At 63.2% G+C, this 113,777-nt stretch carries 106 protein-coding genes and 4 pseudogenes (1 of these 110 only partly in view); 47 read left to right on the forward strand and 63 right to left on the reverse strand.

All coding sequences use genetic code 11. The annotated features are described in order from the left end of the window. From CJU94_RS27885 to CJU94_RS27910, 6 genes are all read left to right on the forward strand, one after another. Nucleotides 1-74, forward strand: partial view of a MarR family winged helix-turn-helix transcriptional regulator gene (locus tag CJU94_RS27885; protein WP_095421841.1) — the 3' portion only. Its footprint begins 487 nt before the window's first position; the window shows 74 of its 561 coding nt (coding positions 488-561); its start codon lies off the left edge, out of view; its stop codon occupies nucleotides 72-74. Nucleotides 75-99: 25 nt separating this feature from the next. Further along, the gene (locus tag CJU94_RS27890; RefSeq protein WP_095421842.1) at nucleotides 100-951 is read left to right on the forward strand and encodes an enoyl-CoA hydratase family protein; all 852 of its coding nucleotides are present in this window, start codon (nucleotides 100-102) and stop codon (nucleotides 949-951) included. A 1-nt stretch (nucleotide 952) separates the two neighbouring features. After that, entirely contained in the window at nucleotides 953-2,161 is a 1,209-nt protein-coding gene (locus CJU94_RS27895; protein WP_095421843.1) for an acyl-CoA dehydrogenase family protein, read from the forward strand. Then, nucleotides 2,158-2,601, forward strand: a complete 444-nt coding sequence (locus CJU94_RS27900) for an acyl-CoA thioesterase (protein WP_095421844.1) — start codon at nucleotides 2,158-2,160, stop codon at nucleotides 2,599-2,601. The genes CJU94_RS27895 and CJU94_RS27900 overlap by 4 nt, the downstream gene beginning before the upstream one ends. Continuing rightward, entirely contained in the window at nucleotides 2,598-2,993 is a 396-nt protein-coding gene (locus tag CJU94_RS27905; protein WP_095421845.1) for a RidA family protein, read from the forward strand. Before CJU94_RS27900 ends, CJU94_RS27905 begins: the two co-directional genes overlap by 4 nt. A 95-nt stretch (nucleotides 2,994-3,088) precedes the next feature. After that, nucleotides 3,089-4,729 carry an AMP-binding protein gene (locus tag CJU94_RS27910; protein WP_095422828.1) on the forward strand — a complete coding sequence of 547 codons (1,641 nt, stop codon included), beginning with the start codon at nucleotides 3,089-3,091 and terminating at the stop codon, nucleotides 4,727-4,729. 33 nt (nucleotides 4,730-4,762) lie between these two features. Here the strand turns inward: CJU94_RS27910 and CJU94_RS27915 are convergent, their stop codons facing one another. Further along, nucleotides 4,763-5,617 carry a LysR family transcriptional regulator gene (locus CJU94_RS27915; RefSeq protein WP_208645374.1) on the reverse strand — a complete coding sequence of 285 codons (855 nt, stop codon included), beginning with the start codon at nucleotides 5,615-5,617 and terminating at the stop codon, nucleotides 4,763-4,765. A 111-nt stretch (nucleotides 5,618-5,728) separates the two neighbouring features. On the opposite strand from CJU94_RS27915, the gene CJU94_RS27920 reads away from it, so the two are divergent. The 4 genes from CJU94_RS27920 (at nucleotide 5,729) to CJU94_RS27935 (ending at nucleotide 10,587) form a co-directional block, all read left to right on the forward strand. After that, nucleotides 5,729-6,715, forward strand: a complete 987-nt coding sequence (locus tag CJU94_RS27920; RefSeq protein WP_095421847.1) for a zinc-dependent alcohol dehydrogenase family protein — start codon at nucleotides 5,729-5,731, stop codon at nucleotides 6,713-6,715. A gap of 195 nt (nucleotides 6,716-6,910) precedes the next feature. Further along, the gene (locus CJU94_RS27925; RefSeq protein ID WP_095421848.1) at nucleotides 6,911-8,134 is read left to right on the forward strand and encodes a dienelactone hydrolase family protein; all 1,224 of its coding nucleotides are present in this window, start codon (nucleotides 6,911-6,913) and stop codon (nucleotides 8,132-8,134) included. 72 nt (nucleotides 8,135-8,206) lie between these two features. Then, a complete protein-coding gene (locus tag CJU94_RS27930) occupies nucleotides 8,207-8,884 on the forward strand; it encodes a glutathione S-transferase (protein ID WP_095421849.1) in 678 nt (225 codons plus the stop codon). A gap of 218 nt (nucleotides 8,885-9,102) precedes the next feature. Then, on the forward strand, nucleotides 9,103-10,587 hold the full coding sequence (locus CJU94_RS27935; RefSeq protein ID WP_095421850.1) for a DHA2 family efflux MFS transporter permease subunit: 1,485 nt from the start codon (nucleotides 9,103-9,105) through the stop codon (nucleotides 10,585-10,587). Between the two features lie 53 nt (nucleotides 10,588-10,640). On the opposite strand, the gene CJU94_RS27940 is transcribed toward CJU94_RS27935, so the two are convergent. Next, complete coding sequence (locus CJU94_RS27940; RefSeq protein WP_095421851.1) at nucleotides 10,641-10,901, reverse strand: hypothetical protein; 261 nt, start codon at nucleotides 10,899-10,901, stop codon at nucleotides 10,641-10,643. Between the two features lie 465 nt (nucleotides 10,902-11,366). Here CJU94_RS27940 and CJU94_RS27945 point away from each other — a divergent pair, with 465 nt between their 5' ends. Together CJU94_RS27945 and CJU94_RS27950 are read left to right on the forward strand one after the other, a co-directional pair. Then, entirely contained in the window at nucleotides 11,367-12,200 is an 834-nt protein-coding gene (locus CJU94_RS27945; RefSeq protein ID WP_095421852.1) for an AraC family transcriptional regulator, read from the forward strand. A gap of 157 nt (nucleotides 12,201-12,357) precedes the next feature. Further along, nucleotides 12,358-13,356, forward strand: a complete 999-nt coding sequence (locus CJU94_RS27950) for an alpha/beta hydrolase family protein (RefSeq protein WP_244221000.1) — start codon at nucleotides 12,358-12,360, stop codon at nucleotides 13,354-13,356. Nucleotides 13,357-13,532: 176 nt separating this feature from the next. On the opposite strand, the gene ald is transcribed toward CJU94_RS27950, so the two are convergent. From ald to CJU94_RS27980, 5 genes and pseudogenes are all read right to left on the reverse strand, one after another. Then, nucleotides 13,533-14,651 carry an alanine dehydrogenase gene (ald, locus tag CJU94_RS27955; protein WP_095421853.1) on the reverse strand — a complete coding sequence of 373 codons (1,119 nt, stop codon included), beginning with the start codon at nucleotides 14,649-14,651 and terminating at the stop codon, nucleotides 13,533-13,535. Between the two features lie 555 nt (nucleotides 14,652-15,206). Beyond that, nucleotides 15,207-15,671, reverse strand: a complete 465-nt coding sequence (locus tag CJU94_RS27965) for a hypothetical protein (RefSeq protein WP_095421855.1) — start codon at nucleotides 15,669-15,671, stop codon at nucleotides 15,207-15,209. Nucleotides 15,672-15,716: 45 nt separating this feature from the next. Continuing rightward, nucleotides 15,717-16,541 (reverse strand): annotated as a pseudogene (locus CJU94_RS27970) (IS3 family transposase); the annotation flags it as partial. 47 nt (nucleotides 16,542-16,588) lie between these two features. After that, nucleotides 16,589-17,857: an IS256 family transposase gene (locus CJU94_RS27975; RefSeq protein WP_425272189.1), complete on the reverse strand. Its 1,269-nt coding sequence runs from the start codon at nucleotides 17,855-17,857 to the stop codon at nucleotides 16,589-16,591. A 151-nt stretch (nucleotides 17,858-18,008) separates the two neighbouring features. Beyond that, entirely contained in the window at nucleotides 18,009-19,136 is a 1,128-nt protein-coding gene (locus CJU94_RS27980) for an aminotransferase class V-fold PLP-dependent enzyme (RefSeq protein ID WP_095421856.1), read from the reverse strand. Between the two features lie 231 nt (nucleotides 19,137-19,367). On the opposite strand from CJU94_RS27980, the gene CJU94_RS27985 reads away from it, so the two are divergent. Both CJU94_RS27985 and CJU94_RS27990 read left to right on the forward strand, forming a co-directional pair. Continuing rightward, nucleotides 19,368-20,171, forward strand: a complete 804-nt coding sequence (locus tag CJU94_RS27985) for a hypothetical protein (protein WP_095421857.1) — start codon at nucleotides 19,368-19,370, stop codon at nucleotides 20,169-20,171. Nucleotides 20,172-20,439: 268 nt separating this feature from the next. Continuing rightward, on the forward strand, nucleotides 20,440-20,742 hold the full coding sequence (locus tag CJU94_RS27990; RefSeq protein WP_095421858.1) for a hypothetical protein: 303 nt from the start codon (nucleotides 20,440-20,442) through the stop codon (nucleotides 20,740-20,742). 87 nt (nucleotides 20,743-20,829) lie between these two features. Here the strand turns inward: CJU94_RS27990 and CJU94_RS27995 are convergent, their stop codons facing one another. Next, nucleotides 20,830-21,546, reverse strand: a complete 717-nt coding sequence (locus CJU94_RS27995) for a transposase (RefSeq protein ID WP_095421859.1) — start codon at nucleotides 21,544-21,546, stop codon at nucleotides 20,830-20,832. A gap of 158 nt (nucleotides 21,547-21,704) precedes the next feature. Here CJU94_RS27995 and CJU94_RS28000 point away from each other — a divergent pair, with 158 nt between their 5' ends. Beyond that, complete coding sequence (locus tag CJU94_RS28000; protein ID WP_425272189.1) at nucleotides 21,705-22,973, forward strand: IS256 family transposase; 1,269 nt, start codon at nucleotides 21,705-21,707, stop codon at nucleotides 22,971-22,973. Nucleotides 22,974-23,164: 191 nt separating this feature from the next. On the opposite strand, the gene CJU94_RS28005 is transcribed toward CJU94_RS28000, so the two are convergent. The 4 genes and pseudogenes from CJU94_RS28005 to CJU94_RS42440 all read right to left on the reverse strand — a co-directional run. Further along, nucleotides 23,165-23,479, reverse strand: coding sequence for a helicase (locus CJU94_RS28005; protein ID WP_095421860.1), 315 nt, complete (start codon nucleotides 23,477-23,479; stop codon nucleotides 23,165-23,167). 108 nt (nucleotides 23,480-23,587) lie between these two features. Continuing rightward, nucleotides 23,588-25,663 (reverse strand): annotated as a pseudogene (locus tag CJU94_RS28010) (xanthine dehydrogenase family protein molybdopterin-binding subunit). Beyond that, nucleotides 25,664-26,038, reverse strand: a pseudogene (locus tag CJU94_RS28015) ((2Fe-2S)-binding protein); the annotation flags it as partial. A 50-nt stretch (nucleotides 26,039-26,088) separates the two neighbouring features. Continuing rightward, nucleotides 26,089-26,283: pseudogene (locus tag CJU94_RS42440) on the reverse strand (LysR substrate-binding domain-containing protein); the annotation flags it as partial. 94 nt (nucleotides 26,284-26,377) lie between these two features. Between CJU94_RS42440 and CJU94_RS28025 the strand changes: the two are divergent. Then, a complete protein-coding gene (locus CJU94_RS28025) occupies nucleotides 26,378-26,686 on the forward strand; it encodes a hypothetical protein (RefSeq protein ID WP_244221095.1) in 309 nt (102 codons plus the stop codon). Nucleotides 26,687-26,842: 156 nt separating this feature from the next. Here CJU94_RS28025 and thrS read toward each other — a convergent pair whose 3' ends face one another. After that, nucleotides 26,843-28,057, reverse strand: coding sequence for a threonine--tRNA ligase (gene thrS, locus CJU94_RS28030; RefSeq protein ID WP_095421862.1), 1,215 nt, complete (start codon nucleotides 28,055-28,057; stop codon nucleotides 26,843-26,845). A gap of 402 nt (nucleotides 28,058-28,459) precedes the next feature. Between thrS and CJU94_RS28035 the strand changes: the two genes are divergently transcribed. Then, complete coding sequence (locus tag CJU94_RS28035) at nucleotides 28,460-28,945, forward strand: GNAT family N-acetyltransferase (protein WP_095421863.1); 486 nt, start codon at nucleotides 28,460-28,462, stop codon at nucleotides 28,943-28,945. A 120-nt stretch (nucleotides 28,946-29,065) separates the two neighbouring features. Here the strand turns inward: CJU94_RS28035 and CJU94_RS28040 are convergent, their stop codons facing one another. Continuing rightward, nucleotides 29,066-29,653 carry a flavin reductase family protein gene (locus CJU94_RS28040; protein WP_095421864.1) on the reverse strand — a complete coding sequence of 196 codons (588 nt, stop codon included), beginning with the start codon at nucleotides 29,651-29,653 and terminating at the stop codon, nucleotides 29,066-29,068. Between the two features lie 212 nt (nucleotides 29,654-29,865). Here CJU94_RS28040 and CJU94_RS28045 point away from each other — a divergent pair, with 212 nt between their 5' ends. After that, nucleotides 29,866-30,672 (forward strand): aminoglycoside phosphotransferase family protein, encoded by an 807-nt coding sequence (locus tag CJU94_RS28045; RefSeq protein WP_095421865.1) that lies wholly within the window; start codon nucleotides 29,866-29,868, stop codon nucleotides 30,670-30,672. A gap of 46 nt (nucleotides 30,673-30,718) precedes the next feature. On the opposite strand, the gene CJU94_RS28050 is transcribed toward CJU94_RS28045, so the two are convergent. Next, on the reverse strand, nucleotides 30,719-31,051 hold the full coding sequence (locus CJU94_RS28050; protein ID WP_095422830.1) for a hypothetical protein: 333 nt from the start codon (nucleotides 31,049-31,051) through the stop codon (nucleotides 30,719-30,721). Nucleotides 31,052-31,296: 245 nt separating this feature from the next. Next, complete coding sequence (gene pdxR, locus CJU94_RS28055) at nucleotides 31,297-32,820, reverse strand: MocR-like pyridoxine biosynthesis transcription factor PdxR (RefSeq protein WP_095421866.1); 1,524 nt, start codon at nucleotides 32,818-32,820, stop codon at nucleotides 31,297-31,299. A 108-nt stretch (nucleotides 32,821-32,928) separates the two neighbouring features. Between pdxR and CJU94_RS28060 the strand changes: the two genes are divergently transcribed. Beyond that, nucleotides 32,929-33,669 (forward strand): GNAT family N-acetyltransferase, encoded by a 741-nt coding sequence (locus CJU94_RS28060; protein WP_095421867.1) that lies wholly within the window; start codon nucleotides 32,929-32,931, stop codon nucleotides 33,667-33,669. 70 nt (nucleotides 33,670-33,739) lie between these two features. Here CJU94_RS28060 and CJU94_RS28065 read toward each other — a convergent pair whose 3' ends face one another. Beyond that, a complete protein-coding gene (locus CJU94_RS28065; RefSeq protein ID WP_095421868.1) occupies nucleotides 33,740-34,276 on the reverse strand; it encodes a GNAT family N-acetyltransferase in 537 nt (178 codons plus the stop codon). 240 nt (nucleotides 34,277-34,516) lie between these two features. Between CJU94_RS28065 and CJU94_RS28070 the strand changes: the two genes are divergently transcribed. Then, nucleotides 34,517-35,185: a VC0807 family protein gene (locus CJU94_RS28070; RefSeq protein WP_095421869.1), complete on the forward strand. Its 669-nt coding sequence runs from the start codon at nucleotides 34,517-34,519 to the stop codon at nucleotides 35,183-35,185. Between the two features lie 9 nt (nucleotides 35,186-35,194). Here the strand turns inward: CJU94_RS28070 and CJU94_RS28075 are convergent, their stop codons facing one another. Next, entirely contained in the window at nucleotides 35,195-36,061 is an 867-nt protein-coding gene (locus tag CJU94_RS28075) for a LysR family transcriptional regulator (RefSeq protein WP_095421870.1), read from the reverse strand. A gap of 124 nt (nucleotides 36,062-36,185) precedes the next feature. Here CJU94_RS28075 and CJU94_RS28080 point away from each other — a divergent pair, with 124 nt between their 5' ends. The 7 genes from CJU94_RS28080 (at nucleotide 36,186) to CJU94_RS28110 (ending at nucleotide 41,833) form a co-directional block, all read left to right on the forward strand. Next, nucleotides 36,186-37,130 (forward strand): AEC family transporter, encoded by a 945-nt coding sequence (locus CJU94_RS28080; RefSeq protein ID WP_095422831.1) that lies wholly within the window; start codon nucleotides 36,186-36,188, stop codon nucleotides 37,128-37,130. 118 nt (nucleotides 37,131-37,248) lie between these two features. Then, nucleotides 37,249-38,079 carry an AraC family transcriptional regulator gene (locus tag CJU94_RS28085; protein WP_095421871.1) on the forward strand — a complete coding sequence of 277 codons (831 nt, stop codon included), beginning with the start codon at nucleotides 37,249-37,251 and terminating at the stop codon, nucleotides 38,077-38,079. A 206-nt stretch (nucleotides 38,080-38,285) separates the two neighbouring features. Continuing rightward, entirely contained in the window at nucleotides 38,286-39,251 is a 966-nt protein-coding gene (locus CJU94_RS28090; RefSeq protein ID WP_095421872.1) for a quinone oxidoreductase family protein, read from the forward strand. A 78-nt stretch (nucleotides 39,252-39,329) separates the two neighbouring features. After that, nucleotides 39,330-39,506, forward strand: a complete 177-nt coding sequence (locus CJU94_RS28095; RefSeq protein WP_095421873.1) for a DUF1427 family protein — start codon at nucleotides 39,330-39,332, stop codon at nucleotides 39,504-39,506. 192 nt (nucleotides 39,507-39,698) lie between these two features. Next, nucleotides 39,699-40,277, forward strand: a complete 579-nt coding sequence (locus CJU94_RS28100) for a DUF4337 domain-containing protein (protein ID WP_095421874.1) — start codon at nucleotides 39,699-39,701, stop codon at nucleotides 40,275-40,277. 61 nt (nucleotides 40,278-40,338) lie between these two features. Then, nucleotides 40,339-40,956 carry a LysE family translocator gene (locus CJU94_RS28105; protein WP_095421875.1) on the forward strand — a complete coding sequence of 206 codons (618 nt, stop codon included), beginning with the start codon at nucleotides 40,339-40,341 and terminating at the stop codon, nucleotides 40,954-40,956. 184 nt (nucleotides 40,957-41,140) lie between these two features. Continuing rightward, nucleotides 41,141-41,833, forward strand: a complete 693-nt coding sequence (locus tag CJU94_RS28110; RefSeq protein WP_095421876.1) for a class I SAM-dependent methyltransferase — start codon at nucleotides 41,141-41,143, stop codon at nucleotides 41,831-41,833. A gap of 36 nt (nucleotides 41,834-41,869) precedes the next feature. On the opposite strand, the gene CJU94_RS28115 is transcribed toward CJU94_RS28110, so the two are convergent. The 7 genes from CJU94_RS28115 to CJU94_RS28145 all read right to left on the reverse strand — a co-directional run bounded on the left by CJU94_RS28115 (nucleotide 41,870) and on the right by CJU94_RS28145 (nucleotide 46,934). Continuing rightward, entirely contained in the window at nucleotides 41,870-43,144 is a 1,275-nt protein-coding gene (locus CJU94_RS28115) for an RNA polymerase sigma factor (protein WP_095421877.1), read from the reverse strand. A gap of 3 nt (nucleotides 43,145-43,147) precedes the next feature. Further along, complete coding sequence (locus CJU94_RS28120) at nucleotides 43,148-43,555, reverse strand: VOC family protein (RefSeq protein ID WP_095421878.1); 408 nt, start codon at nucleotides 43,553-43,555, stop codon at nucleotides 43,148-43,150. A 121-nt stretch (nucleotides 43,556-43,676) separates the two neighbouring features. Continuing rightward, complete coding sequence (locus CJU94_RS28125; protein WP_095421879.1) at nucleotides 43,677-44,090, reverse strand: YciI family protein; 414 nt, start codon at nucleotides 44,088-44,090, stop codon at nucleotides 43,677-43,679. A gap of 147 nt (nucleotides 44,091-44,237) precedes the next feature. Next, on the reverse strand, nucleotides 44,238-44,591 hold the full coding sequence (locus tag CJU94_RS28130) for a YciI family protein (RefSeq protein ID WP_095421880.1): 354 nt from the start codon (nucleotides 44,589-44,591) through the stop codon (nucleotides 44,238-44,240). A 253-nt stretch (nucleotides 44,592-44,844) separates the two neighbouring features. Next, complete coding sequence (locus CJU94_RS28135; RefSeq protein ID WP_095421881.1) at nucleotides 44,845-45,318, reverse strand: hypothetical protein; 474 nt, start codon at nucleotides 45,316-45,318, stop codon at nucleotides 44,845-44,847. Between the two features lie 873 nt (nucleotides 45,319-46,191). Beyond that, nucleotides 46,192-46,464: a DUF1488 family protein gene (locus CJU94_RS28140; RefSeq protein WP_095421882.1), complete on the reverse strand. Its 273-nt coding sequence runs from the start codon at nucleotides 46,462-46,464 to the stop codon at nucleotides 46,192-46,194. A gap of 113 nt (nucleotides 46,465-46,577) precedes the next feature. Beyond that, nucleotides 46,578-46,934, reverse strand: coding sequence for a hypothetical protein (locus CJU94_RS28145; RefSeq protein WP_244221002.1), 357 nt, complete (start codon nucleotides 46,932-46,934; stop codon nucleotides 46,578-46,580). Between the two features lie 374 nt (nucleotides 46,935-47,308). On the opposite strand from CJU94_RS28145, the gene CJU94_RS28150 reads away from it, so the two are divergent. Together CJU94_RS28150 and CJU94_RS28155 are read left to right on the forward strand one after the other, a co-directional pair. Further along, nucleotides 47,309-47,782: a GNAT family N-acetyltransferase gene (locus tag CJU94_RS28150; RefSeq protein ID WP_095421883.1), complete on the forward strand. Its 474-nt coding sequence runs from the start codon at nucleotides 47,309-47,311 to the stop codon at nucleotides 47,780-47,782. 35 nt (nucleotides 47,783-47,817) lie between these two features. Continuing rightward, nucleotides 47,818-48,168, forward strand: coding sequence for a DOPA 4,5-dioxygenase family protein (locus CJU94_RS28155; RefSeq protein ID WP_095421884.1), 351 nt, complete (start codon nucleotides 47,818-47,820; stop codon nucleotides 48,166-48,168). Between the two features lie 51 nt (nucleotides 48,169-48,219). Here the strand turns inward: CJU94_RS28155 and CJU94_RS28160 are convergent, their stop codons facing one another. From CJU94_RS28160 to CJU94_RS28185, 6 genes are all read right to left on the reverse strand, one after another. Beyond that, a complete protein-coding gene (locus CJU94_RS28160; protein WP_095421885.1) occupies nucleotides 48,220-48,531 on the reverse strand; it encodes a high-potential iron-sulfur protein in 312 nt (103 codons plus the stop codon). A gap of 59 nt (nucleotides 48,532-48,590) precedes the next feature. Then, nucleotides 48,591-49,280: a nitroreductase gene (locus tag CJU94_RS28165; protein WP_095421886.1), complete on the reverse strand. Its 690-nt coding sequence runs from the start codon at nucleotides 49,278-49,280 to the stop codon at nucleotides 48,591-48,593. Nucleotides 49,281-49,471: 191 nt separating this feature from the next. Continuing rightward, nucleotides 49,472-54,391: a response regulator gene (locus CJU94_RS28170; protein WP_244221003.1), complete on the reverse strand. Its 4,920-nt coding sequence runs from the start codon at nucleotides 54,389-54,391 to the stop codon at nucleotides 49,472-49,474. Between the two features lie 356 nt (nucleotides 54,392-54,747). Then, entirely contained in the window at nucleotides 54,748-55,470 is a 723-nt protein-coding gene (locus CJU94_RS28175; RefSeq protein ID WP_095421888.1) for a PepSY-associated TM helix domain-containing protein, read from the reverse strand. After that, nucleotides 55,467-56,150 carry a Fe2+-dependent dioxygenase gene (locus CJU94_RS28180; RefSeq protein WP_095421889.1) on the reverse strand — a complete coding sequence of 228 codons (684 nt, stop codon included), beginning with the start codon at nucleotides 56,148-56,150 and terminating at the stop codon, nucleotides 55,467-55,469. Before CJU94_RS28180 ends, CJU94_RS28175 begins: the two co-directional genes overlap by 4 nt. Before the next feature lie 68 nt (nucleotides 56,151-56,218). Then, nucleotides 56,219-58,414, reverse strand: a complete 2,196-nt coding sequence (locus CJU94_RS28185; RefSeq protein ID WP_095421890.1) for a TonB-dependent receptor — start codon at nucleotides 58,412-58,414, stop codon at nucleotides 56,219-56,221. A gap of 454 nt (nucleotides 58,415-58,868) precedes the next feature. On the opposite strand from CJU94_RS28185, the gene CJU94_RS28190 reads away from it, so the two are divergent. Next, nucleotides 58,869-59,864, forward strand: coding sequence for an aldo/keto reductase (locus tag CJU94_RS28190; protein WP_095421891.1), 996 nt, complete (start codon nucleotides 58,869-58,871; stop codon nucleotides 59,862-59,864). Between the two features lie 42 nt (nucleotides 59,865-59,906). On the opposite strand, the gene CJU94_RS28195 is transcribed toward CJU94_RS28190, so the two are convergent. The 5 genes from CJU94_RS28195 to CJU94_RS40990 form a co-directional block, all read right to left on the reverse strand. Next, on the reverse strand, nucleotides 59,907-60,707 hold the full coding sequence (locus CJU94_RS28195) for an ROK family protein (protein ID WP_095421892.1): 801 nt from the start codon (nucleotides 60,705-60,707) through the stop codon (nucleotides 59,907-59,909). Nucleotides 60,708-60,742: 35 nt separating this feature from the next. Further along, a complete protein-coding gene (zwf, locus tag CJU94_RS28200; RefSeq protein WP_095421893.1) occupies nucleotides 60,743-62,350 on the reverse strand; it encodes a glucose-6-phosphate dehydrogenase in 1,608 nt (535 codons plus the stop codon). A 159-nt stretch (nucleotides 62,351-62,509) separates the two neighbouring features. After that, the gene (locus CJU94_RS28205) at nucleotides 62,510-65,332 is read right to left on the reverse strand and encodes an MGH1-like glycoside hydrolase domain-containing protein (protein ID WP_095421894.1); all 2,823 of its coding nucleotides are present in this window, start codon (nucleotides 65,330-65,332) and stop codon (nucleotides 62,510-62,512) included. Between the two features lie 51 nt (nucleotides 65,333-65,383). Then, a complete protein-coding gene (locus CJU94_RS28210; RefSeq protein WP_095421895.1) occupies nucleotides 65,384-67,366 on the reverse strand; it encodes an amylo-alpha-1,6-glucosidase in 1,983 nt (660 codons plus the stop codon). A gap of 155 nt (nucleotides 67,367-67,521) precedes the next feature. Then, complete coding sequence (locus tag CJU94_RS40990) at nucleotides 67,522-67,809, reverse strand: hypothetical protein (RefSeq protein ID WP_157763815.1); 288 nt, start codon at nucleotides 67,807-67,809, stop codon at nucleotides 67,522-67,524. A gap of 141 nt (nucleotides 67,810-67,950) precedes the next feature. On the opposite strand from CJU94_RS40990, the gene CJU94_RS28220 reads away from it, so the two are divergent. Together CJU94_RS28220 and CJU94_RS28225 are read left to right on the forward strand one after the other, a co-directional pair. After that, the gene (locus tag CJU94_RS28220; protein ID WP_095421897.1) at nucleotides 67,951-70,104 is read left to right on the forward strand and encodes a phosphocholine-specific phospholipase C; all 2,154 of its coding nucleotides are present in this window, start codon (nucleotides 67,951-67,953) and stop codon (nucleotides 70,102-70,104) included. Between the two features lie 146 nt (nucleotides 70,105-70,250). Continuing rightward, complete coding sequence (locus CJU94_RS28225; RefSeq protein WP_095421898.1) at nucleotides 70,251-70,532, forward strand: cupin domain-containing protein; 282 nt, start codon at nucleotides 70,251-70,253, stop codon at nucleotides 70,530-70,532. Nucleotides 70,533-70,563: 31 nt separating this feature from the next. On the opposite strand, the gene CJU94_RS28230 is transcribed toward CJU94_RS28225, so the two are convergent. Continuing rightward, a complete protein-coding gene (locus CJU94_RS28230; RefSeq protein ID WP_095421899.1) occupies nucleotides 70,564-71,679 on the reverse strand; it encodes a succinylglutamate desuccinylase/aspartoacylase family protein in 1,116 nt (371 codons plus the stop codon). Nucleotides 71,680-71,717: 38 nt separating this feature from the next. After that, nucleotides 71,718-72,485: a transporter substrate-binding domain-containing protein gene (locus CJU94_RS28235; RefSeq protein ID WP_095421900.1), complete on the reverse strand. Its 768-nt coding sequence runs from the start codon at nucleotides 72,483-72,485 to the stop codon at nucleotides 71,718-71,720. A 122-nt stretch (nucleotides 72,486-72,607) separates the two neighbouring features. Between CJU94_RS28235 and CJU94_RS28240 the strand changes: the two genes are divergently transcribed. After that, the gene (locus tag CJU94_RS28240; protein ID WP_095421901.1) at nucleotides 72,608-73,528 is read left to right on the forward strand and encodes a LysR substrate-binding domain-containing protein; all 921 of its coding nucleotides are present in this window, start codon (nucleotides 72,608-72,610) and stop codon (nucleotides 73,526-73,528) included. A 13-nt stretch (nucleotides 73,529-73,541) separates the two neighbouring features. Here the strand turns inward: CJU94_RS28240 and lysA are convergent, their stop codons facing one another. After that, nucleotides 73,542-74,783 (reverse strand): diaminopimelate decarboxylase, encoded by a 1,242-nt coding sequence (gene lysA / locus CJU94_RS28245; RefSeq protein ID WP_244221004.1) that lies wholly within the window; start codon nucleotides 74,781-74,783, stop codon nucleotides 73,542-73,544. A gap of 111 nt (nucleotides 74,784-74,894) precedes the next feature. Between lysA and CJU94_RS28250 the strand changes: the two genes are divergently transcribed. Both CJU94_RS28250 and CJU94_RS28255 read left to right on the forward strand, forming a co-directional pair. Continuing rightward, nucleotides 74,895-75,824: a LysR family transcriptional regulator gene (locus CJU94_RS28250; protein WP_095421903.1), complete on the forward strand. Its 930-nt coding sequence runs from the start codon at nucleotides 74,895-74,897 to the stop codon at nucleotides 75,822-75,824. Between the two features lie 174 nt (nucleotides 75,825-75,998). Continuing rightward, nucleotides 75,999-76,853 (forward strand): oxidoreductase, encoded by an 855-nt coding sequence (locus CJU94_RS28255; protein WP_095421904.1) that lies wholly within the window; start codon nucleotides 75,999-76,001, stop codon nucleotides 76,851-76,853. A gap of 29 nt (nucleotides 76,854-76,882) precedes the next feature. Here the strand turns inward: CJU94_RS28255 and CJU94_RS28260 are convergent, their stop codons facing one another. The 8 genes from CJU94_RS28260 to CJU94_RS28295 all read right to left on the reverse strand — a co-directional run bounded on the left by CJU94_RS28260 (nucleotide 76,883) and on the right by CJU94_RS28295 (nucleotide 85,178). Then, on the reverse strand, nucleotides 76,883-77,299 hold the full coding sequence (locus CJU94_RS28260; RefSeq protein WP_095421905.1) for a rubredoxin: 417 nt from the start codon (nucleotides 77,297-77,299) through the stop codon (nucleotides 76,883-76,885). A 452-nt stretch (nucleotides 77,300-77,751) separates the two neighbouring features. Next, the gene (locus CJU94_RS28265; protein ID WP_095421906.1) at nucleotides 77,752-78,963 is read right to left on the reverse strand and encodes an aromatic ring-hydroxylating oxygenase subunit alpha; all 1,212 of its coding nucleotides are present in this window, start codon (nucleotides 78,961-78,963) and stop codon (nucleotides 77,752-77,754) included. Between the two features lie 192 nt (nucleotides 78,964-79,155). Beyond that, the gene (locus tag CJU94_RS28270) at nucleotides 79,156-80,607 is read right to left on the reverse strand and encodes a glycosyltransferase family 2 protein (RefSeq protein ID WP_095421907.1); all 1,452 of its coding nucleotides are present in this window, start codon (nucleotides 80,605-80,607) and stop codon (nucleotides 79,156-79,158) included. 55 nt (nucleotides 80,608-80,662) lie between these two features. Beyond that, nucleotides 80,663-81,262 carry a cytochrome b gene (locus CJU94_RS28275; RefSeq protein WP_095421908.1) on the reverse strand — a complete coding sequence of 200 codons (600 nt, stop codon included), beginning with the start codon at nucleotides 81,260-81,262 and terminating at the stop codon, nucleotides 80,663-80,665. A gap of 187 nt (nucleotides 81,263-81,449) precedes the next feature. Further along, on the reverse strand, nucleotides 81,450-82,256 hold the full coding sequence (locus CJU94_RS28280; protein ID WP_095421909.1) for a class I SAM-dependent methyltransferase: 807 nt from the start codon (nucleotides 82,254-82,256) through the stop codon (nucleotides 81,450-81,452). 300 nt (nucleotides 82,257-82,556) lie between these two features. Further along, nucleotides 82,557-83,657 (reverse strand): SAM-dependent methyltransferase, encoded by a 1,101-nt coding sequence (locus tag CJU94_RS28285; RefSeq protein WP_095421910.1) that lies wholly within the window; start codon nucleotides 83,655-83,657, stop codon nucleotides 82,557-82,559. Nucleotides 83,658-83,722: 65 nt separating this feature from the next. Next, complete coding sequence (locus CJU94_RS28290) at nucleotides 83,723-84,499, reverse strand: DUF1295 domain-containing protein (protein WP_095421911.1); 777 nt, start codon at nucleotides 84,497-84,499, stop codon at nucleotides 83,723-83,725. A 70-nt stretch (nucleotides 84,500-84,569) separates the two neighbouring features. Then, nucleotides 84,570-85,178, reverse strand: coding sequence for a lipocalin family protein (locus tag CJU94_RS28295; protein ID WP_095422832.1), 609 nt, complete (start codon nucleotides 85,176-85,178; stop codon nucleotides 84,570-84,572). 289 nt (nucleotides 85,179-85,467) lie between these two features. Here CJU94_RS28295 and CJU94_RS28300 point away from each other — a divergent pair, with 289 nt between their 5' ends. The 6 genes from CJU94_RS28300 to CJU94_RS28325 all read left to right on the forward strand — a co-directional run bounded on the left by CJU94_RS28300 (nucleotide 85,468) and on the right by CJU94_RS28325 (nucleotide 92,460). Then, nucleotides 85,468-86,532: a DMT family transporter gene (locus tag CJU94_RS28300; protein ID WP_095421912.1), complete on the forward strand. Its 1,065-nt coding sequence runs from the start codon at nucleotides 85,468-85,470 to the stop codon at nucleotides 86,530-86,532. 176 nt (nucleotides 86,533-86,708) lie between these two features. After that, nucleotides 86,709-86,912, forward strand: a complete 204-nt coding sequence (locus tag CJU94_RS28305) for a DUF3562 domain-containing protein (RefSeq protein WP_095421913.1) — start codon at nucleotides 86,709-86,711, stop codon at nucleotides 86,910-86,912. A gap of 139 nt (nucleotides 86,913-87,051) precedes the next feature. Continuing rightward, nucleotides 87,052-88,155, forward strand: coding sequence for an NAD(P)/FAD-dependent oxidoreductase (locus tag CJU94_RS28310; protein ID WP_095421914.1), 1,104 nt, complete (start codon nucleotides 87,052-87,054; stop codon nucleotides 88,153-88,155). A 124-nt stretch (nucleotides 88,156-88,279) separates the two neighbouring features. Further along, complete coding sequence (locus CJU94_RS28315; protein WP_095421915.1) at nucleotides 88,280-88,741, forward strand: GNAT family N-acetyltransferase; 462 nt, start codon at nucleotides 88,280-88,282, stop codon at nucleotides 88,739-88,741. Between the two features lie 296 nt (nucleotides 88,742-89,037). Then, nucleotides 89,038-90,747 (forward strand): Hsp70 family protein, encoded by a 1,710-nt coding sequence (locus CJU94_RS28320; protein ID WP_095421916.1) that lies wholly within the window; start codon nucleotides 89,038-89,040, stop codon nucleotides 90,745-90,747. A 6-nt stretch (nucleotides 90,748-90,753) separates the two neighbouring features. After that, complete coding sequence (locus tag CJU94_RS28325) at nucleotides 90,754-92,460, forward strand: J domain-containing protein (protein ID WP_095421917.1); 1,707 nt, start codon at nucleotides 90,754-90,756, stop codon at nucleotides 92,458-92,460. Between the two features lie 167 nt (nucleotides 92,461-92,627). On the opposite strand, the gene CJU94_RS28330 is transcribed toward CJU94_RS28325, so the two are convergent. The 14 genes from CJU94_RS28330 to CJU94_RS28395 are packed head-to-tail and all read right to left on the reverse strand — an operon-like array spanning nucleotide 92,628 to nucleotide 106,027. Further along, nucleotides 92,628-94,031: an MFS transporter gene (locus CJU94_RS28330; protein ID WP_095421918.1), complete on the reverse strand. Its 1,404-nt coding sequence runs from the start codon at nucleotides 94,029-94,031 to the stop codon at nucleotides 92,628-92,630. Between the two features lie 28 nt (nucleotides 94,032-94,059). After that, complete coding sequence (locus CJU94_RS28335; protein WP_095421919.1) at nucleotides 94,060-95,325, reverse strand: NAD(P)/FAD-dependent oxidoreductase; 1,266 nt, start codon at nucleotides 95,323-95,325, stop codon at nucleotides 94,060-94,062. Further along, nucleotides 95,318-96,283, reverse strand: coding sequence for a VOC family protein (locus CJU94_RS28340; protein ID WP_095421920.1), 966 nt, complete (start codon nucleotides 96,281-96,283; stop codon nucleotides 95,318-95,320). The genes CJU94_RS28335 and CJU94_RS28340 overlap by 8 nt, the downstream gene beginning before the upstream one ends. A 17-nt stretch (nucleotides 96,284-96,300) precedes the next feature. Further along, nucleotides 96,301-97,791, reverse strand: coding sequence for an aldehyde dehydrogenase (locus CJU94_RS28345; RefSeq protein WP_095421921.1), 1,491 nt, complete (start codon nucleotides 97,789-97,791; stop codon nucleotides 96,301-96,303). A gap of 40 nt (nucleotides 97,792-97,831) precedes the next feature. Further along, a complete protein-coding gene (locus tag CJU94_RS28350) occupies nucleotides 97,832-98,662 on the reverse strand; it encodes an aspartate dehydrogenase (RefSeq protein ID WP_095421922.1) in 831 nt (276 codons plus the stop codon). Next, nucleotides 98,655-100,313, reverse strand: coding sequence for a thiamine pyrophosphate-binding protein (locus CJU94_RS28355; RefSeq protein WP_095421923.1), 1,659 nt, complete (start codon nucleotides 100,311-100,313; stop codon nucleotides 98,655-98,657). The genes CJU94_RS28350 and CJU94_RS28355 overlap by 8 nt, the downstream gene beginning before the upstream one ends. Then, complete coding sequence (locus CJU94_RS28360) at nucleotides 100,306-101,115, reverse strand: SDR family oxidoreductase (protein WP_095421924.1); 810 nt, start codon at nucleotides 101,113-101,115, stop codon at nucleotides 100,306-100,308. Before CJU94_RS28360 ends, CJU94_RS28355 begins: the two co-directional genes overlap by 8 nt. Next, entirely contained in the window at nucleotides 101,115-101,999 is an 885-nt protein-coding gene (locus tag CJU94_RS28365; protein WP_095421925.1) for an IclR family transcriptional regulator, read from the reverse strand. Before CJU94_RS28365 ends, CJU94_RS28360 begins: the two co-directional genes overlap by 1 nt. Continuing rightward, nucleotides 102,000-102,899: an alpha/beta fold hydrolase gene (locus CJU94_RS28370; protein ID WP_095421926.1), complete on the reverse strand. Its 900-nt coding sequence runs from the start codon at nucleotides 102,897-102,899 to the stop codon at nucleotides 102,000-102,002. Between the two features lie 45 nt (nucleotides 102,900-102,944). After that, entirely contained in the window at nucleotides 102,945-103,472 is a 528-nt protein-coding gene (locus tag CJU94_RS28375; protein ID WP_095421927.1) for a cupin domain-containing protein, read from the reverse strand. Nucleotides 103,473-103,498: 26 nt separating this feature from the next. Next, on the reverse strand, nucleotides 103,499-104,266 hold the full coding sequence (locus CJU94_RS28380) for an SDR family oxidoreductase (RefSeq protein WP_095421928.1): 768 nt from the start codon (nucleotides 104,264-104,266) through the stop codon (nucleotides 103,499-103,501). Further along, entirely contained in the window at nucleotides 104,259-105,350 is a 1,092-nt protein-coding gene (locus CJU94_RS28385; RefSeq protein WP_095421929.1) for an aromatic ring-hydroxylating dioxygenase subunit alpha, read from the reverse strand. The genes CJU94_RS28380 and CJU94_RS28385 overlap by 8 nt, the downstream gene beginning before the upstream one ends. Nucleotides 105,351-105,399: 49 nt before the next feature. Continuing rightward, entirely contained in the window at nucleotides 105,400-105,711 is a 312-nt protein-coding gene (locus tag CJU94_RS28390) for a recombinase-like helix-turn-helix domain-containing protein (RefSeq protein ID WP_091805466.1), read from the reverse strand. A gap of 1 nt (nucleotide 105,712) precedes the next feature. Continuing rightward, on the reverse strand, nucleotides 105,713-106,027 hold the full coding sequence (locus CJU94_RS28395) for a non-heme iron oxygenase ferredoxin subunit (protein WP_091805463.1): 315 nt from the start codon (nucleotides 106,025-106,027) through the stop codon (nucleotides 105,713-105,715). Nucleotides 106,028-106,468: 441 nt separating this feature from the next. Here CJU94_RS28395 and CJU94_RS28400 point away from each other — a divergent pair, with 441 nt between their 5' ends. Continuing rightward, the gene (locus CJU94_RS28400; protein ID WP_095421930.1) at nucleotides 106,469-107,542 is read left to right on the forward strand and encodes a porin; all 1,074 of its coding nucleotides are present in this window, start codon (nucleotides 106,469-106,471) and stop codon (nucleotides 107,540-107,542) included. An 85-nt stretch (nucleotides 107,543-107,627) separates the two neighbouring features. Here CJU94_RS28400 and CJU94_RS28405 read toward each other — a convergent pair whose 3' ends face one another. Further along, nucleotides 107,628-108,602, reverse strand: coding sequence for an IclR family transcriptional regulator (locus tag CJU94_RS28405; RefSeq protein WP_095421931.1), 975 nt, complete (start codon nucleotides 108,600-108,602; stop codon nucleotides 107,628-107,630). Nucleotides 108,603-108,871: 269 nt separating this feature from the next. Between CJU94_RS28405 and CJU94_RS28410 the strand changes: the two genes are divergently transcribed. Next, complete coding sequence (locus tag CJU94_RS28410) at nucleotides 108,872-109,159, forward strand: hypothetical protein (protein ID WP_095422833.1); 288 nt, start codon at nucleotides 108,872-108,874, stop codon at nucleotides 109,157-109,159. A 99-nt stretch (nucleotides 109,160-109,258) separates the two neighbouring features. Next, nucleotides 109,259-110,962, forward strand: coding sequence for an acid phosphatase (locus CJU94_RS28415; protein ID WP_095421932.1), 1,704 nt, complete (start codon nucleotides 109,259-109,261; stop codon nucleotides 110,960-110,962). Between the two features lie 52 nt (nucleotides 110,963-111,014). Here CJU94_RS28415 and CJU94_RS28420 read toward each other — a convergent pair whose 3' ends face one another. Then, complete coding sequence (locus CJU94_RS28420; RefSeq protein WP_208645375.1) at nucleotides 111,015-111,701, reverse strand: DUF4410 domain-containing protein; 687 nt, start codon at nucleotides 111,699-111,701, stop codon at nucleotides 111,015-111,017. A 160-nt stretch (nucleotides 111,702-111,861) separates the two neighbouring features. Here CJU94_RS28420 and CJU94_RS28425 point away from each other — a divergent pair, with 160 nt between their 5' ends. The 3 genes from CJU94_RS28425 (at nucleotide 111,862) to CJU94_RS28435 (ending at nucleotide 113,609) form a co-directional block, all read left to right on the forward strand. Beyond that, nucleotides 111,862-112,221: a DUF3564 domain-containing protein gene (locus CJU94_RS28425; RefSeq protein ID WP_095421933.1), complete on the forward strand. Its 360-nt coding sequence runs from the start codon at nucleotides 111,862-111,864 to the stop codon at nucleotides 112,219-112,221. Nucleotides 112,222-112,606: 385 nt separating this feature from the next. Beyond that, complete coding sequence (locus CJU94_RS28430) at nucleotides 112,607-113,356, forward strand: DNA/RNA non-specific endonuclease (RefSeq protein ID WP_095421934.1); 750 nt, start codon at nucleotides 112,607-112,609, stop codon at nucleotides 113,354-113,356. Further along, the gene (locus CJU94_RS28435) at nucleotides 113,349-113,609 is read left to right on the forward strand and encodes a hypothetical protein (protein WP_095421935.1); all 261 of its coding nucleotides are present in this window, start codon (nucleotides 113,349-113,351) and stop codon (nucleotides 113,607-113,609) included. The genes CJU94_RS28430 and CJU94_RS28435 overlap by 8 nt, the downstream gene beginning before the upstream one ends. Nucleotides 113,610-113,777: the final 168 nt, after the last annotated feature.

The following is a 113,777-nucleotide window of genomic DNA, read 5'->3' on the forward strand; positions in this document are numbered from 1 at the left end:
TCGAGGAAAAATCGCGTACCCATCAGCGCCTCGGCAAACTCAAGCAACATCTGCTCGATAGTCTGAAAGACTGAGCCGCATCGAAACGAGGAGACATTCATGACACGATCCAATGCCGACGCGCTGCTGGCCGGCAACCGCCTCACGCTGGCGGATTACGAAGCACGGCACTTCGGCTGGTCGGTCGCCGGCAAGGTCGCGACGATCACCCTCAACCGGCCGGAACGCAAGAACCCGCTGACCTTCGAGTCATATGCGGAGTTGCGCGACCTGTTCCGGCAATTGACCTTTGCAACCGACGTCAAGGCCGTCGTGATTCACGGCGCAGGTGACAATTTCTGCTCCGGTGGCGACGTGCACGACATCATCGCGCCGCTGATCGATCTGCCCATGCCGGAACTGCTGCTCTTCACGCGTATGACCGGCGATCTCGTCAAAGCCATGCGCCATTGTCCGCAACCGGTGATCGCCGCCGTCGACGGGGTTTGTGCCGGCGCCGGCGCGATCCTCGCGATGGCCTCCGACATGCGGCTCGGCACGGCCCGCAGCAAGCTCGCTTTCCTGTTCTCGCGCGTTGGCCTCGCCGGCTGCGATATGGGCGCTTGCGCGATCCTGCCGCGCATCATCGGTCAGGGGCGCGCCGCCGAACTGCTCTTCACCGGTCGCTCGGCAAGCGGCGACGAAGGCCACACATGGGGCTTCTATAACCGCCTGTGCGAACCCGCCGCGCTTCTCGAAGAAGCGCACAAGCTCGCCGCGGATCTTGTCGCCGGCCCGACTTTTGCGCACGGCATCACGAAGAAGATGCTGCATCAGGAATGGAGCATGAGCATCGACGAAGCGATCGAATCGGAAGCGCAAGCGCAGGCGATCTGCATGAGCACCCGCGATTTCGAGCGCGCTTATAGCGCGTTTGCCGCAAAGTCGCGTCCGGTGTTCGAGGGAGATTGAATTGAGCGCCAACACCGAACTGGATCCGCATGGCGCGCTGGCGTGGCCGTTTTTCGAGCCTCGTCATCGCGAACTGGCCGCGGGTATTGAAGCGTGGTGCCGCGAAAAGCTGAAGCACGAAGACCACAAGGACGTCGATGCAACGTGTCGTCACCTGGTGCGTGAACTCGGCGCGGCAGGCTGGTTGAAATACGGCGTGGGCGGCGTAGCCTACGGCGGCCACGGCGACACGATCGACACGCGCGCCGTCTGCCTGCTGCGCGAAACGCTCGCCAAACACTCAGGGCTCGCGGACTTCGCGCTGGCGATGCAAGGACTCGGTTCGGGCGCCATCTCGCTCGGCGGCACCCACGAACAAAAGACGCGTTATCTGCCGCGCGTCGCCAACGGCACTGCCATCGCGGCGTTCGCGCTGTCCGAGCCCGAGGCCGGATCGGACGTCGCCGCCATGGCGCTCTGCGCTCGCGAAGACGGCGACGCCTACGTGCTCGACGGCGACAAGACGTGGATCTCCAATGGCGGCATCGCCGATTTCTACGTGGTGTTCGCGAGAACCGGCGAAGCACCGGGCGCACGCGGCATCAGCGCATTCATCGTGGACGCGGATACGCCGGGACTGGAGATCGCGCAGCGCATCGACGTGATCGCGCCGCATCCGCTCGCGCGTCTGCACTTTGCCGGCGCACGCGTGCCGCGCGGCCAGATGCTCGGTGCGCCCGGCGAAGGTTTCAAGCTCGCCATGCGCACGCTGGATATCTTCCGCACGTCGGTGGCGGCGGCGTCGCTCGGCTTCGCCCGTCATGCAATGGCCGAAGGTCTCGCGCGCGCCGCGTCGCGCAAGATGTTCGGGCAGACGCTCGGCGACTTTCAACTGACGCAGGCCAAACTCGCGCAGATGGCCTTGACCATCGACAGCAGCGCATTGCTGGTCTATCGCGCGGCGTGGTTGCGCGATCAAGGCGAAAGCGTCACACGCGAAGCCGCGATGGCGAAGTGGCACGCAAGCGAAGGCGCGCAACAGGTGATCGACGCCGCCGTGCAACTCTACGGCGGCATGGGCGTGCAAAGCGGCACGGCCGTCGAGATGCTGTACCGCGAGATTCGCGCGCTGCGCATTTACGAAGGCGCGACCGAAGTGCAGCAACTGATTGTGGGGCGTGATCTGTTGAAAGCGCATGCTGCCGCAACCGCCGGAGCGAACGCGAAATGAACGCGTGTTTCGAACGGCCCGTGCGTATCCGCTTCTCGCATTGCGACCCGGCGGGCATCGTGTTCTTCCCGCAATATCTGGTGATGACCAACGCACTGGTCGAAGACTGGTTCAACGAAGGCCTGCACATCGACTACGCGCAGATGATCGCACAGCGCCGCGTCGGCTTGCCGATCGTCAAACTGGAGTGCGAGTTTTCGCGGCCGAGCCAGATGGGCGAAACAATCACGCTGGCACTTCATGTCGCGGCTATCGGGCGGCGCTCGATCAGCATCGAGATCGTCGGCCATTGCAACGGCGAAACGCGTTTCCGCGCGAAACAGGTGCTCGTGACGACCTCGCTCGAAAGCGGCACCTCCATCGATATTCCCACCGACATTGCGAGCACGCTCGCGACGTTCGCCCCGCACCCCGACTCCATTGAGGCGCATCGCTCATGAAAAAAGCTCTTCTCCCCGCTGGTTGGGTCAAGCCGCGTGGCTACGCGAATGGCGTCGCGGCGAGCGGCACGCAGGTGTTCATTGCCGGCCAGATCGGCTGGGACGAACAGGCGCGCTTCCAGACGACCGACTTCGCCGCGCAAGCCATCCAGGCGCTCAAGAATGTGCTCGCCGTCCTGCACGAAGCGGGCGGCAAGCCCGAGCACCTGGTGCGACTGACGTGGTACGTCACCGACAAACGCGAATATCTCGCGTCGTTGAAGGACATCGGCCGCGCGTTTCGCGAGCTGATCGGCGACTACGACATCGCGATGAGCGCGGTCCAGGTGGTCGCGCTCATCGAAGACGAAGCGAAAGTCGAAATCGAGGCGACCGCCGTGGTCCCGCAGTAACAGAGCAACACAGCACGCGACACGAAACCACGAAACCACGAAGCCGCCAAGCCAACCGAAGCGCATCTAGCCGGCTCAACGCCCGGGAGACCATGATGGAACCGTCAGCACACGTCGATACCTTCGCGCGCGACAATCTTCCGCCGCAGGATCAGTGGCCCGTCTTTCTGCTCGACAACCCCGACGTTGCCTATCCGGCGCGCCTGAACTGCGCGACGGAGTTGCTCGACCGGACCATCGAAGCGGGCCACCGCGATCGTCCCGCGATCTGGTCCGATGTGGACGGCACGCCGCGCGCCACGACTTACGGTGAACTGCTCGCGCTCGTGAATCGCAGCGCGCACGTGCTGGTCGACGAAATGGGATTGCGGCCGGGCAACCGCGTTCTACTGCGCGGCCCGAACACGCTGCATATGGCGGTGACCGCGCTCGCGGCGCTCAAGGCAGGCCTCGTCGTGGTGCCGACCATGCCTCTGCTGCGAGCCAAGGAACTGAAGCAGATCATCGACAAGGCGCAGGTCGGCGCGGCATTGTGCGACGCCCGCTTGACCGCCGAACTGGCGCGCTGCACCGACCCGCAAGACGAGTTTTTCTGCGCGGGCCTGAAGCAAACGCGCCTGTTCCACGACGACGCCGCCGATTCGCTCGACACGCTCGCGATCAACAAGTCCGACCAATTCACCGCCTGCGACACCGCCGCCGACGACGTCTGCCTGATCGCTTTCACCAGCGGCACGACCGGCGCGCCGAAAGGCTGCATGCACTTTCATCGCGATGTCGTGGCCATGTGCGATCTGTTCCCGCGCCATGTGCTCAAGCCCACCTCGAGCGATATCTTTTGCGGCACGCCGCCGCTCGCGTTCACGTTCGGCCTCGGCGGCCTGCTGTGCTTTCCGCTGCGGGTGGGTGCCTCCACGGTACTGATCGAGAAGCTCACGCCCGAGACGTTGTTGCAGACCGTCGAGCGTTTTCACGCGACCGTCATGTTCACCGCGCCAACCTTCTACCGGCAAATGGCGCCGCTGGTTGCGCACCACGACGTTTCGACCTTGAAGAAAACCGTCTCCGCGGGGGAGTCATTGCCGGATTCGACAAGGCGCCTCTGGCACGACGCGACTGGGATCGACATGATCGACGGCATCGGCGGCACCGAGCTGATCCACATTTTCATCTCGGCGCAAGGCGATGAGATTCGCCCGCATGCTATCGGCCGCGCGGTGCCGGGTTACGTCGTGCAGGCCGTGGACGACGACATGCAACCGGTCGCGCCCGGCACCATCGGCAAACTCGCGGTGCGTGGCCCGACCGGTTGCCGTTATCTTGCCGACGAACGGCAAAAGAAGTTCGTGCGCGACGGCTGGAATCTGCCCGGCGATTCCGTCTATCTCGACGAAGACGGCTACGTGTTCTATCAGGCGCGCGCCGACGACATGATCGTCTCCGCCGGCTACAACATCTCCGGCCCCGAAGTGGAGAGCGTCCTGCTGCAACACGATGCGGTGTCCGAATGCGGTGTGATCGGCGTGCCCGACGAAACCCGCGGGCAGATCGTCAAGGCGTTCGTCGTGGTCAATCCCGGCTATGTCGCGGACGACAAACTGGTGGCGCAATTGCAGGATTTCGTGAAAAACAGCGTGGCGCCATATAAGTATCCGCGCGAGATCGTCTTCATCGATGCCCTGCCGCGCACCGAAACCGGCAAGCTCAAACGCTTCGAGTTGCGCACGATGGCCTAGCCCGCATTGCCCGAGCAGCCAGTTGGCATGGGATCAGACGTTCGATATCCGGTCGATTGCGAGGTCGAGAAACGCCCGCAATCTGCCCAACCTGCGCAGGTCGCGATGGTAGCCGAACCAGACATCTCGTCCTGGCGGTGCTTCCCCAAGGTCGATGCGTTCAATCCCCGCGGTGTTGTCGCCCAACGGGCAAGGCAGCACGGCCAGCCCGCCTCGTTCGGCGCACATGCGCGCCTGCGCCTCGCGGTTGTTGCTGCCGAATGCCACATGCGCGTTCGGCAAAATTTGACGCAGCCATTTCACGTCGGGCAGCGTTTCGAAGGCGCTGTCCATGGTTAGCAGCGCGTATCCCGCGCCGTCGCCGCGCTGCGGGGGAACGAGGTTCGACGGGCCGTACAGCGCGTAATCCATTTTGATGAACTTTCGCTGGATGACGTCGGCCTCATCGAAAGGCGTGATGCGGAACAGCAGATCGGCGTCGCGGCGCGCCAGATTGAGGCGCCGCGAATCGGTCACGAGTTCGATCGACACCAACGGGTTCGCACGAAGAAACTCCGCCACGACCGGCGTCAACACATGCACCCCGAACCAGTCCGAAGACGAGATCCGCAACAGGCCGGTGAGCTGTTGCTGTTTTCCCGCCAGCGCGCGCTCGAACGCGTGCGCCTCGTCCTCCATCCGCTCGGCAGCCGCGAGTACGGCGGCGCCCTCCTCCGTCAGCACGAAGCCGTCCGCGGTGCGCTGAAACAGCGTCTGCCCGACCGATGCCTCCAGCATCCGCAGCCTGCGACCGATAGTCGGCTGGGTCTGCCCAACCTGCTTTGCCGCGCGGCCTAAGGTCCCCTCGCGGGCAATCGCCAGAAAGATCCGAACGTCGTTCCACTCCATACCTGCCCATGCAATTTTGTTTAGTCAACGTGCAAAAACGTCAATTTACATACTTTCTCGCATGAACGACCATTAATCAAGCCGTTCCGACACACCACCGAGAGAAATGCCATGACGATGAAAGCGCTTGTCCTGAACCGTTACAACGGTCCCCTGGAACTCACCGCCGTCCCCATGCCGAAAGCCGAACGCGGCCAGGTGCTGGTGCGCGTCAAGGCTAGCGGACTCAATCCGCTCGACACCAAAATCCGCTCGGGCAATGCGGCGCATGCGAAGCACCCGTTGCCGCTGGTGCTTGGCATCGACATGGCCGGGACGATCGAAGCAGTCGGCGAAGGCGTAACCGGGTTCAGCGTGGGCGACGACGTTTACGGTATGACGGGCGGTGTGGGCGGCCTGCAAGGCTCGCTCGCCCAGTTTCAGGCCGTGGACGCGCGATTGCTCGCTCATAAGCCGTCGAATCTCTCGATGAAAGAGGCGGCAGCGATTCCGTTGAGCTTCATCACATCTTATGAAGGCATCGCGGACCGGGCGAAGTTGAAGGCGGGTCAAACGGTACTCGTGCAGGGCGGAGCCGGCGGCGTCGGACATGTTTCCGTTCAGTTGGCCATTGCGATGGGCGCACGGGTGTTTGCAACGGTCAGCGAAAGGGACTCGGACCTGATCAAGGCGTATGGCGCCACACCCATCGACTATCGTGCGAATTCGGTCGACAAGTATGTCGAGGCGCTTACCCAGGGCGAAGGGTTCGATCTCGTCGCGGATACAGTGGGCGGTGCCTCGCTGGATGCATCGTTCAAGGCGGTTAAACAGTTCGGCCACGTTGTCAGCGCATTGGGCTGGGGAACGCATGCGCTGGCGCCGCTGTCGTTCCGCGAAGCCACGTATTCGGGCGTGTTCACGCTGTCTGCGCTGCTCACCGGGAAACATCGCGAGCACCACGGCGAGATGCTGCGGATTGCGACGCAACTCATCGAGGAAGGCAAGCTGATGCCGAAACTGGACCCGCGTAGCTTCGACCTCGGCAACGCGGAGCTCGGCTACAAGGCAATCGTCGATGCGACCAACACCGGAAAGATCGTCGTCGACGTGGAGTGAGACTTGGGTGGACATCGGGCGAAGACGAAACGGGTCGCGCAGGCGCGGGATTTCGTGAAAAATAGCGTGGCGTCGCACAGATAGCCACGCGCCATCGTTTTCGTCGATGCCCTGCCGCGCAGCGAGGCCGGCAGTGCAAACGCTGCGCGTTGCGAACGATGACATCGCCCCCATTTCTTGTCGGAGACATACCGCATGGCCGCCTCTTTTATCGAAGTCGTCGCCCAGGATGGCGGCCGGTTCAACGCCTACGTCGCGCGTCCGGCGCAAGGGTCGGGTCCGGGACTCGTGCTGCTGCAGGAAATTTTCGGTATCAACGACAGCATGAAGGCGACGGCCGACCGCTTCGCCGAAGAAGGTTACGTGGTGCTAGTGCCGGATCTGTTCTGGCGCATCAAACCGGGCATCGCGCTCGGTTATGGCGAAGCCGACATGAAACAGGCACTCGACTATCTCGGCCAGTTCGACACAGACCTTGCCATCGACGATATCGCCGCCACGATCGCGGCGTTGCGCGCCCTGCCCGAACAGGCGGGCAAAGTCGGCACGGTGGGTTACTGCCTTGGCGGCAAGCTCGCGTTCCTGAGCGCCGCGCGCACCGATGTCGACTGCGCGGTCAGCTACTACGGTGTGGGCCTCGAGGCGTACCTGGACGAAGTGCCGGCGATTCGCTGCCCGATGGTGTTTCACTTCCCCGAAAACGACTCGCACTGCCCGCCGCCAACCCGCGAGCGGATCAGCGCCGCGTTGCGCACGCGGCCGCAAATCGAGCAATACGTGTACCCGGGTTGCGATCACGCATTCGCCGCGCCGGCGCGCGCACAATACGACAAACCCGCCGCGATGATGGCGTACTCGCGCACGCTCGCGCTGCTGCGCAAGGTGCTCGGTCCGGTCTACGATCTCAACGCGCTGTGGGAAGCTCACTGCTACCACGAGTTCGCCACGCGCGACGTGGATGCGGTCATGCCGACCATGGTCGCGCAGCCCTACGTCAATCACGTTCCGACCATGACGGGTGGAGTCGGCCACGACAATCTGAAGCGCTTCTATACGCATCACTTCGTCAACTCGAATCCCGTCGATACGAAGCTGATTCCGATTTCGCGGACCATCGGTGCGGATCGCATCGTCGACGAATTTATTTTTAGCTGCACGCATAGCTGCGAAATCGACTGGCTGCTGCCCGGCGTCGCGCCGACCGGTAAGTATTTCGAGGTGCCGATGCTGGCAGTCGTGTGCTTTCGCGGCGACAAGCTCTATAACGAGCACATCTATTGGGATCAGGCTTCCGTACTCGTGCAGGTCGGCTTGCTGAACCCCGAGGGACTGCCCGTCGCCGGGATCGAAAGCGCGCGCAAGCTGCTCGACGAAACGCTGCCCTCGAATCAGTTGATGGGCAGCAAGTCACGCGTGTGAGCGACGACTAGAGGCCCGCCTCTGCACAACGTCCTTATGATGTGACACTTCATTGGCCAAGATCCCTAACCCATGCTGACCGTTCATCATCTGAACAACTCCCGCTCGCAACGCGTCTTGTGGCTGCTCGAAGAACTTGGCGTTCCCTATGAGATCAAGCGTTACGAGCGCGATCCGAAAACGATGCTCGCGCCGCCCGAGTTGCGCGCGGTGCATCCGCTCGGCAAGTCGCCCGTCATTACCGACGATGGGCAGACAATCGCCGAATCGGGCGCGATCATCGAGTACCTGATCGGCAAATACGGGCAGGGACGCTTTGCGCCGGCGCCGGGCACGCCAGAGCGGCTGCGCTACACCTACTGGCTGCACTACGCGGAAGGTTCGGCGATGCCGCCCTTGCTGCTCAAGCTCGTGGCGCTGCGTATTGCCAGCGCGCCGATGCCGTTCTTCGCGAAGCCGATTGCCCGCAAGATCGCCGCCACGCTGCAATCGAGTTTCATCGATCCGCAGTTGAAACTGCACCTTGGCTATATCAATCAGGAATTGGGCAAAACCGGCTGGTTCGTCGGCAACGATTTCACCGCGGCGGACGTGCAGATGAGTTTCCCGCTCGAAGCCGCCACGGCCCGCGGCGGCATGGAAGGACAGATTCCGGCGGTGGTCGATTTTCTCAAGCGCATTCATGCAAGACCGGCTTATCAGCGGGCGCTGGAGTGTGGCGGGAAGTACGAACTGCTCGGCGGCGATTGAGATCGGCGCGGCCCTGGAACTCGTAGTTGTTGGCCCAAAGTCGCGGATGCTAGACTGAAAAGTCTCATTGTCGTCAACGCTGTGTTGTCAACGGGTCGTCAACGAGTCGCCAACTGGTTGGTCGGCATTGCGCCGGGTTGTGTTTCTTTTGGCGCGTTGCCGACTTCAGCAGCGGCGCGTCCGGCATCCGGTCCACCAGCGCCAAAGGAGCCGCCTGCATGACCCATTCCATCCACGGCAACAAACGCTGGCTCGCACTGGTCGTGCTGTGCCTGGGCGTGCTCATGATCGTGCTCGATACCACGATCGTGAACGTTGCGCTGCCGTCCATCGCGGCGGATCTCGGCTTTACCGAGACTTCCCTCGTGTGGGTAGTCAATGCGTACATGCTGACGTTTGGCGGCTGTCTGCTGCTGGGTGGACGGCTCGGTGATCTGTATGGGCATCGCAAGCTGTTTCTTATCGGCATTACTTTGTTTACGCTCGCGTCGCTTGCTTGCGGGATTTCGAACTCGCAGGCGCTGCTGGTGTGTGCGCGTGCGGTTCAAGGCGTGGCGGGCGCCATCGTCTCGGCGGTTTCGCTGTCGCTCATCATGAATCTGTTCACCGAACCCGGCGAGCGCGCGAAAGCGATGGGCGTGTACGGGTTTGTGTGCGCGGGCGGCGGCAGCATCGGCGTGTTGCTCGGTGGGCTGCTGACCAATCTGCTGAACTGGCATTGGATCTTTCTCGTCAATCTGCCCATTGGTATTGCCGTGTACGCGCTCTGTGTCGCGCTGTTGCCTTCCGCGCGCGGTCATGCGCATGGCGAGCGACTCGATGTGGCCGGCGCAGTCTCCGTCACCGTTTCGCTGATGCTGGCTGTGTACGCCGTGGTGAATGGGAATGAAGCCGGATGGACTTCGGCGCAGACGCTCGGTTTGCTGTTTGCGGCGCTGGCTCTGCTGGCCGTGTTCCTGGTGATTGAATCGCGCGTGCAGCATCCGTTGATGCCGCTTGGCCTGTTCCGCCTGCGTAATGTCGCGACGGCAAATGTGGTCGGGGTGCTGTGGGCGGCGGCGATGTTCGCCTGGTTCTTTATCTCTGCGCTCTATCTGCAGCGTGTGCTCGGCTATCGCCCGTTGCAGGTCGGGCTTGCGTTTCTGCCGGCTAATCTGATTATGGGCTTCTTTTCGCTCGGGTTGTCGGCGCGGGTGGTGATGCGGTTTGGACTGCGTATTCCACTGGCCGCGGGACTGCTGGTCGCGGCTTGCGGTCTTGCGTTGTTCGCTCGCGCGCCGGTTGGCGGCAGTTTTGTGCTCGATGTCATGCCGGGGATGATTCTGCTGGGCTTCGGCGCAGGTATTGCGTTTAACCCGATGCTCCTCGCGGCTATGAGCGATGTCGATCCGAGTGATTCAGGGCTCGCGTCGGGGATCGTCAATACGTCGTTCATGATGGGTGGGGCGCTCGGGCTTGCGGTGCTGGCGAGTCTTGCCGCGGCGCGGAGTGAGGCAGTGCAGGCGTCGTCTGCGGATGCCGTGGCCGCGCTGAATAGCGGGTATCACGTCGCGTTTTTGTTTGGGGCGATTTTTGCGGCGGTGGCGGGGATTTTGGGCGGGGTGTTGTTGCGGACGGGGCACGCAGGAGGAACTGGGGTTCAGGAAGGTGGCCGCAGTCAGCAAGTGTCGCCCACAGATAAGACTGCAACAGAAAGTTATTGAGCGGCCAGCTATGACACACTTAGCCTGGTCCCCTCGCCGAACGGCCTCGACGTCTAGTCGATCGGATCATACGTCATGCTCATGTATTGCTTGATGTCCGGCTGGCCTAGTGCAATCAAGCTGAACATGGCTGCTCCAAGCCGTCGCGCGAACGCGTCGTCAAGCTTGAAATCGAACTCATCCAGCGTTATCGGCATTTCGAGTTTTCCGGCGACGATTGTAGTCAGCCTGGCCGGGTCAACTGCCTGCACGATCAACTGTTGGCGATCTTCTGCATAGGTCACAATTATCGAGTAGGGCATATGCTTGACCATCAGTATCCTCTGCACTGGTTGTAATTTCCGAATGCATTCTGCTTGCACTGGGCGACGCCACGCGCCCCGAGCGCACCTTCTGCGCCGCCGTGACTTCCAGGGAAATACAAATGTGTGGAAATCCGATAATTCTTAAATAGTTGTGACGTCGTTTTGTTCCTACAAACACACCGTCAATGGAGAAGCAATCCGTAGGAAAACACTCGCCTTTTCACCAGACATGGCTGAATCACGGCGATGACTATGGGAATGGCAGAACGCCCGGAATCCGCGACAACGCATCCTCAAAGAGAGACGACTCGCGTGTCGTTTATGATGAGCAGGTACGTTGACGTCTCGCGATGCAGACGAGTTTCGCAGCGACGGCAGTCATTCGTCATGCTTGGCATCTGAAAACCGCAATCCCGATCAAACACGGCTGCCCGCGTCCCGCTATGCTGGTTCCATGCTGACATGAGAGTCCACATGAACCCCGTTGGAAAAGCGCTCTGGTTTATCGAAAGCCACTTCGCCCGCGAATTGACGCTCGACGAGATCGCCAACTGCGGATGCGTGTCGCGCTTTCATCTGGCGAGGGCTTTCGAAGCGGCCACGGGGTTTTCGGTGATGCGCTATGTGCGCGGGCGTCGCTTGAGCGAAGCGGCGCGTCGGCTGGCAGGCGGCGCGCCGGATATCCTCGCGGTCGCCATCGACGCCGGTTACGGTTCTCACGAGGCATTCACGCGTGCATTTCGCGAGCAATTCGGGCTCACGCCCGACGCGCTGCGCGCGCGTGGTCATCTCGACAATCTCGCCCTCGTGGAGCCGATCAAAATGGACGAAACCCTGCTTACCCATCTCGAACCGCCGCGCTTTGAAGACGGCAAAGCGTTTCTCGTCGCGGGTCTGAGCGAGCGCTACACCAGCGAAACCTGTGCCGCGATTCCGTCGCAGTGGCAGCGGTTTGGTCACTACTTCGGCAAGGTGCCGGGGCAGATCGGCAATGTGGCGTATGGCGTTTGCTATAACGCGGACGACAGTGGCAATATCGATTATCTGTGCGGTGTTGAAGTGAGCGACTTCTCGGCATTGCCGGCTGAGCTGAGCCGTTTGCGCATTTCGCCGCAGCGGTATGCAGTGTTCAGCCATCGCGAGCATGTTTCGACTATCCGGCGCACGTGGAATACGATCTGGAATCAGTGGCTGCCGGCATCGGGCCATATTCCTGCCGACGCGCCGAATTTTGAGCGCTACGACGAGAAGTTCGATCCCGTCAGTGGGATGGGCGGCCTTGAGATCTGGTTGCCATTGAAGAGCTGAGGCGCCGCACACTCGTCCCGGTGAAGCATGTGGCGGGTGCGTCGCCGGTAAGCCCGCGATCGGCTGACAGGATGGGCGCCGTGCAACCGATGTGCCCATCCATATGCCTGCTCGTTTCTCCGCGCCTACCGTGTCCAATTCGGTTTGAGTGACGACAATGATGCACGCCGCCGTGAGATTGCTGACCATTGTCACCCTGCTTCTGGGTCTGATGGCCCCGTCCGTCTTCGCGGCCAATGTCGGCTTTGAGGAGGTCAAGATACCGAATGGTGCTGAGGCGCCGCTCACTGCCGGCATCTGGTATCCGACTAATGCGCCGGCGACGCCACACGTCTTGGGCAATTTCACCCAGACTGTGGCAGCGGACGCACCCATCGCTGGCAATCGCCTGCCACTCGTGGTGATGTCGCACGGCGGCGGAAGCTGGTACGGCGGTCATGACGATACGGCTCTCGCGTTGGCTCACGCAGGCTTCGTCGTGGCAGCGCTCAGTCACGCCGGTGACACTTTCGACGATCAGAGCAGGGTGCTGCAACTGTGGCGCCGTCCTGCCCAGCTTCACGGGCTGGTTGATTACATGCTCGACAAGTGGCACGGGCACGCACAGTTGGATGCGGCGCGCGTCGGTGCGTTTGGCTTTTCCAACGGCGGCTTCACCGTGCTCGTGGCGCTAGGTGGTGTCCCGGATCTTTCGACAATCGCCCCGTTTTGCGAGGCTCATCCGGATCAGGATCTGTGTGAAGCCCTCGAGCACGCCGGCGTCGACCTCCATATCGGCGCGAATGTCCCCGCCGACGCCTGGGTCCACGATCCGCGCATCAGGGCCGCCGTTATCGTGGCGCCCGCGTTCGGGTTTGCGTTCAGCGGCGCGAGACTAAGCGGCGTTCGCGCCCCGGTCCAGCTCTGGAGCGCTGCCGACGATCGTCATCAGCCGCATCCCTACTATGACGAGGCCGTGCGCGACAACTTGCCCCACGCGCCCGACTTTCACGTTGTTGCCAACGCAGGCCACTACGACTTCCTGCCCCCCTGCGATGCGCGTCTTTCCCGGCCACGGCCGGAAATTTGCAGCAGCCTGCCGAGCTTCGACCGCGAGGCGTTTCATGAGCAATTCAACGCCGACGTGGTGCGGTTCTTTGAGGCAACGTTGCGATAGGAAACTTATCTTCTCGCCACGCTGGCCCGTACGCGGTGCCAAATCCCTCGCAACGCTTCCCATAAATCTCGCGAGTGTTTCACTGCGTTATCGCTAGAAAATCCCGAGAGGTCGCATGCTGTTGCGACCGCCCCGGAAACAGATTGCCCTCGGATTACGAACCAAGCGTTAGCTACTCAGGCGGCGAGCACGTCACTGATGTCCCAGCTATCTATCCCCAACGCGTCACCGACCGGTTTGCAGGTGAGCCGGCCTTCGTGAACATTCAGGCCGGGGCGCAGGTACACATCGTCAAGCAATGCCTGCTTCCAGCCTTTGTTCGCGATGTCGACCACGAACGGCAGCGTGGCGTTGTTCAGGGCGAATGTCGACGTTCTTGCCACCGCGCCCGGCATATTCGCCACGCAATAGTGCACTACGCCGTCGACGACGTATGTGGGCGCGTCGTGCGTTGTCGGCCGCGAGGTCTCGCAGCAGCCGCCTTGATCGATCGCGACGTCGACAATCACCGAACCCGGTTTCATGCGCGCCAACATTTCCCGCTTGATCAACTTCGGCGCCGCCGCGCCGGGCAGCAACACGCATCCGATCACGAGATCGGCCCTTTCAAGCAGCTCCTCGACCTGAGCCTGCACCGAGAAGACCGTCTGGATCGCGCTGCCGAACTGCACTGTCAGACGCTTCAGAACGTCGGCGGACCGGTCGACCACGGTCACCCTCGCGCCCATTCCGAGCGCAATCGTCGCCGCGTGAGTGCCGGACACGCCGCCCCCCAGAATCACCACCTCTGCCGGTGGCACGCCGGGCACACCGCCGAGCAGCACGCCGCGGCCACCCATCGATTTTTCGAGGCAACGCGCTCCCGCCTGTGGCGCGAGCCGCCCCGCCACCTCCGACATGGGTGTCAGCAAAGGCAAACCGCCTGAACGCGAGGTCACTGTTTCGTAGGCAATGCAGGTCGCGCCGCTCCTGATCAGATCGGCTGTCTGATCGGCGTCGGCCGCGAGGTGCAAGTACGTGAACAGGATCTGGCCGCGGGACAAACGCGCGCGCTCTATCGCCTGCGGTTCCTTGACCTTGACGATCAACTCCGCCTCCTTCCACAGAAGCTCAACCGAATCCTGGATGCTTGCACCCGCCCTGACGTAGTCGCTGTCAGCAATGCCTGATCCCTCGCCCGCACTTTTCTCGACGGCGACGCTATGGCCATGTCGAACCAACTCGGCGACCGACACCGGCGTCAGACCGACCCGGTACTCCTGCGTTTTGATTTCCTTTGGTACGGCGATTTTCATTTTATGTCTCCTCGGAGTGGATTCAGGCGCTCGCTTGTGGCAAGTGCGCTTGTGCTCGCGTCGATTGCGCCCGGTGTTGCGTCGACGGTGGCAGTCGCCTTCGCGTGGATCGGATAAAGCGAAGGCGTGGAGTCCAGAATATCGCTTTGAAGGAGGGCGCGTCTAATGACGTCGTTGTCAAGGAGCGGCGCAGCAATGGGTGGGATGGCCGGGAGCGACGGATTGAAGAAGACGAGGTCATTCCGATTGGCGATCAGGCCTGATGGCAGTCGGCATTCCCTTGCCGCGCTCATCGCCCATGATTGGGCTTCCGCCAGCGGATCGCGTAACGAGTCGCTCGAGAGACGGCCCACTTTCCGCGCGTTTCTGACGCGGAGCGGTGAATCGAGCCGGTTGAAATTCGCTACACCTGCTGCTTTGCACAATGGGTATGACGACAGGTTCAGTCGGCTGATTGGCCCGATCTTCTCCGCGCCCTGCTCCGGCGTCTTCCTTGGCGATTGCGATCAGGCCGGGGTATAGCCTTTTTTCAACCTGGCGCGATTTCTCGATCGCTCAGTGAGGTGCACCGGCAGGTTGCTGCGCCGCGCCGGCGTTTGACGTCGCTGGACCTTTTGATGAAGAGCTTTTGCGCTTTGGCTCGCTTGCGGCGGCTTCGGATGCTTTCGCTTTCCGCGATGCCTCGGCCAACAGGTTTGCTGCGTGGCGCGCCGTGATGCGGCTTTGGGAGACGCCCTTCGCATCGAGTGCGATTATCTGGAACAGTTCGCGGTCGTATTCGAGTTCCTGCTGATACTGTTCGGCCGTGTCCACCAGCAGTTCAAGGAGCGTTTGACGACGCCGCCGCTCATCGCTCGTGATGGCGGGATTCCTACATATCGAGGACGCAAGTATGATCAAGGTGTCCAGTTGGTCTACTTGCCGGTCGCATAAGTGGAATGCGGATAGGGCGAGTTTTTCGTACTGGAGTGCGTCGACGGGCGGACGTGATGATGCTTGATTTTTGATGGACTTGGTCATGGTGCGTGACCTTGCCCTCGTTTGACGAATCCCATCGCTGGGTGATTATGCGGCTTCGCCTCTCTGAGCTGCGAACCAGTTCTTTTCGAATGTCATGGGGCTGACGTAATCGAGCGTTGATTGTAACCGGCGCGCATTGTAAAAGCCCAGCCAGTCAATTACCTCATCCATTGCTGCTCGCCGAGTGGCGAAGTGTCGTCCGTGCATGCGTGCTACCTTCAGCGAACCCCATAGACTTTCCGTCGGCGAATTATCCCAACAATTTCCACGTCGGCTCATCGACGAACGCATACCGTAGGCCTCCAACGTGTCCTGAAACAGGCCGCTGCAATATTGGCTGCCCCTGTCGCTATGCACGATTAAGCCGGCGTCAGGGCGACGCCGGAACCACGCCATTCGCAATGCGTCCGTGACCAGGTCAGCTTTCATGTGCGGCTGCATCGACCAGCCCACCACCTGCCTGCTGAACAGGTCGATGATAACCGCGAGGTAGACCCAGCCTTCGGCTGTCGCCAGGTACGTGATGTCGGTCGTCCAGACCTGGTTCGGTGCGTTAGCGGTGAAGTTGCGCTCCAACGGATTCGGCGCCACCGGCAAATCGTGGTTAGAGTTTGTCGTCGCAATGTACTTGCGCTTGTGGCGAGCTCGAATGCCATGCTGCGCCATCAGTTTGCGAACCCGTTCTTTACCCACGCGCACGCCTTGTGTGAGCAACTCTTTCCACATGCGGGGCCAGCCGTATTCGCCTTTAACCTGCGCGTGAATTGCCTTGACTTGCGCGAGCAGTGCATCGTTGCTTACGCGGCTTCGGTGCGGCTTGTCGTGCGCGGTGCGTTGACGCCGCTGATGATATCCGCTGGGGCTGACTTCGGACCTGTCCGCATTTTCGTGGGCGAGGCGGTTAAAAACCCTCGTGCTCAACGGGCCTGCGTAAATCGTTCACCGAACAGAATAGCAAACTGGTTCATCGCGGATTTCCAATCAAAGGTGCTCCGCACCGATTTCGCCAACATGTTGCGTAGCGCGAGCCAGAGCAGCTTGACGGCCGCCTCGTCGTTCGGGAAATGGCCTCGCGTCTTGATGATCTTGCGCAGTTGCATGTTCAAACTCTCAATGGCGTTGGTGGTGTACACCACCCGTCGAATGTCCGGGGGGAACACGAAGAACGGTATGACGTGCTCCCAGGCACGCTGCCAGCATTGGACGATCATCGGGTATTTGGCGCCCCATGGCCCTTCGGCGAAGTCGCGTAACGCTTGCTCTGCGGCCTCTGCGCTGGCGGCAGCATAGATCGGTCTCAACGCTTGGGCGAGCGCTTTGCGGTCCTTGTAGTTGGCAAATTCCAGGCTATTGCGGATCAAATGCACGATGCAGGTCTGCACGGTGGCACGGGGGTAGACCGCAGCGATTGCCTCGGGCAAACCCTTCAGACCATCCACCACGGCGATCAGGATGTCCTGACAGCCGCGCGTCTTGAGTTCGTTGAACACCTTGAGCCAGAACTTCGCGCCTTCGGTCTGCTCGATCCAGAGCCCCAGCACGTCGCGCTGGCCGTCGGCCTGGATGCCCAGCGCCAGGTACACGGCCTTATTGCTGACCATGCCGCCGTCGCGAATCTTGACCCGCAGCGCGTCGAAGAACACCACCGGATACATCGTCTCGAGCGGACGACTTTGCCAGGCGAAGGCTTCGGCCATGACTTCGTCGGTCACCGAACTGATGAAATCGGGCGAGACCTCGGTTCCGTAGCTCTCGGCTAGAAAAGCGCGGATCTCACGCACACTCATGCCACGCGCGTACATCGCGATGATGCGCTCGTCGAAGCCGGTAAAACGGCGCTCGTGCTTGGGAATGAGGATCGGCTCGAAGCTGCCGTCCCGGTCGCGTGGGATCTCGACCCGAACCGGGCCGCGGTCGGTCATGACGGTTTTGCCACTGGCGCCGTTGCGTTCGTTGACCTGACCGAGCGGCTTGACCTGGCCGGACGGGTAACCCAGATGCAGATTCATCTCGGCGCCCATCGCCCGTTCGATGATGGCCTTGTTGAATGCCAGCATCAGGTCTTGAACGTCGCCGGGCGACATAGGCCCTTTGACCAGTTGATCCATCAACTCATCTGGCAGTTCAGGCAGCGGCCCGCGGGCCGCTGCCTGAGACGCTGCTGTCCGTTTCTTTTTCATCGGCATATCCATGACCTTGATCCCTCATGATATGCCCCGCCCACGAAATCGCGGATAGGTCCCTGACTTCCAGCACTTCGCCAGATTTCGGGCTCCTCCCCCCGAGCCTTTTACGATGACGAGCAGCGCGTACCCCCCGGCAAAAAGAAAACCCGCCCTAAAGAATGGCGTCCAGCCCCTTCTCGAGCCTCCCCACCGCCCCCTCAACATCATGCAGCTTATCCAACCCAAACAACCCAATCCGAAAGGTCTTAAAATCCTCCGGCTCATCACACTGAAGCGGAACCCCAGCCGCAATCTGCAACCCCGCATCGGCGAACTTCTTGCCGGATCGAATCCCATCATCGTCCGTATAACTAACAACAACACCCGGCGCCTCAAACCCTTTAGCCGCCACGCTTCTAAATCCCTTCTCCATAAGAAGTGACCGAACCCGCTTCCCAAGCTCAAGCTGCTCCGCTCTCACCTTATCGAAGCCGTAAGCCTCAGTCTCCTTCATAACGTCGCGCAACGTCGCGAGACCGTCCGTGGGCATCGTCGCGTGGTACGCGAAACCACCGTTCTCGTAAGCTTCCATGATCTGCAGCCATTTGCGAAGATCACAAGCGAAACTGGTGCTAGTCGTTCCATCGATTCTTTCACGTGCAAGCTCACCAAGCATAACCAGCCCGCAGCACGGCGACGCGCTCCATCCCTTTTGGGGCGCGCTGATCAGAACGTCGACGCCGCTCGCCTGCATGTCGACCCAAACCGTGCCGGAGGCAATGCAATCCAGTACAAACATACCGCCGACAGCATGCACAGCGTCGGCCACCGCGCGCAAATAAGGGTCCGGCAGCATGATCCCGGACGCGGTTTCGACATGCGGCGCAAAGACCAGATCCGGCTTGTGTTCCCTGATCGCCGCGACCACCTCTTCGATCGGCGCCGGTGTATAGGCAGCCTGCCTCCCTTCTTCGACTGGACGCGCCTTCAGTACGATCGATTCAGACGGAATGCCGCCCATGTCGAAAATCTGCGTCCAGCGATAACTGAACCAGCCATTCCGGATGACCAGACACTTCCTGTTCGTTGCGAACTGCCGCGCAACGGCTTCCATGCCGAACGTCCCGCTGCCCGGGACGACAACGGCCGACTTCGCGTTGTAGACCTTCTTCAGAGAATCGGAAATATCGCACATGACTCCTTGAAAGAGCTGCGACATATGATTGATTGATCGGTCGGTATAAACGACTGAATATTCGAGGAGCCCCTCGCGGTCGACATCGGGAAGTAAGCCTGGCACGTTTGTCTCCGGTTATGGACGAATATAAGTTTCAACAACAGATTCTAGCGAAAGCCACTTGTAGCGGCAGCAAAAGGCGTCTGATGTCGGCCCTTCGAGCCGGTCGCCACCAAGCCAGCGGGAACGCCGCCTCGCTTGACAGAAAGAGCCGAGCCATCGGTTTGAGCATTGCCATGCCTTCCACAGACCAAGCTCCAACTTGGAACTATACTGGGACACCTGGAGGATCCAATGGCCGATCACGAAAAACCGCATCCACTACGCCCGTTCCTGAAAAACTGGGTTTGGGAGCATGGACGAGTCGGCACTCGCTATCTGGACTGCGTGGATGGCGAAATCAAGTTCGACGAAGGCAAGAAATCCCACTTCGCAGCCGAGAAATACACCTACGTGCCCCTCGGTAAGGATGCTCAAGACGATGCATCCAAGGATAGTCCTGCAATCCAGGAAGCGGGACTCGCCAGATTTCTGCGAGCCGCGCAATTGGGAACACCTGCGGAAGCGGGTTCCGTAGCGGAAGTTCAACGCGCCGTGCAGGACTGCATCGAACTCGGCCTGTTCAGCGCATATCAACATGCGGCTCGAGAGGCATGGGCCCGCTACGCGCAAGAACCCATGTTCGAGGACGAGATCCGCGCGGCCGTTGTCGACGATATCCGGCGCATCTACGCGGGCATGCCGGAGCAACTGGCGCTGTACGATTTCAGCGTGCTTTACGGCTTGCCCACACCGCTGCTTTTCAGCGAGTCGCCCTTCATCGACTGGCGCGTGCGCATCAGTCCTGCGCTCCCGTTTGTATCGCTTCCGCTGGGACCCTACTGCCTGCTCGTGGGCGCGCCGTCGGGCAGACAGAGCCGCGTCGGCTCGGTGGTCTGGAAGGCCGCCTCCGCGATGGGCCCGTTGAAGGACCACAACCGCCAGATCGCGGAGCACGCACGTCTGTGGCTGGTGGCGACAACCGATGATCAACTCGTCTCTGCACAAAGCCGCATTGCTGCGGGCACGGGCTCCAAGCAGGAGGAGGCGAAGCGTTAAGCGCTTCGCAAAGCAAACATCGGCGGCGAGTGAGTACTGGTCGTGAATATCGCGGTATCGCTGGCGTCTATGCGCGCCGGCGTCATGGTGGTGTGATGGCGAACGCAAGCTGCTGCGCGCGTGACGATAGGATCTAAGGGTTTGTACCAACTTCTACAACATTGTTTTGTTTTGCAGATACTTAATTGCGAGCGGACCCCAGCCTAGACTGCAATCACTGAAACGCAAACGGGCGTTTGCGGACAAACGAAGTCTAGAGGCAAGCATCATGAAACTCGTTCAATCGCTCATCGTCGCAACTGCTCTTGCAATTCCCGCTGTGTCAGCTTTTGCTCAATCGAACGAAGGAGTTGCTCCGACCAACGTTCAGGCCGCACAAACCAGCCTGAATACAGGAAGTGGCGCTGCAACCGATCGTGGCGGCGTCGCTGACGGTACTTCAGCGTCAGGCAGCCACCATCAACTGCGTTCGTTGGGCACCGCTGTCTCCCGCTTGGAACACAAAATTCAAGGTTCTATTCGCCCGGACCCGAATGATGGAATGAAGCCCGTATTCTTCGGCGGCGCGTAACCTGACCGGATCGATCGGCAGCAACGTGTTCATCCAAGCCCGACGATCATCATCGCGAGTCGAGTTTCGTTGCTTGCCTTTCTTCAACTAGCCCACGTGTGCGACAACACGTGGCGAGCGAACCCTGGATGGCCGCTCGCGCAGCAGCAGGGGCATCAACCGCCGGCTGGCTGTCTGCGCGGCCCACTCGCAATACGCGGCGCTGCCGAGCACCCAGCCCTCGAGCGTCGACTGCATCAGATCATTGACCTCGCGTTCGTCAAGCGGCTGCGCGCTCAAATCCCGATACGCCTGGTGACGCTCGCACGGTGTACTTCCGAGCGCCCGGTAGAGTGAATGGTCCTTGATGAAGCTGTCGACACGCAGCCCGATGTGGTGCGTGTAACTCGACCACCGGTAGTTTCCCGGCTCGGCTACAAGGCGGTTGCGCACGGGCGCATGATCGATGACCTGGCTCGCGAGCAGGAAATAGCGGTCGGGCTCGATCACTGTTGCCCGGTACTCGCCACGCCACACCGTACCGCGGCGTCCATGGCGGCGGTTGAATGTCTCGACATAGCGACGGCCGACCGCCTGCATCGCCATGGCCACGCTGGACTCGTATGAAGGCGTCACGAGGAACTGCACCGCGTCGGGCATGAGTACCCAGGTGTGGACTGCCAGATCGGCGACGCGCGCTGCGTCTGCCAGACAGGCGAGGAAATACAGATAGTCTCCCTCGTCGAGGAAAGCGGGCCCTGTGAGCCCCTGCAAGATAACGTGCTGCGGTTGGTCTGGGACGTAGTGCCGTGCGAGCCGTGTCATGCTGAAGTAACCGGAAATCCGATGTGAGAAAACGATCCGACAGGTCTCGCGCCGTGACGGCGTATAACCTGCGTATTGGAAGGAATTCTATCGGTCATGCGTGGACCTATCCGCGATTTCGTGGGCGGGGCATATCATGAGGGATCAAGGTCATGGATATGCCGATGAAAAAGAAACGGACAGCAGCGTCTCAGGCAGCGGCCCGCGGGCCGCTGCCTGAACTGCCAGATGAGTTGATGGATCAACTGGTCAAAGGGCCTATGTCGCCCGGCGACGTTCAAGACCTGATGCTGGCATTCAACAAGGCCATCATCGAACGGGCGATGGGCGCCGAGATGAATCTGCATCTGGGTTACCCGTCCGGCCAGGTCAAGCCGCTCGGTCAGGTCAACGAACGCAACGGCGCCAGTGGCAAAACCGTCATGACCGACCGCGGCCCGGTTCGGGTCGAGATCCCACGCGACCGGGACGGCAGCTTCGAGCCGATCCTCATTCCCAAGCACGAGCGCCGTTTTACCGGCTTCGACGAGCGCATCATCGCGATGTACGCGCGTGGCATGAGTGTGCGTGAGATCCGCGCTTTTCTAGCCGAGAGCTACGGAACCGAGGTCTCGCCCGATTTCATCAGTTCGGTGACCGACGAAGTCATGGCCGAAGCCTTCGCCTGGCAAAGTCGTCCGCTCGAGACGATGTATCCGGTGGTGTTCTTCGACGCGCTGCGGGTCAAGATTCGCGACGGCGGCATGGTCAGCAATAAGGCCGTGTACCTGGCGCTGGGCATCCAGGCCGACGGCCAGCGCGACGTGCTGGGGCTCTGGATCGAGCAGACCGAAGGCGCGAAGTTCTGGCTCAAGGTGTTCAACGAACTCAAGACGCGCGGCTGTCAGGACATCCTGATCGCCGTGGTGGATGGTCTGAAGGGTTTGCCCGAGGCAATCGCTGCGGTCTACCCCCGTGCCACCGTGCAGACCTGCATCGTGCATTTGATCCGCAATAGCCTGGAATTTGCCAACTACAAGGACCGCAAAGCGCTCGCCCAAGCGTTGAGACCGATCTATGCTGCCGCCAGCGCAGAGGCCGCAGAGCAAGCGTTACGCGACTTCGCCGAAGGGCCATGGGGCGCCAAATACCCGATGATCGTCCAATGCTGGCAGCGTGCCTGGGAGCACGTCATACCGTTCTTCGTGTTCCCCCCGGACATTCGACGGGTGGTGTACACCACCAACGCCATTGAGAGTTTGAACATGCAACTGCGCAAGATCATCAAGACGCGAGGCCATTTCCCGAACGACGAGGCGGCCGTCAAGCTGCTCTGGCTCGCGCTACGCAACATGTTGGCGAAATCGGTGCGGAGCACCTTTGATTGGAAATCCGCGATGAACCAGTTTGCTATTCTGTTCGGTGAACGATTTACGCAGGCCCGTTGAGCACGAGGGTTTTTAACCGCCTCGCCCACGAAAATGCGGACAGGTCCTCATGCGTCGGCGTCTGCGTCACGAACAGGCCTTTTTTGTGGCCTCTTTTCGCTGATTTGCCAATCGCAACCCATTTTCACCACATGGCGCCGCCGGCCGCGGCGTTTGCTCCTCCGGTTAGGGCTGCTTCGATCGCCCCTTCTTCACGCCTCTTTCAACCAGGGCATTTCCACAGGCGACACCACCAGCTGTCGACCCTCGCGCTTCAGTTCGAAGATGAACCCCACCAGAATCATGGAATCGGCATAAGGGATCGGAAACACGTGCGGATTTTCCGCGGCGCGCAGCGGCCGGGCCGGCGTGTCCGCCGTCGCCGCAGCGTTCTCGCGGACGCTCTCCAGTTCGTCAGCCATGGCCTGACCACTCACTTTCACGACACGGCTACGCAGGTCGCTGAAGGGTTCGATACGCGCCCCATCTTCGTTGTATTCGGGCACTTCATAGATGAACCAAGACATGTGCAGCTCCCAAGGAAAGGGCAGCCATTCTAACAGCGGCGTAATCGGTCACGGATTCGACCGGTCGATGCAATAGCATGATCGAATCGCGCGGCCACCGCCTCGAGCCTACGCTTTCCGGCCCACTTTCTCCAACTCGAACGGCGTATCGCGCAACCGCTTCCCCGTCGGCCTGAACACCGCATTGGCAACCGCCGGCGCCTCCGCAGGACTCGACAACTCTCCTACGCCACCCGGTTTCGACGTATCCCCCTGCACAATCAGAACGTCGAGCTCGGGCATATCGCTCATCCGGATGACACGGTAAGTATCGAAGTTCTTCTGCTCCACCTGCCCATGCCGAATATCAACGCGATCCGCCGTCGCATGCCCGAGCCCCCACATCAACCCGCCGTCAAACTGTTCTTCGACACCACCGGGCGAAACAGCCAACCCGCAATCCGCAACACAGGTGAGTTTCTCGACCACAATCCCATCGCCCTTCCGAACCACCCGCACCACGACCGCAACATAACTGCTATATGCCTGGTCTTCGCCACGCCCAAGGCAGTCCCAGCAGGCAGCGCGTTCCCCCAGCCCGCCCGCTTTGCCGCCTCCCGCAAAACAGCCTGATGCCTCGGATCCTTCATATGCGCGAGCCGAAACTCAATCGGATCGCGACGCCCCGCATGCGCAGCCTCATCCATAAACGACTCGACCGCAAACGCATTCGGTATATAGCTCACCGCCCGCAACTGCAACGTCGTCAAATTCCCGCGCGAATCGAGCACCGCCTTCGCTCGATGAAAACTCGCCGAGTGGTAATAAAGCGCACGCATGTCATCTTCACGGCTATTCATCAACTTGACCGGCTTCCCGACTTTCAGCGCGAGCCACGTCACTTCAAAGAGCCAGTACTTCGACTCACGCGACCCAAAGCTGCCGCCTGAAACAAGCTCATGCAGCACGACACGATTCGCCGGAATACCGCCGATCACCTCAGCCGCCTTCTGCACCGCCGACGGCACTTGCAGCCCACCCCAATACTCGATCGAACCGTCCTTCCTCGCCCACGCAGTCACGTTAATCGGCTCGAGCGGACACTGCGCCTTATAAGGCATCGAATAGGCCGCCTCGATCACCCGCGCCCCGTGCGGAAACGCAGTCTTCACATCCCCACTCTGAATAGTCGACACCACCCGCGTCGCGGGATCATCGAGCCACGCCGCCTGACGCGCAGCAAGCGTGCTGCTGTCGAAAGTTTCAAGCGGACTGTCGTCCCATTGCACACGCAATGCCGCCTGCCCCTTATGCGCGGACCAATAATCATCGGCCAGCACAGCAACGCCCGCCTGATTGCCGCCGAGAATGTCGGGCCGCCCTGGAATCTGCAACACCTGTCGCACGCCCGGCACGGCCAACGCGGCTTTGGCATCCACGCTGCGCACGCGTGCATCGATCACCGGCGCACGCGTGCCGACCGCGACCAGCATGCCCGGCAACGACACGTCGATGCCGTACGGAAACGCGCCCCTCGCCTTCTCCGCGGCGCCGCGTTTCTTCAGCAATTTGCCGATGTATTTGAACTGCGACGGATCTCTCAACATGACGTCTTTCGCCGCAGGCATTTGCGCGGCGACCTGCGCAAGCGACCATAGTTCGCGCGCTTGCCGTTGGCCTCATTGACCACGAAGCCGTTCTCGGTCGCACACGTCGACGGCGCCACCTTCCATAGCTTTGCCGCAGCGGCAATCAACATGGCGCGCGCCGTCGCACCCGCACGCCGCAAGCGCTCGTATTCCAACGAGACACTCGTACTCCCGCCCGTCGAATAGACTTTCCACAACGGATGAAGGTAGTCGCCGTAAAACGGATTCTCCGGTGTGATCACATCGACGCGAAACGGATCGACATCCAACTCTTCCGCGACCAGCGCAGCGAGCGCGGTACGCGTCCCCGTTCCGGAGTCGTGTTTATGGACGACGAGCTTGATCGTATCGTCGGGTAGCACGCGCACCCACGCATTCGGTTCGAATTCACCGGCCTCGGTTTGGGGTCGCCGCTTGGGTTATCAGCGTTGGCGAGCGCTTCAGGCAACTGGAAGCCGATCGCGAGCCCCGAAGCCAACAGCGCCGAACTCTGTTTGATGAAGCGACGGCGCGCGGCGCCGCGAGCGCTGGTCAGCGCTTCTTTGTCGTGGCGCATTCAAGCCTCCTCGTTCGTAGCGAGAAACGAGCAGGCGGCCGCGCAAGCAGGCGTCTCCACAGCCGCCAACGCCCCATCACCCGACGCCGCCCGCTTGATCGCCTTGCGAATTCGCGAGTACGTGCCGCATCGACAGATGTTGCCCGACATCGCGGCCGTGATGGTTTCATCGTTGACGGTCGGCTTGTCCTTGAGAAACGAGGCCGCCTGCATCAACTGACCGGACTGGCAGTAGCCGCATTGCGGCACATCCTCGGCGACCCACGCGAGTTGCAACAGATGCCGCCCGTCCTTCGACAATCCCTCGATCGTCGTGATGCGTTTGCCGGCCACCGCGGCAATCGGCAGCAAACAGGAGCGCACCGCCTCGCCTTCCCGTTGATCGACGTGATCCGCGGACTGGTCGCACGAACTGACAGCGCGCGTTAGTCCGTACTGGCCGCCACTTCCCGCACAGTATCGAGAAAGAGCGACAGCACCGGCGAAGGCGCCTCCGCACTATAGCGCGCGTGCAGCGACACCTCGGGACAAGGCGCCGCCACCGGCACGACCGCGACACCGCCCGTCGACAATTGCCGCGCAGAAGAAGGCAGCAACGCCACGCCCAGCGCGTGATCGACGCGCGGTCCTGCGTCATCTATCTGGGCTGGGTGAATACCCACCACCGAAGCGACCGGCATTCCCGCAACGACCTCGGCGCTGGCGCTCAACGAGATCTTCGGAAAGACCGAAGTAAAACGCTTCGGCCTGGTATCACCTTATACCGACGATGTTCAAGAGCGGATCATGCGCAACTACGCGAAGCTCGATATTGAATGCGTGGCGGAACGGCATTTGAGCCTGCAGGATAATTTCAGCTTTGCTGAAATGCCCGACACCCAGCTCGCGATCATGATGCGCGAGACCGGCGCGGTGACGCCTTCTGTACGAATCTGCATGCGGCGCATCTGGTGCGCGCGTTTGAGATGGCGACGGATATTCCTGCGTATGACACGGTGGCGACGGTGGTGTGGAAGGCGCTGAGATTGCTGGACGCGGATATGAAGCCGTTGATGAACTGGGGGCGCTTGTTTGGGGAATTGCGCTAGTTTCCGCCTTCGAGCCAGAGTGCCGCGTCGCCTTGCGCGAGAGTGACGGGCTGAAGGGCGCAGTCCGATGCGCCCTTCAGCCACCGCCGGGTCAAAGCATCGAAGCCACCGCGGGCGGCCGCGCGGCGAGCCTCAAATGCTCGACACCGTCGGCGAATGAAAACGTGGGCTGACGCCCATCGCGCATGCGAATGCTGATCGTCCGATCCCGCTCGTCACGCGAGCCCACCACGACCAGAATCGGCACCTGCTTTTCCCGCGCGTCGACGATCTTCTTCTCCAGCCGCTCTGGCCGGCTGTCCAGCACTGCCCTGACACCGGCAGCGTCGAGCGCCCGCATGACCTCCTGCGCATAAGACAGATTCGCATCGCTAATCGTCGCCACCGCGACCTGCTCCGGAGCCAGCCATACCGGCAACCGTCCCTCGTGATGTTCGAGCAGCATCGCGATGAATCGCTCCATGCTGCCAAGCACCGCGTGATGGATCATCACCGGCCGCTCGCGCTCGTTACGCTCGTTGACGAACTCAGCGTCGAGCCGCTCGGGCAGCACGAAGTCGAGCTGAATCGTGCCGCATTGCCAGCTGCGCGCGCGGGTGTCTATCAAATGGAACTCGAGTTTCGGCCCGTAAAAAGCACCCTCGCCTTCGACCACATCGAACTCCAATCCGGCCGCGCGCGCAGCGTTCGCCAATGCGTCCTCCGCGCGATCCCACGTTTCGTCGCTGCCTGCGCGCATCGCCGGGCGCGTCGCGAGCGCGACCTTGAACTCGGGAAAACCGAGGTCCGCGTAGACCGCACGCAATAGCGTGCAGAACCGGCCCACTTCCGATTGGATATGCGTTGGCATGCAGAACACGTGCGCATCGTCCTGCACGAAAGCGCGCGTGCGCTTGAGTCCTTCGAGCGAGCCCGAAGGTTCATCGCGATGACAGGCGCCGAACTCGCTATAACGCACCGGCAACTCGCGATAAGAGCGCACGCGCTGATTGAAAACCTGCACATGACAGGGGCAGCTCATCGGTTTAAGGCAGAGCGCGCGGCCTTCTTCCGCGTCGGCCAGCGAATACATCGCCGCGCCGAACTTCTCCCAATGCCCGCTCTTTTCCCATAACGATCGCGCCAGCAATTGCGGCGTGCGAATCTCGCGAAAGCCCGCGCGACGCATGCGGGCACGCACATAATCTTCGAGCACGCGATACAGCTCCCAGCCGCGCGGGTGCCAGAAGACCATGCCGGCGCCTTCTTCCTGCTGATGGAAGAGGTCGAGTTTATTGCCTAATACACGATGGTCGATGTCGTTCACGACTTGCTCCGTTTGATCGGTTAGCACTGGTGGATGCCGCAAACGGAGGACCAGAAACGCCAAAGGCCCCGTCCGTTTCCGGCGGGGCCTTTGGTGGGTTTGCCACTGCTTCTTGCTGCTAGCGCGTGCAACCTCCAGACGACCCGCCTGCGAAGGTGGTCGTCGTGGTGGTGACGGCAGCGAAGGGAATCGAGTGGAAGTCCATGGATCCACATTAAACGATCTGGCGAGGATGCGTCAATCGCATTCTCGACATGCTCCGGGCCGAACAGCACGATAAGCACGTTGAGCACGTTGTGCACGAACAGCACGTTAAGCGATACGATGCATGTCTGATCCGAAGCCGCCGCGCCTTCGCGACACTCGGGTCTGCAACTCAACCGATCAATCGAGCTTCTAACCTTGACTATCCATATCCGTCCCGCACACGCAACCGACGCCGCGTTGATTCTCCGCTTCATCACCGAACTCGCGGTGTACGAAAAGGCGGAGCATGAAGTCGTCGCAACCGTCAACGACATCGAAGCGAGCCTGTTCTCCGCCGGCGCGAGCGCGAAGGCGCTGATCTGCGAAATGAACGGCGAGCCCATTGGCTTTTGTGTCTACTTTTTTTCCTATTCGACCTGGCTCGGCAAACAAGGGCTTTATCTGGAAGACCTGTATGTGTCGCCAGCATCGCGCGGCAGCGGCGCGGGCAAACAGATGCTGCGCCACCTCGCGCGCATTGCCCGCGACGCCGGTTGCGGCCGCTTCGAGTGGAGCGTGCTCGACTGGAACGAACCGGCAATCGGCTTCTATGAGTCGATCGGCGCGAGCGCGCAAAGCGAATGGGTGCGCTATCGGTTGGCGGGAAATGCGCTGAAGATGTTTGCAGCGGGCGACGCGTAAGCGACGGTACGCGAATACGCACGCCCGACGGCTACGCTTTCATGCGTCCTGAGCTCGTCGCGCTACTGGAACTGAAGGTGGGCAAGTTCCTTCGCAGCCAGTAGTGGCGCGCGCCAGGCCTCACTCGTTCGCCGCGCCATTCGCCACGGCGTCCACCTCGAATGCGTCGCCCGTGGCAAAGAAAGTCCCGCCGGCCACGTAGTGACAGGTGCGCAAATCCGGATCGTCGCCAAAGTGCCAGCGGTTGTTCGAGTACACGCGGCTGTCCGCATAAGCCGCAACAACTTCGCCGATAATCAGATCGTGGCGCTGACTATCGTCCGGAATCACCTTGCACTCCATCCACGTGATGCAACCCGCGAGCATGGGCACGTCGATGTGTTGCGCGGGGAACGTCTCCAGCTCGAAGGCGGAGAACTTGTCGAGTTCGGTACCTGCGTTCGTGCCCACCGCCAGCGTTTGTGCAGCGAAGCCACGGCTCGGCAGTTGCAGACCGAACACCCCGCTTGCGTCGATCAGTTGCCGCGTGAGCGTGCGGCTATCCACCACCACGACCACTTTCGGCGGGTTGAAGTCGAGCGGCATTGCCCAGGAGGCCGCCATCACGTTCGAGCGGCCGCCGTGCGCGCTGGTGATGATCGTGACCGGTCCATGATTGAGTAACTGCGTGGCCCGCGGCAAAGCCACGGGTTCTCGGATGACTGTCATACCTGAATTCCGCGTCGAATGAATGAGGGCGATTGTAGCGTCGCCGCTCGATGTGCGCTGCGCGTGCCGTGCCCCGTCTATCCAGGCGAGAATGAAACACTATCGAACTTGTTGGAGAGACCGTGCGCGCCGTCCGCCCGAATACCGCTGACAACGGCATCGCCGTCTTCGACGAAGCAATTCGCGCCGCCGCGCTCGCGAGGTGACGCCAGATGTTTACCGAGTACATCGTCAAGTGGGATCTGCGGCAGGACGGCGAACCGATTCGCACGCACAGCAGCCGGCTACTGCCCGTGCGCCACCACGGCGCGCCGGCGATGCTTAAAGTCGCACTGGAACCGGAAGAGAAATTCGGTGCGCGGTTGATGGTGTGGTGGGAGGGCGAAGGCGCGGCCCGCGTACTCGCACACGATGCAGACGCAATCCTGCTCGAGCGCGCGCAAAGCAGCCATGCGCTGGCGGACATGGCTCGCACCGGCAACAGCGATGCCGACAACCGCGCGATCGACGTTCTCTGCGCCACCGCCGCGCGGCTCCACGCGCCGCGAAGCAAACCGCTGCCGGAACTGATCGGCTTGCCGCGCTGGTTCGCGAGCCTGTGGCCTGCTGCGCAGAACCACGGCGGTTGGTTGCAGGACAGCGCGGCCGTCGCCCGAGCCCTCCTTGCCGCGCCACAGGACCCCGTGGTGTTGCACGGCGACATCCATCACGGCAACGTACTCGATTTCGGCCCACGCGGCTGGCTGGCCATCGACCCCAAAGGTCTCTACGGCGAGCGCGGATTCGACTACGCGAACATTTTCTGCAATCCGGACGACGCGTCGGCGTCGAGAGCGGGATGGTTCGAGCGTCGCGTCGAACGGGTTGCGCGAATGGCCGGGCTCGACCGGCGCCGTTTGCTGCAATGGATCCTGGCGTGGTCCGGATTGTCCGCAGCGTGGATTCTCGAAACGGGCGAATTGCCCGGCATCGATAGGGAAATCGGCAGATTGGCTGCCGAGGCGCTCGGACGCGCCTAAGGCAGATCAGGGCGGCAACTCACGAGCCGCCGCCCGGGGACGTCCATCAGTGGGGCGCTTTGCCGTTGGGCACGGCGTCCAGTGGTTTGTGCTGTTCTTCGCCGAGTCCAGGGAAGAACGCGTTCCATGCGGCGCGCACGCCTTGGGCGGCGGTGGCCTCGGCGCCGATCGACTCGGCCTCGCCATCGGCGGCTTTCGATGGATCGGCGGACAAGCCGCGCCAGTGTGTAAACACCAGCAGCGGTTTCTCGGTCCATATGCCGTCGCCGAACTTCGCAAAAGCCGTGTCCCCGCTCGTCAATTGCACCTCGTACCAGCCTTCACGGACGGGCGTGTGGGCCGCAAGCTCAAACCACGCGGTCGGTTCGATTTCCTTCATGTCGTCTCCATTCGGATAAATCGTCATAAATAACCACAACAAAGGCATTCTTCATGCCCGGGCCAGCAGCGGCCCGGCCAGCGCACGCCCTGCAAAAGCCCTCGCAGGCAGTACGTTCGGGCCATGTTGCAGTGCGGCGCGTGCGGCATGATTTGCGTGCGATCCGACGAATTCATCCACGCCGAAATCGCCTCGCATAAGCAACACGATAGCGCGACATGGGCCACGCGGACAAACGCAAAAAGCTACGCGCGAAGCGTCGCGGCCGAGGCCATGGTGGACCGGCGCTTCGACTTGCCGTCCAGCTCGGCCGCGAGCCCGGCCAGCACGCGGATAGCGGGCGCCAGTTGCTCCGCGGGCGTGCTGCCGTACCCGATCACCAGCCCGTTCGTCTCCGCGCGCGGCTGCAACGCGAAGCCCGACAGCGCGCGCGGATTGAGTCCTTTGGCAAGCGCGCGCTCAGCGAGCGCTCGATCGTCGATGGGCGCCGGCAAGCGCAGCGTCAAATGCATGCCGCAATTGCCGCCGAGGATTTGCAACGGCGCGAAATGCACGGTGAGCGCGTCGCGCAACGCCTGCTGGCGCTCACGATACAGGCGCCGCATGCGCCCCAGATGCCGCCCGAACTCCCCGCTCTCGATGAAATGCGCAAGCGCCAGTTGCTCCAGCCGGTGCCCGCCGCGCAACATTTCCTGCAAAGCGACAGCGGTATGCGCGGCGATCGGGCGCGGCAACACCACGAAGCCGATGCGCAGCGCGGGAAACATCGTCTTGCTGAACGAGCCGACGTATAAAACCGGCGCATCCTCGAGCAGCCCCTGCATGCTGGCGATCGGCTCGCCGGTGTGACGGAATTCGCCGTCGTAGTCGTCCTCGATCAGCCACGCGCCGCTCTGCCGCGCCTGCGCAATCAGTTCCAGACGGCGCGCCACCGAGAGCACCGAACCTGTCGGATACTGGTGCGCGGGCGACGTGTAGATCAGCTTGGGCGGCCGCGTGCGCCACGCGTCGACCGGCACCGCCATCCCTTCGGAGTCGACGGGCATCGGCACCGTGCTCAGGTCGCCCTGGTTGAAGGCGGCCTTCGCGCCGCGATAACCGGGATCTTCGACCCACGCGAGGTCGCCCGGATTGGTGAAGAGTCGCACGCACAGGTTCAGCGCCTCCTGCGCGCCCTCGGTAATCACCACCTGCGAGCCATCGCAGCGCACCCCGCGCGCCATGCGCAAATGCGTGGCGATTGCGTCGCGCAACGCCGGCTCGCCCGCCGGCGTACCGTAGCCGAGCGCGAGGGGCAACGCGCGCTCCATCGAGCGTTCGAGCGCGCGCCGCCACGCGGTCACCGGAAAGCGGTCCAGCGCGGGCGTGCCGGGGGTCAGCGGCAAGGTGTTGTCCGCATGGGTTAGCGTGGCCGCGAATTGCCCGACGCGCGTCGCATAGGTCACATCCGGCGCGGCCGGGTTTGCGCGCGGCGCGCCCCTCGCAGACGAGCTGGAGAGCGGGCTCACCCGGGTGCCTTTCTTGTCGGCGACCACATAGCCGACCGCGGCCAGATGCTCGTAAGCGATCACCACCGTGTTGCGCGACACACCCATTTCCGCCGCGAGCAGGCGCGACGACGGCAGCAGCGATCCCGCCGGCAAGCGCCCCGCGAGAATCGCCTGCTGCAGGCGCTCGATCAATTGTTTTTGCAGCGGCTGCGGCTTCGGAACGCCGCCGGCAATGGCCGATGCAAGCGGGCTGGCGAGCGGGCCAATGATCTCGATCATTGCGGCTGGACCTATCAAATGAGTTTGCGATGGATCTTTTGAACATACCACGTTTGCCGTATCGTTCTCCATCAACGACGATCATTCGTAACCGACAGGAGAAGAGCCATGGAACCCAGACGCAACGCGTTCGAGCAGCCGATCGGCGCCCCCGTGCCGGGCTGGAACGGCGCTCAGGCGCCAGGCCGCGAGCCGCTGGTAGGCCACTATTGCCGGATCGAGCCGGTGGACGTGGAGCGTCACGCCGAGGACTTGTACGAGGCGTACCGCTCGGCCACCGACGGCCGCGACTGGACCTATCTGACCGTGGGCCCGTTCGAGAGTCTTGCGGCCTATCGCGAGCATCTGACGCGCGCCGCCGCGTCCGCCGATCCGCTGCACTACACGGTCATCGATCTCGCGACCGGCAAGGCGGTCGGCACGCTGGCGCTGATGCGCATCGACCGCGCCAACGGCGTGATCGAAGTGGGCCACGTCACGTATTCCCCGCGGCTAAAGCGCACGCGCATCGCCACCGAGGCAATGTTCCTGCTGATGACGCAGGTGTTCGACAAATTGGGTTATCGGCGCTTCGAATGGAAGTGCGATTCACTGAACGGCCCGTCGCGCGCGGCGGCGCTGCGCTATGGTTTCACGTTCGAGGGGATCTTCCGTCAGGCGATCGTGTATCGCGAACGCAATCGGGACACCGCGTGGTTTTCGGTCATCGACAGCGAATGGCCGGTGCTGCGGCCCAGCTATGTGCGTTGGCTCGATGCCGGCAACTTCGATGCGCAAGGCGGGCAGGTCGAACGGCTGGCGGATCTGATCGCGCAGCAGCGGGCGACAGCGGGCAACGACGCGCAATGAAACGCGTGTCGAGCCGGCCGCCGCGCGGCTGGCCCGGCGCAACCGGCGGCGGCGCCCGCCGCGCGCCGGCTCAGACCCCGTGTGCCGAGCGGCGCAGCACGATGGTCGGCTTGCCTTTGTAAGTGGTGCGAAGTCGCTCGCGATAACCGCATTTGTCGGCAACGCGCAGCGACGGCAGATTTTCCGGCGCGACGATGCAGGCCGTTTCGCCGCCCGGCCACTGCCGGTCGGCCCATTCCAGGGCTGCACGCACGGCTTCGGTTGCGTAGCCCCGGCCATGCACGGCGGGGTCCAATGCCCAGCCGACTTCAGGCGTGCCGATCAACGACGGCTCGATCTCGCGATGGTAGTCGGCAAAGCCGACCTCACCGAGAAACCGGCCGCTCTGCTTGTCCCGTACGACCCAATAGCCATAGCCGAGCATCGCCCAGTGTCCGGCGTAGCGCAGCAGCCGCGCCCATACTTCTTCGCGCGTGAAGGGTTTGCCGCCGATGTAGCGGATCACTTCGGGATCGGACCACATCGCATAGCTATCGAGGAAGTCGTCACGCGTGTGCGGACGCAGTGAGAGGCGCGGGGTGGTGAGGAGCGTGGGACGGGTGGACATTGCGTAAGAGCGGATCGTGGTTGGAGTGGCTCGGCAAGCAGTGCGCTCGATGATCGCAGATTTTTTCTGCGCCAGGGGCCCGGTCAAATTCCTGAGCGCGCGCGCCGCAAGCTATGGCAGGCGACACGACTTCGCCCTACACTCCCCGATACCTCCGCGCAACCGGGTCGGCGCGACAGGCGCGTCGTTGCCAGCTCGCGCCGTTCGCACTGCAATGCCACGCTCACCACCGCTCTGTCGATGAAACTTCGCCTGCGCTATCTCACCGCGCTGATCGTGAACGTCGCCTTGCCCTGGCTCGTCTACCGGCTCGCCTTCCCGCACTGGGGCCACCTCGGCGCGCAGGCTGTCTCGGCGCTGCCGCTGCTCGCGTGGATGAGCCTCGACCTGCTGCGCTATCGCCATTTCGACGCGCTCAGCGCGCTCGTGCTGGTCGGTATCGTGCTCTCCATACTGGCCACGGGCGCCGGCCTCGCCAGCAACACACGGCTGCGCGCAGTCGAAGAGCCCATGGTGTCCGGCATGATCGGCGTGGCGTTCCTGCTATCGCTCGCGCTGCCGCGGCCGTTGGTGTTTTATCTCGCCCGCTCGACCATGTCGCGCGAGGATCCTCGCAGCGTCGAGAGCTTTGAGCGCCATTGGCGCGAACGCCCCACGCTCGTCGCCTATATCCGCCTGATGACGCTCGTGTGGGGCATCGGCATGACGGGCGAGAATGTTCTGCGCAGTCTCGTCGTCTGGCAATGGGCAGACGACCCGCGCTCCGCCATCGCCTCCAACGTGCTGAGGTACGGCGTCTATGCCGGCCTGACGGCCTGGACTTTCTGGTGCCGCCGGCTCATCAAACAGGATGCGCTGCGCTATCCGGACGATAGCGTGAACGAGGCGCCGCCCCTCGCCACTCGATAAGCGCAACCCTCACGTCAGTTCGAGAAAGCGCGCCAGACACGGATTGCGATTCGCCGGCGACCACGCCAACACCTGCTCGATCAGCGGCGCATCGACCAGCGGCCGGAACACCACGCCCGCGAGTTGCGCCTTGCGCATCGACGCCGGCACCAGCGCGACGCCCACGCCTTCGTCGACGAGACTCAGCACCGTTTGCTGCAACTGCACTTCGAAGCGGATGTCGGGTTCGAAGCCTCCCGTGCGGCAATGCTCGACAATCGTCGCGCGCAGAGTGGGGGCCACCTCCTCGGACGCGAGCACGAACGGCTCGCCCGCCAGTTGCGCGATCTTCAGGCGCCGCGCGCGGGCGCGCGGATGGCTGCGCGACAGCGCGACGCACAAAGGCTCACTGAGAATCGTACGCGTGGCGAGCCCCTTGTCCGGCACGTTCGGGAACATGATGGCCGCGTCGATCTGGCCGGTGAGCACCTGCTCGGCGAGATCGTTCGAGACGACTTCACGCAGGTTCAGCGCGACCTCGGGAAACGCGGCACCGAATGCCCGCGCGTAGCCAGGCACGACGTTATACGCCGCGCACATCGTGAAGCCGATGGCGAGCTTGCCCGCGTCGCCATGCGCGGCAGCGTGCGCGTTGCTGACCGCCTGCTCCACGGCGGCGAGAATCGCCTTCGCGTCGGCATAAAAGCGCTCACCCGCGGCGGTCAAGCTGACGCTGCGCGGACTGCGCTCCACCAGCGTCACGCCGATGCTCGCCTCCAGCGCCGCCAGTTGCCGGCTCAGCGGCGGCTGCGACAGGTTCAGACGCGCCGCGGCCCGGCCGAAATGGCGCGTCTCGGCAAGCGTCACGAAGTAGCGCAGCGGCTTGATATCGATCACGATGCACTCGCGCGAAATGACAATGCAAAAAAGGTATTGTCGGGCACAACAAACGGTATTGGATTGTATCAACGGCAGCCACTACGCTGGCGGATCGCCATTCTTTCCCGAAGTCTTCGCGCCGATGTTAGCTACCCTCGAAATCCTGCTTCCCGTCTTCGGCCTGATTTTCGCGGGTTTCGCCTGCCGCCGGCGCAATGTGCTCGGACCGAACTCGGCGTCGGAACTGAACCGCTTCGTGGTCTGGCTGGCGCTGCCGGCGTTGCTGTTCGACATCATGGCGCACGCCACCTGGCAGCAGCTCTATCAACCGGCTTTCGTCGCGACATTTTCGCTTGCTTGCGTCAGCGTGTTCGTGCTGATTCTCGCGATGCGCTTGCTGAGCGGCCGGCATCTCGCCGATGCGAGCGTCGACGCCATCGCGGCCTCGTATCCGAACACCGGCTATATCGGCTTCCCCCTGGGCGTGATCGCCTTCGGCCCGGCCAGCCTGACGCCGACCACCATCGCCACGATCCTCGTCGCGTGCGTGCTGTTCGCGTTCGCGATCGTGCTGATCGAGGTGGGACTGCAGAGCGAGCGCACGCCGCATAAGCTCGCGTTGAAAGTGCTGGGCTCGCTGGCGCGCAATCCGCTGATCGTGTCGCCGATCGTGGGCGTGCTGTTTGCCAGCTTCCATGTGGCATTGCCGGCAAGCGTCGAGACTTTCCTGAAGCTGCTGGGCGGCGCGGCGAGCCCGTGCGCGCTGGTGAGCCTCGCCCTGTTCCTCGCGGAGAAACGCCCGGCTACGGCCGGCACACGTGGCATTGCCTGGTTGCTGACCGGCGTCAAGCTGCTAGTGCAGCCGGCGCTGACGTGGTGGTTCGCGGCGCGCGTGTTCGGCCTCTCGCCCACGCTGGTCGAAATGGCGGTCGTCCTGGCCGCGCTGCCCACCGGCACCGGCCCGTTCATGCTCGCCGAGTTCTACGAACGTGAGGCGCACATCACCTCGCGGACCATCCTGCTCTCGACCGTGGGCTCGATCGCGACCCTGTCGTTGCTGTTGATGTTGATGGGCCATCGGAGCTGAGCGTATCTGATCGCGCCGGCGGCGCGCGAGTATCCGACGGCCCACGCCTCGCGTTATGCTTCGAACACGGACCGACACGGTCCGCGATCTTCTTGCGCGAAGCCCGAACCGACCCGCCGTGCCCAAAGCCCGCCCACCCGAACTTCACGACGACGCCGATGCCCGCTCGCTCGCGCGGCGCTATCCGCGCGGCTTGCGCATCGACCCGCACTCGCATACCTGGGCGCAGGTGCTGTATGCGGTATCGGGCGTGATGTGGGTGGAAGTCGGCCGCGAAGCGCTGGTCGTGCCGCCGCAACGGGCGGTCTGGTTGCCGGCCGGCACGCTGCACTCCATCCACATGATGAGCGAGGTGGAGATGCGCAATCTGTACCTTCACGAGCGCAACGTTGGTCACCTGAGCCGGCGCAGCGATGTGTTCGAGGTGAACGGCCTGTTGCGCGAATTGATCACCTCGATCGCGGAATACGAGGGCACTGGCACGCGCGATCAAACCTATCTCGACGCCGCGTACCGTCTCGCCATGCTCGAACTCGGACACGCGCCGCGCTCGTCGCTGCGCATCGCGCTGCCCGATGCTTCGGACCGGCGGCTCGAGGCGCTGTGCCGCGCGGTGATCGACAACCCGTCGATCGCCATCAGTTTCGAGCAGCATGCGGCTTCGGTTGGAGCAAGCGTGCGGACGCTCGCGCGACTCTTCACGCGGGAACTGGGCGTCGGCTTTGCCGAATGGCGCCGCCAGGTGCAACTGGCGGTCGCCGTCTCCTGGCTCGCCGAAGGGCGGCCGGTGAGCAGCATCGCGCGGGCGCTCGGCTTCCAGCCGAGCAGCTTCAGCGACATGTTCCGCCGCGAGCTGGGCGCGCGCCCAACCGGCTTCGACCCGAGCGGCACGTTGAGCGAAGCGGCTGGCGCCGACCCGCCTGAACCCGCGACAAGCGGCCCGGGCTGATCACTCAGTCCGTGAGCAGACCGCCAGTGCGCCTTGTCCGAAATTCGAAAGTCTTTGTCTTAACGCCTTCTCGCCGGTCATCTAGACTACGCTCCATCCGCTGCGCGAAGCAGCCCGGAATCTAACCGCAAACCAACTGGCGCAAGGCAAGGGAAGGCGCTGAAGCGCCCACTCTGGCCGACCGCTGGCACTGGGAGAGACATACGATGAAAGCCATCCAGTTCAAATCTTTCGGCAGCCCCGAGGTGCTCGAAGTCGTCGATCTGCCAACGCCGCAAGCGGACGCGGATAACGTCGTGGTGCAAGTCAAGGCGGCCTCGGTGAACCCGAGCGACGTCAAGAACGTCTCCGGACATTTCGGCCACACGGTCTTGCCCCGAACGCCGGGGCGCGACTTCAGCGGCGTGGTGGTGGACGGCCCGCCAACCTGGCTCGGCGCGGAAGTGTGGGGCACCGGCGGCGACATCGGCTTCACGCGCGACGGCACGCATGCCGAGTTCATCAAGGTGCCGCTCGCGGCACTGTCGCGCAAGCCCAAAACGCTGAGCCACGCCCAAGCCTCCGCAATCGGGGTGAACTTCGTGGTGGCCTGGCTCGGCACCGTCGAGTACGCGCATCTGGAAGCGGGCGAAACCATCGCGGTGATCGGCGCGGGCGGCGGCGTGGGCGGCGCGGTGGTCCAGATCGCGAAGGCGCGCGGCGCGCGCGTGATCGCCGTGGACCGTCATCCGCTCGACGCGGATACACCTGCGGGCCGACTGATCGACGACTACGTGCCATTCGACGAAAACGTCACCGATCGCTTGAGAACGCTGACCGGCGGCGCGGGCGCGGACGTGGTGTACGACACGGTCGGCGGCGTGGCGTTCGAAACCGCGTTGAGCCTCGTCAAGCGACGCGGCCGCGTGCTGGAAATCAGCGCGACCGGCAAGCGCCGCGTGGAGTTCGATCTGATCGACTTCTATCACAACGAGACGCGATTGCTCGGTGTGGATAGCGCGAAGCTCGGCGTCGCCGACTCGGCGCCCTTGATGACGGCGCTGGTCGAGGGCTTCGAAACCGGCAAGCTGAGCGGGCCGGTCATCGCCCAGGCCTTCCCGCTCGAACGCGCTCGCGAAGCGTACGAAGCCGTCGCCGCCGGCACACGCGGCCGCGTCGTCATCACGATGTAATTGCCGTCGGGACTAGCGGCGCGGCTGCGCGCGGTTCAGCCCGCTTCTCACGTTCCTTTTCACCTCGGTACAACAGTCATGAAAGCGTATCTGATGTCGCTGGCCGTCGGTGTGGCGGTCGGCCTTCTCTACAACGTGCTGCAAGTGAAATCACCCGCGCCGCCGACCGTCGCGCTAGTTGGTCTGCTCGGCATGCTGGGCGGCGAGCATGTGATTCCATGGATCCGCACATGGCTCGCGCCGGGCCTTCATTGACCCGCTTCATGCCGCCGCGCGCCGCTGGCGCCGAGTTCAGCGCGTCGATCAAAAATAGCCGGCGCGCACGCGTCGCTTTTCTCTCCAGGCCGTCGCCTTTTCCCTCACCCGGCATCGCGCGCTAAGATTGAGGCCCGACGGGTCCGCGCGCCGCCCGGAAATGACAAGAAAAGTTTCGCCTCGGAGAATCAGATGCCTGAAGAATACGAAGTACATGGTCCGCACGACCATGCCGTGGAACACGCCGGCCATCACGACGCCGACCCGTTCGCGAGCCGCATGGCCGTGATGACGGCGATCCTCGCGACGATCGGCGCGCTGTGCGCCTATCAGAGCGGCAACAGCGAAAATCTCGCGCTGTACTACAAGAACGAAGCCGCCATCAAAAAGACCGAAGCGTCGAACCAGTGGAACTATTACCAGGCGAAGGGCGAGAAGCAGAACCTCGCCGAGCTCGGCGCGGCGCTGTCCGCCGGCAACACTGACGCGCACGCGAAATTCCTCGCCGACGTCGACAAATACAAGCAGCAGAAAGAGCCGATCCGCGCGAAAGCCGAAGCGATCGAAAAGGAAGTCGTGGATAACGACGCCAGGAGTGAAACGCTCCTGCACGGCCATCATCGCTGGGCCCAAGCGACCACGTTGATCCAGGTGGCGATCGCCCTGTGCGCGATCACGTTGCTGACCCGCAAGAAATGGCTGCGCAATCTTTCGTTCGTGGTGGCGGGAGCGGGCGTCATCACCGGCGCGCTGGCATTATTTTCGGCTTGATGGATGACAAGCCGCGCGGCCCCGATTGCCGGCCGCGCGGCGCCAATGAAGGGAGTGAAGCGTGATCGATGGGTCCGCCGTTCTAGGCGTTTTCTCTGTCTATGTGGCCGGCGTGGTGATCCCCGGTCCGAACTTCGTCGCGGTCGCGCACAAGGCCGCCTCCGCGACGCGAGTCGAAGCGCTCGCGATGGTCGGCGGCATCGTACTGGTCAACCTGTTCTGGGCCAGCTGCGCGATTCTCGGCGTCGGCATCGTGTTCGCGGCTTTTCCATGGCTCGCGCTGGCGGTGAAGGTGGCCGGCGCCGGCTACCTGATCTGGTTCGGCGCACGTCTGATCGCCAACGCATCGGCCGGTAAGCCGACTGCCAGCGTGAAGGCCGCGGCGGGCGGATTTCGCCAGGCGTTCGCGCAAGGCTTCGCCACCAACATCGCAAATCCAAAGTCGGTGGCGTTCTTCGCCGCGGTGTTCTCCTCCGCTGCGCCGGCGCACGTCGGCGTGGGCACGTTTGCCGCGATGCTCGGCATGGTGGGCGTGGTTGCGAGCAGCTGGTACGGATTCGTTGCGCTCACCTTGTCGCATGCGCGCATTGCAATCACCTATCGCCGCCGCAAGGCATGGATCGACCGCGTATGCGGCGGGCTGATCGTCGCGCTGGGTGTGCGTCAGTTGATACGGTAGCTTCGGCGGTCCCTCAACGCGAGACGCGTGTTAATACTGTTTTGCACGCCGTCTCGCCGCGATTGACGGGCATTAAAGAGATAAGCGCCGCGCCCCTTCATGACATAAATTAAGGATGCCGTATTAGTGTCCCGCTTCTTCGGCGGGCACCGCATCCGGCACGATCTGTCATGGAGGAATCGCTGTGAGAGAAACTATTGATCCGTCAGGCGAGGTGACGACCGCCGCCCTCGAAGAAAGCATTCTCCTTCCCCAACTCGGCTGCCCTGCGGGCAAGATCGGCATAGCCGTCGGCGAGATGCTGGAGCAATCGAATCGCGCGGCCATCATAACGTCGTTCGATCTGCTCGATCTGCACGCAAACGAGCGCGTTCTCGAAGTCGGCCTCGGCAACGGCGGCCATATTGCCTACGTGCTCGATCAGGCCGCGCGGTTGCGTTTCACCGGCATCGATCTGTCGCCCACCATGATCGCCGTCGCCCGTTGCCGCAACGCGGCTTTTGTGCGCGACGGCCAGGCGAGGCTCGAAATCGCCGACGTCACCGCCATGTCGTTCGCCGAGGCTTCGTTCGACAAAGCCATCACGATCAACAGCACGTATTTCTGGCCCGACCTGAAGGCCGGTCTGACAGAGATTCGCCGCGTGCTGCGTGAGGACGGCACGCTGGTGATCGCGGCCATCACGCCCGACGCCGCCATCGACATGCCTTTCGCCGAGTACGGCTTCACCGTGCACGACGCCACGGCATTGGAGGCCGCCTGCGTGGCCGCGGGATTCGACCGGATCGGCATTACCCGCTTCGTCGAACCGCTCAGCGACCCGCCGCAAGCATATGGCCCGCGTGAGTTTTATCTGCTGCGGGCGTGCGCCGTCTGACACGGCGTGGAGCGCAAGCGCCATACGCGGCGAGCTTCAATGCGTCATGCCGCGCGCACGCTCGAGCAACAACTCGCGCTCACGCGCATTGCGCGTCATCGCGGCAGCGCGTTCGAATTCGGCACGCGCTTCGTCCACGCGGCCGAGCTTCGCCAGCAGATCGCCGCGCACGCTCGGCAACCAGTGGTAATTCGCGAGAGCGGCGTCGGCTGCCAGCGCGTCGACAATCTCCAGTCCGGCAGCCGGGCCGAACGCCATGCCGACCGCCACCGCGCGATTGAGCTCGACCACCGGCGACGGCGCGACCTGTGAAAGCGCGTCATAGAGCGCGACGATCTGCGCCCAGTCGGTATCCTCCGCGCGGCGCGCCTGGGCATGACAGGCGGCGAGCGCCGCCTGCAGCGCGTATGGACCGCTCGCGCCGCCCAACGCATGCGCGCTGTTGAGCGCGGCGAGTCCGCGACGGATCAGGAGCGGATCCCAGCGGCTGCGATCCTGATCGGGCAGCAACACGGGGCGACCCTGCGCGTCCGTGCGTGCATGCGTGCGCGAGGCCTGAATCTCCATCAGCGCGACGAGGCCATGCACTTCGCTTTCGCCGGGCACGAGACCGCTCAGCACGCGGCCCAGTCGCAGCGCTTCCTCGCATAGCGCCGGACGCATCCAGTCGTCGCCCGCAGTGGCGGAATAGCCTTCGTTGAAAATCAGATAGATGACCTGCAGCACCGATGCGAGCCGCGGCGCGCGCGCCTCCGCCTGAGGTACTTCGAACGGCACCTTGGCCGCCGAGAGCGTGCGCTTGGCCCGCACGATTCGCTGCGCGATGGTCGGCTCCGGCACGAGAAACGCGCGCGCGATTTCGTCCGTGGTGAGGCCGCCGAGCAGACGCAAGGTGAGCGCGACGCGCGCGTCGGTGGACAGCACCGGGTGGCACGCGGTGAACACCAGCCGTAGCAGGTCGTCGCCGATATCGTCGGCGCGGGCGGCGTCGAGCGCATCGACGAAATCGGGCACGAGATGCGCCTCCAGCGCGTCGAGATCGTGCCCCAGCTCCTGATGCTTGCGGGCATGCAGCGCTTCCTGCCGCAAGCGGTCGAGGGCGCGGTTCTTTGCGGTCGCCATCAGCCATGCTCCAGGATTGTCGGGCACGCCCGCGTCGGGCCAATGTTCGAGCGCGGCCACCAAGGCGTCTTGCGCCAGCTCTTCGGCGAGCCCCACGTCGCGCACCATCCGCGCGACGTGAGCGATGACCTTGGCGGATTCGATCCGCCAGACTGCCTCGATGGCACGGTGGGTGGCGGCCGTCGTCACGCCTCAGCCCGCCGCGTTGGCGTTCGGGTCCATGTAGATGAGCTCCCAGATGTGGCCGTCGATATCCTCGAAGCCGTGTCCGTACATGAAACCATAATCCTGCGGCGCGCGCGGTACCGTGCCGCCCGCGGCGAGTGCCTTCGCGACCAGCGCATCCACTGCCTCCCGGCTTTCGCACGACAGGCCCACCAGCGCCTCGGTGCTCTCGTTCGGATCGCACAGCGACTTGCGTGTGAACGACTTGAACAGGTCCTTGACCAGCAGCATGGCGTAGATGTTCTCGCCGAGGATCAGACAGGCCGCCTGCCCGTTCGTGAATTGCGGCTCGAAGTTCAAGCCGATCGCGCTGAAAAAGGCCTTCGACCGTTCGAGGTTGTCCACCGCGAGATTGACGTAGATCTGCTTATGCATGATGGTGTCCGTTGATGAGTTCTTGGCCGGACGGCTTCAGCGCACCTCCGCCGGTGCGTACGGTGCCCGCTTTGCCGCTTTGCCGCCGTGCGCCGCGTTCAGCGGGGCTGCCGTTCCCGCCTCAGCGCTTGCCCGCTTCCAGCTCGCGGAACCGGTCCAATTCGGGACTCGGTTCGAAGTCGTCGAGTTCGTATAACTGACGCACTTCAATTTCGCCGTCGACTTGCTCGCCAAAGGGCGCCGGAAAGCGTCGCGCCCATTCCATGGCTTCTTCACGCGAGCGCACCTGGATCAGCGTATAGCCGGCAAGCAGTTCCTTGGTTTCCGCAAACGGGCCGTCGATCACCGAGCGCTTGGCGCCGCTGTAGCGAATGCGCCAGCCTTTCGAACTCGGTTGCAGGCCGGTGGCGTCGAGCAGCACGCCGGCTTTGGTCAGCTCTTCGTGGTACGCACCCATTGCGGCCATGAGGGACGCTTCCGGCATCTCGCCGGCTTCGCTCGCGGCCGTCGCCTTTACGAGGATCATGAATCGCATCGCCGTGACTCCGTTTCGTTGTGAGAGCGAAAGCCGCGCACCGTGCCAGCCTTCTTACTCACACGACGAGCAACGCGCGGCCGGATCGACATGGCCGCCGATCCACCAGGGAAAACCCCAAGACCATGCCGTCGATGCGCGAATCGTCTAAGCGAAACAAGGCCCGAGCTTGCGGACTTCGACCGTGCACCACGTGGCCGCGGGGCAGGCTTGCGCGATGGCCACGGCTTCTTCGCGCGTATCGCAATTGAGGAGGAAGAACCCGCCGATCATTTCCTTGGCTTCGGCGAACGGACCGTCGAGCAGTTTTGGCTGGCCGTCGCGGACCTGCACGCGCACGGCGTCACTCGAGGAAGTGAGCGACTCGACCGCGACCAGTTTGCCGCGCTCTTTCAGATCGGCGGCGAAACGGACCATCTGGTCATAGACTTCGCGGCCCGCGGCTTCACCGCGTTCAATGCGTTGACTCGGGGGTTCGACGATGAGCAGCATATAAGACATGGCGTCTCCGATTGATCGCGCCGCAGACGTGAACGCCCCGGAAGCTTAAGAGGCAAAAATCGCGCTCGCGGTGGGTTGGCGAAAGGCAGTCTAACAAGCATGAAAGACTCCGGCAAACCCGCTCCGGGTTCGGGGTGACGGGCAATCGGGCGTCTTACGGAGACTCGTAATTTGCGCACGTCAAGCGCGCCTGAAAAAAACGCCCCATGTGGGGCGTTTCATTCTTGCGTACGGACGCAGAAAACCGTACGAATCAGACCGTGGCTTCCGCAATGGCCTGCACCTGCGCGGACCTCATCAATCCTTCGATCATTCTCGCTTCCGCGCTCGCAATCTCGCTCAACGATGCCGCGGACAGTTGCCCGTCGAGAATCGCCAGCGCCGTGCACAAGCGGGCGTATTCGCTGTCTTCCAGGGTCCACGCACCTTCGTCGCGTTCACGCGCGTCGAGCCGAACCATCGCGGCGTGCGCGCTTTCGATGTCCGCAAGCAGGTCCTCGCCGAGGCCCAGCCGCGCAAGCTCCTGCGACACTAGCAAATGCCGGCTCAAGGTCATGTGCAGATCCCGCGAGCCGTGGCCATGCCGGAATGCATCGAGGGCGGTGTAGCCCTGCAGAAGCATCGCCGCGGTGACGGGCTCATGAGCTGTGCGGCTGTAGGTCAGCGCACGCAACAGCGGGGACATGGCCGACTGATTGTGCTTGCGGACTCGCGATTTACTGGACATATCGGTTCAACCTCCTTCTCTAACTCTCGGCTTCGTCACCGGATTTCTTGCGCTCCGCGGTGGCAAACACCGCCGATACGCCGGCGGCTCGACAGGCCCGAATGCGAGTCTGTGCAGCCATCATGGCAAGCAACTATTAAGACAGACTTAAACTACCTCAAGTCCGATTTATATGCAGCACAGCGAGCAGCCGGCCGTTCGATCCCATCCGCAAACGCTGTTCAACGCCCGCATATCGGCCCGAACCCGCCAATTGCAAGTCATGCTGCGCGAGCAGACGAAAAAAAACCCTGTTCCCGCAAGGGAACAGGGTCGGACAGGATGGAACAGTCGTACTCGCGCGTGGATGCTTGTCGACCTTTACCCACCACAAACTAACAGAGTTGCTACTTGAACTACACCTGCTAAAGCCGTCGTTACTCGAACTACCACTGCATTACAGCCGGGCCCTTTGCCTTCAACTTCACCTGGCTGCAACCCCCAGCTGAATCGCGCGCAAATTGCATGGAGCGCGCGCGCCTACATTGCTTCTACTACCTACTGCTTTACTGCCCTGCCGCGTTCGACAACCGCGGCAAACTGCCATCAACGGTACGGTTCAAAACAACGCGGGGGGAAGACCGCGTCGATGGGCTCGGTGATTTGTCGCGCCATGGAAAACAGTGTATGCCCGCACTCGCGAATGCAATTGCGCGAAACGAGGGGAATTGGCAGGCCAGTTTGGCGAATCGGCGTAACGGGCCTATGCAGGCCGTTTTCCTCAGACATGAGCGACGGCGTGTTCGCTGTCGCTCATCGGATTTTCGAAGAAAGTGAAGTTGCACGGCACGACATCGCGCGAGCGGAACGCGCGATGCCGGTCGAGCCTGGTCATCAACCGCGGGCGGCGAAATCGCTGATCGTGAGCAGCACTTTTTCGCCTGGACGCGCCAGCATTTTTCTTTCCGCCACGGCGGTAATACGTTTGCGCCCGTCCGCGAACGTCTTCAATACGCGTTCCTCGCCGGCGTCGCGTTGCAACCAGAAATGCTGTTCCAGGGCCTCACGCGTGACGGCGCACTCGAGGTCCCGTCCTCGCGTCGAAAGCTGGAAAATCACCGCGCGCCCGTCTGCCGAGACGCTTGGTTCAAGCTCGATAATCTCCATAGCCCACCTCGCAAAGTCGTTAAGCCGCTCGCCGTGTTGAACGAACGACACCAGAAGAAACTGAATTCGTACTCGCAGCCACGCGTCGCGCCTTCTCGACTGATCAATGCACGCTAGCGCGCCACGGCCGCGCTCGGCGTGAGTTGAACCATTGTCGCGTGAGCCGGCGCATGCGTCGATAGCGTCGCGGGCGCACGCGTCGATAGAAGCGCAGGACCGCTCAACCAGCGCGGACGTCTCGCGCAGAAATCGTGCAGCAGTGCATTCAACCCTTCCGTCATCGCATGTGTGCCGCGGCGCACGCCTCGCGATGCGGACGCAATCGCGAACCAGGAATGCGGCGGCCGAAGCTCGTGGCAAATGCCGCGCATATCGACAAAGCGCAGACAGCCGGTGTCGGGATAAAAGACGAGCGTCATCGCGTCGCCATCGACCCCGTGCGTGACAATGTGTGGTTTCGTATTCAGCATTTTTCGTTGTTATGCCAGATTGGCGTTGCCTGGCGGTTCGGCTTCGACCACGCCTGCGCCAGCAATTCGCGAATGAGGCAAAAGCAAAGCGCATGCCAAAGGCCACGCAGCGCGTCGGATGAAGCGCGACGAATGCCATGCAAACAGCCGACGCCATGCCTCCGGCGAGCCGCAAACGCCGATCACGCCTGAAGCGGAGCACGCGGTAACACGCGAATCCGCAGCGGCGCGGACCGTCCACCGCCGGCACCGGCCCGACCTGTGCACGGCTAGGTCGGGAGTCACACACATGTCCGCGTGGTAAAAAAGCGCTGCCGGCGCGACAATTCACGACCATTCTTACTAGCCGGCGGTACGCCGGCAACGCGACCAACATGCCCGTTCAAGAACCTGCCTTCACCCTGCGTCCGGCATTGGAGACGGACGTGACCTTCCTGTTCGAGCTGCGCAAGGCGACCATGACAGAACACCTGGCGCGCGTCGGCGAACCAGCGGACGACACCGAGCATCGCGCGCGTCTGCTGCATCGATATGACACGGCGCGCGTGATTTGCATCGACGGCGAGCCGGCCGGCCTGCTCAAGGCGCATCGCAGCGACGCCGAATGGGTGGTCGTGCAATTGCAGATCACGCCGGCGCTTCAAGGGCGCGGCATCGGCGAACGCGCGCTGCAGTGCGTGTTGCGCGCCGCGCAGACCGACGCCTTGCCGGTCGCCCTCAAGGTGCTCAAAGGCAATCCCGCGAAGCGCCTGTACGAACGGCTCGGCTTCGAGACCGTCGGCGAAGATGAGAGACAGTTTTACATGAGGCGCGCGCCGCGCGCGTCGGCGGAAATTGAAGCAGAATGAATGTCGGATAAAGACTGATACATAATGGATCTGCCATGACCTTTCGCGAGACCTCCGCCATTTCAAGCTGGCATGCCCACGTATATTTCGATGCGAGCAGCCGCGACGCCGCGTGGACGTTCCGCGAGCAGATCGAAGCGCGCTGGAGCGGCGCATTGCAACTGGGCCGCTTTCACGAGCGCCCGGTCGGACCGCATCCCATGTGGTCGTATCAGCTTGCGTTTGCGCAAGAACAGTTCGCCGATCTGGTCGGCTGGCTCACGCTGAATCACGGCTCACTGGATATCTTCGTGCACCCGAATACCGGCGACGCGCTGCGCGATCACCGCGACGCGGCCGTGTGGATCGGCCGTTCGCACGAACTGGTGCTGAGCGCGCTGAATTGACCGCCTGCAACGCGGCGCGTAGGGCATCGACGACGCGCCGCCTCTCGCGGTTCACATAGTCGAATACGAACTGCACCAGCCGCGCGCGGCGACCTGCTTGTCGCCGAATAGGGTGCAGCCGCCGTAGGTGTCGGTGGCTTTACCCTGGAACAACGAGCAGTTGCCGCAGGTTTGTCCGGCGGCGTAATCGGGGAATTTTGCTTTGTCGACCCTGGAAGCGTCCTCCTTATAGCCGACCGCTTGCGCTTTAGGATCGGTTTCGCTGAGCAGGTTCGTGGAGTCGGCGAACGCGGCACGGGAGAGTGCGAGCGCCGAGCCCGCGCTCACGCCCAGCAGCAGAAAATGTCGGCGCGATGTTTTCATATGGGTCCGATGGAAAGTGGGGGCTGGCCTCGACCGCGATCAATCTTGATCGATCGCCGTCAATCGAGAAATCGTGTGAAACGCTCAACCGGCTCGCGCTCGGTGCGCAACGCGTTGACTGGCGCGTGCTCGTCGGCGAAACCGAGCGACATGCCGCACACCAGTTGTTCTTCGGGCGGCAAGCCGAGCTGCGCCGCAATCACCCGATGAAACGGCGTAAACGCAGCCTGCGGACAGGTGTCGAGACCACGGCCGCGCGCGGCTGTCATGACCGCCTGCAGGAACATGCCGTAGTCGAGCCAGCTGCCGCGCTCCATGACGCGGTCGATGGTGAAGAACAAGCCCACCGGTGCGCCGAAGAAACGGTAGTTCTGCGCGTGCTGCTGATGCATGCGCGCCTTGTCGCCTTTCCCGATGCCGAGCAGGCCATACAGATCCCAGCCGATTTTGCGGCGCCGGTCGATGTACGGTGAAACCCATTGATGCGGATAGTACGGATATTCTTCCTGGTACAGCGCGTCGCGCTGCGGGTCGTCGTGGGCGGCAAGCAGGGCCCGCGAAAGGCGTGCGAGCGACTCGCCCGTCACCACGTAGACTTTCCACGGTTGCGTGTTGGTGCCCGACGGCGCGCGGCTGGCGGCTTCGAGAATGGCTTCGATATCGGCGCGCGGCACCGGAGTGGGCAGAAAGGCGCGAATCGACCGCCGCGTGATGAGCGCGGCGTCGACGGGGTTGGCGGGTGTGGTCATCGGCGAATTCCGGCAGAGCCAACGGCGTTGGCGGTCTGCGGGAATTCTAGCGCGAGCGCGCATATCCCCGCTGACAGGGCGGCAAGTGCCGGCCTGCCTTAGCTGGCTTAGGGAAGCGGGCCCGGCGTAGCGGATTCAGCGCGGCGGGTGCGGCGCAGCGGAGTCAGCTCAGCAAACTCAGTGCAGCCCACTCACCTCATCGGCGTTTTCAGCGCATCGGTCAGATCGAGCAGATCGTACGGCTTGCGCAGCGAGATCGCGTGCGGCAAAACCTTGCGCTGCTCCGGCGTCAGCACGAGGTCGTAGCCGGTCAGAAAGATCACGCGCAGATCGGGCCGCTCGGCACACACCTCGAGCGCCAGATCGATCCCCGACTTGCCCGCCAGTCCCACGTCGGTCAGCATCACGCCGATCGCATGCTCATTGAGAATCTGCCTGGCGTCGTGCTCGCCTTCGGCCTCCAGAACGTCGAAGTCGAACGTGCGCAACAATTCGGCGGTGCCCATGCGAATCAGCTCGTCGTCCTCCACCAGCAGAATCCGCAGCCGCGTCTGAGCGGCGAAACTGTCGACGCCATCCGGCAGGGCCGGTGGCGCGACCTCGAGAAGAGCCTGCTCCGCCTCGCCGATGCCGGCCGCCTGCGGATTCTGCGTTTGCAGCACGTAGCGGACTTTGCGTGCCAACGCTTCATGCGTGTAGGGCTTGCTGAGCAATTCGATGCCTTCGTCGAGCCGCCCGGCATGCACGATCGCGTTATCCGTATAGCCCGACGTGAACAGCACCGCGATCGCCGGCAGCCGTTCACGCGCCTTGCGGGCGAGTTCGGTGCTGCGCAGCGGCCCCGGCATCACCACATCGGTAAACAGCAGGTCGATCGGCACACCGCTTTCGACGATGGCAAGCGCGCTTTGCGCGTCTTTCGCTTTCAGCACGCGATAGCCGAGATCGGACAGCATTTCTACCACCGTCGTGCGCACTTCCTCGTCGTCCTCGACCACCAGAACCGTTTCCGTGCCGCCCTTGGCGGGACCGGCGTCGATATTGGTTTCGAGGTCTTCCTGCTGGCGCACCCGCGGCAGATAAATGCGAATCGTCGTGCCGTGCCCCTCTTCGCTGTAGATCTTCACATGGCCGCCGGACTGCTTGACGAAGCCATACACCATGCTCAGGCCGAGGCCCGTGCCCTGGCCCTCGGCCTTGGTGGTGAAAAACGGCTCGAACACGCGCTCGCGCACTTCCGGCGACATCCCGGCGCCCGTGTCGGTGACCGCCAGCATCACGTACTGGCCGGGCGTGACCTCCAGGTTGCGCTTCGCATACGCGTCGTCGAGCGCGGCATTGCCGGCTTCGATCGTGAGCTTGCCGTGGCCGTTCATGGCGTCACGCGCGTTGATCGCCAGATTCAGCAGCGCGTTCTCGACCTGGAACGGATCGACCAGCGTATTCCACAAGCCACCCGACACGATCGTTTCGATTTCGACGCCGTCACCCAGCGCGCGCCTCAGCATATCGTCGAGCCCTCGCACGAAGCGGCCGAGATTGACGACTTTCGGCGCCAGCGGCTGACGCCGCCCGAACGCCAGCAGTTGCGAGGCGAGGTTCGCGCCGCGGGCCACGCCGGCCAGCGCATTGCGCACACGCTGCTCGGGCTTATCGGAACCGGCGACGTCTTTCGCCAGCAGTTGCAGATTGCCGCCTATCACTTGCAGCAGATTGTTGAAGTCGTGTGCGACGCCGCCCGTGAGCTTGCCGATCGCTTCCATCTTCTGCGCCATGCGCAACGCTTCTTCGGCTTGGCGCAGCGCCTCGGTAGTTTCCTTGTCGGCGGTGACGTCGCGGCCCACGCCGTGAATCCGCGCCGTGTCGGGATCGAGCGCAAGCGTCCACGCGACCCAGCGCCACGTACCGTCGATCCGCTTGAAGCGGTTTTCATAACGCACCGGCGCGCCTGTGCGGCGCAGCTCGGCGAGATGCGTGCGGACAACCTCCACATCATCCGGGTGAACCAGGTCGACATAGGAACGCGCCATCAGCCAATTCGTGTTATGACCGAGCGCGTTGCTCCATGACGGGCTCACGCGCTGCAAGCGGCCGTCGATATCGGCCACCACCAGCAGATCCTCGCTCAACTCCCACAGACGGTCGCGATCCGCGACCGTCTCGATCACGCGGCGCTCCAGCGTTTCGTTCAGATCGCGCAGCGCGCTTTGCGCTTTGGTGCGCTCGGCGATTTCGGTTTGCGCCGCCTGGTACAGACGCGCGTTGTCGATGGCAATCGCCGCCTGCGCGGCGATGCCGGCCACGATCCGCGCAGCGCGTTCGGTGAACACGCCGGGCTCCGGATGGCCGAAGAACAGGCCGCCGACCACTTCGCCGCTGCGCGACCGCACCGGCGCGGCCAGGTAGCTGCGTACCTTCAGATGGCCTTCCGGCATGCCGCGATAGGGCGCATTGTGGCCGTAGCGCGGATCCTGGGTGATGTCGTCGGCCCGAACGATGCCTTCGCCCATGAACGTAGATGCGAAGACCGCCGTGTTGCGCGGCATCGGAAACTGCTCGAACGCTTCCTTCGATACGCCGGACAGCGTGTACAGCATGTAGCTGCCGCCTTTTCCGTCGAGCACGTTGTAGAAGAACGAACCGAACGCCGCGCCGGTCAGTTCGGTGGCCGCGTCCGTCACGATCTGCACCGCGCGGTTCAAATCGAGTTCGGCTGCCACCGTCGAGCCGACGCGATTGAGAATCTCCAGCGTGCGCGATTCTTCGCGCAACTTCATCTCGGTCTCGCGGCGCAAGCGCGCGAGTTGCAGATTGCCCGCCACACGGGCCAGCAGTTCGCGCGCTGAGAAGGGCTTGGTCAGATAGTCGTCGGCGCCGTGCTCGATGCCGTCCATGCGCGCCTCCTCGCCCGCGCGGGCGGACAGCATCAGCACCGGCATGTCGTGCAGATCCGGATCGGCGCGCAGCGCGCGCAGCAAGCCGAAGCCGTCGAGGCGCGGCATCATCACGTCGGAGAGCACCAGATCCGGGCGCTCCTGCCGCGCGGCTTCGAGCGCGGCCTGGCCGTCCGTGGCGACACGCACCTCGTGTCCCGCCGCGCGCAGGATGCGGCTCATGTACTCACGCAAATCCGCATTGTCGTCGACGACCAGCAGCCGCGCGGCTGCGCCCGGCGCCGCGTCGGCGGGCACCTCGACGGCCGACGTCGCTTCGACCGCTGCATCGGCGAGGATTTCGTTTTCCGGACTCCAGCGCAACGCGGCATCGACATAGGTGCGCGCGTTCTTGCTCATGGCGGCATGCACGGCCGGGTCTTCGGACAGGGAAGGCACAACGCCGCGCGGCAGCAAGACGGTGAAGCACGCGCCCTGGCCCAACACACTGTCGACCCGCACCGTCCCGCCGTGCAGCTTCACGAGCTCCTGAACCATCGCGAGCCCGATCCCGCTGCCTTCGACCGAGCGCCCCGGCGCGCCCGCCACACGATGAAAGCGCTCGAAGAGGCGCGGCACTTCTTCTTCCGCAATACCGATACCGCTATCGGTCACGCTGACCTCGACGCCTTTGCCGGCAACCACGCGAACCGCGACGCGAATCGCGCCGAAGAACGTGAACTTGTATGCGTTCGACAGCAGGTTCATCACGACCTTTTCCCACATCTCGCGGTCGAGTTGCACGACCACGGGCGTGGCCGGAACCTCGACTTCGAGACGCAGGCCGGCCGCCTCCATCGCGGACTGGAACAGCGACGCGAGTTCGGCGGTGAAGCTCGCGATGTCGGTAGGTTGCATGTGACTCTGCATGCGTCCCGCCTCGATGCGCGAAAAATCCAGCAGCGCGTTGACGAGCTTGAGCAGACGCAAGCCGTTGCGATGCGTGATCTCGATCAGCGCGCGGTCCTCGATATCGCTGCCCACTCGCGCGTTGTCGCCGCTCGCGGCAAGTTGCGGCTTGGCGAGCAGTTCCTCCAGTGGACCGAGCATCAGCGTCAACGGCGTACGGAATTCGTGGCTGATATTGGAGAAGAACGTGGTCTTGGCGCGGTCGATTTCGGCGAGCGCTTCCGCGCGCCGCCGCTCTTCCTCATAAGCCCGCGCGTAACCGATCGCCGCGCCGATCTGGCCGGCACCCAGGTTCAGGAAGCTGCGATAGGCGTCGTCGAAAAGGCGGCAAGGATTCAGGCCGGCGATCAGCACCACCGCTTGCGTCGTCTCGCTGCCGGGTGACACCGGCAGGATGACCGCCTGTTCCGGCGCGAGATGCCACGGACCGCTCGGCAACGCGGCGCCGAACCGCTGCGTCAAGTCACGCACCATGCGCGGCGCCTGGGTGTCGAGCACGTCGCCGAGCGGCCAGGGCGAATTGCCGCCGAGGTTCAGCGACTGCGGCGCCGCTGGATGACCCGGCTCGATGCCGCTCGCGCCGACCAGCGTGGCCGTGTCGCTGCCGGGTTCGGCTGCGTACAGCAACGCGAACGGAAGGTCTTGCGGATTGGACTGCAAGGCACGCGCGCTGAGTTTGCACGCCTCGCGCCAGTCGCGGCCGTCCGGGCTGACTGCCGCCAGCTCCTTCAGCAGCGCCAGTTGCCGTTCGCCGACCACCTGCGCAGTGCCGTCGCTGTTCGCGCAGATGATGCCGCCGGGTTCGCCGTCCTCGCCAGGAATGGGGCTGTACGAGAAGGTGTAATACGTCTCCTCGGGAAAGCCGTTGCGCTCCATGATGAGCAGCTTCTGTTCGACGAAGATGCCTTCGGCGCCCGCCAGCGCGGTATTCAGAAGCGGCTCGATATCGGTCCAGATTTCGCGCCAGACGACTTTGGTCGGTTGGCCGAGCGCGACCGGATGCTTGCCGCCGATGATCGATTTGTACGGGTCGTTGTAAAAATAGATCAGCTCGTCGCCCCAACCAATCCAGATCGGCTGACGCGACGTGAGCATGATGCGCATCGCGATCTTCAACCCTTGCGGCCAGGTGTCGGGCGCGCCAAGCGCCGTGCGCGTCCAGTCGTAGTTGCGGATGAGCGCGCCCAGCTCGCCGCCGCCGGCGAGAAAGGACGGCGCGGCAAGGCCGGGGGATGATGCAGCGGATAAGAGGCGGTCCGGCTCGTTCAACGCGATCTCCTCGACGCGGCGGGGTCATATTCGTGCGGACCGCAGTTGCAAAAGCGGTGCCTGATCCGACGGATGGCCAACGATTACTCGCAACTGGTGTAGCGCGATTCTCGCACGTAGACGGATGCGGGAGGAAGGCGAGAGGACGCGCCGGGACCCGAACGAGTGGGCCTTTCGCCGTGCCGGAATGAACGTGCCGCGGGCGATGCCGGCGGCGCGAACCGGATGACGCAAAACGAGCTTGAAATAACGGTAAAACGTACCTCGATGCAACGCGCGGGCAAGGCGATCTTCCCGATCACAAGGCGACCCGCGCCGCGGATTGCCCGGCGATCACGCCCTGCCCGCGGCGGCTTTTACAGCAATCCTGCGCACACCGCGGCGACGATCGATCCCAGTACCAACACCGCGCCGACTGTCTTGCGTTTGTTCAACTCCGTCCAGAGCAGCACGCCGGTAAGCGACAGCAAGATGATGCTGCCGGCCAGCGTGTCGATCAGCAGCACCCAGCCGACGCTCAGGCCCACGCCCTTGTGCAGATTCGTCAGCATCGCGAGAAAGGTGTTCTCGCTGCGCTTGACCGTCACGTAGCCGTTGCCGACCCAGTATTCGGCGGATGTGTTCTCGCGGGGCGACGCGAAGTTCATTTGCCAGTGCTCCGGCTGGACGATGCTGCGCTCGCCCCACGCGACCGGATGCGCCGGTTCTTTCTGAACGCGCCCCGGCGTGCCCGCCAGCTTCAGTTCGTGCTTGAGCCATTTGCCCAGGTCGCGTGGCGTCTGCGGCGCCGGTTGCGGCAACGGCACCTGCAACAGCGCGACTTGCGGCTCGCCGGTCGATACCCGCAGCGGGCCGCCGCGATGATTCAGCAGAAACCCCGTGGTGCCGAACAGCAAACCCAGCGCCGCGCCCCATAAGCCGATCCAGCCATGCACCTTGCGCAACCATTTGACGAAGGTGGCGCGGCGCGAGCGCTGGTGGCGCGCTTTTAACTCGCCGCCGCCAAGGCGCCGCGGTTCGCGCCCCGCGTGGTCGATGCCCGCGGGCGCTTGAATGTCGATTGCCTCGGGTGCGCTCACGGTTCACTCCAGCTACGCAACAGGTTGTGATAGATGCCGACGAGGCTGCGGCGCGCGGCGTCGTCGGCGTGGGTGGCATTCAGCCGTTGAATGGCGGTGTCCATGTCGAACAGCATGGCGCGCTGTGTATCGCTGCGGATGAGGCTCTGCACCCAGAAGAAGCTCGCGACGCGCACGCCGCGCGTGACCGGCGTGACCTGATGCAAACTGGTCGCCGGATAGACGATCATGTCGCCGGCCGGCAGCTTGACCTGCTGCACGCCGTATGTGTCTTCGATCACGAGTTCGCCGCCGTCGTAGTCGGCCGGGTCGGAAATGAACAGCGTCACCGAGACATCGGTGCGCAGCTTCACGCCGTTGGGCAGCACCCGCACCGCGCCGTCGACGTGACTGCCGAACTGCATGCCGCCTTCGTAGCGATTGAAGAGCGGCGGGTAGACCTGGTTCGGCAGCACCGAACTGATAAACAGCGGATTGCGTTCGATCGACGCGAGAATCACGTCGCCCAATTCGCGCGCAACCGGCGTGTGCTCGGCGATCTGCTGGTTGCGCTTGACCGGCGCGCCCTGATAGCCGGCGGTCGCGCGGCCGTCGACCCAGGCGTCGCCGGCCGTGTCGAGCCGCTCGCGCACGAGGCGCAACTGCTCGGCGTCCAGTACCTTCGGGATGTGCAGCAACATGATGTTTCCTTTTGCGTGGGCTTGCCGTCTTCGACAACGGCAAGCCTAACGCACCCGTTCAGCGGGTATCAAAAGCGGTAGTCGAACGTCGCCAGCAACGTGCGTCCGATACCCGGCACGGAGCGGCCGCCGTCCGACGGAATCAGCGCGTCGTAGTACGTCTTGTTGGTCAGGTTCAGCAGGTTCAGGCGAACGTCGTATTTCTTCGCGTGATACGCCGCGGTTGCATCCCAACGCGTGTAGCCCGGCACCTGCACGTAGTTCGTGTTCGATGCATAACGCGGCGACATATAGGTCGGACCGCCGCCGATTTCCCAGTGCGGCGTGAACGCGTAGGTGGTCCAGAACGTCAGCGTATTGCGCGGCGTATTGGCCGGCACGTGACCTTGCGTGCCGTCGCGCGCCTTCAGGATGATGGCGTCCATGTAGGTGTAGCCGCCGAACACTTGCCACTTGTCGGTGATGTGGCCCGTCACGCCGGCCTGAAAACCGTCGACGCGCACGTCGCCGTCGAGCTCGTATTCGGTCGGCGACACCTGGGTTCGCGCATTGCTCTTTTCTTCGCGGAAGAATGACGAGGTCACCGAGAGATTGCCGCCGAGCAGGTCCCATTTCGCGCCGACTTCGTACGATTTGGTCGACTCGGGGGCAAGGTTCTGCGTGAGGTTGGTCACCGTCAGCGCTTCCAGCGACGGATTGAACGACGTGCCGTACGACACGTAGTACGACTGCCAGTCGGTCGGCTGATAGATCACGCCGGCGCGCACGCTGGTGAAGAAATTGGTTTGCGTCGCGTAGCCCGGCAGGCTGATCGTGTTGTGGATCTGCGCCTGGAAGCGATCCCAACGCAAGCCGCCTATCACTTTCCAATGCTGGCCGATCGACACGGTGTCGTTCAGGTAGGCGCCGATTTCGTTCGAACCGGAATCCGCGTAGTTGCCCACTGTTGTCGTCACGCCCGCGGGCGACGACAGATACGCGGGATTCACCATCGAAACGACCGGCAGGTTGTTACGCGTGTATGCCTGGTTCGAATAGCTGTCATGCCCAAGGCTGACACCCGCGATCAGGTCGTGCTTGATCGGGCCGGTGTCGAACTTGTATTGGAGCATCGTGTCGTTGTACAACGCGTGGTTCTCGATCACACGGTCGTGGCTTTGCAACTTGATGAACAGTTGCGACGGCGACAACGTCGTGTAATTGCCGTTGCTCAAAGCGGGACTGGTGGCGAGCGGTCCCGTCAACACCGCTTGCGGCGCGGTTTCACGCGCGTCGGTCCGCGAGTGCGAGAACTGCGTCTGATTGGTCAGGATCAGGTTGTCCGAGAACTTGTGCTTGAGCGCGGCCGTGACCGTCTGCACATCCTGAATGGTGCGGTCGGTGGTCAAGCCGTAAAACGTGTTCTTCGGCACCGGCGACGGGTGGCCGTTCAGCGCCTGCACGCCGTAGTCAGGCATGTCGTAGTTGTGCTGGATCAGCGCGGAGATCGTGACTTCCGTCGGTGTGCCGATCCCGAAGCGCACTTCCGGCGCAATGCCGTAGTCCTTGTTCTTCATCTCATCGCGCGTCGAACCGAGGCTTTGGCCGAATGCATTGAGGCGAATCGCCGACGTATCCGTCAGCTTGTGGTTTACATCGACCGTGCTGCGATATTTGGCGTCCGTGCCGATCATGCCCGTGACTTCCGCCGAGTCCTTCAGGTTCGCTTTCTTGCTGACCTGGTTGATCACGCCACCGGTCGAACCCCGCCCGAACAGCATCGACGACGGACCGTAAAGAACTTCGAGCTCTTCGAGGTCGAACGTGTCGCGATAGTACTGGTTACGGTCGCGGAACCCGTCCAGGTAGATGTCGTTCTGTGCGGTGAAGCCGCGCAGGTTGATGTTGTTGCCGATCTGGCCGCCTTCGGCCGCGCCGATCGTCACGCCCGGCGCGTTGCGCAGCGCGTCCTGGAACGAGGTCGCGCCTTGCGATTGCAGCACGGCCTTGTTGATGACGGTGACCGTCTGCGGAATATCGCGCAGCGCCGTGGGCGTCTTGGCGCCGACCGTCGAACGCTCAGCCTGGAAGTCCTGTTGTTGTTCCGCCTGCGCCGTGACGCCGATAGTCGGCAGAGTACCGCTGTCGGCGACGGTCGCCTCTGTTGAGCCTGCATTCGCGGTTGGCGAGGCGGTTTGCGGAGCAGTCTGCGCGACCGCCGGGGTCGCAAAGGGAACGGCAAAAGCTAGCGCTAACGCAGTCGCGAGCGGCGTGTGGTTGAACATGGGAAATCCCGTCAGAGATGCGCTTGCCCGATTCGCATACCTGCGATGGAATCAATGACAAGTTGGCAATTGGCTGGCTGCCGGTCTCGTGTGCACGGCACCGATGACGGGATGGCTGGCTGAAGTTAAATGAGAATCGCTATCATTCCACACGCATAAAATCGCATCAATCGCGGGATTGCTTACCCCTGGTAACAGAAGTGTTTCTATATTTTACGGTTGTATGGAATATGTAATGTTAGCCGCCCGGGCGACGCGCGATTTTTACCTGTCTGCAATATTTAATACATTGAAATAAAAGGAAATTTTTGTTGAAGGCAGAAAACAAGCGCCGCCAGACCTTTCAGATTAATAACCGATTACAGCCGCCACGGCCGGCACCAAGTTCCGAGACCGTTTATCCTTTTTGCAACACCGCCTATCCAACTGTTCCGTTCATCCCCGGAGTTGACCCATGCAATACCGCAAATTCGGCCGCACCGGCCTAACCGTTTCGCGCCTGTGTCTCGGCACGATGACCTTCGGCCTGCAGACCGGAGAAGAAGACTCGCACCGCATTCTCGACACGGCGGCGGATGCCGGCGTGAACTTCATCGACACCGCCAATGTGTATCCGCTTGGCGGCGGCGAGAATATTGCCGGCCGCACGGAGGAGATCGTCGGGCGCTGGCTGAAGGGCAAACGCGAGCGCTTCATTCTCGCGACGAAGGCGGTGGGCAAGATGGGACCGTCGGCGTGGGATCAGGGCGGGTCGCGCAAACATCTGCTGGATGCCATCGACGCCTCGTTGCAGCGCCTCGGCACGGATTACGTGGACCTCTACCAGCTTCACTCCGACGACGCGAACACGCCGCTCGACGAAACGCTGGAAGCGCTGGACGTGATCGTGCGATCAGGCAAGGCGCGCTATATCGGCGTATCGAACTTTCTTGCCTATCGGCTCGCGCGCGCGTTGGGCCGCGCCGATGTCCTGCGCGTGGCGCGTTTCGTCTCCGTACAGCCTCGTTATAACCTGCTGTTCCGCCAGATCGAGCGGGAACTGCTGCCTCTCGCGGACGAAGAGCAATTGGCCGTGATGCCGTACAACCCGCTCGCGGGCGGCCTGCTCACGGGCAAACATCAACTGGATGCAACACCGGCGTCCGGGCGTTTCACCGAAACCGTCGGCAAGGCCGGCGCGATGTATCAGCAGCGGTACTGGCATAAACGCGAGTTCGAAACGATCGAGCAACTGAAAGCCATCGTGGCGCCGACCGGCGAATCGCTGACGCGGGTTTCGCTTGCCTGGGTGCTGTCGAACCCGCTCGTCACATCGGCGATTATCGGCGCGAGCCGCGCCGAGCAATTGAGCGATACGCTCGCGGCTTCCGAACTCGTGCTCGATTCTCAGATCAAGACGCAGCTCGATGAAGCGAGCGTGGCATACCGTTGGGGTGACGCGGCGCGCTAAGCGCAAGCGCCTGCCGCGAGGGCGGCAGGCACCGCGTGACAATCACATGAAGCGGCCCGTGCGTTCATTCGGCTCCGGCAATGACCGCGACTCACGCATGGACTTCGCATGCCAGAGACGCGCGCCGCCTTCGATGCCGGCATCGTTCGAAACGGTCGCCACGTTTGCCGGCAGATCGAACTTGAGTCGCGCGGCGTTGCCGCCGCCAATCCACAATCTGTCGTAATTCACCAGTGCGTTCAGAATCCCGATCACTTTCTGAACGCGCCGGTTCCAGCGCTTGTTTCCGACTTTCTCGCGCGCCGCCTCGCCGATGTATTCGTCGTACGCCACGCCCTTCTTGCTGACCGGGTGATGCGCAAGCTCCAGATGGGGCATCAGTTCACCGTCGCGAAACATCGCCGTTCCCGCGCCCGTGCCCAATGTCAGCACGAATTCGAGCCCCTGGCCTTCGATCGCGGCGAAACCCTGCATCTCCGCGTCGTTGATCATGCGAACCGGCAAGCCGCCCAGGCGCTGCGCCAGCGAATCGGCCAGCGGAACATCGTGCCAGCCTTCGACGCCAAAATGCGGCGCGGTCAAAATGCGGTTGTCGCGCACCACGCCCGGAAAACCGATCGACATGCGCGTAGGCGACTCCTGCTCAACGAGCGGCGCAACCAGCGTCGCCAACGCGTCCACGAGTTCATCCGGCGTGCACGGGTGTGGCGTGGCTACCCGCACGCGCTCGGTCTTCATCTTGCCGTCCGCGTCGATGATCGAGGCTTTCAAGCCCGTGCCCCCAACGTCGATCGCCAGAATTCGCTCGGTGCTGCTTCTCACTTTCGTCTTACGTGTGGCCACGGTGTCCCCCGATTGTGTTGGTGCGGCTCGTTGACTTACTTCTTCTGCACTGCATCCTGTTTCAGCGGCCGCCATGCGTGGCCGCAGCGCGCCAATAGCGCGTCTGCTTGCGCGGGACCTTCGCTGCCGGCCGCATAACCATGCACCGGCATAGCGCCGCCGGATTTCGGATGCAGCACATCATCCACAGCGCACCAGCTCGTTTCGATACTGTCGGCACGCTGGAATAGCGTCTCGTCGCCAAGCATGCAGTCGTAAAGCAAGGTTTCGTAACCCACGTTCGCCTGTTCCGCAAAGAAGTCGCCATAGGCGAATAACGACTGCACCGCACCGATCTGCATGACCGGGCCCGGTCTTTTCACGTTGAAGTCGAAGCTCGTCCCGTGCGCGGGATCGATGCGCAAGGTCAGCACGTTCGGCGTGAGGGCGTCGACGGGCGTGTCGCGAAACAGGCGGAACGGCACCGGTTTCAGTTGCACCGAGATTTCCGTACGACGCGCGGCCAACCGCTTGCCGGTGCGCAGATAGAACGGCACCCCGGCCCAGCGCCAGTTTTCGACGAACACGCGCGCCGCGGCGTAGGTTTCCGTCGTGCTGTCCGGCGCGACGTCCGGTTCCTCGCGGTAGCCGGCGCCCGCCGGCCCCTTGTCGTATTGACCGAACACCACGTCCTCCGGCGTCAGCGGCTGGATCGCGTCGAAGATTTCAGCCTTCCTGTCGCGCACGGCTTCCGCGTCGAACGAATTGGGTGGCTCCATGGCGACCATGCCGAGCAACTGGAACAGATGGTTCGGCACCATGTCGCGGAATGCGCCGGTTTGTTCGTAGAACTTGCCGCGCCCTTCCACGCCGATCGTTTCCGAAGCGGTGATCTGCACGCTGTCGATATACTCGCGCCGCCATATCGGTTCGAACAGCGCATTGGCGAAACGCACCGCGAGAATGCTCTGCACGGTGTCCTTGCCGAGAAAGTGATCGATGCGGTACACCTGCGTTTCTTTCGCGTACGACAGGATATGCGCATTCAGATCGCGTGCCGAAGCGAGATCGGTGCCGAACGGTTTCTCGATCACGAGCCGGCGGAAGCCGCCGCCTTCGCCCTCCTTCAACAAACCCGCTTTGCCGAGACGCTCGACGATCGGTTCGAAAAAACGCGAGCTGACCGCGAGATAGAAGATCACGTTACCGCCCGGCGTTTGCTCGAGCTTCTGCTTGAGCTTCGCGAAGGTATCGTCGGTTTCGAATTCGCCCGCCATGTATTCGAGCCGCTGCGCGACCCAGTCCCATGCCTGGTCGTCGAGCTTGCCGGCGTGGAAGGTGCTGGCCTTGTCCGCGGCAAACTGTTCGAGCGACTGATGCAGATCATCGCGCCACGCGCTCGTCTCGCGTTCGCCATGATTCACGCCGATGATTTTCATGCCGCCGTCGAGCAGGCTGTCCACCGCGAGGTTATAGAGCGCCGGCATGAGGAGCCGTTTGGTGAGATCGCCGCCGGCACCGAAGATCACCAACGTGCACGGCGGCGCAGGCCATTTGCCCGCCGGCGATGCCGGCGCTTCCTGCGGGCTCGCGCTGACTTTGCAGCTGGCCGACTGATTCGCGGCGGGACGATTGGAGGCTCGGTTATTCGGTGTAGTCGACATGGGTTTCACTTTTGAAAACCAATGGAACGAACGTGGTGATATAAGAAAGACCACGCTGGAACCCACACAGTTCAAAAACCGCCATGCGACCTGCTCGCCGTGCGATGTTGTATGGCTTATGTAACCTCGCCAACCTCAGTCAGCTCACCCTCGCCCGCACTATTTGACCGATGCGTGCGCTGGCTCGGGCACGGATGCGGGCACGGATGCGGGCGCGGACTCGGGCCGGCTTGCCGCCGCGGTGGCTTGCGCCGAAGCTGAAGCCGGCACCGGCGCCCGGTCCGGTTCGCCCGTCAACGGCACGTTGCCCGATGCGCCCATTACGCGCGGCTGGAACAGCAAGGCGACCAGCCCGGTCCAGCCGGTTTGATGCGAAGCGCCCACACCGCGCCCGTTATCGCCATGGAAATACTCATGGAACAGGATCAGATCGCGCGAACGCGGGTCGGTCTGCAACAGGGGATAAGCGCCCATCACCGGACGCTCGCCGTCCTTGTTCTTAAGAAACAGCGTGGTGCAACGGCGCGCCAGTTCGTCGCCAATTTCGCTTAGCGTGAACGCCTGGCCCGAGCCGGTTGGATACTCCACTTTGAACTCGTCGCCATAGTAGCGATGAAATTCGTACAGCGACTCGATCAGCAGATAGTTCACCGGCACCCACACCGGACCGCGCCAGTTCGAATTGCCACCGAACACACGCGTATCGGATTCAGCCGGCAAATACTTCACGGTAAAACTGTCGCCATTGTGATTGAAGACGAACGGCTGATCGCGATGGACGCGCGAAAGTGCCCGCACGCCATGATCGGAAAGGAATTCGCTCTCGTCGAGCGCACGGCGCAGCAACGCTTTCATCCGATGCCCGCGCAACAGCGAGAGCAGGAGCGAATTGCCCTTGCCCGGCTCGTTCCAGCGAGAAACCAGCTTCGCCAGATCCGGGCGATGTTCAAGGAACCAGACAAGCCGCTCACGCAAGCCCGGCAATTCGCCATGCAGACGCTCCTCCAGCACGTGCACGGCGAACAGTGGAATCAGACCCACGATCGAGCGCAACCGCATCGGAAAGGTGCTGCCGTCCGGCAAACGCAGCTTGTCGTAAAAGAACTCGTCCTCGCTGTCCCACAGTCCTGTATCGCAGCCGTCGTCGCAACTCACGGCCTGGGCGATATACAGAAAGTGCTCAAAGAACTTCACGCCGATGTCGACGAAAACATGGTTGGCGTATGCCAGTTCGAGCGCGATACGCATCAGGTCGAGCGCGTACGCGGCCATCCATGCGGTACCGTCGGCCTGGTCGATGTGGCCGCCGGTCGGCAGCGGCGACGAGCGGTCGAAAATGCCGACGTTGTCCAGCCCGAGAAAGCCGCCCTGAAAAATATTGTGGCCGTCGGCGTCCTTGCGGTTCACCCACCAGGAGAAATTCAGCAGCAGTTTATGGAAGACGAGTTCGAGAAAATCGCGATCCGCCTTGCCGGTGAGCGCGCGGTCGATTTCATACACGCGCCACGCCGCCCACGCATGCACCGGCGGATTGGCATCCCCGAACGCCCATTCATAGGCGGGGATCTGACCATTCGGATGCTGATAGCGGTCCTTCACCAGCAACAGCAATTGCCGTTTCGCGAACGCCGGGTCGATCAGCGCGAACGCGGCGGCATGAAACGCCAGATCCCACGACGCGTACCACGGGTATTCCCACTTGTCGGGCATCGACACGATGTCCGCGTTGCACAGGTGCCGCCAGTCCATATTGCGGCCGCGTTTGCGGCTTGCAGGCGGCGCCGGCTGAAGCGGGTCGCCCTCGAGCCAGCGCTGCACGTCGTACTGGTAGTACTGCTTCGACCACAACATGCCGGCGAGCGCCTGACGCTGCACGAGGCGCGCGTCGGGGTCGGTCAGGTCGTGTTGCAGCGCGCCATAGAATTCGTCGGCCTCGGCGATGCGGTGCGCGAATATCGCGTCGGCATCGAACTGCGAGTCAGCGGGACTCGACAGCGGGCGCCAGCGCATGTACACCACGGCACGTCCGTGAGGCCCTAGTTCGATCGACGCATGCGCGCCGGCCTTGGTGCCCGCGTTGCGGCGAATCGCGTCTTCATCGCCGTGCACGAGATAGTCGTTGAAGCCGTCTTTGAAAGGACCCACGCCGTCCATGTTGAAGAGGCGCTTCACATTGGTGTCGTTCTCGCAGAAGAGCCACGTCACCGGCGCGTCTTTCGACCAGGCTGTGACGACGATCGGTTCCTGGCCATGCTGGTGCCCGACCACGTGCGCCTCGCCGTCGTGGTCCGCGCCGGCGACGAGCGAAGGCTTGTCCTTGTTCCCCTTCCACGACCACGAATTGCGCGCCCAGATCTGCGGCAGTACATCCAGTGAGGCCGGTTGATCCGCCCGATTCTCGATGGTCACGCGCATGAAGATGTCATCCGGCGCGTGTTTTGCGTATTCCACCTGCACGTCGAAGTAGCGCAAATCGTCGAATACGCCCGTGTCGAGAATTTCGTACTCCGGCATGTCGCCGCCGCGGCGCGCATTTTCCTGAATGAGGTCCTCGTAAGGATAGGCGGCGTGCGGGTACTTGTAGAGCATGCGCATGTACGAATGCGTGGGCGTGCCGTCGATGTAAAAGTACAGCTCTTTCACATCTTCGCCGTGGTTGCCCTGGGCATTCGTGAGACCGAACAGGCGCTCCTTCAGGATCGCGTCCTTGCGATTCCATAGCGCGAGCGAAACGCACCAGCTCAGCTTGTCGTCGCCGAAACCGGCGATGCCGTCTTCGCCCCAGCGGTACGCGCGGCTGCGCGCATGGTCGTGCGGAAACGAGTCCCAGGCGGTGCCGTCCGCGCTGTAATCCTCGCGCACGGTGCCCCATTGACGCTCGCTGAGATACGGTCCCCAGCGCTGCCAATGCGCACAGTCGGCGGAATGGAGCCGTGAGCCCTCAATGGTGGCGAGCAGATTGGCAGCGCGCAGCGGTGGCATGACTACGTCCTTGCATCGGGCTTGGCGGTGGGACACACATCGTAGCGCGGTTTAGGCGCCGGTGGTCGGCAACCGGGCAAGCAGCGTTTCCATGCGCCGCAGCTCCCCGAGCGACCAGGCCTGAAAGGGCGTGCCGGCCGGCGCGTGCGGCGCGTCGCCATCGGCGATTTCAGAGAGGTGGTCGAGACCGGCATGATCGAGATGCGCGTAGAGCGGGTCGAGAAAGCGCGCTTTCGCCTGCATGCGTGCATCCGCCGCGCCGCCGTGCACTCGCAGCCACGCTTCGACAAACGGTCCGAGCAGCCACGGCCACGAGGTTCCTTGATGATAGGCGCCATCGCGCTCCAGTGGCGACCCGCCGTAGTGTCCGCGATAGGCCGGGTCGGACGGTGCGAGCGTCCTCAGTCCCAGCGGCGTGAGCAACTGCGCTTCGACCTGGCCGAGCACCGCGCGCGCCGCCGCGCCGTCGAGCAGCGGAAACGGCAGGCCGCCGATGGCGAAGATCTGGTTGGGGCGAACCGAGCGGTCTATCGCGCCCTTCACGTGATCGACATCCACGTTGTCGAAGAGCGCTTGCGTGGCCGGATCGATGAAGCGTTCATGAAACGCTTGCAACGCCCGCTCCGCGGCCGGTTGCCAGCGCGGATTCCACGTTGCTGCAATGCGCAATGCGTTGATCCAGAGAGCCTGCACTTCAACCGGCTTGCCGATGCGGGGCGTCACCACCCAGTCGCCGACTTTCGCATCCATCCACGTGAGTTGCACGCCGGGCACGCCGGCGCTGAGCAGGCCGTCGTCGGGGGATGCCTGGATGTTGAAGCGCGTGCCTTTCGTGTAGCCCGTGAGAATGGCTTCGCTCGCCTCTTGCAGGCGCTGCCGCGTCGCGTCGCTCGCATGATGCGTCGCCAGATAGTCGTGCACGGCGACGATAAACCACAACGAGGCATCGACGGAGTTGTACTCCGGCGTGTCGCCGTAGTCGGGGAAGCGATTGGGCAGCATGCCTTCGGATAGCGTGCCCGACCATTCGAGCAGAATCGCTTCAGCGTCGTCGAGGCGGCCCGAGGCGATCAGCAAACCGCGCATCGCGATGAAGGTGTCGCGTCCCCAGTCGGTGAACCACGGAAAACCCGCGAGGATCGTGCGGCCTTCATTGCGTTCGACCACGTAGGCGTCGGCCGAACGTTGCAGGCGCGAGCCGAGCGCGTCGCGGCGCTGTTGTTCGACACGCGCGAGTTCTGTCGCGTGCGCGGCTGCCGCTTGCGCATTGGCCGATGGCGTTACGCTCGTGGCGCCAGAGGCGCTGAGAATCATGACCGCTTCGCCGTCGGCGAGATTGAAGCCGAATACGCCGGGCGTCGCGAGGTCTTCACTGAAATCGAGACCACGTTCCTGCTCGCGAACGTAGCAGAAGTGGCGATACCAGTCCGGCGCGTGCATGTAGGCGCCATTCGTCGCGCAATGGATCACCGGTAGATCGCCGTAGGGTTGCCAGTTCACGCAGGCCCCGTCGTCGCTCGCCTCAGCGTTGAAGTTGAACGCGGCGTTTTCATGATGCAGTGCGTGGTAGTCGCGACCCGATAGCAGCGGCCTGACTTTCAATGTGAAAAGACCCGTTTCAGCCGTGTTCGCCGCACTTTCCAGACGCCAGCGCAACACAGTCTCGCGGCTTGCCTTGCTGACAAACACCTCGGCGGTCAATACGAGTTTCGCATCGATCTGCACACGCCACGTCGGCCACGGGGCGGTGTCGAACGCCACCAGGCTCGCCGTCAGGTCTGGATAGATCACGTCCGGCACGTATCGCTGCATGCTCAGCGGATAACGCTGGCCATTCGCTTCGAGCCACGCCTCCACGCCGTTGACAAGCACCACACGCCCGCCGGGCGCGCGCGTCGCGGCGAGCAGCAAGGCGTGGTAACGGCGTGTGCGTAGCGTGCCGACAGTGCCCGACGCGAACCCGCCGAAGCCGTCCGCTTCCAGCCATTCGTCTTCGAGACGCGTGATGTCGAAAGGTCGTTCGCTGTGTGTCATGAACTTACCGGTTGAGCAGAGCCGTCAATCTTTCGGTGTGCCTGGACTTCAGGCCTATGGCGATACGGTGACCATTCTCCTACTTATCACTTTCCGTTTCCTTTCGTTAAACCGACTCGCAGACGCAAGTTTTACCACTCGCAAACGTTTCACAATTATTTCTTGAAAGGGTTGGAGACTGCACCCGCCATCACGAAACCGGATGCAGACATGAGAAGAGACACACCCCTCGCGAGTGCCGCGTTGGTTGCGCTTGCAACTTTAGCGTTGAGCGGTTGCGGTGCAGACGATTCCGCACCATCGGCGGCCTCTTCATCGCCGGCCGTTGCCAACAACGATGCCGCGCCGGCTGCGGCGACATCGCCCGCTGCGCCGATCCTCAACGCATCCTCAACGCTCGCGGCGAACCCGGCGGCGGCGTCCGATCCGATCACGCAGGACATGCAAGCCAGTCTCGCCGCGGACAACCAGCAAGTCGCACCCGTCATGCATTACGCACCCGGCGACAGCGCCAGCAGCAACTGACCCGATTCCACCGGCGCGCCACGCGCGCTATTCTTTTCCCTCGCAGAAGGTGATATTCGATGACATCAACTAGCCGTCGCCGTTTCCTGCAGACCGTGGCTTCATCCGCGGGCGCTGCTGCCGCACTGACCGCGCTGCCCGAGTCGATTCGCAATGCGCTTGCCGTGCCCGCTTTTTCACGCACCGGCACGATTCGCGATGTCGAGCACATCGTCGTGTTCATGCAAGAGAACCGCTCGTTCGACCACTACTTCGGCCACATGCGCGGCGTGCGTGGCTACAACGACCGTTTCCCGATTCCGCTGCCCAACGGCAAGCCGGTGTGGTATCAACCGTCGAAGGAAGATCCGACCAAGCCGGTCCTGCCGTTCCATCTGAACACGGCGACCACCAGCGCGCAATGCGTCGGCGACCTGGATCACTCCTGGTACAAGACCCATGCCGCGATCGACGGCGGCCGCTACGACCAGTGGCCGGCCAACAAGACCGACATGACGATGGGCTATCACCTGCGCAGCGACATTCCGTTCCATTACGCGCTGGCCGATGCATTCACCATCTGCGACGCCTACTTCTGCTCGCTGCCGGGACCCACGCACCCGAACCGCGCGTATCTGATGTCCGGCATGGTCGATCCGACCGGCACGCTGGGCGGTCCGCTGCTCGACAACAACGATTTCGTCGACGGCGACGGTCCGCCGAATTACCAGTTGCTTTCGTGGACCACGTATCCGGAGCGTCTGCAAGCCGCGGGGATTTCGTGGCAGGTGTACCAGCAAGGCCTGACCGGCGCCGATCCGCTGAACGGCAACTACGGCACCAACATCCTGCAGAACTTCACGAACTTCATCAACGCGCAACCGGGTTCGCCGTTGTATGAGCGCGCGCAAACCGTGCGCACCATCGACGACCTGAAGGCCGACGTGCTGGCCAACAAGCTGCCGCAAGTGTCGTGGTTGTGCCCGCCGGCCGCGTACTCGGAGCACCCGAGCTACACGCCCGCATATGGCGCGGAATACACGTCGCAGATTCTGGACGCGCTGACGTCGAATCCCGAGGTCTGGAGCAAGACCGTGCTGTTCATCATGTACGACGAGAACGACGGCTTCTTCGATCACCTCGTGCCGCCGCAGCCGGCCACGACCGGCGCGCAGGGCAAGTCGACGGTCAGCACCGAAGGCGAAATTCACAACGTGGTGAATCCCCAGCGCGGCGGCAGCTACACCGCCGACGGCCTGCCTTACGGCCTCGGCCCGCGCGTGCCGATGACGATCGTGTCGCCGTGGAGCAAGGGCGGCTTTGTATGCTCGCAGGTGTTCGACCACACGTCGGTGATTCGCTTCATCGAAGCGCGTTTTGGCGCCTATGAGCCGAACATCACGGCATGGCGCCGCGCGGTATGCGGCGACCTGACCACGGCGTTCGACTTCCGCACGCCGGATTCGAAAGTGCCGCCGCTGCCGGATACGAGCAATTACAAGAGCATCGCCGACAACCAGTGCGCCACACAGCCGAAGCCGACCGTCCCCGCGACGCCGGGCGCGATCGATCCGCAGGAAAGCGGCATTCGTTTTGCGCGCGCACTGCCGTATGAGTTGCATGTGAACGGACACGCGGACGCGAAGAAGAACACGTTCGAAATCTCGATCGGCAACACCGGCGATCAGGGCGCGCACTTCTATCTGTACTCGACCAATCGCACGGACGGTCCGTGGCGCTACACCGTCGAAGCGGGCAAATCGCTCAACGAGACGTTCGATCTGACGATGACCAACGGCGTGTACACGTTCGAAGTGTTCGGGCCGAATGGTTTCGTGCGCAAGTTCGCGGGCAACACGCAGCAGGCGACGGCGCGGAACGCGCAATTCGCCGGCGGCCACGGCAATAACAAACCGGCGCAACCGGAAGTGAAGGTGCAATACGACGTCGCGAACGGCAACGTGTTCCTCAAGTTCAGCAACAAGGGCAGCGGCCTTGCGCGCTTGACGGTGACGGACAACGCGTACGGTGCGCGCCCTCGCCCGGTGCTGGTGCCGGCAGGCGCGCATATCGAGGAAGCATGGGTGCTGGCGTCGAGCCATCACTGGTACGACTTGACGGTGACGAGCAACGACGACGCCAGCTTCTCGCGCCGTCTCGCGGGTCACGTCGAGAATGGGCGGCCGAGCATTAGCGATCCGGCGGCGGTCGCGCCGGTGTTGGTGGTGAGCTAAGAGCGGGTCACGCGCGCTGGGCTTCGATCGAGTGGGCGCCTGGTTTGCGCAGGCATGATCGAAGCCCGGTTGCGCGAGTGTGCTCTGCAGAAAGTCGCGCGCGGCGTTAAAGTGAAGCTCCCCTATCGCTTGCCGAGGCACCCGCCATGGACCGTAATGCATTCACCGAAAGCCTGACGAAAGAAGGCTTCCCCGACGCCGTGGTTGTCACGCGCGAAGCGAACGTCGAGATGGAAGTTCACGAGCATCCTTTCGAAGCCAAGGCGCTGATCCTCGAAGGCGACATGAACATACGCGTGGGCGACGAGGAGCGCGCTTATCGCGTCGGCGACGTGTTCCATGTGCCGGCGAACAAACCGCATTCGGAGCGCTATGGCCCGAACGGTGTGACCTATCTGGTAGGAAGGAAGCAGTCAGGCGCGGCCTGACAGACAGCACGCGCCTATCGAAAGCAGACCGTCAGGCGCCCAGCAAAACCCCAGTCCTGATGGGCCGCGTGCCCGTGACACGCCCGAGCGGCGCGCCGGCCGTCACGAAGCGAATCGCGCGCCGCATATAAAACACACCTTCCGTATTGCTGACGATCGTCGTGGTCTCATCCGTCAACGGATCGACGATATCGAACAGCGCTTGCCCGACGCGAATCGTATCGCCGATCTTCGCGCGATGAATGAGGATGCCGCTCACAGGCGCATAGAACTGCTCGCTGCCGGCGAGCGGCGTGGCGGGCGTCAGCAACGCCGGCAAGGGCTTGGCATCGCGCTGGATCGCCTTGCGCCACACGAAATAATCGACCAGCGCGTCGGCATCCTCCTGAGCGAGCTCATAGGAAACGTCACGTTGTCCGCGGCACTCCACGGTCACCGCGATCGCACCGTTGGGCACCGGCTTGTCGGCCGGCAAAGCCTGCTGCAACTGCCACCACAACAGACTATGCGTTTCGTCGAACGCCTCGCCGCCCGAGTTGGTGGCGAGCAACGACGCCTGCGCCCCGAGATAGCGCGACAACGGCTCGAACTCCGGCCACGCGGCCTCGCTGGTATAGAGATGCATCGCCGCTTCGAGCGAACAATGCAAGTCGATGATCACATCCGCATCGAACGAGAGCTTCAGCATCGCCAGTTGCAGCGATTCGAATTCCGTCAACGGTCTCTGGTTCGCCAGTTCCTCGGCAATCAACTTGCGAACAATCCGCACATTCTCGGCCGCATTGGAACCCAACGCCTCTTTTGCTCGCGCGATCAATTTCGGAAACTGCAAGAAGTGGCGATTGAAGTTCTTCCCGCTGCCCAGATCGAAGCGGCCAAGAAATTGGCCGAGCACGTATTGTCCGAGCCCGACCGGATTCGCCACCGGCACGAGCACGATCTCCGCATTCAGCGCGCCCTGCCGTTCCAGTTCGAGCAAACGACGTTTGAGCAATACCGTCGTCAGCATCGCGGGCGTTTCATCGGCATGCAGCGACGACTGGATATAAATCTTCTGACCGCTATTCGCCGGGCCGAAGTGAAACGACACCAGTTCGCGGTGCGTGCCGATAGCCGGCGAGAGAAGCGGAATCGATTGCCTGTTCATGAGCGTGAGTCTTTGGAAGAAAGTCGGAAGTCGGAGAATCAGTTTCCGTACGGATCGAAGTCGAAGTACTTCTTCGCGATCTGCGCGTACGTGCCGTCCTTACGCATCGACGCGATCGCCTCGTTAATGGAGGCCTGCACCGCGGTCTCGTCCTTACGCAAGCCGATGCCTACCCCGCGATCGCCCATGGAGAGCGGTTCGCCCACGAACGCAAAGCCCTTGGCCGCCGGTGTGCGCAAAAATCCGTAGTCCGCCTCCACCGACCCGAGCAACGCGCCGTCGAGACGCCCGTTCTCCAGGTCGGCGAAGACTTCTTCCTGACTCTTGTACGCCACCACGTGCACGCCGAGCGGCGCCCAGTTCTTCAGCGCATACCCTTCGAACTGGGTGCCCGACTGCACGCCGATTGCCTTGCCGGCCAGCGCGTTCAAGCCGCCCGCGAGCGCGGATCCCTGGCGCGCGATCAGCCGCGATTTGAACTGGAACAGTTTCGACGAAAACAGAATCTGTTGTTCTCGCTTTTCCGTGATCGCCATCGACGATAGAATCGCGTCGATCTTGCGCGCCTGCAGCGCCGGGATCATCCCCGAGAATTCGAGCTCCACCCACTGGCAGCGCGCGTGAATGCGCTGGCAGATTTCGTTGCCAAGATCGACGTCGAAGCCCCTGAAGCCGCCATCGGGCGCTTTGGAGTCCATCGGCGGGTAGGTCGGATCGATGCCGAGACGCAGCGTGGTCGAATCAGCGGCAAACGCGCCGCCGCTGAAAGCCAGCGCGGCGCTCAAGATCATCAGCGAAATTTTCATGGGAGCACGGAGTGTGGGGTGGGCGGATGACTACCGCGCCATCCTATGCCGCGTCCGCGCCTCAAAGAAGTCCCGTTCGGACTATCATGATCACTTTTACCGATCACCGGACGGCAGCCTTCATGGCATTGACGATCTCCCAGCTCCGCGCATTCACCGCCGTGGCCGAGCACGGCAGCATCCGCGCGGCCTCGCGGGCGCTCGGCATTGCGCAGAGCGGCATCACGCAGCAGTTGCAGAACCTCGAATCGATGCTCGGCGCGACGCTGTTCACCCGCACGAATCGAGGCATTGCGTTGACCGCGCTCGGCCAGCGGCTGTTGCAGCGAGCCGGCACGATCATCGGCGAATGCGAACGCGCAGAGCAGGAAGTGCGGCAACTGCGCGGCGACTATGTCGGCGAGGTCACGTTCGGCATGACGACCGAACCGCTCGTCGACGCGTTCGCGCCGGTGCTGATGGAATTTCGCACGCGCTTCGAGCGGGTCGCGGTGCATTTGCGCACCGGCACCTCGCGCATGATGATTTCCTGGATTCGCGAAGGCACGCTGGATTTCGCGGTTGCCCTCGTGTCGAAGCACACGGATACCGCCGATCTCTCGGTCATGCCGCTCTATCCATCCGATCCGGTGATCGTCTGCCGCCAGGGGCATCCGAAGGCCGGCGCGACCTCGCTGGCCGAACTGGTCGATTGCACGTGGGTCGCCACGCGCTCGCCGAATCTCACGGCCGATCCGCGTATCAACCGCTTAAGCCATCTGTTCGAAAGCCACGGCTTGCCGCCACCGAAAATCGTCGCGACGGTGGAAGGCTTGTACGAGACACTGCATCTGGTGAGCGAAACGGATTGCCTGTCGCTGGAGTCGTCGATCGTGGTGAAGCGCGGGCCGTTTGCGAATACGCTTGCCTCGGTTCCCGTGCGCGAGCGCTCGGTCGAGCAGAACGTCTGCCTGCTACAACGCGCAGCCATTCCGCTCACACCGGCCGCGCAGGAACTTGCGACCATGCTCGCCTCGTACACCCGCACGGTGCGGGCGCGTTGAAGCGGCAGCGAAATTACACCGGCATGTCGAGCGCGATCAACTCATCGATAGTCTGCCGACGGCGAATCAGCCGCGGCTTGCCTTGCTCCAACAGCACCTCGGGCGCAAGCGGCCGGCTGTTGTAGTTCGAAGACATCGACGCGCCGTAGGCACCCGCGTCGTGAAATACGATGAAGTCACCCACTTCGGGCGTGGGTAGGGAGCGCTGCGTGATGGCACCGCCCGCGGCTTGTGTGAATACGTCGCCGGCTTCGCATAGCGGCCCGGCCACCGCGAACGAATCAACCGGCGCGTCGCTCGGCGAACCATCGCGTTTCAGCACCGTCATCTCATGATGACTGCCGTAAAACGACGGCCGCACGAGATCGTTGAATCCTGCGTCGACCAGAACGAACTGCTGCGCGGGGCGGCGGTTCAATGCGTGCACTTCGGCAACGAGCACGCCCGCCTGCGCCACCAGAAAGCGCCCCGGTTCGATCTCCAGCCTCACGCGATGCCCCACGTGCGCTTCGATCCGCCGCCGCGCCACGTCCCAGAGCCGGAAGTAATGCGCGGCGTCGATCGCGGGCTCGCCTTCGCGATACGGCACCGACAAGCCACCGCCCGCGGAAATTGCTTCGATATCGTGGCCCAGGCCCTTTACGGCGTCGACCATCGCATCGCAGACGCGCGACAGATGGCCATAGTCGACGCCCGAGCCGATATGCATGTGCAACCCAACCAGCTTCAGGCGATAACGCCGGACCAGCGCCACGGCGCGCGGCACGTCGTCGAGCCAGATGCCATGCTTGCTATGCTCGCCGCCCGTGTTGGTCTTGTTGCTGTGCCCGTGGCCAAAACCCGGATTGATCCTCAGCCACACGCAATGGCCTTCGGGCGCATGACGTCCTATCCGTTCGAGCATATCGAGCGAGCCCGCGTTGACCGTGATGCGATGCTCGACCACGGTGGCAAGCGTCGCGTGATCGATCAGATCCGCTGTGAACACGACACCTTCGGGGTCGCCCTCAGGCGTAAAGCCTGCCGCGAGACTGCGCCTGATTTCGCCCAACGATACCGCGTCGACCGTGGCGCCTTCGTCGCGCATCAGTTTGAGGATATGCAGGTTCGAACCCGCCTTCTGTGCGTAACGGATCACATCGAAGCCGCGCAGTTCGGCGAGGTTTCCACGGATTACGTCCGCGTCGTAGACCCAAAGCGGCGTGCCGTGCTCGTGGGCAAGCGCGGCGAGTTGTTGCGGATTGAATGGCGTCACGGTTCCCGTCTCTCGATTTCGAAGTGTTGGCGTGACGACATGATGCTGAAAGCCGATCATTCAGTAAAATACCCATTTTTGCCAACCCCATTCACTTCTGATATACCCATCATGGCGCTCACGCATCGGCATATCGAAGTCTTCCGCGCGCTGATGACGGCGGGCAGCGTCACCAAAGCCGCGGAAATGCTTTTCACCTCGCAGCCCACCGTGAGCCGCGAACTCGCGCGCATGGAACAGAGCATCGGCTTTGCCTTGTTCGAACGCACCACCGGGCGGCTGCGTCCCACCCAGTCGGCGCTCATGTTGTTCGACGAGATCAAGCGCGCGTATGTCGGGCTCGAACGTGTGGCGTCCACCGCCGCCAGTCTGCGCGAATTCCAGGGTGGCCAGCTCTGCGTGATCGCTTTGCCCGCGTTTTCGCATTCGATCTTGCCGGGCGCGGCGAAGCGCTTTCATGACACCCAGCCCGGCGCCAGTGTGTCGATCGCAACGCAGGAATCGCCGTTTCTCGAGGAATGGCTGACCGCCCAGCGCTACGACCTCGGCTTGACCGAGCACGGCGCGCCGCCAGCAGGCACGCGTCTGACACCGTTGCTCGAAGTGGACGAAGTGTGCGTGCTGCCCGACGGGCATCCGTTGCTCGGCAAGCGCGTGATCGCGTTGAAGGATTTCGCCAATCAGCCTTTCATCAGCCTGTCGTCGAACGATCCGTACCGGATTCAGATCGACGCGGCCTTTGCCCAAGCACATATCGCGCGCCGCCAGATCGTCGAGACGCCCACGGCGGTCTCCGTGTGCAGCTTCGTGCGGCAAGGTCTTGGCGTGGCGATCGTCAATCCGTTGACGGCCCTCGATTTCGCGGGCCGCAATCTGCATATCCGGCCGCTTGCCGTGTCGTTGCCGTTTCGCGTGAGCGTGATTCATCCGGAACATCGTCCGGCACATCCGCTCGCCGGCGCGTTCGTTCAAGCGCTGCAAAGCGAAGCCGCCGCGCTGCGGCTACAATTGAAAATCCACACCGGACGTAAGCAGCAATAACGGCGTCGTTCGAGCATCCACGCGCGCAACGGCCGCCGGCACCCACCGATAAAAAGTCCGGGCACGCTTCAAGCTAAGCACAGTAGCAAACCAATTGCGAACGCGAACGGCGCACGGCGCTTTCGCGCCGCATGGCGTCTTTTATGTCGTAGACCATCAACAGGAGTTTCCCAAATGATGAATCGAGACAATCCCGTCTGGCTGATCACAGGATGTTCCACCGGCTTCGGCCGCGAGTTGGCGAAGCTGGTGCTGGAGCGCGGCTGGCGCGCGGTGGTCACCGCGCGCGACCCGTCGAAAGTGAAAGATATCGTCGAAGGCCACGGCGATCGCGCACTGGTTCTGCCGCTCGACGTGACGAATTCCAAGCAGATCGAAGACGTGGTCGCGCAGACGAAGCAGCGCTTCGGCCGCGTCGATGCACTCGTCAACAATGCGGGCTATGGTTATCTGGCCGCGATCGAGGAAGGTGAAGACGACGAAGTGCGCGCCATGTTCGAAACGAACGTGTTTGGCCTCGTCGACATGACGAAAGCGGTCCTGCCGATCATGCGCGAGCAGCATAGCGGCTTGATCGTCAATGTGTCGTCCATCGGCGGTATCACGAGCTTCGCGGCAACCGGCTATTACCACGCCACCAAATACGCGGTGGAGGGTCTGTCCGAATCGCTGGCAACGGAAGTGAAGCCGCTCGGCATCGACGTGCTGATCGTCGAGCCCGGACCGTTCCGCACGAACTGGGCGGGTCCGTCGATCAAACAGTCCGCCACGGTGATCGAGGACTACGCGGCCACGGCCGGCGAACGCCGCAAGCAGACCGAGGCGCGCAGCGGCAAGCAGGCCGGCGACCCGGTGCGCGCAGCGCAGGCGATCATCGACGCCGCCCTTTCGGACACACCGCCGCTGCGTTTGCTGCTCGGCAAGGCCGCACTCGAATTGGCGCGCAAGAAGCTGGACTTCATGCGCGGCGATTTCGATAAATGGGAAGCCACGACAGTGGGCGCGGATTTTCCGGAAGGGGCGGGTTAATCAGCCGCGCGAGGTGCCCGTTGGCCGGGTCAAAACTCGACCAACGCGAAATCTTCCTTGCCCACGTCGCAAAGCGGGCAGCGCCAGTCGGCCGGGACATCCGCCCAGCGCGTGCCCGGCGCGATGCCTTCCTCGGGCAAACCCGCCGCTTCGTCGTAGACCCAACCGCAGATCACGCAGACCCACTGCTTGAGATCGTCCGCCGAGGCGGCACCATCGGCGCACGCATGCGGCGCATCGGCCGCCTGCGAGGCCGGCGTGTCATCCAGGCTGACCACCAACGGCGCGGCGGTGCCCACGCCGGTTTCCGCGAGACGCGCCTGCAGGCTTTCCAACAGCCGCTGCGCTTCGGCCTGCGTCAGATCGATCCAGTACGGATCGCCGGCGCCGTCGTTGAGCCGCTCGGGGGAAAACTGGATCTCTACCGCTACGCCCTTCTTGTACATGGCAGATCGGAATATCGATGAGGCCGGCAACGCGCCCCGAAAGAAACGCCTTCGGAACGTGCCGGCATGGTCGGAAGCGTTGCGCGGAAGCTTCGCGCGCGGATTAGACGAACTGGTTCAACACGATGGCGGCGATCAGGCCGGCCGCGCCGATGAGGCCCAGCAATTGCAGCAGAGTGAGGGATTTACGGGTTGCGGTAGGGATCTGTTGCGTAGTCACGGGCTAGTCTTGAAGAGCGGAAAAAGCGAAATGGTACACGGGTCCGCGGCCGGCGCATGTCGATTAGCGCAAACCGCCGTGCATTCACCGCCATTATCGCCGCTCGATCGCCGTGGATTCCCTACCGTCTGGAGATGGATTAATTCCCCGAAGAGGGGGAAAGTTTTCTTACCGATTCGCCCGTCGCGATCGTGACAGGCGCCACGCGCCTCCCGTCGAAGAGACCCGGCGATCAGCTCTTCGCCAGCGGACTGCCGTGACGCGAATCCCAGAAGCGAACCACCGACGTGTCGCCCGTGCCGGCGCCCACCACCTGATCCGGCGCACCGCTCTCGCGCAGCAACGCACGCAGTTCGTTGATGACCGGAAACACCTCGTGATTCCAGTCCGCGCCTTGCGAATCGTGAGCGCGCTGTTCGGCTTCGACGATCTCGCGGTCTTCCTTGAAAATGCGTTCGGTGAACCACACCAGCAGCGGCCAGGCTAGATTCAACACGCCGGGAATGCCTGGTTTGCGAATCGACAGCAGCCCGAATGTGCGGTTGGTGCGCTGCTCGCGATCGAGCGGCACGTAGACGATCCACAGATTCATCACCAGCGTCTGCTCGGACGTGCGGATCTGCAGCGTCTGATACGGATACTCGGTGCGGATCGTCATCACGTCCTTGTCGTTGTCGCCGCCGGTTTTGCGGCTCTGGCCGAACACGATCGCTTCGCCGATGGGTTGCTGGCCGGCCATGCGCGCAAAGGTGTAATCGACTTCGACCCAGCCCTCGCCGCGCCGGCGGCCGAGCGAGCGAGCGCGCATCTGCCCCATCTGCTTGCGATGCAGGAACTGATGGTTCATGTCCATCAGGTTCTCGTGCATGAACGAGTAGTGGCAGTTCACCGGACGGCCGAAGCGGCGCGTCTTGTACTTCTGGTCCGAGACCGAGCCGAGATCCGGCATGGGCCGTTGCTCGGCCAGAGCGGCATCGCCGGGGAAAACGAAAATCAACCCTTCCACTTCGCGGCATGGATAAGAGCGCACCCCGTTCGGCAGACGGTCGCGGCCCAGATACGGCACGTCGATGCACTTGCCCGAGCAGTCGTAAGTCCAGCCGTGGTAGCCGCAGCGAATCGATTCGCCGTCCACCACGCCTTGATGCAACGGCACCTGACGATGCGCGCAGCGATCCTCCAGCGCGAACACCTTGCCCGTTTCCGTGCGCGCCAGCACGATCGGGTCGCCCGCGAACGTCACACCATGCGTCTTGCCTCGCTTCACCTCATGCGACCACGCAAGCGGATACCAGTAGTCAGGGTGGATGCCGACACGGCGCAGATCGCGCACCGGCGCGTCGTTGGCGGCCTGGCCGGGCGCATGAGCGGCTTGTTGTTGCGATGCTGTTTGGGCGGACGGCACCTCGACGGTGTCTTGTTCTAGAGGGGGAACAGCATGCATAGGGGGGTCTCCGTGCACGGGCGGACAGAAGGTTGCCGCCCTGCAGGTTGCGGGCGGCGTCGTCGCCAGTCTACTAGAACCCGACACCGTATGGGTTCGGTGTCCGCGCACCCACCCTCGGCAGCGCCTGCCTCCGCAAGCGCACCGCCGCGCTATCCTGAACAGTTTGATGACGCGGGAGGCCGCGCCGCGTCAGCCTTCGTCGTGCGCTACGAGCCCGGAGCGGCGCTGCACGCCCCACGACCGTCCACCGCGCAGGAAGTGCAGCCAGCCGAGCGTGGCGCCCACGTGCCGCACCAGCTGAAACGTGAACGGTTCGGCGATCGCCGCGAACACCGCCATCCACAAACTGGAGCCGGTCCGCTCGCCGGTCCAGCGCCGATACAGATGAATGCTCCACAAATAGAACGCGAGATCGATCGCCGTCTTGAGCCCGATCACACTGAAGATCGACACGACGATCGCGCCATGTCCGCCGAACAGGAATGCGAGCAGCAACGCAAACGCGGTCAGGCCGTAGATCGGCTGCATGGTGTCGATCGCCTTGACCGGCAGCATCAGCATACCGAGCGCGCCGTAGCGCGGATTGCCGGTCATGTCGCGGTTCCAGTACTGCGTCTGCAGAAAGCCCGCGAACCAGCGGCGGCGTTGCCGCAGAAAACTGGCGAGATTGTCCGGCGCGTCGGTGCGGGCATGCGCGTCGCCGACCACGCGCACGTCCCAGCCAAGGCCATGGTCGACCGAATAGCGGCGCAGCCGGTGAATCAGCTCGTAGTCTTCGACCAGGCACTGCGGATCGAAACCGCCCACGTCGATGAGCGCATCGCGCTTGAACGACGCGAAGGCGCCTGAAATGAGCAGCAGACTGTCGGCGCGCATCCACGCAAAACGGGCGATGAAGTTGCGCATGTACTCGTAGGTCTGGAACCACTCGAACACGCGCCCCGAGACCGACTTGCCGCACACCGGCACCAGAATGCCGGCCGCTGCGACCAGCTTCGGTTCGCTCGCGAAAGCGGCGCGCATGGCGTAGGTGGCGTCGTCATCGAGCAGGGTGTCGGCGTCGACCGTCATGACGGTTTCCGTGGTCGTCACGGTGATCGCGGCATTCAGCGCGCGAGCCTTGCCGCCGTGCGGCACGCGCAGCCAGAACAGGTTCGGATACAACGCGCTCGGTGCGCTCAGCACGCCGTCGGCGGCCGCGGTGAGTCCGAAGCGCCCGGTGAGCAGCTCGCGGGTCGAATCGGTGGAGCCGTCGTCGGCAATCACGATTTGCGCCGGTCCATGCGTTTGCCGCAGCAGCGCGGCGAGCGTTACGGGCAGCACGGCCGCTTCGTTATGCGACGCCACGATCACGCCCATGGCCGGCAGGCTGCGCCGCTCGAACTCCGGCTCGAGCGGCGGTGTACGCCGCATCAGCGGCAGCGTTTTCCACGTGACGAACGCCAGCAGCAGCGTGTCGTACACCACGTAGGCAATGCCCGTCGACCACGCCAGCGCACCCTGCAGAAAGAAGGCGCGCGTGAACAGCAGCAGCCACAACACGACCACGCTCAGATGAATCATCGTACTCAACGCAGTCGTGCGACGCGGCACAATGCGCGGCGACGCGAGCGCGAGAGCCTGTTCAAGAGTTTTCTTCAAAATGACTGCCGGATAGTCGGTGTTGGGATTGGGGTGGTTAAGGGGACAGCCGCGCTTACGGCACCATGCGCTTCAGAACCGACTTGCGATCGATCCACTGATGCTTCAACGCGCCGCCGATATGCATCGCCAGCAGCGCATAGAGCGCGTAGCCGAGCCAGGTATGCAACGCGCCGAAGCGATCGTGCAAGGTCTCCTTGAGCGCCGGATCGAGGGTCATCACATAGCCGATGCGCGGCCAGGGAAACAGGTTGAACAGCCTCATGGGGTGCGTCGCCGCGTCTTTCCATGCGGAATCGTGCAGCCAGCCGGACAGCGGCAGCGCAATCATCAGCAGATACAGCAGAAAATGCGCAACGTGCGCGGCGATCTTTTCCCACGACGGAAATTCGCGCGGCAATGGCGGCGGCTTGTGCGACCCACGCCACAAGATGCGCATGAGCGCGAGACCGAGCACCGTGATCCCGATCGACTTGTGGGTATCGACCACCGGACGCACCCAGTCGTCCGGCAGCGATTCCGCGCTCAGGCCGAGCACCACGTTGCCGATCATCAGCAGCGCGATCAGCCAGTGCAGCACCATGGCCGTGCGGGTATAACGGGACGGCACCGGCGTGCCGCTCGAATCGGTTAAAGAGTCGGCGTGCGTATTCATGGTTGTTCCGTCCGCGGATGCATTGCCGCGAAAGCTGTCTAAAAATCCGGCCATGCCGCGGCAGATTCGGCGACGCAGCACCGCAGCCCGGTAGGGAAACGCCCTAGTGTGCGGCTTTATTCCGCCAGGCGCTTAACAGTATGTTTCAGATTATTTCGCGCACGCGGCACACAGGGGCGACTGCGTCCTAACTGTGCGCTGTCTCGCGCCGCGCGATCAGCGCGGTCGACTCGATCCGCTCCTCGAGCCAGCCGTTGGTTGCATGCGCATCCAGTAGCTGCCGGATGCGCGCCTGCAGCTCGTCCAGCCGCGCGCCGAGCCGTTCGCGCGACAGGCTCGACATCGACAAGGGCCGCGCGATCAGCGATTCGACCGGCGTCCGCCGCGTTTCGACAATCGACACGCGCTCGAGCGACGGAAATGACGACTTCGCGAGCACCGTGTCGTGGCTCTCCCAGTCGTCCGACTTGCGCTGCACGCGCGCCGGGTCGCTCTGCGCGTACTCTTCGAGCAGCCCTTGGTATGGCGCGAGCCAGGCAATCGGCGCGTCGGTCACGATCGCCGTCGAAAACAGCGCGACCGCGCCTTCCGGTTCGATCAGCGCATCGAGCCGCGCGAGCGTATCGGGCCGGTCCATCCAGTGAAACGCCCGCCCGATGACAGCCAGCCGGAAGCACCCGAAAGCCGGCGACAGATCATACGAGCTGCCCTCGCGATATTCGATATTCGGCGCAATCCCGGCGCCCAGGCCTGCCGCGATGCGCAGCATTTCCGGCTCGGGGTCGAGCGCCAGACCCGAACCGACCCAGGAGGAAAGCGCGAGCGACAGTTGCCCCGGCCCGCAGCCGAGATCGAGCAGCCGGTGCGAGCCGCCGAGCCCGCAGGACTGCGCGACACGGCGAATCAAGCGCGGTGAATAGGGCGGACGGCCCGCCAGGTAATGCGCGGCGTTGGTTTTGAAACGGTCGGGGACGAACGGAATCGGAGCGGTCATCGGCAGTTCCTGGCAGGTGGGTGGCGGCAACGGGCAAGCGAACAGAACGCCATTGTCGTGGCTGCGGCGTATTTCCGCCGATGTTGCCATGCAATTCGGTCAGGTCGGGTGCCGATACCTGGGGATCGATCCGGGTTGGATACGCCTATCGCCGCGCAGTTTCCGGCAACACGACAAAAACGTCAGCGCGGCTCCCGCGAGACGGCGTCCAGCACGGGGCCGGGCGCTCGAACACCTTGAGACGCGGCCCGCGCGGCGCAGTCCGCCCGTTCGACGGTTCGGGGACGCGGCCAGCCGCCGTCAACGCTTCACGAACCGATAATGCCCGACGCCCCATTCGTTTCCCTTCGCGTAGCCGAACAGCTCGGCCACGGCCATATAGAACATGCGCCAGCGTTGCAGCCATACGGCCGCATCGCGCGCGCCGTAGGTGTCCACGAGCATCGGCATCACGCGGTCACGTGCCGCGTCGAGCGCGGCGAGCCAATGATTCGCCGTGCGCTCGTAATGCGTGCCGCTCACCCACCACTGGCGCTCCATGCGCAGATCGTCCTGGAAATTGAGCAGCAGCGCCTCAGACGGCATCGTGCCGCCGGTGAAGAAATACTTCGACATCCAGTCGCTGCCGTCCTCCACCTGAAAGTGATACGCCAGCGTGCGATGCACGAAGATATGCACGAACAGCTTCGCGTCATCGCGCATCCAGCGCGCGATTTTCGCGAGCAGCAAGCCGTAGTTTTTCATATGCTCGAACATCTCGATCGACACCACGCGATCAAAGCCGCCGCCCAGCTGCGCGTCGTCGAATTCGAAATCGACGATGTTGCCCGTGACCACCAAGAGGTTGTGCAAGCCCGCCTGCGCCGCACGCGCTTCAATGAACGTGCGCTGCCCATGCGAGTTCGATAGCGCGACGATCCGCGAATGCGGATATCGCGCCGCCAGCCATAACGACAGCGAACCCCAGCCGCAGCCGAGATCGAGAATCCGCTGACCGTCGGCCAGTTGCGCGCGCTCCGCGTAGCGTTCGAGCATGGCGGCCTCGGCTTGCGCGAGCGTCTCGCTGCCGCTCGGATACAGGCAGCATGAATACTTCAAATGCGGCCCGAGATGCGCGTGAAAGAACGACGCCGGCACCTCGTAATGCTGCGTGTTGGCGGCTTGTGTTTCGATGGCGATCGGGCTCGCCCGCAGCTCGTCGAGCAAACGGTTGAGCCGTTGCGCGCGCGCTTCGCCGTGATCGAGCGCTTCGTCGCGCAAGCGCTGACGCATCAACTGCCGCATGCCGAAACGGATCACGCCGTCGGGCAGCCAGCCCCGTTCGCAGCTCTGGATGAGCCAGCCATCGCCGGCTTCGGCGGGCGACGGCGGCAAGGTGTGGCCGGTGGTGGAAAGGCTCATGAGACTGACTCCCTATCGTTTTCTCGCGTGTGCTTTGAAGGCGCGCTTGCGCCCTGCGTGGCTGTTCAACGCCGCGGTGGCCACGGAATCAGCGCACTGGTGGTGCGCATGTAGTCGGCGTAACCAGGGCGTCGACTGGCCATGCTTGCTTCGAGCAGCGGGATGCCGGAGAGCTTCAGCAAAAGAAAAGCCATCAGTACGGGTGGCAGCAACGTGAACCAGCCCCACGGCGTGCCGCCCGACAGCGCGATATACGCGAACCAATGCACGCATTCGAAGAAGTAATTCGGATGCCGCGAGTAACGCCATAAGCCGACGCGGCACACGGTGTCGCGATTGGCCGGATCGGCCTTGAAGTCGCGCAACTGGCGGTCCGCCATGCCTTCGCCGGCCACCGAGACGATCCACACCGCCACGGCCAGCACGCTCCATTCGGTGGCCGGCGCGGTGCTGCGATACGAAGGCACCAGAAACGCGATCGACAGCAGCATCGAAATCACGACTTGCAACTGGAAAAACCAGAACATCTTGCTCGCCGCCTTGTCGCCCCATTCTTCACGGAAGCGGCGATAGCGCGCGTCTTCCGACTTGCCGGCATTGCGTTTCCACAGATGCGAACCGAGCCGCACGCCCCAGATCAAACCGCCCAGCGCGCTCAGTGCGCGCGAGACCGGGTCGCCGGTGCCGAGCGCGGCATAGAGCAACGCAACGAGGCCGAGCGAATACGCCCAGATGGGGTCGACCATTCCGGCGTTTTCGGTCTTCAACTGCCACGCCCAGGCCGCGCTGAAAATCACGACGAGGCCGATCAGGGCAATCACGGCGGCGGCAAGTGGCGGCATGGGGTCCTCGTTCAACGGCTGTGCGGGTTATACGCTTCGAAAGCGGGTTCGGATGCGGCGGGCGCACCCGCTAGTCTTTGTCGCCCGGCGACGCGAAGCCTGCCTGGCCCAGTTGATCCGGCCGCTGCGGCACGCGCCTGAAGCGCGAGGTGTCGTAGCCCATCGCGTCGAGCCGAGCCAGCAAGCCCCAATACGTTTCGTCGCTCATGTCCGGTTCGCGCGAAAAAATCCAGCCCAGGTTTTTGCCGGGATAACCGAGGATCGTGTAGCGATAGTCTGGATCGACGTAGAGGGTCAACTGCGTTACGTGGATGGGCCAGAACAGTTGCACGCTCCATTCGCCGCCGTTTGTGCCGGGCACTGGCGTATCGAGAAATTGATAATGCTTTTCCTCGGCGTCGAAACGCTTCTTGCGGCCGTAGTACGAATCCTCGATTTTGCCGTCGGCGCGCAATTTCCATTCCGCGCGGCTGGCCACCATGTCGCGCTCGGCGAAATACGGAATGTTCGCGATGATGTACCAGCGGCCCATATAGCGCGGCAGGTCGACCGGCACCGTGGAGAGCGGTTCGCTCGCGCGCGGGTTGGGATTGGGCGGATCGTTGGAGCAACCCGCAAGGGACAACAGCAGAACAGTCGCAACGGCAACGGCGACGGTGGTACGGACAGCACGGCGCATGGCGATGGCCTCGAACGTGGCGGCAATAAACGTATTACGTTCGATGGGGCCGGATGGATGCGCACGCCGGCCGCGAATCCGCGCGGCGACACCGCAAAGCGTGACCACCAAACATTCGGCGCACGTGGGACAGACTCCGGTGCGGTGCCCCCGAGCCGGCGAGTCTCGCCGAACTTGCACGCGTTCCGGGATTTTCCGTCCGGACACCTGTTCAGCGAACCGTAATCCGTGGCATCCGGTTAGCATTGTCGTGTCTGCAACGCCAACATCTACGCGAATCACCCCGCCCATGCCTTTCCGCTTCAATGCCGCATTCACGGCCTTGCTCGCCGCCGCCCTGTTCGGCGCGACCACCCCGCTCGCCAAAGCGCTGCTCGGCTCGCTTTCGCCGTTCCTGCTTGCCGGGCTGTTCTATCTCGGCAGCGGCGCCGGCCTTGCCGCCCTGATTCTGGCGCGCCGGCTCAGAGGCAGGCGCGCCGGGCAACCCGCCGACCACAGCCGCTTCCCAATACGCCAAGTACCCTGGCTGGCCGGCGCGATCGCGGCCGGCGGCATCGCGGGGCCGGCCTTATTGATGCTGGGTTTGAAGACCACGCCGGCCGCCACCGGTTCGCTGCTGCTCAATCTGGAAGGCGTGTTCACCGCGCTGATCGCCTGGATCGTGTTTCGCGAGAATGTCGACGTGCAGGTGTTCCTCGGCATGGCCGCGATCGTCGCGGGCGGCGTCGCACTGTCCTGGCAGCCAGCTGCGGCGGGCCTGCCGGCCGGCACGCTGCTGCTGATCGGCGCGTGCGCGTGCTGGGCCGTCGACAACAACCTCACCCGCAAGGTGTCGGCGCACGACGCCATGTTCATCGCCTGCATAAAAGGGCTCGTTGCCGGTTCGGTCAACGTGGCGCTCGCGTTGATGCTCGGCGCCGCATGGCCCAAGGTTTGGACCGTCGCGCTTGCCATGCTCACGGGCTTTGCGGGCTACGGCGTCAGTCTCGTGCTGTTCGTCGTTGCACTGCGCAACCTCGGCACTGCGCGCACGGGCGCGTATTTCTCGGTCGCTCCGCTGTTCGGCGTGACCTTGTCGTGGCTGCTTTGGCCGAAACTCCCGCCGCCGTTGTTCTGGATCGCCGCCGCGTTGATGACACTGGGCGTATGGCTGCACATTCGCGAACGTCATGAGCACCCGCATACGCACGATCCGCTCGAGCACACGCACCATCACCGGCACGACGCTCATCATCAGCACGAGCACGATTTCGCGTGGGACGGCGTCGAGCCGCACACTCATCCACACCGCCACGCACCCATTACGCACGCGCATGCGCATTTCCCGGATATTCACCACCGGCATACACATTGATTTTCCGGACAACCGTGCCGCACAGACACTTGCCGCATCGCAAGACAAAAATCTCTGTGACTCGAATCATGCGATAGATCGATTCAATTGGCATGGTCGCGCGTCGCATCCTCTAATGGAACTCCTGCTGTCCGCGCCTTGTCCGTCTAACCCGCCTGGCATACCTGGAGATACGCATGTCACAACCCGAGCCTAACGTAGACGAATTGGTGAAAAGCATCGCCGAGGAAACCGACACGCCGACGGAAACGGTCTCGAAGCTGTATGCGGATATTGTGGCCGTCTATCGGCAGGACGCACGTGTGTTCGATTACGTGCCGCTCTTTGCTGCCAAAAAAGTCCGCGATCAACTGCGCGGTAGTTCGAATCGTCGACACTGACACGGCGGCGCGCGCAGACCACTGCCCGCGCGCCAGCGTTTCGCCTCGATTGACTCGCGCGCGGATGTACACGACGCGCGCCGATTATTTTTCCGACTGCTAGACTCTGACCCAGGACCATCGACTGGGGGGAGTTGGCATGCGGGTAACAATCGTGGGCGCGGGCATTGCCGGCTTGAGCACGGCGTGGTCGCTGTCAAAACAGGGACACGACATCACCTTGATCGAGCAAGGCTCGATTCCCAATCCACTCGCCGCGTCAGGCGACCGGCACCGCATGATTCGCCGCGCCTATGGCGCCGCAGACGGGTACGCGCGGACTATCGCCGAGGCGTTCGATAGCTGGGACCTGCTATGGAACGATCTCGGCGTATCACACTATGAGAATTGCGGCGTACTCGGCATTTCCCAATTCGCCGGCGACGGCGCCGAACAGTTCCGCGCCGGACTCGACCGCATGAAATTCGAGTATGAAAAGCTCGAACCACTCGACGCAGCCGCACGCTACCCTTTTCTCGACCCCACGACCTTTCGTTATGCTTACTTCGATCGCGACGGTGGCGCGCTATTCAGCGAACGCATTGCACGCGACATGAAAGCGTGGCTCAAGATGCGCGGCGCCGACATTCGCATGCACACCAAGGTGCAGGCCGTCGATCCGCACAGCGCGTCCGTGCGCCTCGGAGACGACACGATCGTGTCTGCGGACAAGCTTGTGGTTGCAGCGGGCGCATGGACCTTGCAACTGTTCCCCGCGCTCGCCGAAAACCTGATGACGTATCGCAATACCGTCGCTTATCTGGAGCCGCCCGCGGACCTGGAAGACGCGTGGTCGACAGCACCCGCGATCGTCGATATCGGCAGCAAGAGTGACGGCTATGTGCTGCCGCCAATCGACGGCGTGGGTTTGAAGTTCGGCGCCGGCGTCAACAAGACGATCGAGCCCGACCCCGACGCGAACCGCAATGCGGCGCCCGGCGAAGGCGACCGTTTGCGCCGATTGTTTTCGCCGCCGCTCAGCCGCATCGACGAATATACGGTATCCGAAGTAAAGACTTTCGCTTACACCTTCACGGCGGACAAACGATTCTTTTCGACGCGAATCGGCAACACGCTCGTGGTGTCGGCTTGCTCGGGGCATGGCTATAAATTCGGCGCGGCGGTGGGACGCCGGATCGCGGAGTCGCTGGAAACCGGCGACGACGCCCTGCTCGCACGATGGCTCAAGGCGCAGACGCACTGAGCCATAGCGGAGCCGGTCACCTGGCGCGTGGCTCCAGGTTCTGGCCACTTTGTGGAGCTAACAATGGTGCGGCAAATTTCTTATGCTGACGGTTTGAGAGTCTTCACTTCACGAGGAATCAAACATGTCCGGCTCGATTCAAGTCCGCCCCGTCGCACCCGCCGATTTCGACGCATGGTTGCCGCTATGGGATGCCTATAACGCGTTCTATGGCCGCTCGGGCGAGACCGCCTTGCCGCGCGAGATCACGAAGACCACGTGGGGGCGTTTCTTCGACGGCTATGAGCCGATGCACGCCATGGTCGCCGAACGCAACGGCCAGTTGCTCGGTCTCGTGCATTTCCTGTATCACCGTCACACCACGATGGCGGGACCGATCTGCTATCTGCAAGACCTCTATACGCTCGATACCGAGCGCGGCAAAGGTGTCGGCCGCGCGTTGATCGAGGCGGTCTATGCGCGCGCCAAAGCCGATGGTGCGCAACGCGTCTACTGGCAGACGCATGAAACCAACCTGACGGCAATGAAGCTGTACGACAAGGTCGCGGACCGCTCGGGGTTCGTGGTCTATCGCAAAGCGTTGTGATGTCGATATCGATGTCGCCCGGCGCGCTCGCCTGACGCGCGTCCAACTCGACTCCGTGTGCCGTGCGTCCCGCACGCGCGGCTCCCCGCATTCGCATGCCCGGCCGATCATCCGGCCGTCATGCGCCACGCATTGCCCGATCCGATTCTCCCCGCCCCGTTGCCCACGCCGCTCAAGTTTGTGGGCGGTCTGCCGTTATCGCCATTGGACGGAGCTGCACCCGGCTTCACGCGGTTCATCAGCGAAAACTTGGGCGATCTCCTCATGGAGGGCCGCAAACGAATCGGAAACTGTACATGCCTTCGATCATCGGCATCGATCTCGGAACCACGCATAGTCTCGCGGCAATCTGGCGCGACAACCACGCTGTCCTCATCCCGAACGCGCTAGGCGAGACCCTCACGCCCTCATGCGTTTCCGTCGACGACGACGGCTCGATTCTCGTCGGCCGCCCCGCGCACGATCGCTTGCACACGCACCCCGAGCGTACCGCCGCGAACTTCAAGCGCTATATGGGTACGACCCGCGCGGCGCTGCTCGGCGCGCGAAGGCTGCGTCCCGAAGAACTGTCTTCGCTGGTGCTCAAGTCGTTGAAGGCCGATGCCGAAGCGTTTCTCGGCGAAGCGGTCAGCGACGCCGTGATCGCTGTGCCCGCTTATTTCAGCGACGCCCAACGCAAAGCCACGCGCATCGCCGGGGAACTGGCCGGTCTCAATGTGCTGCGCCTCGTCAACGAGCCGACTGCGGCCTCGCTCGCCTATGGCGTGCATCAACGCGATAGCGAGCGCAAGTTTCTGATCTTCGATCTCGGCGGCGGCACGTTCGACGTGTCCGTGCTCGACTTCTTCGAAGGCGTGATGGAAGTGCGCGCGAGTACCGGTGACAATTTCCTCGGCGGCGAAGACTTCACCGAAGCATTGGTCGAGTTGTTCTGCCAGCGCAACGGCCTCGAGGTCAGGTCGCTCGCGCCGGTTGCAGCACAGCGTTTACATCAGCAGGCCGAACGTGCGAAACGTCAGCTCATGCACAACGGTGTTGAAAGCGTCACGCTCCAACTCTCGACCGGCGACGACGAATACGCGCTCGAACTCGATGCGGCCGCCGCGGAACGCGCCTGCGAGCCTTTGCTGCAGCGGTTGCGCCAGCCGGTGGAACGCGCATTGCGCGATTCGAAAATCGCCGTTGCCGCGCTCGACGAGATCATCCTTGTCGGCGGCGCTTCCCGCATGCCGATGGTCCGCAAGCTGGTCTCGAAGATGTTCGGCCGCCTGCCCACCGGACATTTGAACCCGGACGAGGTGGTCGCGCTCGGCGCGGCGGTGCAGGCGGGTCTGGTCGGCCGCGATGCCGGGCTCGACGAAATGGTGCTGACCGATGTCGCGCCATATAGCCTCGGCATCGATACCGCCATGCAGGTCGGCGCGAGTCAGTTCGTGCCGGGTCACTTTCTGCCGATCATCGAGCGCAATACGATCGTGCCGGTGAGCCGCATGCAGCGCATTTTCACCGTGCGCGACCATCAGCAGAAACTCAGCATCAAGGTGTTTCAAGGCGAGGCGCGCTTGACCGCGGACAACGTCCCGCTCGGAGAATTCACGCTCGAAGTGCCGCCCAAACCAGCGGGCGAAGCAGGCGCGGATGTGCGCTTCACTTACGACATCAACGGCGTGCTCGAAGTGGAAGCCACCGCGTTTCCGGACGGCAAGAAACGCGCGATGGTGATCGAAGAAAACCCCGGCGTGATGACGCCGGAAGAAATCCGCGAGCGCCTCGCCGCGTTGAGCGCGTTGAAGATTCACCCGCGCGATCAGCTCGAGAACCGGACCGTGTTGACGCGCGCCGACCGTGTGTACGAAGAAACGCTGGGCGACCATCGGCAATATCTGGCTGCGCATATCGCTCGCTTCCAGGCGCTGATCGAGCATCAGAATGTCGACGACATCGCGCAGGCGCGCGTCGAACTGACCGCGCTGCTGGATCGCTTCGACGTGCATGTGACTTATTGACCGGCCATGAATACGCCCTCGAACAATCACTGGCCTTGGGACGTGCTCGGCATCGAGTCGAATTCCGACGAGCGTGCGGTGCGTCGTGCGTATGCGCGGCTGCTGAAGCAACAACGTCCGGATGAAGATGCCGAGGCGTTTCAGCGTTTGCGTTACGCGTATGAGTCCGCGTTGCAGATGGCGAGCGGCGCGCCTGCGAACGGATTCGCCGCGGCGCCGGACCAGCCGAATGGGGACGGCGCCAAGGCTGCGGAGTTGATCGAATCCACGCCGGACCCTGCGACAGCGCCCGCGATGCGGCCGGTCACGGCCAACGCGGCCGAAGTCGAGGTCGCTCACGAACCCGACGCTTTCGACACCGCTGTCCAGCTCTGGCAAAACTTCGTCGCGCGCGCGGACGACCTCGAGTCGCGACGTTCCTTGCAGGATCTGTTTGCCGCGGTCGTCAACATTCCGACGCGCGACGAACTCGAATGGCAGGCGCTGTGTCATTGTCTGAACGAGGACACGCCGGCCGCGCTGCGCATGAACCTGAGCGCGGTTCTCGGCTGGCGGGACAATGCGGCGCATCTGCGGCGGCGCAATGCAGCCATTGCGGCGCTCGCGTTGGACCGCGTGTTTGCCGACGAGGACTATGACGCACTGCGCCTGCGATTTGCACACGCCATGGCCTTGCTCGAAGGGCCGATGCCTCGAATGACCGTCGCCGCCAGGGCGCTGCTTCGGGCTGGCGCGCGCGCCGAGATGGAGCAGTTGTTGATCGCGCTCGGCCGTTACCATCCGAATGTCGTGCGGCTGCGGCTCGATGCCGAGAAGGCCGATTTCTGGGGACGCTGCCTCAAGTTCCGCATCGGCGTGGGCCGCCTGTTTGGGCCGGCGCTCGCGTTGAATGGGTGGTGCGGCTTGCTGTTTGCCGACGCTTCGCTGAATCCCAATCGTGGCCGATGGTTCGATGAGTGGTCGCCTGCTCAACTGGGCATTCTTCTGGGGACGCTCATGCTCGCTCTGGTGGCGATCGCTGCCACCACCGTGGTGCTGTCCGAGCCACACCAGCAGAAGCTGCGAGCGCTGCGCGCGATCGGCTGGCTGCGCTATGGGTGGGTTCCTATGTGGCTCGGTGCGACCGCCATTGCGCTCTGCGACAACGGCAGCGGAAGCTCGACATCGATCGCGACGGCTATGCTCGGGGCCTGCACGATTTGGGCTGCACTGGTCCACGGGTGGCCGCCTAGCAAGGAGCTCGCGATACTTGCGGCTGTCAGTGCGACGGCGTTGGGCTTTGCCGGCCACTGGATCGCTACGGACTCGCATGCGTGGTTGATGCCTTATGCGCATGGTGTGTTGTTCGCGTTCTTCATTTCGTTTTCGCAATCGGAATGGCGCGAGTGGGTCGCGCGTCGGCCGCGGGTGTATTGGGCTTGCGCGCCGCTGTGGTTCGCCGGGTTCGCAGCGTTGATCGTGTTGCTGGTGCAGCGCGAAGCGCGTGCGACGCAGTTTGCGTGGGCGTTGTTTGCGGTGATGTCGGCAGCGGGCGGCGTGCTGGCGACGACGCGTTGGAACGATCTGCGCGGCGCTATACCGGCGTTTTTTCGCGGGTATGCCAACCTCGCGTGGATGGCGTTGGCGATTTATAAACCGGATATCGTCGCGTGCGTGTGTGCGGGGTTGATGAGTGTGTGGGTGATTGAGGGGGGCAGGCGGCGAGGGGGCTAGGCCGATAGTCGATCGATCTTCAATTGAATTGGGGCCTATCCGGGACCTCCCCCAAAAAAACGAAAAGGCGCACCACCCAGTGCGCCCCTCGTCTTCCTGCTATTGCGGTACGACAACATCAACCGCCCACCAAACTCATTAACGCCGCCAAGCCAATACGGCCAACCTCAAGCCTCGAGTTGCTCCAACACCTTGCCCTTGGTTTCGATACCGAGAAAATGCACCGCCACCGCGGCGAGAAACGGCACGGCCGCGAGGATATAGAACGCCACCTGTAAATTCCCGCCGATCATCGTCTTGGACACGATAGCGGGAGCAAAAATCGCCGCCACCTTCAACCACGCGCCACCGACGCCGCAACCCATCGCACGGATACTGGTCGGATACAGTTCAGGCGTATACACGTAGGCCGTGATAAAGCCGCACGCGAGAAACCCCAGCGAGAACGCGCAGAACGTCGCCACCACGTACACCGACGAGTCGTGAAAAACACCCGCCAGCAGCAACGAGATAGCACAGGCCACGAATGAGAGGTTGATGATCGGCTTACGCCCCACCTTGTCGACCAGCAACGCGCAAGTCAACGAACCCACCACGCCGAGCACCGAAGCCGCCACCGCCAGATTCAGCGCGAGTTGCAGCGGCGCGTGATAGACCGTGCGATAGATCGTCGGCAGCCAGGTCGAGAGACCGTATTGAATGAAGCCGCAGGTGATCCACAGCATCGCCACCGCCAGTGTGCGCTTCAGGTAAGCGGGCCCGAACAGGTCGCTCATGCGGCGCTTCGGGTGGCGATTCGCCATCGCTTCGAATTCGGCCGAGTGAGCCACCGGCGGGAGCGGACCTTTGACCGCGCGTTCGAACGCGTGCACCGCGGTGTCCGCATCGGCCATCCGTTCACGCTCGGCGAGCCAGCGCGGCGATTCCGGAACGAGCTTGCGCAGCACGAAGAACAGGATCAACGGCATGCCGCCGATGAAGTACATGGCTTGCCAGCCGAAACGCGGCACGATCCACGCGCCCAACGCATTCGAGGCGAGCAGCCCGACCGGGAAAACGATTTCATACAGCAGCACAAAACGGCCACGGCCATGCGCACGGCTGATCTCGTTGATGTATGTCGCGGCCACTGGCAGTTCGCCGCCGAGCCCGAGCCCCTGAATCACGCGCAACACCACGAATGCCGCGAACGTCGGCGCAAAACCGCACGCAATACTGGTGATGCCGATAATCCCCGAACTCAACGCGATTGCCTTCACACGTCCGCTGCGCTCTGCATACCACGGAAAGACAAAAGCGCCGATCAGTTGACCGACCGAACCGGAGCCGATCAGAAAGCCGATTTCCCAAGGCGTCAGATGCCACTTCGCGATCAGGATCGGCAGCGTGGCCGCGATCGCGATCACGTCGAAGCCGTCGAAGAAGGTCGCGAGACCGATCAGAATGCGCGCGCGCACCTGCATCGCGTTCTTGGGCAGGCGCTCGAGACGCGCGATGATCGAGCCCCGGGTCACAGGGCCTGAGACACCGGCGCTGCTGCGGTCCCCCATGGTGTTGTCGATGGTTCTCATGCCGTTGTGCCGTCCGTCGTAGGTGTGGTTAGGCAAGCGCCGTTGAGGCGTCGGTCAGGGTGGCAAGGTCGATGGTCCGGCCTTGGTTCATCCATTTGCGCGACAGTTTGAGTTCGCGCGGTGTATTGATGGCGATCACGCCGCGAATCGCGCTGTCTTCCAGGTGGAACAGCGTGGCGCGTTTGCTCCGCAGGTCGCCGCGCACGGCGAGTTGTGCATTGCCCGGAATGTCGCCGAGAATCTGCAGATTCACGTCGTACTGATCGGACCAGAACCACGGAATGTCCGCGTAGGGTTCGAAGGTGCCGAGCAGCGCTTTGGCGACGGCAATCGCCTGGTTCTGCGCATTGGCCCAAGATTCGAGCCGCACGCGGCGCTTGAGCCACGCGCTCGGATGATTGGCGACGTCGCCGCACGCGAAAATGCGCGGATCGTCGGTGGCGCCGAAATGATCGACCACGATGCCGTCTTCCACTTTCACGCCCGCGGCTTCGGCCAACGCCGTGTGAGGTGTCAGACCGATGCCCGCCACCGCGAAATCGGCGTCGAGCGTCGAGCCGTCCGCGAACGTGGCGCGCATCCGGTTGGCGTCGTGCGGATGGTCGTCGAGCCGCACGAGCGTGGCGTTCAGGCGTACGTCCACTCCATTCGCGCGATGCAGGTCGAGCAGGAAGTCGGACACCATCGGCGGCAACGAACGTGCGCACAGACGCGGTGCGCCTTCCACCACCGTGGCGGCGACGCCGAGCTTGCGCGCGGTGGCCGCGACTTCAAGCCCAATCCAGCCGCCGCCCACTACCAGCACACGCTTGCCGGCACGCAGCCGTTCGCCGAGCGCGACGGCTTCGTCGAGCGTACGCAGGTAGGCGATGTGCGAGGTCTTCACGAGCGAATCCGGCAAACGGCGCGCCGCGCCGCCGGTGGCGATCACCAGACGGTCGTACTGCACTTCGCGGCCCGACTGCGCGCGCACGATGCGCTGTTCGCGATCGATCGAAGTCGCGCAATCCGGCTGCCACGCCTCGACGTTGAGCGCGTCGAAATCGTCGGGCTTCACGAGCCGCACGGTGTCGATATCCGCTTCGCCCGCCAGCACCGCTTTCGACAACGGCGGGCGTTCGTACGGCAGATGCACTTCGTCGGCGATCATCACGAGGCGGCCGTCGAAGCCTTCCTTGCGCAAGGTCTTCACGACCCAGCCGGCCGCCTGGCCGCCGCCGATCACGACGATCGTGCGTGGTGCCTCCAGTCCGGCATGGGCGGCTTGCGCCTTTGCAGCAGCAGCGTCAGTCATTTTTCCGCTCCGTCATGAACTTGCCCTCGGGCGCCTTCGCGTTTTTCTGGCGCCGCGTATTGCCGTCGATGCCGCCGTCGATCGCCCATTCGGCGAACACTGTCGGACCCGGTTCGAAGTCGCGCGGCTGCCAGTTGGGCGTGAGCTGGTCTTCGTCGGCGTAGTACTCGATCAGGCCACCGGCCGGATTCTGGAAGTACCAGAAGTAAGCCGACGACACCGGATGCCGACCCGGCCCAAGTTGCGTATCCCAGCCACAGCGGCTGATATGCATGCCGCCGCCGAACACTTCGTGAATATCGCGCACGGTGAACGCGACGTGATTCAGGCCGCGCTTACCGTTGGGCAAGGCCAGCAGGAAAATGTCGTGATGGCCGCCGTGCGGCGCGCAGCGCATGAACGCGCCACGGCCCGGATAACGGTCCGACATTTCGAAGCCGAGCAGTTCCTGATAGAACTTTTCCTGTTCGGCGAGCCGGTTCGTGAAGAACACCACGTGGCCCACTTCGACCGGTTCGGCACGCTCGTAAATGGGCGACGGTTGATCGACGCGCAGCGTCTGTCCCCACACATTCGATGGCGAACCGTGCACGTCGAGCACCCGCTTGCGGGTCACTTCAACGCGAATCGCCATGCCGTTCGGGTCGATGCAGCCGACGGCGTCGTCCGTTTCGAAATGACCCGGCTGGCCTGCAAAGCGGCCGCGCAGTTCGTCGAGTTCAGCCTGCGTCGCCACGCCCCAGGTCACTTCGCGCAGCGTCGGGCCTTCTTCGAACGCCGGCGGCAGCGACGGATCGTTCGCATCCACGACGAGAACCGTGCAGCCGTTCAGCGTTTCAAAGCGCGCCTGGGTTTCGTCGTGTGCGACTTCCTTTAGGCCCCAGTCCGCGAAAAAGCGGCGGCAGGTGGCGAGATCCGTCACGCCGTAGATAATCTGTTCAATGCCGAGAATCGTCATAACGTGCCTCTTGCGTATTAGTTCGCCCACGCCAGCGGCGCGTCGTTCAAGCCCCAGTAGAGGCTCTTCTGTTGCATGTATTCGCGGATGCCGAGCCGGCCCTTCTCGCGTCCCATGCCGCTCTCTTTCCAGCCGCTGAACGGCGTCGAGATCGAGAACAGCTTGTAGGTGTTGATCCAGATGGTGCCGGCTTCGAGTGCGCGGGCAATCCGGTAGGCGCGCTTGTAGTCACGCGTCCAGATGCCGGCGGCAAGGCCGAATACGCTGTTGTTCGCGTCGTTCAGCAGCGAGGCTTCGTCGTCGAACGGCATGGCCACCAGCACCGGGCCGAAGATTTCTTCCTGGCAGATGCGGGCGTTGTTGGTCAGGCCTTCCAGAATGGTCGGCTGGAAGTAGGTGCCGGCTTCGCGGCCGTCGCCGACCGGACGCTCGCCGCCGCACAGCAGGCGGCCGCCCTCTTCCAGACCGAGCGCGACGTAACGCTCGACGGTTTCGCGATGCGCCGCCGTAATCAGCGGACCCATCTGCGTGTCGGCACGCGACGGGTCGCCGACGCGCAACCTGCGCGCGCCCTCCGCGAGACGCTTCATGAACGCGTCGTAAATCGAGCGCTGCACGAACAGGCGTGATCCCGCAATGCACGCTTCGCCCGACGAGCTGAAAATGCCGTACAGCACGCCGTTGACCGCGTGATCGAGATCGGCGTCGTCGAAGACGATGGTCGGCGACTTGCCGCCCAGTTCGAGCGAGACCGGCATCAACTTGTCCGCGGCGATGCGCGCGATGCCGCGGCCCACTTCAGTGCCGCCCGTGAACGACACCTTCCTCACCAGCGGATGACGCACCAGCACGTCGCCGATTACCGAGCCCTTGCCCGGCAACACGCTGATCACGCCCTTCGGCACACCCGCCTCTTCGCAGATGCGCGCCAACGCCAGCGAGATCAAGGGCGTCACTTCAGCCGGCTTCAGCACCACCGCGTTGCCGCCTGCGAGTGCCGGCGCAAGCTTCTGCGCGTCCGAGGCAATCGGCGAGTTCCACGGCGTAATCGCCGCGATCACGCCGATGGGCTCGTAGATGCTCATGGTCAGGTAGTCGCCGCGCGAAGGCGTGACTTCTTCGTCGAGCGTTTCGAGGCAGGCCGCGAAATAACGGAAGGTATTCGCGGCGCTCGCCACGAGCACGCGCGTTTCGCCGATCGGCTTGCCGTTGTCTCGACGTTGCAGTTGTGCGAGCGCTTCATGGCGCGCCATGATCAGATCGGCGATGCGGTACAGAATCAGCGCGCGTTGATGCGGCTTCAAACCCGACCAGTCCGCGCGGCGCCATGCGATATCCGCGGCTTCCACGGCGTCGCGGGCGTCGTCGGCGTTGGCCGTCGAGATTTCCATGTTGACCGACTGATCCGCCGGATACAGGCTTTTATACGGGTTGCCACGCCCTTGCCGCCATTCGCCGCCGATGAAAATATCGCCGTTGGGCACGAGGCTGGTATCGAAGTGAGTCATGTCGGTCATTCCGGTTTGCTTCAGCTATTCAACTGATGGCTTAAATCACACAGCGTGCCGCGCGATTGCGCAGCGCACGCATCGCGCTGTAGGCGGTCAGCGCGGACGTCTTGGGGTTGTCCGGCAACGGCTTGCCGCACATTTCCAGCGACATCTCACCGAATGCGCCGCGCGCCACGATGCGATGCACGTTGCGCGTCACGTTCGGGTCGGCGATCAGTCGAACCGTGGTGTAGTCCAGACCGAGGCCGGCCAGCGCGATCGTCGCGGCCACGTTGGCGTTCTTCGGATAGAGGCGCGCCGCTTCGCGCGCGCTGCCTTCGAAGATCACCTTCTCTTCGTTCAGCGTATTCAGATCGCAGACCTGTTCCGCCGGCGTACCGAGCCAACCCGTGGGCGGCTTGCGGCCGGTGTACAGCACTTCGTCGAGACCGCCGAGCTTGGCCGCGGCCAGCGCATCCACGCCGCCGATCGCGCCGGAGAGCAGCGTCAGCGTGGCGTCGCCTTCTTCGGCGGCGGCGGACAGCGCGTCGAGCAGCATCATGTCGGAGAGCGCGCCGATCGACGCAACCGCGCAATCCGTGCCGGCTTTCAGCAAAGGCACCACGTGATCGACCAGCGCGCTATGTCCCGCGCATTCCAGCGCGAAATGCGGCTGGCTGCTCAAGGCGGACACGGAGGTCACGACATCCACGGAGTCGCCTACTACTTCACGCACCGAAGCCATATGGCGCTCCGGCACGATCACGTGCGACACGCGCACCGTCGGATCGGCGGCGACCGAGCGGTACACGGCCTGACCGATCGCGCCGAAGCCGATCATCGCGACGTCGACGGGTGCGTGATGCCCCGCGTAGCCAGCGTCACGCATGTTCCGGCTCCTGTTCCTTGACCGGCGGCCCCGCGAACGCGGTGGCGAACGAGCCGACCGACAGCATGTCCACTTCGACCAGCACCGGCCCGGTTTTCGCCATGCCTTCGCGAATGATCGTGTCGGCCTGGTCGAGCGATGTGATGCGGTAGTGCGTGAGCTTGAGGCTCTCGCAGAACTGCGCGAAATCCGGCTGATGCAGATCGACGTAGCAGCGGCGGCCGCCGTATTGCGCGTCCTGAATGTTGCGAATCACGCCGTAGCACTGGTCGTTCATCAGCACGATCATCACGTTGGCGTTTTCCTGCACCGCGGTCGCCAGCTCGCCGACGTTGACCATCAAGCCACCATCGCCGACGAGGCACACGGTCTTCGCCGCGCTGCCCGCGAGCGCCGCGCCGATACCCATCTGCATACCCTGGCCGATGCCGCCTCCGAGCGCGTGAACACCGGCACGCGGCGAGAAGATCTTCAGCATGCGGTTGCCCCACGTGCTGTTCGAGATCGTCACGTCGCGCACCCAGTTGTAGTCGCGGCCCACGGCTTGTTGCAGCGCGTCGACCAGACGCTTGTACGGGCCGAGCCCCTTGCCCACGTCGGCGATCGCGCTTTCGCGCGCGGCAGCCAGGTCTTGGGCGAATGCCGGATCGACCTCGATGCGTCCTTCGAGCAGCGTCGCGAGTTCGTCGAGTACGGCCGATGCATCGCCGTGAATGAACATCTCGTTGCGATAGCCGCGGTTGTCGGCGAGCGCGTCGGCGTCGATGCGATACAGCGGTTGCGGCAGCGCGAGCTTGTACTTCAGCGTTTCGTTGCCCCGCAGACGCGAACCGGCCACCACCAGGGCATCACACGTCTTGTAGAAGCGCTCGACCGACGCATGCACGTTGAACGCGCCGAGCGTCGCCGGATGATCTTCCGGCAGCACGCCACGGCCTTGCACGCTGGTCACCACGCCGAAGCCCAGCTTCACCAGACGCTCGACCGCCCGGGTCGCATGACGCGTGCCGCCGCCCAGCCACAACAGCGGGCGCTTCGCCGTGGCGAGCGATTCGGCGAGTTGCGCGACACGTTGCTTGCAATGCGTGAGCGTGGTGATGTGCGGCGCGGCCAGATCGGCGGGCCATTCGACTTCGGCGGCCTGAATGTCGATCGGAATCTCGACGCTCACCGGGCCGCTCGGCGCGGTTTGCGCGACGCGCACGGCTTCGCGGATGGTCGGCAGCGCGGTCTCGACGGAGCGCACGCGGAACGCGGCCTTCGAGATCGACGACAGCATCGACAGCTGGTCCGGTGCTTCGTGGATATAGGCGAGGTCCTGATCGAGGTATTCGGTTTCGATCTGGCCGGTGACATGCAAGAGCGCGGTGCCCGCGGTCAATGCTTCGACCATCGCGCCCGCTGCATTGCCCGCCGCGGTGCCCGTACTGGTGAATGCGACGCCGAGACCGCCGGAGACGCGTGCGAGGCCGTCGGCCATGTTCACCGCGCCGGCTTCGCCGCGCGCGCCGACGTAGCGGATCTTGCCGCGGTTGTGAATCGCGTCGAGGATCGGCATGTTGTGGATCGAGATCACGCCGAATGCGGTTTGAACGCCGCATTGCTCGAGAAAGGCGGCGATCAGTTCGCCAACGGTGGTTTTGTTAGACATGTCGTGCAACGCCTCCAGAAACATCGATATGACTGCCCGTCGTGTAGGACGACAGCGTCGTAGCCAGATAAAAGAGCGCTTGAGCGGCTTCTTCGGGGCGACCGAAGCGGCCTAGCGGAATGTTTTTCTTGCGCGCCAGTTCCGCCGTCCAGTCTTCCCAGCTCTGGCCCGGCTGTGCTTCTTTCGCGTAACGGCGGCGCCATTGACCCGATTCGACGATGCCGATCAGGATCGAATTGACGCGGATGCGCTGCGGTGCGAGTTCCACCGCAAGCGACTTGAGCAGGTTCTGCACGCCGGCGCGCGCCGACGAGGTCGCCACCATGTGCGGCTCGGGTTGCAGCGCCAGCAGCGAGTTCACGCAGACAATCGCGGCGTTGTCGCCCGACGCGGCGGCATCGCGCAGCATCGGCAGGAACGCGCGGGTCGGGCGAATCACGCTGAAGTACTTCAGGTCGAGTTCTTCGCGCCAGGCGTCGTCGGTGGTGTCGGCGAACGTCGACACGCGGCCCTGGCCCGCGTTGTTCACCAGCATGTCGGTGCGGCCGAAGCGCATTTGCACAGCATCGGCGAAAGCTTTTACGTCGTCGGCATTCAGCACGTCGCAGCGGCGCGCGAGCAATCGCGCATCGGGACACTTCGCGCTCAGCGCGGCTTCCGCTTGCGCGAGACGTTCGGTGTCGCGGCCGCAGATCGCGACCGAGGCGCCCGCCCGCAAAAACAGTTCGGCGGTCGCAAGGCCGATGCCGGACGAACCGCCCGTCACCACCGCTACCTGCCCGGTTAAGTCGATCTGGATCATCAGAGCCCCAATGCCTTCATGTATTTGCTGCCCGCATTCGGCCCACTGTCTGGCCGATAGTTGAGCCGTTGCGAAAGTTCGTCGGCCGCGCGGCGGACCTTGTCGATCAGGCCGCTGTCGAGCAGCGACGCGTCGATCTCGTGGCGCGGAATCGTCGTCGTGATGACGGCGACGATGCGCCCCGTGTCATTGCGCACCGGCGCGCTCACCACCGAAATGCCACGCTCGAACGACGACTCGCTGATCGCGAAACCGCGCTGCGCGTCGTCGCGAACCCGTTCGTACAGGTCGTCCACGGTAACGGGCGTCTGTTTCGTAAAGCGCTCGAGTTCCGGCTCGGGATAGAGCTTCTTCAACTCGTCGAGCGTCATATCGCCCATCAGCACCTGGCCGTGCGTCGTCGCATAAGCCGGCAGACGCGTACCCACGTTGACCTTCACCGAACTGAAAATCGGCGTGTGGCTTTGGGCCTTGGCGACGAACACGACATCGCGTCCGTCGCGAATCACGATGTGGGTGGTGAGACCCGTTTCCGTGCGCAGCGCCTCGATGATCGGCAAGCCGAGGTCGGTCAGTTCGAGCGAGCTCAGGTACTCGAAACCGAGCCGCAACACCGCGACGCCGAGGCGATAGTTACGGTCCTTGTCGGCCCGCTCGAGAAAGCCGAGCGATTCGAGCGTTTGCAGCAGACGAAACACCGTCGTGCGAGGAATCTTCAGGCGCTTCGATAATTCAGGTGCGCCGAGAACCGGCTCGCGTGGCGAGAACTCCGTGAGTATCTTCAAACCGCGTTCGAGACCCGGCACCCGGTAGGCGGTGTCGCCGGTGGTGTCGTTGCGGTCTTCGTCCGCGTCGCGCTCGGCGTTAATGGTGTCGGGCGTCATTCATTGGCTCCGTTGTCCGTCGCTCGTGCGGCAGAACGTGGCGATGATCGCGGTATGCGCGGCAGGTGCTTCGATATAGCCGGCGTGCCCCGCGCGAGGCACGACCTGCAACTTGGTGCGGGCGGCCAGCGCGATGCGCTCGCAGGCTTCTGGCGTCGTAATGGCGTCGTCCGCGCCCACGGCCACGTTGATGCGGCCCTGGTGGCGCGCGAGGTCGCCAGCGAGATCGGCGTTGGCGAGCAGATGCGTGGCCTGCGCGTAGCCGTGCGGGATCACGCGCGACATGTTCCAGCGCACCCATGCGCGTGCTTCGTCGCTTGCGTGAGCGGACAACATGTTGATACTGCGTTGTTCGGCGAGCCCTTGCGGGCCGAGCTCGTTCAGCATCGCAAGACGCTGGTCGCGCTTCGTGTTGCGGACATCGGCGGGCGCCGCGCCGTAACCGCCGGCCGGCGACAACAGCAGCAAGCCGGCCACACGCTGCGGATGCGTCACGGCAAACGCGCCGGCGATAATCGCGCCGAGCGAATGGCCGAGCAGCACACAGCGTTCAATGCCGAGGGCGTCGAGCCATTCGTTCAGCACGCGCGCGTAATCCGCCGCGGTGGGCGATTCGGCCGCGACCGGCGTGGATGCGCCGTAACCCGGCGCGTCCCACGCCAGCACGCGGCGCGTCGCGCCTAGTGTTTCGAACTGCTGCACCCACGACGCCGCGCCCGAACCGATACCGTGCAGCAGCACGAGCGGCAGCGCGCTGCTGTCGGCGCTATCCGCTTCGCGGTAGCTCACCGCGCGTTGCGACGCCAGCCAGATCTGCTGCGCCGGGAAGCGCGCGAGGCGGGCTTCGAGCGGAGCGTGCTGGTCGGCGCTATCAGCGATCGGTGACGGGACTGCGGACATGGTTTCCTTCGCGGGTGGGTTGAAACTGCGGTAGCGTGTGAGGGCTTAGCGCTTGAGCCCGGCCAGCGGCGAATCCGGCGGATAGGTCGGCGTAATGGGCTTCGGCGAACCGAGCATCACGCACATCAACGCGTCTTCTTCACCAATGTTGATTTCCGTGCGATACACGCCCGGCGGCACCGAGATCAGGTCGCGCTCGCCGAGCACGGCTTCCCACGTTTGGCCGTCCTTCTCGCAGATCACTTTCATCTTGCCGCGCAGCACGAAGAAAATTTCTTCGACATCCATATGAATATGGCTCGGGCCGATGTTGCCGGCCGGAATCACCATCGTCGAAAACGTGAAGCCGCCCGCGGGCACCGTGTTCATGTCTTTCGCGACGCCCGTACCGCCCGTGCCGACATAGCGCATCTGTGCGCGGCGATACTTCGGGTCGTAGTCGGCCTGGAACTTCAGCGCGTCCCAGTCGTAGCGACGCGTTTCCAGGCGCGCGACGCGGCCGTCCAGCCATTGGGCAAAAGTCGCGTCCGCGGGTTGTTCCCACGATTTGCGTTCGATATCGGCGTCCGCCATCTCTTTCTCCTTTCGATTCGACAAGATCAATTCATCACGAAGCCGCCGTTGACCGGCAGCAGTTGGCCGGTCACGAAGCGCGCGGCGTCGGACAACAGGAACAGCACCGGCCCGGTAACGTCGTCGGGCACTTGCGCGCGCGTGAGCGCGCGGCCTTGCAGGTAATACTGGTGACGCTCGGCGGGCACATACGCGGTCGCTTCGACTTCGGTCAGGCCCGGCGCGATCGCGTTGACCGTCACCTGGTGTGCGCCGAATTCACGCGCCAGCGAGCGGGTCATCGAAATCACCGCGCCCTTGCTGGCGACATAGGCGAGCAGTTTCGGCGCGCCCCACATCGCCGTATCCGAGGCGATATTGACGATGCTGCCGCGGCCCGAATCGCGCAGATAAGGCAGCGCGGCGGTGCTCATCAGCCAGGTGCCGCGCACGTTGACGTTCATCACGGCGTCCCACGTCTCGACAGACAACTCGTCGGCGAACTTGCCGCCGGAGTTGGTGATGGCCGCGTTGTTGATTAGTGCGTCGATGCCACCGAGTTGCGCCGCGCCTTGTTGCGCGAATTGCTTGATGCTCGCGGGGTCGGCGAGATCGAGCGGCATATAGGTGAGCGCATGGCCTTGTTCCGCGAGCGACGCGGCGAGCGCACGGCCTTCGTCATGCAACACGTCGCCGAACACCACCTGCGCGCCGGCTTGCACCAGTGCGCGGACGAACGCCGCGCCGAGACCACGCGCGCCGCCCGTCACGAGGACGCGCCGGCCGTTGAGCGCTGCGGGCGCGTCGTTATGCATGGCTGTGACCTGCTTCTGCCGAGGCCGGCGTGGCGCTGGCCGCTTGAGCGCGATGCGCGTCCAGATCGGCGAAATGCTGTTGCGCACGCTGGCGCAACATGCGGCGCACCCGCGTCATGCCGACGTCGTGCTGATACAGAAATTCGTGATCGCGCGCATTCGGCGCCATGCTTTCCAGCACGTAGCGGTCTTGCTCGAGCACGGCCCAGTGCAGCCCTTCCAGACGGTTGCGATACATGAAACGCCACGCGTCGCGCTGCCAGCCTTGCACCTTGCGGGTACGCCAGAAATAGACCTGGCAATTGTCTTCGTCGACGGGAACGGCGAAGCCGATGATCCCGAAGTTGCCGCCCGGTCCGAACTTCTTCTTGTACGGAATCGCAAGGCGCATCCACAGGCAGCCGGTTTCGCCGAGTTCCACCCAGTCGAAATTCACGTCGCGCTGGCCGACCTTTTCGAATATCAGTCCGGTTTCGGTCTTGCGCACGCGCATGTCGGCCTGCTTGTCGCCTTCGGCCATGGAGTGCGAGGTCGCGTGCAGATACGCGCCGTGCATCGGGTCCATTACGTTGTCGATCGCGTACTGGTAATTGCACTTCCAGTGCGACATGCAGAGGAAGCTCGCGTATTGCTCGCCGACCAGTTCTTCCGGCAGCACGAGCGGCGCGGGTTCTTTGTGCGCGTCGTCGCCGAACCACAGGAAGATTGCGCCGGCATGCTCTTCGACCGGGTACGACTTCACACACTTCTGGCCTTCCAGCGGGCAGTTCGACACCGCCGGCACCTTGGTGACCGTGCCGCCGCCGTCGACTTCAATGCCGTGATACCAGCACGCGACGCTGCCGCCGAGATTCCAGCCGAGCGACAGACGCGCGCCGCGATGCGGGCAGCGGTCTTCGAGCGCGCGGACTTTGCCTTCCTTGTCGCGCCACAGCACGATCTGGTCGCCCAGCCGCGTGATGCCGACCGGCGCGTCGCCGACTTGCCAGCTGGGCGCGACGGGATACCAGTAGTTACGCAGGCCCTTGTTCAGATAGGACTGGATCGGATCGGCCGCGCTTTGCGTTGGATTGGGGGACGTCATGAAGAGACTCCGGATACGGATGCGATGAAACGTGTTCGGGAAAGCGCGCTTATTCGGCGAGCAGGCGGAATTCGGCGGCGAGTCGGTCGGCGTCCCACGTATTGCCTTCCGGAGTGCGGAAGCCGACGCGGTTCAAGCCGTCGACCACTTCCTGCAACTCCATGGCGCCCGCTTCGAACACTTTTTCGAGCGCGTCGCCGAAGTCGTTTTCGTACTGCGTCGGCTCGGCCTTGCGCGTTTGCCAGATGAAGTTTTCGCTCTCGCCCGGTTTCTCGATCACGCCCTTGCCGGCCACATTGTTCGGCTGCGGCGCGAGCCAGGGCTTCAGGAAGGGATTGAAGTTCACGATTTGCTCTCGCATGTCATTCCACCTTGATCTGGATTTCTTCGCCGGCGAGACGTACCGAGTACATCTTCAGGTCGCGGCCACCGGGCTCTTTCAGGCATTTGCCGGTCGGGATATGGAACACGGCTTCGTGCAGCGGGCACTCGACGGTGTCGCCGTCGATAAAGCCCTGCGTCAGCAGCGCGTACGCATGGGGGCAGACGTTTTCCAGCGCGTACAGCGCATCGCCCACCTTGTAGATGCCGATTTCCGTGCCGTCGAGCTTGAACTCGAGCGGCGCGTCATCGGACAGGTCGCCGGCATGGCCGGCGCAGCGCCATTGTTCAGTCATTTCTCGCCTTCTCCTGAAGCCTGATGTTCCATATAAGGAACATCAGTTCGTGTATGGATAATTATAGGAGCGGCGTCGAGGAGAAAAAATAAAAATCTGGATGCGTAGGGGAAAACACCGAGTGTGGCGCCGCCAACACAGCGTTGCGTGAACCGACGTGAACGCGCGTGGCTCTCGGCAAGCCTTGATGGGCTTAGGCCGGAGCAACATTTTCAGACGAAGCCGGCGGCCCTCATGCGGGTTTGTACGGGGTCCGAAAATTTATTTTGACCACGTCTAGAGTCACTATAATTTTCCATAGGCGATACACACGCCCATAGGTGGAACATAAAGCGCGACAGTTTTGGCACATAAACCCAAAACTGCACTCAACCCCAATGCAAGGATCAGGGACGACGAATCCGGCGAGAGCCATCCGTCGTGTGATCAGGAGAACCAACGGTGAAGCACATCATTGCGGCCGGCTTAACGGCAATCTGCGCAACGACAGGCGCATGGGCGCAGAGCAGTGTGACGCTATACGGCAGCCTGGATGCCGGTATTGCGTATGTCAGCAATGTAGGTGGCCATTCGAAGTGGATGGAAGAACAGGGCAACATGCAGCCGGACCGCTGGGGCCTGAAGGGTGTGGAAGATCTGGGCGGCGGCCTGAAAACGGTCTTCCAGCTGGAAAACGGCTTTTATACGAACACTGGCGCGTTTGCCAAATCCGGCGTGCTGTTTAATCGCCAGGCGTTTGTCGGCCTGAGCTCGGACGCGATCGGCACGGTGACGTTCGGTCATCAGACGCCGTTCAGCTTCGACGTGCTGGGTCCCCTGAGCACCGCCTATCTGGCCGCGAGCTGGTACGCGTTTCACCCGGGCAATATCGACGAACTCGCCGACACGGGCGTAGTCCCGTTCGACAACTCGATGAAATTCCGCTCGGCGAGTTTCGGCGGTTTCCAGGTCGGCGCGATGATGGGTCTTGGCAACACGACCAACTTCTCGACCGGCAAGACACTGAGCTTCGCGCTTAGCTATGCGAACGGTCCGTTCAAGGCCGGCGCGACGTATGCGAACGAGCACAACCGCACGCCGTCCATCGTCACCACGGGCATTACCAACTTCCAGGGCGTGGCGGCGGCCAACTACACCGCGGACAAGGTCGAAAACATGGGGGCAGGCGCGTCATACCAGTTCGGCAAGCTGCTGGTGCACGGTCTGTACACGCGCGTGAAGCTGGAGTCGGGCGGACATTCGGACACGTATCAGAGCTACGACGTCGGCGCGAACTATCAGTTCACGCCGTTCAACACCGTCGCCGGCGGCGCTGCCACGACGACGCTGGCGGGACACCGCTGGACGCAGTTCGAAATCGGCGATATTTACGCGCTGTCGAAGTCGACACAGCTGTACGTGAATGCGCTGTACGAACGCGCGGGCTCGAACACGGATGCGGCGTTCTTTACGGCGGGTGTGTCGAGCGGCCGGAATCAGACGATCATCCTGACCGGCATCCATCACTCGTTCTGATGGTTGGATAAGCTTGTGAAGCAGGCAGTCCGGCCGCGAACGCGGCCGGACTTGCACCGAAGTCAATGCCGAAACAGAAGCCTGATCAGCTCGCCGCCACGGGTTTGCGGCGCGCCTCTATCGCGGTCGGGTCGTCCGGACGCGGCCGATAGCTGAGTCGCTCGGACAGTTCGAGCGCCGCCTGGCAAACCGCAATGATGAGCGGCTCGCGTTCTTCGGCCTCGCCGATATCCGAACGCGGAATGGTGACGGTCAACGCGGCGGCGATCTTGCCGCTCTGGTCGCGCACCGGTGCGCTCACCACCGAAATGCCCCGTTCGAACGACGCTTCGCTTACCGCATAACCGAGCGCCGCGCTTTCGCGCACTCTGTCATACAGTTCTTCCACGGTGGCCGGCGTGCGTTCGGTGAAACGCTCGAGTTGCGGATCGGGATACAACTGGCGCAACTCCTCGAAGCTCAGATCGCCCATCAGCACCTGACCGTGCACCGTCGCATGAGCCGGCAAACGCGTGCCGACATGAACCTTTACCGAACTGAACATGGGCGCATGGGTTTGCGCCTTGGCGACGAACACCACGTCGCGCTGATCGCGGATCAGCAGATGCGTGCTCAGACCCGTGGCGTCGCGCAGGCGTTCGAGAATCGGCGTGCCGACATCGGTCAATTCGAGCGAGCTCAGATATTCGAAGCCGAGCCTCAACACCGCGACGCTCAGGCGGAAATAGCGGTCACCGTTGACGCGTTCCAGAAAGCCGAGCGCTTCGAGTGTCTGCAATAGACGGAACGTGGTGGTACGCGGAATGCCGATCCGCTTGGACAACTCGGGCGCGCCGAGCACCGGCTCGCGCGCGCTGAATTCCGCGAGAATACGCAGGCCGCGTTCGAGGCCCGGCACGAGATACGTCGATCCGCCGGCGCTGTCGTCGTCGCTGGAATATGGGGACCCGGCGCTGTCTACCCGGGTCGACAACGCCGCGTCGTCCTGTGAAATCGAGGCCGCCGCACCGCGTGGCTTTGCGTGCTTGCGTCCCGCTCCTGTCTGCTCTTCTTTTGCCATCTTGGCTGCCGTTTCTGCTGTTCATCAAGGTCAGATCAACATGATAGCGCGTGCCGCCGGGCGCCTTCACTCCGTGCGTCGTGTCGTGCGTCGTGTCGTGCGTCGTGTCGTGCGCCGTGTCGTGCGCCGTGTCGTGCGCCGTGTCGTGGTTAACCATGCCATTTGCCGCACCGCCACCATTTCGCGCGGTGCTATGCTTCGAAACGGTCCACTGCGCGAGGCCGCACGGCCGCGCAATCGCTCCGCTCAAGCGTTCGGAGGCCGCACCCATGTCCGATTCCATTCAGATTCAGGTTGCCGACTCACACCTTTATCCGGGCTGCGCGGTGCGCATCGCGCATTTGCCCGAGCCGGCCCGTGCGGCGGTGGCCGTCGTCGAATTCGCCGACGGTTCCGGTGCCAACGCCACCTGCCATCGGCGAACGCTCGACGAACTCGAACTGATGGTGGACCGCTATGCCACGCAAAAGCGTCACCCCGTCGACACCCGGCATTGGCTTCTGCTTGCCGTGGACGCCACGCATAACAGTTGGCGTGTAAAGCGCCGCCTGCCCTAGCCTGCATCATCCGCCCGCTTCAAATCTTCACCTGGCGCCGAGCACATGCCGCGCCGCGCGGAGCTTGAGCGCCCGTCACAGCCTCTTCGACACCTAGCGATGACCGATCACGACTCCACCCTGCCGCCGAACGCCAGCAACGCCGACAACGCTCCCGACGCGCCGCTCGACCCCGACCGCCGGCGGCTCCTGACCGGCCTCGCGGCGGTCGGTCTCGGACTGGCGCTCACCGGCTGCAAAACCGACCAGAGCCTGTTCAGCAACGGCGCGCCGCGCAGCGCCGCCGACATGCGCCTCGACGCGGCGCTGCACGACCAGGTCAAGCACATCGTGGTGATCTACGCGGAGAACCGCAGCTTCGCGAACCTGTACGGCAACTTCCCCGGCGTCCAGCATCCGCTCGACGCCGTGAGCGCCGAGCGTTCTCTGCAACTCGACCGCGACGGCCGAACGCCGCTGCCGCGCTTGCCGGCCATCTGGGGCGGCCTCGTGCCGCAGGCGCAGGAAGTGGACGGCAAACGCTACATGATCGGCCAGAAGGATATCGTCAACCTGCACAACCGTCCGTTCCATCTCGCCGACGCGCAGGGTGCGCCGCTGCCCACCGGCGTGATTACACGCGACCTCGTGCACCGCTTCTATCAGAATCAGATGCAGATCAACGCCGGCCGCAACAACCAGTTCGCCGCGTGGGGCGATTCCGGGGGCCTCGTGATGGGGCACTACCGCAATTCCGCCGACACGCTTCGTCTTTGGAACCTCGCGCAGCAGTACACGCTGTGCGACAACTTCTTCATGGCGGCCTTCGGCGGCTCATGGCTGAACCACATCTTTCTGATTTCGGCGCAGGCACCGTTTTATCCCGACATTCAGAACAGCCCGGCGAAGAAGATGGTGTCGGTGGTCGAAGGCGACGATCCGACCGGCACGCGGCTGAAGCAGGCGGAAGACTCGCCCGCCTCCGCGCTCGACGGCCCGCCGAAGTTCGTCAACGACGGCGCGTTCACCGCCGACGGCTATGCCGTCAACACCATGGCGCCGCCGTATCAGCCGAGCAACGTGCGTCCGGCCGAAGGCGGCAATCCCGCCTTCGCGGACCAGTCGAATCCGCGTGTGCTGCCGCCGCAGCACTACGCGACGATCGGCGACCGGCTGACGGAAAAAGATGTCGACTGGGCGTGGTACAGCGGCGCATGGCAGTACGCGTTGGAGCATCAGGACACCGGCGCGGTGCCCGACTTCCAGTATCACCACCAGCCGTTCAACTATTTCGCCAATTACGCGCCGGGCACAGTGGCACGGCGCAGGTATCTGCGCGATGCGGGTCTCGGCAACGACGCGTCGACCAACCGTCTGATCGCGGATATCGACGCGGGCCGCTTGCCCACGGTCACGTTCTACAAGCCGCAAGGCGATCTGAACATGCACGCGGGTTACGCGGACGTCGAATCGGGTGACCGTCACATCGCCACAGTCATCGAGCATATTCAACGCGGCCCGCAGTGGGCCAATGCGGTCGTGATCGTCACCGTCGACGAAAACGGCGGCTGGTGGGATCCGGTTTCTCCGCCGAAGGGCGACCGCTGGGGTCCGGGCTCACGGATTCCCGCATTGGTGGTGTCGCCGCTGGCGAAGAAGGGTTATGTCGACCACACGGTGTACGACACCAATTCGATTCTTCGCCTGATCAGCCGCGTGCATGGGCTCGCGCCGCTCGACGGCGTAGCGGCGCGCGATCGGGCATTCGCCAGCAACGGGCTCGCGCCGTTAGGAGATTTGACGGGCACGCTGGATCTGGCTTAAAAGTTTGAGCGTTGAAACGCCTGGCGCCGCGCCGCGGGCGTTTCAGCGCACGTCATTGCGATTGCGCCTGCGCGGCGCCATGCAGTTTGGCGATTACCGCATCTGAAATCTGCCGGGCCGTCCTGTTGATCGTTTTCTTCTCGTCGCCGCTCGCCATCACGAACCTGGCGGCGATCACGTACGGATTCAGTTTGATGGCGGCGCCCGGCATGCCTTTGCTGTCGGCTTCGTCGACGGCCTGATAGAGCGGCGGCAAGTCAGCCGCGCTGAGGCTGTCGCACGACACCGCCACCTGGATCTCGGTCTGGCCGGCACCGAGACCCACCATCGCACGCCTAAGGCGATTGCCGTCGTCGACGCTCAGAAACACGCCGCGCACTTGCCAACCGACCGTCGGCAACGGCTGACCCGGCGCATTACGACGCGCGTCGACGCCAGCCTTTCTCAGATCGTCCGTCAGCGCGTCCGCCATTTCGTCCACGATGTGTTTGGCATGGTCCTGCGGATTCCTGTCCTGTCCCATCGGTCCCGGTCCGCCCGGCAGCAAACCGCGCAGCCGGCGCACGCGTTGGCCTGGTCCGCTGTCCGGCGTCACGTTCGCGACGTCCAGGTCGAAATCGGCCACGTAGACGATCGGCGCCGACGCGGCGAGCAGTGCACTATCCGCCGCGGCGCTGACGGCGGCCACCGCGCTCAGGCATCCCGCCATCAGCATGTTTTGCAGAAATCGATGCGGCACGGCGTGCCTCCACGAGTTTCGACAGGACGCGGCTATCGTACAACCGGGCAATGGCGCGTGCGTTTTTTTCGTGCCCGATCCTCATAGGTTTTGCCTTGCATAACACTCGTTGCGACATAGACTGATAAAGCACAACTTCGCAATTTGTACGGAACCCGCCATGCGACTGACCATCCTCATCAACGGTTCCGATCCCACCGTCAACCACGACTATGCTGTGTTATGGCTCGATACCGACGAACACCGGTGGTCGAGAGAAGCACACCAAGGGATCGACCTGCCCCCGTGGGGCGAGCTACGCGACGATAACGGCGTGACGACTCTCTGTGCGCCCAGCACGGATGCGCCGCTATGCACGTTGCGCGGCCTGCACGTGGACCGCAAACAACGCGTGAGCGCCGCCCAAGGCGCCGCGGCATGGACCGCACTGCCCACGCGCGCACCCACCAGCGGTTTCTGGCGGCTGCAAGCAGTGGACCGGCAAAAAGTCCACGCCGAACACAGCGTGTTCGGCAATTAGGTTTTAGCACTTATTTTTTATCGGTCGAACTTTCCGTGGGCGCACCGCACTTTGCTCGCGCAAGGATGAGTTCGCACATGCGTTCGCACGCTGATTTCGTTGCGGCGCACTGCGTCGTCTTATCTCGCATGCAATTTAAGCCCGCCTTAAGTTTGCGTGCGTAGAGTTGGAAATCCACGCATTAGGGTCGCTGCAAAGCGGCCCGTTTTTTTTGGTGCGGCGCGACGAGCAGGCGTTTTGTGCGCGTCTCTTGCCAGCATCGTTTTTTTCGCGGCGCGGAGCGCGCGAGTCCACTTTCCTTCCTTGCACACCTCCTTCATTTGACGTCGCGCGAGACCGGCTCGCAACGCTATACTTGCGCGCCCCTCACTCGACTGACTGACACATGAAGAAGTGGTTTGCCTGTCTGTTGTTCGCCGTTGCCGCTCATGCGAGCGCAGCGCCTTCCTGCACCCAATTCACGCCGAATGCGCAATGGCCGGTTCTGAGCAATCAGAAGATGGCCCCGAAAACGCGCATGCTTTGCTATAGCGATTTCGCGGTCTTGCATTCGGGTATCACGCATGGTCCGCTGTGGTCCGCCGAGCATCTCACGCGCGACCATATCGAAGCCGCCAAGGACATGGTGCGCACCAACAAATTCTTCGAAGACGCGCGCCTGCCGGACGGCGAAGGCGCCACGCTGGCAGACTATAAGCGCAGCGGATTCGATCGTGGCCATATGAGCCCGGCGGGCAATCGCTGGAATCAGGAGGCGATGGCACAATCGTTCTCGCTCGCCAATGTGGTGCCGCAAAACCGCGAGAACAACCAGCGCCTGTGGGCGCGCATTGAAACGTCGGTGCGCAGGATCGCCGTGTCATACGACGATACTTATGTGGTCACCGGCCCGATCTTCAATGGCCAGCAGTTGCAGACCATCGGACCCACGCGCGTCTTCGTGCCGACGCAGCTGTTCAAGGTGGTCTACGTGCCGTCGCGGCAGATGGCGTTCGCCGTGGTGGTGGACAATGTCTCCACCAACCGCTACGACATCAAGACGATTCACGAACTCGAGGCAGCATCGGGCATCCGTTTTCCGGGTATTCCGGAAAACCTCAAAGATCAGCGACCGGGAGGACTGAAAGGTGTTTAAACCCTATTCGAACGACGACGACGTACTCAACATTCAGGGCGACGCGCTGACCGTGAGCAACGGCACCACGCGCATCGTGCTGAACGGCACGCTGGAACTCACGCAGGATCAGCGCGGTTTGAAAGCGGCGATGGCCTTGAAGGAAGCGGTGGATGCCATCGTCGCGGCCTTGCAGGCGCAAGCCAGTTTGCCCGCGAAGCTGAAGGACGAACCGGACGCCAAGCCGGGTGTCGTGCAGAATCCGTTTCAATAGCGCGCTGATGTAGTGCAGTCGTGCGAAGGCGGCGCAAAACCCTCTCGCCGCCTTCGTAGTTACCGCACTATCGCACGCTTGAAGAGATCGCCGCGAGAAGCGTATCCGCCGTAGCTGGCATCGTTTGCACCGCTATGGGCGGCGCAGATAAAACTGCTTCGGGATCCC

The sequence above is a fragment of the Paraburkholderia aromaticivorans genome (assembly GCF_002278075.1).
GTDB lineage: Bacteria > Pseudomonadota > Gammaproteobacteria > Burkholderiales > Burkholderiaceae > Paraburkholderia > Paraburkholderia aromaticivorans.

Bases quoted from the DNA above. Each gene is read 5' to 3' on its own strand.
- CJU94_RS27890 (WP_095421842.1), top strand. From the start codon at position 100: ATGACACGATCCAATGCCGACGCGCTGCTGGCCGGCAACCGCCTCACG.
- CJU94_RS27900 (WP_095421844.1), top strand. From the start codon at position 2,158: ATGAACGCGTGTTTCGAACGGCCCGTGCGTATCCGCTTCTCGCATTGC.
- CJU94_RS27905 (WP_095421845.1), top strand. From the start codon at position 2,598: ATGAAAAAAGCTCTTCTCCCCGCTGGTTGGGTCAAGCCGCGTGGCTAC.
- CJU94_RS27910 (WP_095422828.1), top strand. From the start codon at position 3,089: ATGGAACCGTCAGCACACGTCGATACCTTCGCGCGCGACAATCTTCCG.
- CJU94_RS27915 (WP_208645374.1), bottom strand. From the start codon at position 5,617: ATGGAGTGGAACGACGTTCGGATCTTTCTGGCGATTGCCCGCGAGGGG.
- CJU94_RS27920 (WP_095421847.1), top strand. From the start codon at position 5,729: ATGACGATGAAAGCGCTTGTCCTGAACCGTTACAACGGTCCCCTGGAA.
- CJU94_RS27925 (WP_095421848.1), top strand. From the start codon at position 6,911: ATGGCCGCCTCTTTTATCGAAGTCGTCGCCCAGGATGGCGGCCGGTTC.
- CJU94_RS27930 (WP_095421849.1), top strand. From the start codon at position 8,207: ATGCTGACCGTTCATCATCTGAACAACTCCCGCTCGCAACGCGTCTTG.
- CJU94_RS27935 (WP_095421850.1), top strand. From the start codon at position 9,103: ATGACCCATTCCATCCACGGCAACAAACGCTGGCTCGCACTGGTCGTG.
- CJU94_RS27940 (WP_095421851.1), bottom strand. From the start codon at position 10,901: ATGGTCAAGCATATGCCCTACTCGATAATTGTGACCTATGCAGAAGAT.
- CJU94_RS27945 (WP_095421852.1), top strand. From the start codon at position 11,367: ATGAACCCCGTTGGAAAAGCGCTCTGGTTTATCGAAAGCCACTTCGCC.
- CJU94_RS27950 (WP_244221000.1), top strand. From the start codon at position 12,358: ATGATGCACGCCGCCGTGAGATTGCTGACCATTGTCACCCTGCTTCTG.
- ald (WP_095421853.1), bottom strand. From the start codon at position 14,651: ATGAAAATCGCCGTACCAAAGGAAATCAAAACGCAGGAGTACCGGGTC.
- CJU94_RS27965 (WP_095421855.1), bottom strand. From the start codon at position 15,671: ATGACCAAGTCCATCAAAAATCAAGCATCATCACGTCCGCCCGTCGAC.
- CJU94_RS27975 (WP_425272189.1), bottom strand. From the start codon at position 17,857: ATGCCGATGAAAAAGAAACGGACAGCAGCGTCTCAGGCAGCGGCCCGC.
- CJU94_RS27985 (WP_095421857.1), top strand. From the start codon at position 19,368: ATGGCCGATCACGAAAAACCGCATCCACTACGCCCGTTCCTGAAAAAC.
- CJU94_RS27990 (WP_095421858.1), top strand. From the start codon at position 20,440: ATGAAACTCGTTCAATCGCTCATCGTCGCAACTGCTCTTGCAATTCCC.
- CJU94_RS27995 (WP_095421859.1), bottom strand. From the start codon at position 21,546: ATGACACGGCTCGCACGGCACTACGTCCCAGACCAACCGCAGCACGTT.
- CJU94_RS28000 (WP_425272189.1), top strand. From the start codon at position 21,705: ATGCCGATGAAAAAGAAACGGACAGCAGCGTCTCAGGCAGCGGCCCGC.
- CJU94_RS28005 (WP_095421860.1), bottom strand. From the start codon at position 23,479: ATGTCTTGGTTCATCTATGAAGTGCCCGAATACAACGAAGATGGGGCG.
- CJU94_RS28040 (WP_095421864.1), bottom strand. From the start codon at position 29,653: ATGACAGTCATCCGAGAACCCGTGGCTTTGCCGCGGGCCACGCAGTTA.
- CJU94_RS28045 (WP_095421865.1), top strand. From the start codon at position 29,866: ATGTTTACCGAGTACATCGTCAAGTGGGATCTGCGGCAGGACGGCGAA.
- CJU94_RS28050 (WP_095422830.1), bottom strand. From the start codon at position 31,051: ATGAAGGAAATCGAACCGACCGCGTGGTTTGAGCTTGCGGCCCACACG.
- pdxR (WP_095421866.1), bottom strand. From the start codon at position 32,820: ATGATCGAGATCATTGGCCCGCTCGCCAGCCCGCTTGCATCGGCCATT.
- CJU94_RS28060 (WP_095421867.1), top strand. From the start codon at position 32,929: ATGGAACCCAGACGCAACGCGTTCGAGCAGCCGATCGGCGCCCCCGTG.
- CJU94_RS28065 (WP_095421868.1), bottom strand. From the start codon at position 34,276: ATGTCCACCCGTCCCACGCTCCTCACCACCCCGCGCCTCTCACTGCGT.
- CJU94_RS28070 (WP_095421869.1), top strand. From the start codon at position 34,517: ATGAAACTTCGCCTGCGCTATCTCACCGCGCTGATCGTGAACGTCGCC.
- CJU94_RS28080 (WP_095422831.1), top strand. From the start codon at position 36,186: ATGTTAGCTACCCTCGAAATCCTGCTTCCCGTCTTCGGCCTGATTTTC.
- CJU94_RS28090 (WP_095421872.1), top strand. From the start codon at position 38,286: ATGAAAGCCATCCAGTTCAAATCTTTCGGCAGCCCCGAGGTGCTCGAA.
- CJU94_RS28095 (WP_095421873.1), top strand. From the start codon at position 39,330: ATGAAAGCGTATCTGATGTCGCTGGCCGTCGGTGTGGCGGTCGGCCTT.
- CJU94_RS28100 (WP_095421874.1), top strand. From the start codon at position 39,699: ATGCCTGAAGAATACGAAGTACATGGTCCGCACGACCATGCCGTGGAA.
- CJU94_RS28120 (WP_095421878.1), bottom strand. From the start codon at position 43,555: ATGCATAAGCAGATCTACGTCAATCTCGCGGTGGACAACCTCGAACGG.
- CJU94_RS28125 (WP_095421879.1), bottom strand. From the start codon at position 44,090: ATGCGATTCATGATCCTCGTAAAGGCGACGGCCGCGAGCGAAGCCGGC.
- CJU94_RS28130 (WP_095421880.1), bottom strand. From the start codon at position 44,591: ATGTCTTATATGCTGCTCATCGTCGAACCCCCGAGTCAACGCATTGAA.
- CJU94_RS28135 (WP_095421881.1), bottom strand. From the start codon at position 45,318: ATGTCCAGTAAATCGCGAGTCCGCAAGCACAATCAGTCGGCCATGTCC.
- CJU94_RS28140 (WP_095421882.1), bottom strand. From the start codon at position 46,464: ATGGAGATTATCGAGCTTGAACCAAGCGTCTCGGCAGACGGGCGCGCG.
- CJU94_RS28145 (WP_244221002.1), bottom strand. From the start codon at position 46,934: ATGCTGAATACGAAACCACACATTGTCACGCACGGGGTCGATGGCGAC.
- CJU94_RS28150 (WP_095421883.1), top strand. From the start codon at position 47,309: ATGCCCGTTCAAGAACCTGCCTTCACCCTGCGTCCGGCATTGGAGACG.
- CJU94_RS28155 (WP_095421884.1), top strand. From the start codon at position 47,818: ATGACCTTTCGCGAGACCTCCGCCATTTCAAGCTGGCATGCCCACGTA.
- CJU94_RS28160 (WP_095421885.1), bottom strand. From the start codon at position 48,531: ATGAAAACATCGCGCCGACATTTTCTGCTGCTGGGCGTGAGCGCGGGC.
- CJU94_RS28165 (WP_095421886.1), bottom strand. From the start codon at position 49,280: ATGACCACACCCGCCAACCCCGTCGACGCCGCGCTCATCACGCGGCGG.
- CJU94_RS28180 (WP_095421889.1), bottom strand. From the start codon at position 56,150: ATGTTGCTGCACATCCCGAAGGTACTGGACGCCGAGCAGTTGCGCCTC.
- CJU94_RS28185 (WP_095421890.1), bottom strand. From the start codon at position 58,414: ATGTTCAACCACACGCCGCTCGCGACTGCGTTAGCGCTAGCTTTTGCC.
- CJU94_RS28190 (WP_095421891.1), top strand. From the start codon at position 58,869: ATGCAATACCGCAAATTCGGCCGCACCGGCCTAACCGTTTCGCGCCTG.
- zwf (WP_095421893.1), bottom strand. From the start codon at position 62,350: ATGTCGACTACACCGAATAACCGAGCCTCCAATCGTCCCGCCGCGAAT.
- CJU94_RS28205 (WP_095421894.1), bottom strand. From the start codon at position 65,332: ATGCCACCGCTGCGCGCTGCCAATCTGCTCGCCACCATTGAGGGCTCA.
- CJU94_RS28210 (WP_095421895.1), bottom strand. From the start codon at position 67,366: ATGACACACAGCGAACGACCTTTCGACATCACGCGTCTCGAAGACGAA.
- CJU94_RS40990 (WP_157763815.1), bottom strand. From the start codon at position 67,809: ATGTCCTGCGTGATCGGATCGGACGCCGCCGCCGGGTTCGCCGCGAGC.
- CJU94_RS28220 (WP_095421897.1), top strand. From the start codon at position 67,951: ATGACATCAACTAGCCGTCGCCGTTTCCTGCAGACCGTGGCTTCATCC.
- CJU94_RS28225 (WP_095421898.1), top strand. From the start codon at position 70,251: ATGGACCGTAATGCATTCACCGAAAGCCTGACGAAAGAAGGCTTCCCC.
- CJU94_RS28230 (WP_095421899.1), bottom strand. From the start codon at position 71,679: ATGAACAGGCAATCGATTCCGCTTCTCTCGCCGGCTATCGGCACGCAC.
- CJU94_RS28235 (WP_095421900.1), bottom strand. From the start codon at position 72,485: ATGAAAATTTCGCTGATGATCTTGAGCGCCGCGCTGGCTTTCAGCGGC.
- CJU94_RS28240 (WP_095421901.1), top strand. From the start codon at position 72,608: ATGGCATTGACGATCTCCCAGCTCCGCGCATTCACCGCCGTGGCCGAG.
- CJU94_RS28250 (WP_095421903.1), top strand. From the start codon at position 74,895: ATGGCGCTCACGCATCGGCATATCGAAGTCTTCCGCGCGCTGATGACG.
- CJU94_RS28255 (WP_095421904.1), top strand. From the start codon at position 75,999: ATGATGAATCGAGACAATCCCGTCTGGCTGATCACAGGATGTTCCACC.
- CJU94_RS28260 (WP_095421905.1), bottom strand. From the start codon at position 77,299: ATGTACAAGAAGGGCGTAGCGGTAGAGATCCAGTTTTCCCCCGAGCGG.
- CJU94_RS28265 (WP_095421906.1), bottom strand. From the start codon at position 78,963: ATGCATGCTGTTCCCCCTCTAGAACAAGACACCGTCGAGGTGCCGTCC.
- CJU94_RS28275 (WP_095421908.1), bottom strand. From the start codon at position 81,262: ATGAATACGCACGCCGACTCTTTAACCGATTCGAGCGGCACGCCGGTG.
- CJU94_RS28280 (WP_095421909.1), bottom strand. From the start codon at position 82,256: ATGACCGCTCCGATTCCGTTCGTCCCCGACCGTTTCAAAACCAACGCC.
- CJU94_RS28285 (WP_095421910.1), bottom strand. From the start codon at position 83,657: ATGAGCCTTTCCACCACCGGCCACACCTTGCCGCCGTCGCCCGCCGAA.
- CJU94_RS28290 (WP_095421911.1), bottom strand. From the start codon at position 84,499: ATGCCGCCACTTGCCGCCGCCGTGATTGCCCTGATCGGCCTCGTCGTG.
- CJU94_RS28295 (WP_095422832.1), bottom strand. From the start codon at position 85,178: ATGCGCCGTGCTGTCCGTACCACCGTCGCCGTTGCCGTTGCGACTGTT.
- CJU94_RS28300 (WP_095421912.1), top strand. From the start codon at position 85,468: ATGCCTTTCCGCTTCAATGCCGCATTCACGGCCTTGCTCGCCGCCGCC.
- CJU94_RS28305 (WP_095421913.1), top strand. From the start codon at position 86,709: ATGTCACAACCCGAGCCTAACGTAGACGAATTGGTGAAAAGCATCGCC.
- CJU94_RS28310 (WP_095421914.1), top strand. From the start codon at position 87,052: ATGCGGGTAACAATCGTGGGCGCGGGCATTGCCGGCTTGAGCACGGCG.
- CJU94_RS28315 (WP_095421915.1), top strand. From the start codon at position 88,280: ATGTCCGGCTCGATTCAAGTCCGCCCCGTCGCACCCGCCGATTTCGAC.
- CJU94_RS28320 (WP_095421916.1), top strand. From the start codon at position 89,038: ATGCCTTCGATCATCGGCATCGATCTCGGAACCACGCATAGTCTCGCG.
- CJU94_RS28325 (WP_095421917.1), top strand. From the start codon at position 90,754: ATGAATACGCCCTCGAACAATCACTGGCCTTGGGACGTGCTCGGCATC.
- CJU94_RS28330 (WP_095421918.1), bottom strand. From the start codon at position 94,031: ATGAGAACCATCGACAACACCATGGGGGACCGCAGCAGCGCCGGTGTC.
- CJU94_RS28335 (WP_095421919.1), bottom strand. From the start codon at position 95,325: ATGACTGACGCTGCTGCTGCAAAGGCGCAAGCCGCCCATGCCGGACTG.
- CJU94_RS28340 (WP_095421920.1), bottom strand. From the start codon at position 96,283: ATGACGATTCTCGGCATTGAACAGATTATCTACGGCGTGACGGATCTC.
- CJU94_RS28345 (WP_095421921.1), bottom strand. From the start codon at position 97,791: ATGACTCACTTCGATACCAGCCTCGTGCCCAACGGCGATATTTTCATC.
- CJU94_RS28350 (WP_095421922.1), bottom strand. From the start codon at position 98,662: ATGCGTGACGCTGGCTACGCGGGGCATCACGCACCCGTCGACGTCGCG.
- CJU94_RS28355 (WP_095421923.1), bottom strand. From the start codon at position 100,313: ATGTCTAACAAAACCACCGTTGGCGAACTGATCGCCGCCTTTCTCGAG.
- CJU94_RS28360 (WP_095421924.1), bottom strand. From the start codon at position 101,115: ATGATCCAGATCGACTTAACCGGGCAGGTAGCGGTGGTGACGGGCGGT.
- CJU94_RS28365 (WP_095421925.1), bottom strand. From the start codon at position 101,999: ATGACGCCCGACACCATTAACGCCGAGCGCGACGCGGACGAAGACCGC.
- CJU94_RS28370 (WP_095421926.1), bottom strand. From the start codon at position 102,899: ATGTCCGCAGTCCCGTCACCGATCGCTGATAGCGCCGACCAGCACGCT.
- CJU94_RS28375 (WP_095421927.1), bottom strand. From the start codon at position 103,472: ATGGCGGACGCCGATATCGAACGCAAATCGTGGGAACAACCCGCGGAC.
- CJU94_RS28380 (WP_095421928.1), bottom strand. From the start codon at position 104,266: ATGCATAACGACGCGCCCGCAGCGCTCAACGGCCGGCGCGTCCTCGTG.
- CJU94_RS28385 (WP_095421929.1), bottom strand. From the start codon at position 105,350: ATGACGTCCCCCAATCCAACGCAAAGCGCGGCCGATCCGATCCAGTCC.
- CJU94_RS28390 (WP_091805466.1), bottom strand. From the start codon at position 105,711: ATGCGAGAGCAAATCGTGAACTTCAATCCCTTCCTGAAGCCCTGGCTC.
- CJU94_RS28395 (WP_091805463.1), bottom strand. From the start codon at position 106,027: ATGACTGAACAATGGCGCTGCGCCGGCCATGCCGGCGACCTGTCCGAT.
- CJU94_RS28405 (WP_095421931.1), bottom strand. From the start codon at position 108,602: ATGGCAAAAGAAGAGCAGACAGGAGCGGGACGCAAGCACGCAAAGCCA.
- CJU94_RS28410 (WP_095422833.1), top strand. From the start codon at position 108,872: ATGTCCGATTCCATTCAGATTCAGGTTGCCGACTCACACCTTTATCCG.
- CJU94_RS28415 (WP_095421932.1), top strand. From the start codon at position 109,259: ATGACCGATCACGACTCCACCCTGCCGCCGAACGCCAGCAACGCCGAC.
- CJU94_RS28425 (WP_095421933.1), top strand. From the start codon at position 111,862: ATGCGACTGACCATCCTCATCAACGGTTCCGATCCCACCGTCAACCAC.
- CJU94_RS28430 (WP_095421934.1), top strand. From the start codon at position 112,607: ATGAAGAAGTGGTTTGCCTGTCTGTTGTTCGCCGTTGCCGCTCATGCG.